The organism is Leptospira perolatii, from assembly GCF_002811875.1.
Classification (GTDB): Bacteria; Spirochaetota; Leptospiria; order Leptospirales; family Leptospiraceae; genus Leptospira_B; species Leptospira_B perolatii.
Window position 1 is genome coordinate 1 of record NZ_NPDZ01000004.1, and the last position, 115,343, is coordinate 115,343.

At 42.4% G+C, this 115,343-nt stretch carries 97 protein-coding genes and 1 other RNA gene (1 of these 98 running past the window's edge); 24 read left to right on the plus strand and 74 right to left on the minus strand.

The window, feature by feature from the left end:
- The first annotated feature begins 300 nt into the window (after nucleotides 1-300).
- The 3 genes from CH373_RS07815 (at nucleotide 301) to CH373_RS07830 (ending at nucleotide 3,802) form a co-directional block, all read left to right on the plus strand.
- The gene (locus CH373_RS07815; RefSeq protein WP_100714649.1) at nucleotides 301-1,401 is read left to right on the plus strand and encodes a hypothetical protein; all 1,101 of its coding nucleotides are present in this window, start codon (nucleotides 301-303) and stop codon (nucleotides 1,399-1,401) included.
- A 156-nt stretch (nucleotides 1,402-1,557) separates the two neighbouring features.
- On the plus strand, nucleotides 1,558-2,685 hold the full coding sequence (locus CH373_RS07825; protein WP_207763706.1) for a hypothetical protein: 1,128 nt from the start codon (nucleotides 1,558-1,560) through the stop codon (nucleotides 2,683-2,685).
- A gap of 118 nt (nucleotides 2,686-2,803) precedes the next feature.
- A complete protein-coding gene (locus CH373_RS07830) occupies nucleotides 2,804-3,802 on the plus strand; it encodes a patatin-like phospholipase family protein (protein WP_100714646.1) in 999 nt (332 codons plus the stop codon).
- Between the two features lie 63 nt (nucleotides 3,803-3,865).
- Here CH373_RS07830 and CH373_RS07835 read toward each other — a convergent pair whose 3' ends face one another.
- The 3 genes from CH373_RS07835 to CH373_RS07845 all read right to left on the minus strand — a co-directional run bounded on the left by CH373_RS07835 (nucleotide 3,866) and on the right by CH373_RS07845 (nucleotide 6,287).
- Nucleotides 3,866-4,693 carry a hypothetical protein gene (locus CH373_RS07835; RefSeq protein WP_100734083.1) on the minus strand — a complete coding sequence of 276 codons (828 nt, stop codon included), beginning with the start codon at nucleotides 4,691-4,693 and terminating at the stop codon, nucleotides 3,866-3,868.
- A 218-nt stretch (nucleotides 4,694-4,911) separates the two neighbouring features.
- Complete coding sequence (locus tag CH373_RS07840; protein ID WP_243393310.1) at nucleotides 4,912-5,508, minus strand: hypothetical protein; 597 nt, start codon at nucleotides 5,506-5,508, stop codon at nucleotides 4,912-4,914.
- A 215-nt stretch (nucleotides 5,509-5,723) separates the two neighbouring features.
- The gene (locus CH373_RS07845; RefSeq protein WP_100714644.1) at nucleotides 5,724-6,287 is read right to left on the minus strand and encodes a SelL-related redox protein; all 564 of its coding nucleotides are present in this window, start codon (nucleotides 6,285-6,287) and stop codon (nucleotides 5,724-5,726) included.
- Nucleotides 6,288-6,364: 77 nt separating this feature from the next.
- Between CH373_RS07845 and CH373_RS07850 the strand changes: the two genes are divergently transcribed.
- Nucleotides 6,365-7,087, plus strand: coding sequence for a TerC family protein (locus tag CH373_RS07850; RefSeq protein ID WP_100714662.1), 723 nt, complete (start codon nucleotides 6,365-6,367; stop codon nucleotides 7,085-7,087).
- Here the strand turns inward: CH373_RS07850 and CH373_RS07855 are convergent.
- A complete protein-coding gene (locus CH373_RS07855; RefSeq protein WP_100714643.1) occupies nucleotides 7,070-8,389 on the minus strand; it encodes a PP2C family protein-serine/threonine phosphatase in 1,320 nt (439 codons plus the stop codon). The two genes, CH373_RS07850 and CH373_RS07855, sit on opposite strands and share 18 nt — an antisense overlap.
- Nucleotides 8,349-8,774, minus strand: a complete 426-nt coding sequence (locus CH373_RS07860; RefSeq protein WP_100714642.1) for an acyl-CoA thioesterase — start codon at nucleotides 8,772-8,774, stop codon at nucleotides 8,349-8,351. The genes CH373_RS07855 and CH373_RS07860 overlap by 41 nt, the downstream gene beginning before the upstream one ends.
- Before the next feature lie 425 nt (nucleotides 8,775-9,199).
- On the opposite strand from CH373_RS07860, the gene CH373_RS07865 reads away from it, so the two are divergent.
- Together CH373_RS07865 and CH373_RS07870 are read left to right on the plus strand one after the other, a co-directional pair.
- Entirely contained in the window at nucleotides 9,200-9,694 is a 495-nt protein-coding gene (locus CH373_RS07865; protein ID WP_243393311.1) for a DUF3015 family protein, read from the plus strand.
- 238 nt (nucleotides 9,695-9,932) lie between these two features.
- Nucleotides 9,933-11,843, plus strand: a complete 1,911-nt coding sequence (locus CH373_RS07870; protein ID WP_125170022.1) for an Lnb N-terminal periplasmic domain-containing protein — start codon at nucleotides 9,933-9,935, stop codon at nucleotides 11,841-11,843.
- A 476-nt stretch (nucleotides 11,844-12,319) separates the two neighbouring features.
- Here CH373_RS07870 and rnpB read toward each other — a convergent pair.
- Nucleotides 12,320-12,735, minus strand: an RNA gene (gene rnpB, locus CH373_RS07875) — RNase P RNA component class A.
- A gap of 123 nt (nucleotides 12,736-12,858) precedes the next feature.
- Between rnpB and CH373_RS07880 the strand changes: the two genes are divergently transcribed.
- The 3 genes from CH373_RS07880 (at nucleotide 12,859) to CH373_RS07890 (ending at nucleotide 14,806) form a co-directional block, all read left to right on the plus strand.
- Nucleotides 12,859-13,344, plus strand: a complete 486-nt coding sequence (locus CH373_RS07880) for a tetratricopeptide repeat protein (protein ID WP_100714640.1) — start codon at nucleotides 12,859-12,861, stop codon at nucleotides 13,342-13,344.
- A gap of 236 nt (nucleotides 13,345-13,580) precedes the next feature.
- Nucleotides 13,581-13,868, plus strand: a complete 288-nt coding sequence (gene hpf / locus CH373_RS07885; RefSeq protein WP_100714639.1) for a ribosome hibernation-promoting factor, HPF/YfiA family — start codon at nucleotides 13,581-13,583, stop codon at nucleotides 13,866-13,868.
- On the plus strand, nucleotides 13,868-14,806 hold the full coding sequence (locus CH373_RS07890) for a hypothetical protein (protein WP_100714638.1): 939 nt from the start codon (nucleotides 13,868-13,870) through the stop codon (nucleotides 14,804-14,806). Before hpf ends, CH373_RS07890 begins: the two co-directional genes overlap by 1 nt.
- 24 nt (nucleotides 14,807-14,830) lie before the next feature.
- Here CH373_RS07890 and CH373_RS07895 read toward each other — a convergent pair whose 3' ends face one another.
- From CH373_RS07895 to CH373_RS07910, 4 genes are all read right to left on the minus strand, one after another.
- Complete coding sequence (locus CH373_RS07895; protein ID WP_100714637.1) at nucleotides 14,831-15,415, minus strand: LIMLP_12425 family protein; 585 nt, start codon at nucleotides 15,413-15,415, stop codon at nucleotides 14,831-14,833.
- A gap of 6 nt (nucleotides 15,416-15,421) precedes the next feature.
- Nucleotides 15,422-16,024, minus strand: coding sequence for an RNA polymerase sigma factor (locus CH373_RS07900; protein ID WP_100714636.1), 603 nt, complete (start codon nucleotides 16,022-16,024; stop codon nucleotides 15,422-15,424).
- A gap of 64 nt (nucleotides 16,025-16,088) precedes the next feature.
- Nucleotides 16,089-16,445 (minus strand): PilZ domain-containing protein, encoded by a 357-nt coding sequence (locus tag CH373_RS07905; protein WP_100714635.1) that lies wholly within the window; start codon nucleotides 16,443-16,445, stop codon nucleotides 16,089-16,091.
- 70 nt (nucleotides 16,446-16,515) lie between these two features.
- A complete protein-coding gene (locus CH373_RS07910) occupies nucleotides 16,516-17,976 on the minus strand; it encodes an MBOAT family O-acyltransferase (protein WP_100714634.1) in 1,461 nt (486 codons plus the stop codon).
- A 207-nt stretch (nucleotides 17,977-18,183) separates the two neighbouring features.
- Between CH373_RS07910 and CH373_RS07920 the strand changes: the two genes are divergently transcribed.
- The gene (locus tag CH373_RS07920; RefSeq protein ID WP_100714632.1) at nucleotides 18,184-18,786 is read left to right on the plus strand and encodes a DUF3332 family protein; all 603 of its coding nucleotides are present in this window, start codon (nucleotides 18,184-18,186) and stop codon (nucleotides 18,784-18,786) included.
- Between the two features lie 71 nt (nucleotides 18,787-18,857).
- Here CH373_RS07920 and CH373_RS07925 read toward each other — a convergent pair whose 3' ends face one another.
- From CH373_RS07925 to CH373_RS07940, 4 genes are read right to left on the minus strand one after another with little or no spacing between them, the layout of a single operon-like run.
- Nucleotides 18,858-19,322, minus strand: a complete 465-nt coding sequence (locus CH373_RS07925; protein WP_100714631.1) for a DUF192 domain-containing protein — start codon at nucleotides 19,320-19,322, stop codon at nucleotides 18,858-18,860.
- A 7-nt stretch (nucleotides 19,323-19,329) separates the two neighbouring features.
- The gene (locus tag CH373_RS07930) at nucleotides 19,330-20,112 is read right to left on the minus strand and encodes an enoyl-CoA hydratase-related protein (RefSeq protein ID WP_100714630.1); all 783 of its coding nucleotides are present in this window, start codon (nucleotides 20,110-20,112) and stop codon (nucleotides 19,330-19,332) included.
- 8 nt (nucleotides 20,113-20,120) lie between these two features.
- Complete coding sequence (locus tag CH373_RS07935) at nucleotides 20,121-21,494, minus strand: PP2C family protein-serine/threonine phosphatase (protein WP_100714629.1); 1,374 nt, start codon at nucleotides 21,492-21,494, stop codon at nucleotides 20,121-20,123.
- Nucleotides 21,478-21,882, minus strand: a complete 405-nt coding sequence (locus tag CH373_RS07940; protein ID WP_243393312.1) for a hypothetical protein — start codon at nucleotides 21,880-21,882, stop codon at nucleotides 21,478-21,480. The genes CH373_RS07935 and CH373_RS07940 overlap by 17 nt, the downstream gene beginning before the upstream one ends.
- 133 nt (nucleotides 21,883-22,015) lie before the next feature.
- On the opposite strand from CH373_RS07940, the gene CH373_RS07945 reads away from it, so the two are divergent.
- A complete protein-coding gene (locus tag CH373_RS07945; protein ID WP_243393313.1) occupies nucleotides 22,016-23,152 on the plus strand; it encodes a hypothetical protein in 1,137 nt (378 codons plus the stop codon).
- Here the strand turns inward: CH373_RS07945 and CH373_RS07950 are convergent.
- Nucleotides 23,123-25,192 (minus strand): methyl-accepting chemotaxis protein, encoded by a 2,070-nt coding sequence (locus CH373_RS07950; protein ID WP_100714628.1) that lies wholly within the window; start codon nucleotides 25,190-25,192, stop codon nucleotides 23,123-23,125. The genes CH373_RS07945 and CH373_RS07950 overlap by 30 nt on opposite strands.
- A gap of 44 nt (nucleotides 25,193-25,236) precedes the next feature.
- Nucleotides 25,237-26,772 (minus strand): LA_0442/LA_0875 N-terminal domain-containing protein, encoded by a 1,536-nt coding sequence (locus CH373_RS07955; protein ID WP_165778805.1) that lies wholly within the window; start codon nucleotides 26,770-26,772, stop codon nucleotides 25,237-25,239.
- Between the two features lie 411 nt (nucleotides 26,773-27,183).
- Here CH373_RS07955 and CH373_RS07960 point away from each other — a divergent pair, with 411 nt between their 5' ends.
- Both CH373_RS07960 and CH373_RS07965 read left to right on the plus strand, forming a co-directional pair.
- Nucleotides 27,184-29,457, plus strand: coding sequence for an ATP-binding protein (locus tag CH373_RS07960; protein ID WP_100714627.1), 2,274 nt, complete (start codon nucleotides 27,184-27,186; stop codon nucleotides 29,455-29,457).
- 21 nt (nucleotides 29,458-29,478) lie between these two features.
- Nucleotides 29,479-34,287: a PAS domain-containing protein gene (locus CH373_RS07965; RefSeq protein WP_100714626.1), complete on the plus strand. Its 4,809-nt coding sequence runs from the start codon at nucleotides 29,479-29,481 to the stop codon at nucleotides 34,285-34,287.
- Nucleotides 34,288-34,341: 54 nt separating this feature from the next.
- On the opposite strand, the gene CH373_RS07970 is transcribed toward CH373_RS07965, so the two are convergent.
- Together CH373_RS07970 and CH373_RS07975 are read right to left on the minus strand one after the other, a co-directional pair.
- Nucleotides 34,342-34,728, minus strand: a complete 387-nt coding sequence (locus CH373_RS07970) for a response regulator (RefSeq protein WP_100714625.1) — start codon at nucleotides 34,726-34,728, stop codon at nucleotides 34,342-34,344.
- Between the two features lie 268 nt (nucleotides 34,729-34,996).
- Entirely contained in the window at nucleotides 34,997-36,700 is a 1,704-nt protein-coding gene (locus CH373_RS07975; protein WP_100714657.1) for an EAL domain-containing protein, read from the minus strand.
- A 142-nt stretch (nucleotides 36,701-36,842) separates the two neighbouring features.
- Here CH373_RS07975 and CH373_RS07980 point away from each other — a divergent pair, with 142 nt between their 5' ends.
- Nucleotides 36,843-38,471, plus strand: a complete 1,629-nt coding sequence (locus tag CH373_RS07980; protein WP_100714624.1) for a peroxidase family protein — start codon at nucleotides 36,843-36,845, stop codon at nucleotides 38,469-38,471.
- Between the two features lie 88 nt (nucleotides 38,472-38,559).
- The gene (hisC, locus tag CH373_RS07985; protein ID WP_100714623.1) at nucleotides 38,560-39,657 is read left to right on the plus strand and encodes a histidinol-phosphate transaminase; all 1,098 of its coding nucleotides are present in this window, start codon (nucleotides 38,560-38,562) and stop codon (nucleotides 39,655-39,657) included.
- A 10-nt stretch (nucleotides 39,658-39,667) separates the two neighbouring features.
- On the opposite strand, the gene CH373_RS18630 is transcribed toward hisC, so the two are convergent.
- From CH373_RS18630 to CH373_RS08040, 12 genes are all read right to left on the minus strand, one after another.
- Nucleotides 39,668-39,826, minus strand: a complete 159-nt coding sequence (locus CH373_RS18630) for a hypothetical protein (RefSeq protein ID WP_165778800.1) — start codon at nucleotides 39,824-39,826, stop codon at nucleotides 39,668-39,670.
- A 196-nt stretch (nucleotides 39,827-40,022) separates the two neighbouring features.
- Nucleotides 40,023-41,282 (minus strand): replication-associated recombination protein A, encoded by a 1,260-nt coding sequence (locus tag CH373_RS07990; protein WP_100714622.1) that lies wholly within the window; start codon nucleotides 41,280-41,282, stop codon nucleotides 40,023-40,025.
- Complete coding sequence (locus CH373_RS07995; RefSeq protein ID WP_100714621.1) at nucleotides 41,275-41,508, minus strand: hypothetical protein; 234 nt, start codon at nucleotides 41,506-41,508, stop codon at nucleotides 41,275-41,277. Before CH373_RS07995 ends, CH373_RS07990 begins: the two co-directional genes overlap by 8 nt.
- Before the next feature lie 64 nt (nucleotides 41,509-41,572).
- Nucleotides 41,573-42,184, minus strand: coding sequence for a YqaA family protein (locus CH373_RS08000; RefSeq protein ID WP_100714620.1), 612 nt, complete (start codon nucleotides 42,182-42,184; stop codon nucleotides 41,573-41,575).
- Between the two features lie 6 nt (nucleotides 42,185-42,190).
- Nucleotides 42,191-43,984, minus strand: a complete 1,794-nt coding sequence (gene mutL, locus CH373_RS08005) for a DNA mismatch repair endonuclease MutL (RefSeq protein WP_100714656.1) — start codon at nucleotides 43,982-43,984, stop codon at nucleotides 42,191-42,193.
- A gap of 38 nt (nucleotides 43,985-44,022) precedes the next feature.
- A complete protein-coding gene (locus CH373_RS08010; RefSeq protein WP_100714619.1) occupies nucleotides 44,023-46,053 on the minus strand; it encodes a sensor histidine kinase in 2,031 nt (676 codons plus the stop codon).
- A gap of 80 nt (nucleotides 46,054-46,133) precedes the next feature.
- Nucleotides 46,134-47,390, minus strand: a complete 1,257-nt coding sequence (locus CH373_RS08015; protein WP_100714618.1) for a chloride channel protein — start codon at nucleotides 47,388-47,390, stop codon at nucleotides 46,134-46,136.
- An 8-nt stretch (nucleotides 47,391-47,398) separates the two neighbouring features.
- Entirely contained in the window at nucleotides 47,399-48,436 is a 1,038-nt protein-coding gene (gene purM / locus CH373_RS08020) for a phosphoribosylformylglycinamidine cyclo-ligase (RefSeq protein ID WP_100714617.1), read from the minus strand.
- Between the two features lie 172 nt (nucleotides 48,437-48,608).
- Nucleotides 48,609-49,163 carry an adhesin Lsa19 gene (gene lsa19 / locus CH373_RS08025; RefSeq protein WP_243393333.1) on the minus strand — a complete coding sequence of 185 codons (555 nt, stop codon included), beginning with the start codon at nucleotides 49,161-49,163 and terminating at the stop codon, nucleotides 48,609-48,611.
- Nucleotides 49,164-49,334: 171 nt separating this feature from the next.
- Nucleotides 49,335-50,114 (minus strand): glutamate racemase, encoded by a 780-nt coding sequence (gene murI / locus CH373_RS08030; RefSeq protein ID WP_100714615.1) that lies wholly within the window; start codon nucleotides 50,112-50,114, stop codon nucleotides 49,335-49,337.
- A gap of 6 nt (nucleotides 50,115-50,120) precedes the next feature.
- Nucleotides 50,121-51,425 carry a pyridoxal phosphate-dependent aminotransferase gene (locus CH373_RS08035; protein ID WP_100714614.1) on the minus strand — a complete coding sequence of 435 codons (1,305 nt, stop codon included), beginning with the start codon at nucleotides 51,423-51,425 and terminating at the stop codon, nucleotides 50,121-50,123.
- A gap of 20 nt (nucleotides 51,426-51,445) precedes the next feature.
- Nucleotides 51,446-52,546, minus strand: coding sequence for a S1C family serine protease (locus CH373_RS08040; protein ID WP_100714613.1), 1,101 nt, complete (start codon nucleotides 52,544-52,546; stop codon nucleotides 51,446-51,448).
- Here CH373_RS08040 and CH373_RS08045 point away from each other — a divergent pair.
- Entirely contained in the window at nucleotides 52,545-53,675 is a 1,131-nt protein-coding gene (locus CH373_RS08045; protein ID WP_100714612.1) for an aminopeptidase, read from the plus strand. The genes CH373_RS08040 and CH373_RS08045 overlap by 2 nt on opposite strands.
- Here CH373_RS08045 and CH373_RS08050 read toward each other — a convergent pair.
- From CH373_RS08050 to CH373_RS08065, 4 genes are read right to left on the minus strand one after another with little or no spacing between them, the layout of a single operon-like run.
- Entirely contained in the window at nucleotides 53,650-61,314 is a 7,665-nt protein-coding gene (locus CH373_RS08050) for a tetratricopeptide repeat protein (RefSeq protein WP_100714655.1), read from the minus strand. The two genes, CH373_RS08045 and CH373_RS08050, sit on opposite strands and share 26 nt — an antisense overlap.
- 29 nt (nucleotides 61,315-61,343) lie before the next feature.
- Nucleotides 61,344-61,985: a DUF1318 domain-containing protein gene (locus CH373_RS08055; protein WP_243393316.1), complete on the minus strand. Its 642-nt coding sequence runs from the start codon at nucleotides 61,983-61,985 to the stop codon at nucleotides 61,344-61,346.
- Nucleotides 61,986-61,995: 10 nt separating this feature from the next.
- On the minus strand, nucleotides 61,996-65,022 hold the full coding sequence (locus CH373_RS08060; protein ID WP_100714611.1) for an LIC_11026 family protein: 3,027 nt from the start codon (nucleotides 65,020-65,022) through the stop codon (nucleotides 61,996-61,998).
- Nucleotides 65,023-65,037: 15 nt separating this feature from the next.
- The gene (locus CH373_RS08065) at nucleotides 65,038-65,379 is read right to left on the minus strand and encodes an STAS domain-containing protein (protein WP_010411951.1); all 342 of its coding nucleotides are present in this window, start codon (nucleotides 65,377-65,379) and stop codon (nucleotides 65,038-65,040) included.
- A 211-nt stretch (nucleotides 65,380-65,590) separates the two neighbouring features.
- Here CH373_RS08065 and CH373_RS08070 point away from each other — a divergent pair, with 211 nt between their 5' ends.
- From CH373_RS08070 to CH373_RS08080, 3 genes are all read left to right on the plus strand, one after another.
- Complete coding sequence (locus CH373_RS08070) at nucleotides 65,591-66,574, plus strand: glycosyltransferase family 2 protein (RefSeq protein ID WP_100714610.1); 984 nt, start codon at nucleotides 65,591-65,593, stop codon at nucleotides 66,572-66,574.
- A gap of 6 nt (nucleotides 66,575-66,580) precedes the next feature.
- Nucleotides 66,581-68,572, plus strand: coding sequence for a hypothetical protein (locus CH373_RS08075; RefSeq protein ID WP_100714609.1), 1,992 nt, complete (start codon nucleotides 66,581-66,583; stop codon nucleotides 68,570-68,572).
- Nucleotides 68,573-68,637: 65 nt separating this feature from the next.
- Nucleotides 68,638-70,632, plus strand: coding sequence for a PAS domain S-box protein (locus tag CH373_RS08080; RefSeq protein WP_100714608.1), 1,995 nt, complete (start codon nucleotides 68,638-68,640; stop codon nucleotides 70,630-70,632).
- A 45-nt stretch (nucleotides 70,633-70,677) separates the two neighbouring features.
- Here CH373_RS08080 and CH373_RS08085 read toward each other — a convergent pair whose 3' ends face one another.
- The 23 genes from CH373_RS08085 to lptE all read right to left on the minus strand — a co-directional run bounded on the left by CH373_RS08085 (nucleotide 70,678) and on the right by lptE (nucleotide 90,500).
- Complete coding sequence (locus CH373_RS08085) at nucleotides 70,678-71,508, minus strand: sterol desaturase family protein (RefSeq protein WP_100714607.1); 831 nt, start codon at nucleotides 71,506-71,508, stop codon at nucleotides 70,678-70,680.
- A 153-nt stretch (nucleotides 71,509-71,661) separates the two neighbouring features.
- Nucleotides 71,662-72,225 carry a dihydrofolate reductase family protein gene (locus tag CH373_RS08090; protein ID WP_100714606.1) on the minus strand — a complete coding sequence of 188 codons (564 nt, stop codon included), beginning with the start codon at nucleotides 72,223-72,225 and terminating at the stop codon, nucleotides 71,662-71,664.
- Nucleotides 72,226-72,531: 306 nt separating this feature from the next.
- Nucleotides 72,532-72,948 (minus strand): type II toxin-antitoxin system VapC family toxin, encoded by a 417-nt coding sequence (locus CH373_RS08095; RefSeq protein ID WP_100714605.1) that lies wholly within the window; start codon nucleotides 72,946-72,948, stop codon nucleotides 72,532-72,534.
- Nucleotides 72,926-73,186, minus strand: coding sequence for a ribbon-helix-helix protein, CopG family (locus CH373_RS08100; RefSeq protein WP_100714604.1), 261 nt, complete (start codon nucleotides 73,184-73,186; stop codon nucleotides 72,926-72,928). The genes CH373_RS08095 and CH373_RS08100 overlap by 23 nt, the downstream gene beginning before the upstream one ends.
- A 150-nt stretch (nucleotides 73,187-73,336) precedes the next feature.
- Nucleotides 73,337-73,735, minus strand: a complete 399-nt coding sequence (locus CH373_RS08105) for a hypothetical protein (RefSeq protein WP_125170020.1) — start codon at nucleotides 73,733-73,735, stop codon at nucleotides 73,337-73,339.
- 173 nt (nucleotides 73,736-73,908) lie between these two features.
- On the minus strand, nucleotides 73,909-74,211 hold the full coding sequence (locus CH373_RS08110; protein ID WP_100714602.1) for a HigA family addiction module antitoxin: 303 nt from the start codon (nucleotides 74,209-74,211) through the stop codon (nucleotides 73,909-73,911).
- A gap of 11 nt (nucleotides 74,212-74,222) precedes the next feature.
- Nucleotides 74,223-74,504 (minus strand): type II toxin-antitoxin system RelE/ParE family toxin, encoded by a 282-nt coding sequence (locus CH373_RS08115; RefSeq protein WP_100714601.1) that lies wholly within the window; start codon nucleotides 74,502-74,504, stop codon nucleotides 74,223-74,225.
- A gap of 271 nt (nucleotides 74,505-74,775) precedes the next feature.
- Complete coding sequence (locus tag CH373_RS08120) at nucleotides 74,776-75,081, minus strand: HigA family addiction module antitoxin (RefSeq protein WP_100714600.1); 306 nt, start codon at nucleotides 75,079-75,081, stop codon at nucleotides 74,776-74,778.
- A 12-nt stretch (nucleotides 75,082-75,093) separates the two neighbouring features.
- A complete protein-coding gene (locus CH373_RS08125) occupies nucleotides 75,094-75,375 on the minus strand; it encodes a type II toxin-antitoxin system RelE/ParE family toxin (RefSeq protein ID WP_100714599.1) in 282 nt (93 codons plus the stop codon).
- A gap of 286 nt (nucleotides 75,376-75,661) precedes the next feature.
- Nucleotides 75,662-76,054, minus strand: a complete 393-nt coding sequence (locus tag CH373_RS08130; protein ID WP_100714598.1) for a type II toxin-antitoxin system death-on-curing family toxin — start codon at nucleotides 76,052-76,054, stop codon at nucleotides 75,662-75,664.
- Complete coding sequence (locus tag CH373_RS08135) at nucleotides 76,051-76,263, minus strand: AbrB/MazE/SpoVT family DNA-binding domain-containing protein (protein WP_100714597.1); 213 nt, start codon at nucleotides 76,261-76,263, stop codon at nucleotides 76,051-76,053. Before CH373_RS08135 ends, CH373_RS08130 begins: the two co-directional genes overlap by 4 nt.
- Before the next feature lie 235 nt (nucleotides 76,264-76,498).
- Complete coding sequence (locus CH373_RS08140) at nucleotides 76,499-77,578, minus strand: AraC family transcriptional regulator (protein WP_100714596.1); 1,080 nt, start codon at nucleotides 77,576-77,578, stop codon at nucleotides 76,499-76,501.
- Nucleotides 77,559-78,341, minus strand: a complete 783-nt coding sequence (locus tag CH373_RS08145; protein WP_100714595.1) for a Rossmann-fold NAD(P)-binding domain-containing protein — start codon at nucleotides 78,339-78,341, stop codon at nucleotides 77,559-77,561. Before CH373_RS08145 ends, CH373_RS08140 begins: the two co-directional genes overlap by 20 nt.
- Nucleotides 78,342-78,346: 5 nt before the next feature.
- Entirely contained in the window at nucleotides 78,347-79,648 is a 1,302-nt protein-coding gene (purB, locus tag CH373_RS08150) for an adenylosuccinate lyase (protein WP_100714594.1), read from the minus strand.
- Nucleotides 79,649-79,778: 130 nt separating this feature from the next.
- Nucleotides 79,779-80,852 (minus strand): hypothetical protein, encoded by a 1,074-nt coding sequence (locus tag CH373_RS08155; RefSeq protein WP_100714593.1) that lies wholly within the window; start codon nucleotides 80,850-80,852, stop codon nucleotides 79,779-79,781.
- A 46-nt stretch (nucleotides 80,853-80,898) separates the two neighbouring features.
- Nucleotides 80,899-82,686, minus strand: coding sequence for an extracellular solute-binding protein (locus tag CH373_RS08160; protein ID WP_243393334.1), 1,788 nt, complete (start codon nucleotides 82,684-82,686; stop codon nucleotides 80,899-80,901).
- 162 nt (nucleotides 82,687-82,848) lie between these two features.
- On the minus strand, nucleotides 82,849-84,882 hold the full coding sequence (locus CH373_RS08165) for a RelA/SpoT family protein (RefSeq protein ID WP_100714591.1): 2,034 nt from the start codon (nucleotides 84,880-84,882) through the stop codon (nucleotides 82,849-82,851).
- The gene (gene nadC, locus CH373_RS08170) at nucleotides 84,882-85,760 is read right to left on the minus strand and encodes a carboxylating nicotinate-nucleotide diphosphorylase (RefSeq protein WP_243393317.1); all 879 of its coding nucleotides are present in this window, start codon (nucleotides 85,758-85,760) and stop codon (nucleotides 84,882-84,884) included. The genes CH373_RS08165 and nadC overlap by 1 nt, the downstream gene beginning before the upstream one ends.
- Nucleotides 85,761-85,908: 148 nt before the next feature.
- Nucleotides 85,909-87,648, minus strand: a complete 1,740-nt coding sequence (locus CH373_RS08175; protein WP_100714590.1) for a lipoprotein LipL71 — start codon at nucleotides 87,646-87,648, stop codon at nucleotides 85,909-85,911.
- Nucleotides 87,649-87,694: 46 nt separating this feature from the next.
- Complete coding sequence (locus tag CH373_RS08180) at nucleotides 87,695-88,030, minus strand: STAS domain-containing protein (protein ID WP_100714589.1); 336 nt, start codon at nucleotides 88,028-88,030, stop codon at nucleotides 87,695-87,697.
- Nucleotides 88,031-88,099: 69 nt separating this feature from the next.
- Nucleotides 88,100-89,224: a tRNA guanosine(34) transglycosylase Tgt gene (tgt, locus tag CH373_RS08185; protein ID WP_100714588.1), complete on the minus strand. Its 1,125-nt coding sequence runs from the start codon at nucleotides 89,222-89,224 to the stop codon at nucleotides 88,100-88,102.
- On the minus strand, nucleotides 89,221-89,709 hold the full coding sequence (locus tag CH373_RS08190; protein ID WP_100714587.1) for a Fur family transcriptional regulator: 489 nt from the start codon (nucleotides 89,707-89,709) through the stop codon (nucleotides 89,221-89,223). The genes tgt and CH373_RS08190 overlap by 4 nt, the downstream gene beginning before the upstream one ends.
- Nucleotides 89,710-89,939: 230 nt before the next feature.
- Nucleotides 89,940-90,500: an LPS assembly lipoprotein LptE gene (lptE, locus tag CH373_RS08195; RefSeq protein ID WP_100714586.1), complete on the minus strand. Its 561-nt coding sequence runs from the start codon at nucleotides 90,498-90,500 to the stop codon at nucleotides 89,940-89,942.
- A 126-nt stretch (nucleotides 90,501-90,626) separates the two neighbouring features.
- Between lptE and CH373_RS08200 the strand changes: the two genes are divergently transcribed.
- Nucleotides 90,627-92,411, plus strand: coding sequence for a M23 family metallopeptidase (locus tag CH373_RS08200; protein ID WP_100714585.1), 1,785 nt, complete (start codon nucleotides 90,627-90,629; stop codon nucleotides 92,409-92,411).
- A 99-nt stretch (nucleotides 92,412-92,510) separates the two neighbouring features.
- On the opposite strand, the gene greA is transcribed toward CH373_RS08200, so the two are convergent.
- The 8 genes from greA to CH373_RS08240 all read right to left on the minus strand — a co-directional run bounded on the left by greA (nucleotide 92,511) and on the right by CH373_RS08240 (nucleotide 101,860).
- Nucleotides 92,511-95,291: a transcription elongation factor GreA gene (gene greA / locus CH373_RS08205; RefSeq protein ID WP_100714584.1), complete on the minus strand. Its 2,781-nt coding sequence runs from the start codon at nucleotides 95,289-95,291 to the stop codon at nucleotides 92,511-92,513.
- Between the two features lie 372 nt (nucleotides 95,292-95,663).
- Nucleotides 95,664-96,617 carry a flagellar filament outer layer protein FlaA1 gene (gene flaA1, locus CH373_RS08210; RefSeq protein ID WP_100714583.1) on the minus strand — a complete coding sequence of 318 codons (954 nt, stop codon included), beginning with the start codon at nucleotides 96,615-96,617 and terminating at the stop codon, nucleotides 95,664-95,666.
- Between the two features lie 21 nt (nucleotides 96,618-96,638).
- A complete protein-coding gene (locus tag CH373_RS08215) occupies nucleotides 96,639-97,340 on the minus strand; it encodes a flagellar filament outer layer protein FlaA (RefSeq protein ID WP_100714582.1) in 702 nt (233 codons plus the stop codon).
- A gap of 34 nt (nucleotides 97,341-97,374) precedes the next feature.
- Nucleotides 97,375-97,608 carry a DNA-binding protein gene (locus tag CH373_RS08220; protein ID WP_100714652.1) on the minus strand — a complete coding sequence of 78 codons (234 nt, stop codon included), beginning with the start codon at nucleotides 97,606-97,608 and terminating at the stop codon, nucleotides 97,375-97,377.
- A gap of 316 nt (nucleotides 97,609-97,924) precedes the next feature.
- The gene (locus tag CH373_RS08225) at nucleotides 97,925-98,737 is read right to left on the minus strand and encodes a hypothetical protein (protein ID WP_100714581.1); all 813 of its coding nucleotides are present in this window, start codon (nucleotides 98,735-98,737) and stop codon (nucleotides 97,925-97,927) included.
- Nucleotides 98,738-98,778: 41 nt separating this feature from the next.
- The gene (locus tag CH373_RS08230) at nucleotides 98,779-99,855 is read right to left on the minus strand and encodes an LIC10775 family protein (RefSeq protein ID WP_243393318.1); all 1,077 of its coding nucleotides are present in this window, start codon (nucleotides 99,853-99,855) and stop codon (nucleotides 98,779-98,781) included.
- Complete coding sequence (radA, locus tag CH373_RS08235; protein WP_100714650.1) at nucleotides 99,852-101,225, minus strand: DNA repair protein RadA; 1,374 nt, start codon at nucleotides 101,223-101,225, stop codon at nucleotides 99,852-99,854. The genes CH373_RS08230 and radA overlap by 4 nt, the downstream gene beginning before the upstream one ends.
- On the minus strand, nucleotides 101,222-101,860 hold the full coding sequence (locus CH373_RS08240; RefSeq protein ID WP_100714580.1) for a ribonuclease D: 639 nt from the start codon (nucleotides 101,858-101,860) through the stop codon (nucleotides 101,222-101,224). The genes radA and CH373_RS08240 overlap by 4 nt, the downstream gene beginning before the upstream one ends.
- 140 nt (nucleotides 101,861-102,000) lie before the next feature.
- Between CH373_RS08240 and CH373_RS08245 the strand changes: the two genes are divergently transcribed.
- The 3 genes from CH373_RS08245 (at nucleotide 102,001) to CH373_RS08255 (ending at nucleotide 106,491) form a co-directional block, all read left to right on the plus strand.
- Nucleotides 102,001-103,938, plus strand: a complete 1,938-nt coding sequence (locus CH373_RS08245; protein WP_100714579.1) for a glycoside hydrolase family 36 protein — start codon at nucleotides 102,001-102,003, stop codon at nucleotides 103,936-103,938.
- An 88-nt stretch (nucleotides 103,939-104,026) separates the two neighbouring features.
- Entirely contained in the window at nucleotides 104,027-104,509 is a 483-nt protein-coding gene (locus CH373_RS08250; protein WP_100714578.1) for a putative lipoprotein, read from the plus strand.
- Nucleotides 104,510-104,520: 11 nt separating this feature from the next.
- On the plus strand, nucleotides 104,521-106,491 hold the full coding sequence (locus CH373_RS08255) for a hypothetical protein (RefSeq protein WP_100734084.1): 1,971 nt from the start codon (nucleotides 104,521-104,523) through the stop codon (nucleotides 106,489-106,491).
- Nucleotides 106,492-106,519: 28 nt separating this feature from the next.
- Here CH373_RS08255 and CH373_RS08260 read toward each other — a convergent pair whose 3' ends face one another.
- From CH373_RS08260 to CH373_RS08270, 3 genes are read right to left on the minus strand one after another with little or no spacing between them, the layout of a single operon-like run.
- On the minus strand, nucleotides 106,520-107,623 hold the full coding sequence (locus tag CH373_RS08260; RefSeq protein WP_100714827.1) for a PP2C family protein-serine/threonine phosphatase: 1,104 nt from the start codon (nucleotides 107,621-107,623) through the stop codon (nucleotides 106,520-106,522).
- Nucleotides 107,620-108,441 carry a hypothetical protein gene (locus CH373_RS08265; RefSeq protein ID WP_100714828.1) on the minus strand — a complete coding sequence of 274 codons (822 nt, stop codon included), beginning with the start codon at nucleotides 108,439-108,441 and terminating at the stop codon, nucleotides 107,620-107,622. The genes CH373_RS08260 and CH373_RS08265 overlap by 4 nt, the downstream gene beginning before the upstream one ends.
- 8 nt (nucleotides 108,442-108,449) lie before the next feature.
- Entirely contained in the window at nucleotides 108,450-109,358 is a 909-nt protein-coding gene (locus CH373_RS08270) for a histone deacetylase family protein (RefSeq protein WP_207761491.1), read from the minus strand.
- 98 nt (nucleotides 109,359-109,456) lie between these two features.
- Between CH373_RS08270 and pyk the strand changes: the two genes are divergently transcribed.
- The gene (gene pyk / locus CH373_RS08275; RefSeq protein ID WP_423789798.1) at nucleotides 109,457-110,902 is read left to right on the plus strand and encodes a pyruvate kinase; all 1,446 of its coding nucleotides are present in this window, start codon (nucleotides 109,457-109,459) and stop codon (nucleotides 110,900-110,902) included.
- Nucleotides 110,903-110,940: 38 nt separating this feature from the next.
- On the opposite strand, the gene CH373_RS08280 is transcribed toward pyk, so the two are convergent.
- The 6 genes from CH373_RS08280 to fabG all read right to left on the minus strand — a co-directional run.
- Nucleotides 110,941-111,810, minus strand: a complete 870-nt coding sequence (locus CH373_RS08280) for a mechanosensitive ion channel family protein (protein ID WP_100714830.1) — start codon at nucleotides 111,808-111,810, stop codon at nucleotides 110,941-110,943.
- Between the two features lie 21 nt (nucleotides 111,811-111,831).
- Nucleotides 111,832-112,923, minus strand: a complete 1,092-nt coding sequence (gene aroB, locus CH373_RS08285; RefSeq protein ID WP_100714831.1) for a 3-dehydroquinate synthase — start codon at nucleotides 112,921-112,923, stop codon at nucleotides 111,832-111,834.
- Nucleotides 112,920-113,381: an NUDIX domain-containing protein gene (locus CH373_RS08290; protein WP_100714832.1), complete on the minus strand. Its 462-nt coding sequence runs from the start codon at nucleotides 113,379-113,381 to the stop codon at nucleotides 112,920-112,922. Before CH373_RS08290 ends, aroB begins: the two co-directional genes overlap by 4 nt.
- Before the next feature lie 15 nt (nucleotides 113,382-113,396).
- Nucleotides 113,397-114,137, minus strand: a complete 741-nt coding sequence (gene rnc, locus CH373_RS08295; protein WP_100714833.1) for a ribonuclease III — start codon at nucleotides 114,135-114,137, stop codon at nucleotides 113,397-113,399.
- Nucleotides 114,138-114,206: 69 nt separating this feature from the next.
- Nucleotides 114,207-114,440 carry an acyl carrier protein gene (gene acpP / locus CH373_RS08300; protein ID WP_100714834.1) on the minus strand — a complete coding sequence of 78 codons (234 nt, stop codon included), beginning with the start codon at nucleotides 114,438-114,440 and terminating at the stop codon, nucleotides 114,207-114,209.
- A 498-nt stretch (nucleotides 114,441-114,938) separates the two neighbouring features.
- A protein-coding gene (fabG, locus tag CH373_RS08305; RefSeq protein WP_100714835.1) for a 3-oxoacyl-[acyl-carrier-protein] reductase crosses the window boundary here: on the minus strand, nucleotides 114,939-115,343 show its 3' portion. 360 nt of this gene lie beyond the right edge of the window; 405 of the gene's 765 nt are visible here — the last part of the coding sequence; its start codon lies beyond the right edge, outside the window; the stop codon is at nucleotides 114,939-114,941.

The following is a 115,343-nucleotide window of genomic DNA, read 5'->3' on the forward strand; positions in this document are numbered from 1 at the left end:
TGATTATTTCCCTCAGAATCGCTGTCGTCGCCAACATCCCAATCCCTCAGGTGTAAAAGCCATATTAATTACGTCTCCACACCCGTCAAACAACTTTTGTAGATTTGGAGCCGATTTTCGAGAGAAATTTCGGCTACAAAGGTAAAAACGGATCACCGCAAAAACTCTCGATGAATTCGATAAGGACTCCAGCAGCTTCCTTCCCTCTCAATAAGGTCTCGTAGAATTTGCTGAATTCGATTTGCAAACCGAGAAGAAATATACTGATCTGGAAAATAGTTTTTTCCCAAAGAGATTTTTATGCGCCTTGCTTCTGTGCCCCTTGGTTTCTCGAAATTCCAGAGCTTACTATTATCAGTTTTCATAATATTCCAATCCTATTGTGCTACACAAGAAAACCAGCAAGGTGAATCGATCTTATTTTTAGCCCTTTTGGATCTACCGGAAAGTATCTCCAGAATCTATGACTATGAGGATAGGATTCTTTTTGAGTGTTCAGTCTATTCCGAGATTTCCTACTCGGAAATCTGCTCCATTCGACCAGATGGATCCGATTTCAAAAAACATACGAACGGAAAGTATGATATGATTCTAAAAATCCTGCCTTCCAAAACTAAGGATGTTTTGTTTCTCCGATCAGCGGAGATAAAATTCTTGCAATCCGCAAAAATTGAATCCGTTGCACATGATAACTACGTAGCCGAGTTTCAGGGTTGGAAATTCACATATAAAATCGAGAAGCTTACAATTCTCGATGGCGAATGGTCGACCGAAACAATCTGCTCAGAATCCGCCTACTCTAATTATCCAGGGCTAAGCTCCGAGCTAAGTGACTCTCTATGCAAGAATGCAGCGGAAATGGATTCTAGCAGGAACTATGGCAAGTCGATTCTGATAGACAATATTCACAACACTCTGGATCTATACGATGGAGATTCTTACCTCGATCTCAATTCAAAGCGACCGATTCTTGGAAACTTGATGTGGAAGGACACTTTTTTGCCGTACGAAAAGTATGCCTGGACGTCTCCCAGAAAGGAACTATTCGCAATTCCGACTACCTGCGCCGGATGCCCGGTCCTGGGTGACGGACTCCGTCCTCTCCTAGGATACACCTTGTTCGATCGCGACGGAAACGAGGCGCTAACGATTGAAACAGGGATGAAAAACATTACAGGCGAATTCCTGCCCGACTTCCGCTCCTTCGTGATCTGGTCTCCTAATGAAAAATCCATACTGGTGGTCAACCAGTACATAGCTGAACGGATAAATACGAGTTTCCATATAAGAAATTTAGAAACGGGAGAAGGGACTGATATATTGATTAGCGAAATGAACCCCGAATTTTTCGCAGAGTATTTGGAGGAAGAGACTACCCTTTGGACCGAACTCCCGAAATAGAAACAAATCCATTCAGAAATTTCCTAAGATTCTGATCTGCATGATAAGCGCTTCTTTCCCTCCCAATAAGGTCTTGTAGAATTCGCTGAATTCGATTTGCAAACCCAGAAAAAATATATCGCGCTGGAAAATACTTTTCCCCCCAAAGAGATTTTTATGCGCCTTGCTTGTGCACCCATTGCTTTCTTGAGATTCCAACGCTCACTACTATCAATTTTTATAATATTCCAATTGCATTGCCAAAACCAAACCCATTCGCAAAACGAGTCGTCTTTACTCCTGAATCTTTTGGATCTGCCGACAGGCAGTGTTGGACCCAATGCGTATGAAGAAAGGATCCTGTTTGTGTGCCATATCTATTCCGAAAACATATATTCTGAAGTTTGCTCGATTCGACCAGATGGATCCGATTTCCAAAAACATACGAACGGAAAATATTATTGGATCTTAGACATCCTGCCATCCAAAGAGAAGAATACGCTCTTCCTGCGTTCTGAATCTACCGAATTGATTGATCCAGAATTGATTGATTCGCAAGATTTCTTAGCTCAAAATTTTGAACCAGAGTTCAAGGGCTGGAAATTTACATTCGAAATTGAGAGGTTTAGGATTCAGGATGGCCAGTGGCTGGGCGAAACAGTCTGCCTGGAGTCAGGTTATTCCCCTGATCCCTGGCTAACTGGGCTAACCTCCAGTCTATGCGGTAATGCACCTGGAATCGATCAAACCAGAAACCAGGGTAGATCGCTTCTGCTAGACAATTCCAGTAGTTCTCTGGATTTATACACTTATAATAACTATTATTCCGATTCGGAATCTCCTATTCCGATTCTTTCGAACATAAACAAAAACAACAATTATTTAATAAATCAACTGCCTGCTTGGACATCGCCTGAAGGAAACTTTTTTGCGATACCGATTGCGTGCGTACTATGCTCCGATCTCGACAACGGAAGAAAACCCTTTCTCGGATATTCATTCTTAAACCGTGATCGGAACCAAGTCCTCACAACCGAAATGGTGAAAAAAAATACTGAGAGTGTATATCAATCCGGTTATCGTCCTTTTGTAATTTGGTCTCCGGACGAAAAATCTGTACTAGTGGTCAACTATGAAGCAGTCGAAGACTATGATAATTCCACTAGGCAAAATGCTGCGAATTTTCGCATAACAAATCTGGAATCGGGGCAGGAAAGGGAGATCTTACGCATCACTTCAGATTCCGATTTTTACGTTCCATTCCTTGATGAAAGAACGATCTTATGGACAGAAATTCCGAAGTAAATGTTAAGCGAACCGGTTGCAAAAAAGTTCCTGCTTCTGATAAAAAACGAAATCGAATTCCTCTGAAATAAGCTCCAAGATTCTTGCAAATCCGAATACATCGTAGATCCTGTTAGGAATGAGTTCCTACTTTTCACTCGGCAGCAAGGCACTTCCGCCTTTGAACCTGCAACTTCCTAGCGCCAAAGAAAAGTCGCGAGCATTGATCGTCGCAGGAGGTGGCATGAAAGGCTCCTTTGCAGGCGGAGTACTCTGTGCAGTCAATCAGTATATTCCTTCCACTTTTTTCGATTTGATTGTAGGAGTTTCGTCCGGATCCTGTTCTGCAGCTTATTACACAACCGGATACGAAGCAGATTACAAAGAGAGCCTTAGGATCGTAGAGATTTGGAAAAAAGAACTGGTCGGTCGAAAACTCATCTCTCTCTTACACCCGCTTAATGGAAAATCCATTCTAGACCAAGAATATCTCATCGACTATCTTTTTGGAAAAAAATACAGACTCCCTGGAGAGTATTTCGAAAAGAAAGAAACTACTCCTTTTTATGTGGTAGTCACCAATCTTGCAAAGCTGCAGGCGGAGTATGTCAGAGCGACTGCGACGAACGCATTAAATTTATTGAAAGCAGCAACCTCTTTGCCGATAGCGACCCGAGGAAAGTGGAAATTAGAAGGGCAGCTTTATGGAGACGGTGGAATTTCTGACCCTATCCCAATTGAGAAAGTCATCGAAGCAGGATATAAAGATATTACGATAGTCTTAAATTCTCCGGGAGATGACTTTTCTCCTCCTGTTCCTGGAATCCAGGGATGGCTTTCGTATCCGTTAAACAGAAAACTCTATCACATGATTACCAAAGTGCATCATACTATGTACAATCGCGCTTTGAGAATCATCCAATCGCCTCCGAACGGAGTGAAGATCCATCTTGTCTGCCCGGAAAAATCTGACCTCGGAATGGTGAGTACGAGTTCGAAACTTTTAAACAGATCCGTCAATCGAGGAATGGAGGCGGGCCACAAAATAGTATCCACGCTTATCAACGAGTTCCATTCGTTGAAAAATAAATCCAAATTATTCTCTAAATCCGGAATCCTGAACCAAAATACCCATTGATCAGTTTATTCTTTTGTAACGATATGGGTATTTTAATTTCGAAAGATAATCTCTAAAGGCAAATCATGCAGCTTTTCGCACGAACGTCTTCTCTTGCGCTAACTTAGATTTTAGAATTCGAATCGCATCAAAGTATACTTTTCGAACCGCATTTTCGTTTGACCTGAGTAAATTTGCCACTTTTCGAAAACTAAGATCCTGATTTTTTCTCTCTAACTTACGACCCATTTCTAATTTCCTAATTTTCAGAGACTCGATTTTTACAAGGTTTGTTCCGGTGATTTTTGCATTCAAACTTTGGATACGATCCAAAATCTTTCTTCTCTGGATTCTAACCGATTGCCTCTCCAATTCATTTTTTTTGAACTGAGTACGAATCGATTGTATGGAATTGCCCGGAATTCTATACAAATACCTCAGCTCTTTTAGATTCATTCTGATATGGTGACGAAGCTTTACAACAATCGAATATCCCATTTCTAGCTCGGTAAGCAGATCATGAATGAGTAAAATAATTCGATCGTCCTCTTCCACAATTCTAGATTCAAATTCAGGTACGTATCCAAATTCAGGAAACTTATCGATATAAAGAATCTTCTGTTGGGAGGATTTTTTTCTCTGATTCCATATCAAATGCTTAATATAGACATTCAGGAAGGCTCCTAAATTATTGTATTTTCCTTCCTTAAAAATATCCAGACATCGATCGGCTCTTTGTACCAAACTTAGTACAACTTCCGAACTGGAATCTTCATCCATCTGATATTTCTTTTGGGCCAAATCCCTTGCCCACTCCCAAACTTCCTTGATGAACAGTTCCGAATTTCCTGAGTTAAAATACTCTTGCGCGGCCCTGACTAATTCTTGGTCTCTACCTAAATACTTGTGCATTAGGCGTTGATCGAAGGCACAAGTTCGAATATCCAGCCGATTGTATTTTTACGAAGTATGTAGCTGAGTCGAAAACGTGCTCATCTACATACTTTTTGCGATTTTTTTTAGAAAAGGAAGCTCGAATAAACCGGAAGGGACCGAATGATTACGAAAATAGCAAGAATCGAGGGTTCACAAAGAAGTTTCTCTGATCCAGCGGACCTGACTTTCCGGATTTAAGGGCACTGCATGCCGGTTGATTGCGTTGGAATGTTCGATGCAGTTTTTGTAAAGTTGGTCATTACGCTGGCTGTGGTTGTAAGAGTCAAAGTGTAGTTTCCACCAGAATTCGCGCTCGAATTCCAGTCCCTTCCCACAACTACCTGATACACTCCAGTAGAAGTGATACTCGTAGTTACTGTATCAGGTTGATCTTGGTTAAGGTATGTAGGTGGATTTGGACAAGTACGATCGTTGGTGCTACCGTTCAAAAAATTTGTACCATTCAGCGGAACATTGGGAGCGTACAAAGCAAGCCTCAGAACGGAAGCATTTGTTACTGAAGTGACACTTATAGTAAGAGTGTCTGTGGCTGTAAATTCAACGTCATAGACGTTTTGGCAGTTTACCAATGAGGAACAGCTCCAAGAATCATCCGTTGTAAGCGAAGGTACGATCGCCTGAGCTGCTTGGAACTCGGAAAAAGCGAGACTTGCCAACGCACCACTCACCTTAGAAGAATCTAATTCTATTTTTTCGGCCTGCTGACAGCTCATGGAGAGCAATATGCATCCAAGAAATATTATGGCGAATCGATTTCGCAGAACGTGCATTGTTAATTCCCTTTTCAAATAATAACAGTACAGACGAACTTTTCTATCGCGAATTCCGGATAAAAATTGGTACGAGTTCGGAAAAAAATACGTTATCTGCACTTGTTGCAGATAAATGCAAATTACGAGAGACTAGTGAAAAAAATGAGATTTGCCGGTATTAATTTTAGCGAATGCTACAATAATAAATTTCCAAGAAATGAAACCTGAACTTTTTAAGCAGGCAAAATTCCTGGATCGAGATCAGCAGGAACAGGATTTGAATAGCCTGGAATTTGGCTCCAATCCGGATGATCCCCGATATGCCGATACACGTGAGTCCACAAAATTCGGTCTTTTAAAACCAAAAAGATTCTGGGCATTTGTAGAATATTTCTGCTTTGAACTCCGTAGAAATTTCCTTTAATCGCAGCTCTCAAAGCGCTGATCCAAACTTCTGGTCCTGCCAGCTCCAGCAAATTGCCGTCACTAATTTCTGCGAGGCCATACAGAGAAACATCTGGATTTGCAACCGCGGAAGCCTCGGGCCAAAATCGTGAAAAAAATTCATCGCCTTCTTTTTTTGAATCAGGAAACACGAACAGAATCGGAGGAAGATTCAGCCCGTTACTTTGCAAGCTTCTCAGATCTGTCACCAGCTCTCTGCAGAAAATACAACCTAGATGTCTTAAAAAAATTACCAGAGCCGGCCTTGCTGGAAGGTTATCGCGAAAGTGCTGCCCGACTAAATTTCTTCCTTCTACGGAAAAGTCCATGATCTCTTTAGGTAAGAATTCCATCGCTACTCTTAAATCCTAGCGTACGAAATTAGGAAATTCGATTGCTTTTCTATTCCAATCTAAATTTTATTTTCCGAATGGATATCGCAACTGTTGATTCTCTTGTCGCACTACTCACATTGACAGCGATGGAGATCGTTCTTGGAATCGATAACATCGTCTTCCTTTCTATTATTGTTGGCAAATTACCTAAGGAAAACCAGGCAAAAGGTCGTTCCATCGGTCTAATACTGGCCTTAGGATTCCGAATTTTACTTCTCTTAACGGTCAGCTGGATGGCGAGTCTAACCGCAGGACTGTTTACGGTTATAGAGTTTACCGTGACCGGAAGAGATTTAATTATGCTGGGCGGAGGCTTGTTTCTGTTAGCAAAAAGTACAAGTGAAATCCATTCTAAAATCGAAGGTCCCTCGGAAGACGAATCCGGAGGGAATTCCTCGAAAACCAGTTTTGCCAGTGTGGTCGTTCAGATCGTGGTATTAGATATAGTTTTTTCTGTGGACTCGATTGTCACCGCGGTAGGACTTTCCGGAAATCTAATGATTATGATACTTGCCGTTGTCATATCTTTGTTCATTATGCTGATTTTCTCTGGAACGGTGAGCGATTTTATCAATAGACATCCGACCATGAAGGTCCTCGCGCTATCCTTCTTAATTATGATAGGGGCCTTGCTGTTCGCTGATGGACTTCACTTCCATATTCCAAAAGGCTATATCTACTTCGCGATGGCATTTTCTCTAGCAGTAGAAATTTTGAATATTAAGGTTCGAAAAACCGCATCAAGCAACTTCGATTAACAACATGGTCTGATCATCTTTTGTTTTGGAGACATGCAGACGATTGACTGCATCTCCTAAGGACTGAAGAAATGCGTCCCCGCTGAAGTTTGAATTTTCTCTGACCAGATCCATGAATTTTGAATAACCGAAAAATTCTTTTTCCTTTGTGAAGAACTCGAACAAACCGTCCGACATCAAAAGCACTCTGTCTCCTGAATGTAGTGTCCTCACATAATCTTGGTTTTTCAATTTGGGAAGCGCAAGCAGAACCGTACCTTTTCCCGCCAGTTCCTCCACCATGCCGTCCTTTTGAATTAGAATCCCAGGATGGTGACCAGCATATGCATAGGACAAGGTCAAACTTACGGGATTGAGTCGAAGATAAACAGCAGTGATAAAGAATCCGCCGATCATCGTCATCAAGGATTCATGAATCAAAAACAAACCGTGTGCCGGTCCGTTTGCTTTTGTGGAAATCATCTTGAATGCCATGACAGCCATAGATGAAACCATAGCCGCGGAAATTCCGTGCCCAGCCGCATCCGCAAAAAAGAAATCCAACTGGCCGTTCTGCCCTTTTTCAGATTTAATCAGATCTCCTCCAACCCCCTCTAGTGGGTTGAAATAGGAGTACATTCGAAAAGGCCCGACTTGGGGAAATTTAAGGTCTACCAAACTCTTTTGAGTAGATTGAGCAAGCTCTAGCTCGCTTTCCATGTTGGCCCTATATTTTTCCAATTGAAGATCGGCCTCGACAAGCTTTTCAATTGTCCTCAGTTGAAACGTAGAAACTAAAACTGCAAGAATCGTAGAAGAAATAATTCCAAAATAATACATTCCTCTCTCAATCGTCGGATTTGGACAATTGGCTCCGACTGCGATAGCAATAGGCAAGAATATCAAGAGAAAAATGAGATGTAATTTACGTTTATTTAATGCAATTCCAGTACTGACGATTACCAGAATCATCCCGAATAAGTATCCTAAATACAGACCGTTCACATAGAGCAAAAATACTGAATGTGCACTCATTAAGGAAAAATGAAAAAGAAGTATATATTCGCTATATTTCTTATAAATCGGAACCTTATAGCTGCAGATATAAGAACCGAAAAGAAGTATTAGATGGGAACTCCGCATCCAAGGCGGATCTACAAATGTAGACTCGCCCTGAAAAAGCAGTCCGAAGCCGGCAAAAAAGATGAACAGTAAAAGCGAAAATCTAAACCGGGATAAAGATTCCTGGCTTAAAAATGGACCTAACCCGAATACGGGATACTTATCCTTTCGACTGTTGGAAGAAATGTTCCTTATAGACATTTGGGATCACTGCAGGCTTTCCAGTAGCGAAATTAAACCACACAAATTCTCCACGTCCAGTCAAAACGCACTCGTCTTCTTGATTCCACATAGAGCAAATCATAGAGAACGACCGGGTTCCAACTGACTCGAGTGCAATCGTGATGAGCAGAGTTTCGGGAAAACGTACTTGTTTCCTGTAATCCATTCCCAAATGCACGATGACCGGACCTCCCTCCACAGGTTTTTGCGGAGACTCCCAAAGCTTCATTTCCTCCAAAAAGGATACCCGAGCAGATTCAAAATATTTTCCGTAATTACTATGATTTACATGCCCAAAAGCGTCCATATCGCCCCAAGCGACCTTTTGCGAAATTTGATAAGAATATTTTTCTGGTTTAGACATTTGGTATTAGTTTCTCCGTAATATCCGGCAGAACCTCAAATCATATCTTTTGGATCGCCTGACATTCGAATAGAAACCGTTTTTACATAGGAGTTGTAAATCAAAATAAGACTACTTTCGATCCCATCTAACCCTTTGTCCCAGCTCCTAAATTTACCAATCCAGAAATACAGAGCAAACATAAGAATGTCGGCAAAAAATCCAAAGGAGGAGGGTGTTTGAACCAAATCATCGAAGATACATTAAGAAAAAATAATATACTAATACCACTATAGCAGTTGCATCACTTACCCGCCAAAAAAGAAACCAGTACTTCCGAATAAGGAACGAAACCCGCAATCTTTTTTTGCTAATGATTGACCTATTTACTTCACTGAATTCCTCGGAAAATTCCTGACAATCATTACTGTAAGGAAATTAATTCCATGAAAAAGAAAATTACATTTGCGTTCGGGTCGTTGCTTTGCTTGGGCATGACTTTCACTTCTCTTAAAGCTGCCCCCTCTTACGGAATGGCCGGTTGCGGTTTTGGATCTATGATTCTCGCGAAAGACAGCAGAATTATGCAAATTTTTGCGGCGACTACCAATCAGTATTCTGGTCAAACTTTCAGTATTACTACTGGAACTTCGAACTGCTCTACGGATGGAGTCGTTCATAACGACAAAGCTAAGGAAGTGTTTGTTTCCGTTCACAGAGAAAGTTTAGAACAAGAAATGGCGATTGGAAACGGCGAGAAATTGTCCGCACTCGGTTATCTGTTCGGCTGCTCTCCGTCGGCAGATGCACATTTTGGACAAGTGCTAAAACAAAAATTCCAAGCTCTTCCAATCGGAAATCCGGATCCGAACAGCTTGATTAGTGCAGTAAAGACCACCATAGTAGCAGACTCTGTTCTCTCCCAGAGCTGCACACTATAAATAAAATCACACAAAGAGATTCGATTTCTTGAACTTGCTAAATCGGCCCGAGGAAAGGTTTTCCGTTCACCGGGCCATTTTTTTTCCAAACAATTCTTTTTTTTACAAAGCCCTTCTTCTAATTTTATTCTTTTTTTTCACCGGCGCTTATCTCTATGGATCTCCTTCAGAAAATTCGAATCCTTCTGACGAAAAGGAATTCGAAGAAAAAAAAAGAATAAGAACAGCAGTTGAGAATATGGAATTCGAGCTGCAGAGAAACAGACGTTTCTCCCAATATATTCCTGAATCTTCAGAACAAAAAGAATACCTTTCTACTTTAATCCAAGAAGTGGAAGAAAAGAAGCTTCACCTAACCACAAGTTGGCTACGATTGCTCAGATACAAAAAGCGGCTTTTTTCCGGCTATGAGAGTGAGTCGGATAGTCCGATTTTTTTCCTGAGTGAAAACGGAAAATTCGACCCGAAGGCAGAATTAGAAGCCAATCTCCGCGCATTCTTTGTTTCTACACCGGTCGGAGAAACAGAAGAGAATCCGAAATGCATGTTCCCGGAAAGATACAAATGGCTGAAGGAGGTCCTACAATTAGATGAATCCAAGATAGGTGCGGCAACCTGTCCAAGGTTTGAAACCTGGAAAACTGCAATTTATCCCAAAACAATTTCGCTCGTTTTCTCCTCTTATTATATGCACGCACCGGCGTCGATGTTCGGGCACACGTTTCTGAAACTGAACTCTGGGATAGAATCAAAGTCTGAGCTCTTGGATTATTCGGTAAATTATGCAGCGAACCCCAATACCAGCAATCCGTTCCTCTATGCTTTTTTAGGGCTAACCGGAGGCTATCCAGGTTCATTTTCCGTACAGCCTTATTATATCAATATATTTGAATATAACGATATGGAAAGTAGAGACTTGTGGGAATACAAGTTGGATCTAAAAAAGGAAGAGATAGACAGACTCGTAAGACACCTCTGGGAAATGAGAAGAAATTACTTTGATTATTTCTTCCTAACCGAAAATTGTTCCTACCATTTGATAGGATTGCTCGAGGTCGCAAAACCGGATCTACATCTTTCCGAAAAACTTTCCTGGATTGTTCCTCCTGCTGAGACCGTAAAAGTTTTCTTTGAAGGAGGTCCCGCAATCACTCAGATTTATTTCAGAGCTTCCCTTTACACAAAAATCAAGGAACAAATCCGGGAACTGACCGACAAAGAAAAATCTCTATTTTGGGATATGATCGAATCCGCGGATCCTAATCTCCTGCACTTGATCGACTCCAAGTACCATAGAAAATCCCTCATTTTAGAAAGTCTTATTACAGCACTCCGTTACAAAAAATCCAGAAGCCAACTGACCGATTTGGAGAATGCATTCTATCAGAAAATTTTAATAGATCGGAGTAAAATAACGGAGGACGCCAAAGGTCCGACGGAGAAAATTTTGCTCCCGGACACATCTCCTGAAAAATCGCATTCATTGAGTAGGGTTTCTGTCGGATACGGGGCTTCCTCCGAAGGATCGTTTGTAGATCTAAAAGCGAGAATCTCTCATCACGATTTGCTAAATCGCGACAAAGGACATGTTCCGAATTCGGAAGTCCAGATTCTTGACTTCACCATCCGAAAGTACGAAAATGCACCGCCGGAAATTTTTGCATTCCACCTAGTTCGACTTTTTGCCCTAGTTCCGTACAACTCTATTTCCAAAGATATCTCCTATTCTATTGACTTAGGAATGGAAACGGTTTGGATCAAGAGTGAGAAAGAATCAAACGTGACAAAAACAAAAGCATCGAACTTGGACTTCTCAGTTGGATATTCCTTTCAAAATGAATTTTCAAAGTCCAAATTTTTGCCGGTATTTGTCTTAATGACCGGAGTAAAGTCACAAGGGTCGCCTGAATTGATTCGCGGCCATAGAACCGGTCCACAAATCAATTTGTTATCCATCCTGGAGTTCGAGCCTTGGAAGGCGGTGTTCTCTGCCTCTTATTACTATTATCTTGTAAGCGATAACCGAAACGATTACTCGGTTGGTTTACAGATCCGCTATTCTGTCCATAAAGATCATGAGATCAGAGCAGAAATAAAAACGTTTCAGAACTATTCGGAATCACTACTTTCGTATCATCTTTTGTTCTGATCGTCACTTCGCTCCTGAAGGTGGGAAATCTACATTGAGAAAGAAGATCCACACAGCTCGAAGGGTATAATTTCTATGGAAGCCCACCTATAGTCGCTTCGCTCCTGCAGGCTCAAATTCATTCTTTAACTAGAGTATTGCTGTGGAAGTTCGCCTATAGTCGCTTCGCTCCTGCAGGCTCAAATTCATTCTTTAACTAGAGTATTGCTGTGGAAGTTCGCCTATAGTCGCTTCGCTCCTGCAGGCTCAAATTCATTCTTTAACTAGAGTATTGCTGTGGAAGTTCGCCTATAGTCGCTTCGCTCCTGCAGGCTCAAATTCATTCTTTAACTAGAGTATTGCTGTGGAAGTTCGCCTATAGTCGCTTCGCTCCTGCAGGCTCAAATTCATTCTTTAACTAGAGTATTGCTGTGGAAGTTCGCCTATAGTCGCTTCGCTCCTGCAGGCTCAAATTCATTCTTTAACTAGAGTATTGCTGTGGAAGTTCGCCTGTAAGCCGGATTCTGTATTTTTTGCCTTTGGGGCAAAAAACGATGACCATTTATCTTGGTTAGTCGGTCACCCGACAACTCCTTGCTCCCTACCCATGACCTGGCGGAATCAGCTCATCCAGTCATCTACTCGGGATTGCACCTGGGAGGGTTTGCCGTGCCTGGCTCCTCTCGAAACCAGCGGTAGTCTCTTACTCTACCATTTCACCCTTACTCCAGAGCCAGAAATCTGACGTCTAGAGCGGTATACTTTCTGTTGCACTTTCCATGTCCTGACCCTCTCGAGAACAAGACTCCGGGAATTACCCGGTCCCCTGATTCCATGGTGTCCGGACTTTCCTCACTCTTCCCCAAAAGGCTCGAAAGCAACTCAGGGAAGGCGCGGTCATCCGGCGAGCTTCCAAAAGCATCATAATTATGAGCCGTGGATCTCCTACTTTTTTTTTCCGAAAGTTAGAATTTCAGGCATTCCTGGCACAGGACTTGCGTATTATTACGCAGAACCCAATTCCGGGAGATAAAAAATGAACAAGTTTATTCAAATTGCACTCTTTTTAAGCATTTCAACTGCAACTTATGCAGATGAAACAGTTTCTGCGCTAGAAAAGACCTTCCGGAACCATACTCCAGAGTCCGAAATACAGTTAGCCAACAAATTGACTGCACTCGGAAGCCTGAAGCAAAAGGTGAGAGATTACGAAACTGCTATAGATTATTATAACCAATCGCTGGAAGTTCATAGCAAAATGGGTGAAAAAGGAAGCTCCACTTATGCTTTGACCTTATACTTGAAATCTATTTCTGAATTTCGCTTAGGTCGCTCTTGCCAAGCATTGGAAAGCATCAAAGAAGTCATACAGGTATACCAAAAATTAGGAAACCTGGATTCGGCCATCCAAGCAGAAGAAGAAGGACTAAGAAAATATCAGGAGGCCTGCACATTATCCGACGAACAATCTGCAGTCTCCTTGAATGGGGAAAAATCTCTCACTTCCGTTCCCCAAAAATAAATCATCCCATCTCTAGTTCTAACTTCCCTGCTCCGCCCCGAAAGGGGCGGGCGTTTTTTTGGTTTGACTGTGAGTCTTATTAGCCTACCCTATCTTCCCTATCCTGTCAGGAAAAATTTTCGAATGATAAATATATTCCTTTTCCGGGAAATTTAGCGCGAGCTTCTTTTTGCACCTGCACCGAATCTGGGGGAAAATCACGGATCCGGAGAGGCCGTTACTCATTGGAGGATATTATGAAGATAGTCTACACTTGGAAAAATTTGGATCATTCGGGTGCCGCCGAAGACTATGCGAACAAGAAATTAGAGAGAGTGTCCAAATATGTCCAAAAAGTCGTGGCTTGCGAAATCTCTTTCGATCAAATCCACGGTTCTGTAGTCGCAAATCTTAACCTGGCGGCAGATGGAAACAAGTTTAACGCGCAAAACGAAGACAAGGATATTTATGCTTGCATAGACGGACTGGAAAACAAGATCGTTAAGCAAGTCAGTAAGCACCACGATAAAAAAGCCACCCATTGATGGGCACAGATAGAAAGTACGAAGAAGCAATCCACCATTTAGCAGAGGGAAATTTCGAACGCGCCAAAAAGGCGTTCGACTCACTCTTAGAATCAAATCCAGAAAACAGCGATTATATTTCCGGTTTCTACCTTTCTTCTTATTGGGATAACAGGATCGAACGAATCCATATTTCCAGGGAAGGTAGAGATCGCGCTGCTCTTCTATTAGAATTCCTGAAAGAATTCGAGGCACAGTACAGCCAGAAGCAATTTTCAAAGTCTTCCAGTTATTGGACCTGCAGAAACGCGATCATACTGGAGGTCGTGGATCAAGTCAAAATATCGATCCAAAAGGAAGGCAACCTTTCCATTTCATCCGGGATGATTGTGGAATTGATCTATCAACTTTTGCTCTCCGGGGAAGTTACATCTGCATCCGAAATCCTGAAAGATGTGAGCGGTCTCGAAAAAGGAATTCCTGAATTACTTTTCTTGCGCGCAGAGTGTATGTACCAATCCGGAAATGAAGCCCAGGGTTTGCTATTGTACAGAGAAGCCTTTTTGAAGGATCCATCACTTTTGAGAATCGATGCAGTTCGATCCGAACCGATCCTGAATGCAATTTCTGCCTTAAAGGAAATCTGGAAAGATTCTGGCGATCTGCGAGAAGCAATCCCGGTTTATTGTTTGGAAAACGGCATCTTTAAGGATATTCGAAAAATGAATGATCGAGAGATCGATCAGCTGCGCTTGGAATTATTTCGTCTGAGAGATTCGCTTTCGGTTCGGAAAGGTGATTATGATTTTAAAGTGAAATGCAGAATGATCCAACTTTGCTGCGCGCTCTTAGATTCTCGCTCCGGCACTTACTACGGAGAAAACGCGCAAGAAGCAAAAAGAATTCTGGATTCTTTGGATCCTAATTTTTACCACAAAAGAAGTGTTCGGATCAGATAAAGACCCGATCGGCTTTACCTTCGCTTATTTTAGATAAGCAGAATCCAATACTTTCTGGATTTCGTTTGCGAGAAGTTCGTCTCCTCTCTCCATAAAATACATTTGCAATGAACTCAGAACCCTTTTGCCTTCCGGATTTTTCGAAATTTCCATTAGATATTTAGAATCCATATTGGTTCCAAATTTTGCAGAGGATTGCACGTCTACGAAGTCTCTTTCACCGCTTCCGACTGCAAGAGTTCCAGACCTGTCCCCTGCATAAGATTCAGGCGAAGAAGAGAATCTACCGATTGCAACCGCGAGAACTAAGATTGCCAAGCCCGCAGTGAGTGAGTATTGAAAAGATTTATTCCATACAAAATTTCTTGCGATCTTATTTAAGAAGCTCTCCTCCTCAAAGGATACTTCCTGTAGCATATTCTGTAGTCTTTTTTCAAAACCGTCAGATAGCTTCACTTGCTTTAGCTCTTTGGTTCTTAGCTCCGATATCGCCCGAACCATCGAATTTTCCAGGCGTATCAATTCCTGGTCCTCTTTACGAAATAGCTGGGATAATGAGTACTTTGGGGATTTGGAAGACTTTGCTTCCGAGATTTTTTCTTTTTGCATACCTGTTTACCTGAAATAACCTTCGCCCTTCCCATCCTGTAGAATGAGATGTTTGAGAAATTCCTTTGCCTTGAAGAGCCGACTTTTTACCGTTCCGATATTGCATCCGAGTACTTCAGCGATTTGAGAGTAAGACATTTCTTCGAAGTAACGGAGCTCGATGACCTCTTTGTAGATATCCTCGAGTTGGTTTATTTTGTTAATTAGATAGTTTGATTCATCTGAAAGTTCTATTTTTTTTTCGAACCCAAGTCTAGCGTCCGTAAATTGAAACTCCGAATCATCGATTGAGTTTTCTTTTGCCCTCTTCCGTTTCGCGAGGAGGTCCTTGGATTTATTTACCACGATTCGGTAAAGCCAAGTATATACTCCGGATTCTGCACGGAAATTGCGGATGGAGCGATATCCTGAAATAAGCGCATCCTGGACGATGTCCTCCGCGTCGTCCCCATCCTTGACCATAGAAATCGCTTTTCTATAGAGTCTTTCTCGATAAGGGCCTGTAAGCTCAATATAGGCGGAATCATCCCCCTCTTTAATTTTTTTTAAGAGTTGGATTTCCTTGTCTCGTAACGTTTGCTTTCGGTTGGGACTTTCCTTTTGGACCATTTACAACCTTCACCGGCATCGAACCTTTTCCCTACCGCGCTTGCAATAAAAATCCCAAGCTTCCTCAGTCTTCGTGTAAGGACAGATTGATAAGAATAAGCGAATCAGTTAGCTCGAGAGAATCTCTAAAATGGATCCCGTAAATCGTGCGGTCCCTTCCCTGTACAATTTTTGGATAATGCCAGACCACATCCCCGACAAATTCCAATCTTCGGCCGGATTTTCTTTCAACGATCGAACCTTCTACCATGTCAGTCAGTCCTAGATCTTCCCCAGCCATCATAATACAAATTCCACTTTCAGAAATGTTTCCTAACTTTCCTTCTAGCGTAATCAACCCGGACTCAACGTGTACAATATAATCGTCAAAGTCTTTGGGATAAAAACGAGGGCTTCTGGGTTTCTGTACTGGACCGCTCATAGATTGCGGAATAAATTTAAAGCCTGATCTAACTCTGTCCAGTCTTTTAATCGAACAATGTTCGCCGAAATTAAAATTGGAAATAAATAAACGGTACTTCGGAGTCTGGAGTTAAGATCGCAAGTCCGACCGCTATAAAAGGATATAATGCAAACTCAAACCAAGCTGGAATTTTCAGCGACTTTCCTTTTTCAAAAATCAACCAGCCTATATAGTGCCCGATGATCACTGTGAGTATGGCAGGAATTCCTATCTTGAGCATATAGGGTCTCAACTCTCCAGCTCTGTAGGAATACATTCCCGCAATCATGCCGAACGCTTTTTGCAAAGTTTCCGCTCGGAAAATTACTCCAAAGGTAACAGCGCAAGCGCTTGCGTACAAGATCCGAACCGGAGTCACTAATCCATTCAGCCTATCGGATAAATGTATGTTTGAAAAATAACGACTCCTTACATCTTTCAAAATCGATTCTACCAAAAGCAAGCCGCCTTGGATGGAACCCCATACCACAAAGGTCCAATTTGCTCCGTGCCAGACTCCTGCCACAAACATTGTGAACCACACATTGAATCTATGTCGAAATGCTCCAGCCCTGTTTCCGCCGAGACTGATATACACATAGTCTCGTAACCAACTAGAAAGTGTAATATGCCACCTTCTCCAATGCTCAGTAACACTCCTGGAAAGGTAAGGCATTCTAAAGTTTTCCGGGAGTTCGTAGCCTAACATTAAAGCGGACGAATATGCCATATCGGTATATCCGCTAAAATCACAGTATACCTGAACCCAAAATAAGAAGGCCGCCAACCAGAGTGCTTCTGTGGAATAAATTTCTGGATTCGCAAAAATCTTATCCGCGATCGGTGATACGTTGTCTGAGAGTACTACCTTTTTGAAGTAGCCCATTAAAAAATAACGGATCGCTTTTCGAAACGGTATGTTTTCCAAATGCTTTTCTGTCTGCAACTGAGGCAAAAAAGCCTTTGCAATCACGATTGGTCCTGCCACCAATTGTGGGAAAAAAGATACGAAGAGTGCGAATCGGATAAAATTCCTTTCGGAAGGGATAGTACCTCGATACACATCTATCGTATAGCTGAGAGATTGAAATGTATAAAAGGAAACACCTACAGGCAGGACGATTTTTAGAATCGGAAAAAAGGCCGGGATTCCCCAGACCGAAAGTAGTTCGTTTAATGATCCACAAAGAAAGTTATAATACTTAAAGAACCCTAGTATAAAAACTAAATTCAGTACTAAGCTCAGCGTAATCAGCAGCTTTCGGAGCGATTTGTTTTTAGAGTGAAAAATTAGATCCGCAAAAACGTAATCGATCACCGTAGACAATAAGATCAGTCCCCCGAATCTCCAGTCCCAGCACATGTAAAAGTAGTAACTCGCTACAAGAAGAAAACAGTGTACGATAAATCTTCTTAAATGATGATTTCGGATAAGAGCCGGTAGTAGGTACCAATGCACCAGGAATACGGCGGTAAAGAATAGGAAAAATTCCAGTGTGGGAAAAAGCAAATCTCTGCTCCCGAGATTAAAGTCTAAAAAAATCGGGGAATCTTTCAGGTCAAGGGATTCTCCGCATCCGATTCCTTGCAGGCCAGCCGGTAAAAGATCCTATTTTTACCATTTTGGTTCCCTGGGCATTCCAGAATTCTCTTGCAAGAATTTTCCAAATCTTTAGAACTACCCCTTATCAAAGCTCGTAAAAGGAGTCAAAATCAGATGGTTAAGAAAATTCTGATGAAATTGCTGTTCGTACTCACGATCGTTTCTGTGACCATGGGTTCATTCGCAAATTGTTTTGGAAAGTTCGCGTTAGTTCGGGTTTTCTATAATGCAAACGACGGTATCAACGTAGGAAGCGGTCTTCTACAGAAGTTAGTTAAAACGATCCTATTCTACATTCCATTCGGCTTCCTTATGGCGGTAGGTGGATTCGTGGACTTTATTCTATTTAACCTAATTGAGTTTTGGTCCGGAAGCAATCCAGTAGGATTCAACGAGTATGATCAAAATGGTAGATTTGCAAAATCCTTCGAAAAGGATGGAGAGAAAGTGACTCTCGTTTTCTCGGATTTCGGCTCTCGTTTGGATATCAATTCTGAAAGAGAAGGAAAAGTCGAAACTCTGACTTCCTTCCGCAATCAACCTGGAAAATTCTTTCATGAAGTAGAAGGAAAGTTAGTAGAGATCGAGGTTAAATCCGAAAACATCGGATCCCAAGTAGTTCTCAAACTCGTCGAGCAAGGCAAGATCAAATCTACAAAAGTAGTGGAATCCAAGTCCATAGACGAATTGCAAATGAAAGCTACTGGAGCTCTCTAAGATTTCTTTACCGTTTCCAATCTAAGGAAACTTGCAAGGGGCTCTCAAAGAAGAGCCCTTTTTGTTATGATTCATTTCGCAATAAATCTAGGATCCACTTTCAAAACTGCAAATCTGGAAATTCCTTTCTTTTGGAACCAGCCCTGGTTTGTTTCCAGAGCATAGACTACTCTCTCACTGGAATGATATAAGTTTTTGGTTTGGTTCGGCTCCATATCAAAGATATCCACCAGTCTTTTGTCTTTATTAAAATATCCAATCGACAAAGGGATCAAAGTATTTTTCATCCAAAAGGTGAGATAATCTTCGGAGGGAAAGATAAAAAGCATTCCTTCGTTTTCGCCGAGCTTTCTACGGAACATCAGACCTCTTTGGCGAGTTTGCTCCGTGTTTGCGATTTCGACTAACAATGAATGTTCATTTACTGAGATCGTGGTTTTTTCCAGATACAGTGGAGAATGGTATTCTCCACTTCCCGGAAAAGGGAATATCAGGATTAGGATCCAACCACAAAGAAAAACCGTTAGGCGATTCATGAAAAAATTATTCTTTGGAAAAGTTCGGAGTTCTCTTTTCCAAAAACGCGCCCATCCCCTCTTTGGATTCTTTTCCGGCAAATACGCTCCCGAATGCCTTCTGTTCCAAAACTTGTCCTTTGGATAAGTTTGTTTCCAATCCTTCTAGAATGATTTTCTTGGCGAGTCGAACCGCTTCGGGTCCCTTTTTCAAAATCGATTCCGCTAATTGTTTGCAGACTCCGATTAGGTCTTCGCCTTCTTTGACAACTCGATTCAATAGTCCAATGCGATGTGCATCCGATGCGCCAATCATATCTCCGCTGAAAACCAGCTCTGCGGCTAAACCGTAACCGATTAATCTGGCTAATCTTTGAGTTCCTCCAAATCCTGGAATCAAACCCAACGATACTTCCGGCAATCCTAGCTTTGCTTTTTCTGAACCGATGCGAATATCACATGCAAGAGCTAACTCGAGTCCTCCGCCTAATGCAAATCCATTGATCGCGGCGATAGAAACAATTGAGCTGGCTTGGATTGCATCAAATACGCCTTGGCCCATTGCGGAAAATTTCTCAGCTTCGCTTGCGCCTAAGTCTTTCATCTTAGCGATGTCTGCGCCGGCTACGAATGCTTTCCCTTGTCCGGTGATGATCAGTACTCGAGTTTGGCCGTCCTTTTCGAGAGAGCCTAAGTCTTGGTGCAGTTGTTTGAGCAACTCTTCATTTAACGCATTCAATGCGGAAGGTCGGTTAATCTCTAGTATTGCAAGACCTCCTTCCTTTTTGATGATTGTTATCGCTTCGCTCATTTGATAAATTACTCCATTTCGATGATAAGGAACAGGGTATCATCTTCGAATTCTACATCTCCAAAGAATCTGGAAAAGTCCGCGTGAATTCCTTCCTTAAACGCCTTGAGCGCTTTGTGATGCCTGTTCCGGTTCAATATTTCCAATAAGCCTTCCGTACCAAGCTGTTTTCCGTAAAAGTTGCGGTTCTCTATCAAACCGTCTGTATAGAGAAAAAATCTTTCTGCAGTCCGGATCGGAAGAGATACCAATTCTGCGATGGGCTTTTTAATTCCAAAACCGAGTATGCTTCCTCCGGTTTCTATTTCTCGGAATTCCTGACCCGCGAGCGCGTGCACGAGATAGGGATGGCCTGCGTTTGCAAAATGAATTTCTTTGGAAATGAAGTCGAAAAAGATATAAATCGCAGAGGCATGATGCGATTTAAACTGCCTCAACAAAGTTTCATCAATATATTCTAATAAACGAACCGGGTGCAGTTTTAATCGATAAGGCATGGTCGCGACCATGATTTTGATAAACGAAGCAACCAATGCTGAAGCGATCCCGTGACCCGCTATGTCCGTGAGAAAAACTCCGGTATTTCCCTCTCGAAGCTGCACGAAATCGAAAAAATCCCCTCCGATTTCGTTGGGAGTAGCTCTATAGATTTCGTAATGAAATCCACGGATACTGATCTCTTCCGGAAACAAGGTCTCCTGCACTTTTCTGGCGATCTGAAGCTCGTGTTGCAAGAACTTGTATTCAGCATCCAACTCGGTTGATAAGCGAACCAATCTTTTTACGATGACTACAATCGCGGTGCCGATCAAAGTTAGGATCAAATAAACCGCATCTGGAACTAATAGAACGATAGGAAGGAAGCCGAAATTCAGACCCTTCAGCTTTATCGCCACAAAAATTATATGCAGTACGATTGCATAAATCCCGGTAACCAGACATCCCTTGTTGCGTAAGCGAAACATCTGAAAGAGTACCAGAAACCCGACTAAAAGAAAATAGTTATTGTAAACCTGGATGCTTTCCCAATCCGTTAGGCCATAAAAAGCCTCGTATAGCAAAAGCATAATTAAGAATATTATAATAGAATTCGAACCGTGAATTACGAGAGATAGATGCTTTCTCTGAAAGGAAAGCATCAGGCCCATGAAATTGATAGAAAGAATGGCTCCCAGATATAAATATCCATGGGTAGATCCCCGAACTTCGGGTACAAAAAGCAGAAAATAGATGAAGAAATGTAATAAAAATGCAAGCCTAATAAAGGATTGATCGATTCTAACCAAATCCCTCCAAACACTGGCTTCCCTATAATTAAACTCCCTTTCGAAAAAGGTCCAGGGATTTAGAATGCCATTCGTGATACTACTGGATTTTTTCATTCATTATATATTGGATAATCTCGGATCCATTCGCGCGTATCTTTAGATTCCATCCAGATTCTAAATACTGGTCCAATTTTTCCGCCAGTTCCAAACCTTCCTTTGCAGTTTTCACCCGGATAAAATAAGGAAAAGACTTCGATTTATAATTGTACGGAAATCTTTCATTCAGGAGTAAGGTAACGCGAAATTCGTTTGGCCTGGTTTCCAAAACGATTTGGGATACATGCTTCCGGTTGATGATCCTCTCATCGATGGGCAATTTCCAGGGATTTGTTACATCGGAATTTAGCGAATCGGTTCCGCCAATCGCAAGGCTTCCGATCAGTATACATAGGAACCGGAAGTTTTGGGAAGCCCGAAGCTCTGGAAAATCCCTCTGTTTCATAACGGTAGACCCAAATCTTACAGTCACAGCATAGAAAGCAAATCATTCATCAAATTGTTTCTGTTTTGTTTTTAGAAGCCGAAAAATTCTTTTCTATTTTTCGAAAGATTCTATACAGAAACCCGGATTTTATATGGCGGAAAAGAAACATAAGCACTTCCATCTCTTGGCCAAAGTTATTGCCTCATTGAAAGTCCAGAGAAAAAATAGCTCGGTTTATAAAATCCATGTTACTTTCAAATTTCTGCGGATTTTCCTTTTTCTATCGATCTTATTTTTAGCTCTTCCGCAATGTAAAACGAAAACTTCCGAAAGTAACCCATATTCAGGATTATTCTCTAAATCCGAGATTACCCGCCGAGAATCCTACGGTCTTTTTGACAAAGATGCACCTTTAAAAAACAGAGTTTTTAACTTGGATGAGATTGCGTCGGACTTTGTAAAAGAGATGAACGAGATCGACGGATTCGAAGATGTCCCTACCCCCTCCAAAAACCTGGACGATTTTGTGAAGGATATCCAAGAGGTGGAAGATTCACTTCCGCCTACAGTACTAAGCCTTGCCAAGAAGCAGCTATTTCGGATCTACGTCTGTGAGAATTTAGGCGGGACTGCGCTCTCTGGATTTATTTACGACAAGAATCAGCCTGTAGGAGGATTTATCCTTTTCGATTCGAACGTGTTAAGTCGATCTGCGAACGAGTGGATTTCGTATAAGGAAAATTCTCCGTTTGCATTAGGAAAAACTAAAATTCAAATTAGAATCGAAAAGGGGAAAAATGACACAAAGAGCAACGCACTTCGTTACATTTTCCTTCATGAATTGGGCCATATCATTTCTTCAACCTACAAGATAGTACCCGATTTTCGGAGCGAGAATCGATCTTTCTTTCATTTTCCATTTTACGAAGGAATTTGGTCCACAGAAAAGGAACTTGTCTCCGAATCTTCGGATTTTTCCATTCGATCCCAAATCAAATTTTATACGAATTCGATTTCCCTAGACGAGAATTGGAAAAAAATCTATCCTGCTTTGGAATCTTCGCAATTCCCAACTTTATATTCTGCAACCAACGCGGACGATTTCTTTGCCGAATCCTTTGTCTCCTATGTACATGTCATCTTAGATTCCAGGCCATGGGATCTAAAAATATTCAGAAATAATAAAGTCGTTTATCAAAGTACAAACGGCATCCGAAAACCCTCTTTGGAAAAACAAAGAAAGATGATAGAAAAAATTCTAAATCTTGAACCGATCTACGGACTTTAACAGTGCATCGGACTGTTCGTGCATATCTCCCGAATAAGAAGTAAGGTCGTCCGCACCGGCAGCCACTTCCTGAGTACCGTCCGAAATCGAGACTATCGTTTTCGTAATTTCATCTGTAGCCCGTTTCTGTTCTTGGACCGCTTCTTCGATCTGAAGGCTAAAGTTCATTAAGAAATTTGCGGATTGATGGATATCCTGCGTATTCTTTTCCTGTGTACGAACCGAATCGAGGACCTTCTTTGCCGATTGACCGAAGGAATCCACCGAAGAGCGAAGTTTTCTTAGAATCTCGGTGGCCTCCCTTACTTTTGTATTTCCGTTATGCACTGCTTCGTTTGTAGATTCGACGAGTTCGCCGATCTCGGAAACTGAAGAAGAAGTCTGCGAAGCCAACTTGGAGATTTCCTCGGCCACTACGGCGAAACCTTTTCCTGCTTCACCGGCTCGCGCAGCCTCTATCGCAGCGTTCAAAGCGAGTAAATTCGTTTTTTCTGATATATCAGTGATGATGGACAGGATCTCGTTGATCCTGGAGGCGCTTTCTCCAATTTCGTCCATCGCCTTGTTTGTAGCGCCCATCGCATTTTCCCCTGTAATTGCTCTCTGCTGGGACTCGCTAGCAACCTGAGACAGTGTCTGCATTTCTGAGTTAATATTGCTGATCTGCTCCCGGAGTACAATAACGTTAGTATCTATTTCCTTCATATTCTCGATAGCTTTTTCCATCGACTTACGCACGTTCTCTGCCGACGCAGCGAGCTCTTCGACTGCTGCCGAAGATTCTTCAGCTGCAGAAGCCTGGGCTTGAGCGACATCGGAGAAATTTCTGGACGACTCTGCCATTTTATCCGAAGTAGCATTCAGATTTCGTGAAGAAGATTTGATCTCGAGTATGATCTTCGCCAGATTTTGCTTCATGACCACCATGGATTGCAGCAGCTTTCCGATCTCATCCTCTCTGGAATTTTCCACGGCCGCAGTCAGATCACCTTCTGCGATCTTTTCTGAAACTGCCGTCGCCTCCAGTAGTCCGCCGGTGATCAATCGATTGAATATAATATTCAATAAAATTAATATAATCGCCATGATAATGAAGGAGGAAAGAACCGTTTGCAGCAATATGCTTCGTAAATCTTCCCAAAAAATCGAATTCGGAATAGAAACCTCGAGGGCCCAGTGCCTTTCATAATCTCCTAGGCGAAAAGGATAAAAATAGTGAGTATTTCCGCCGGACTTGGTCGTAAAGGGTGCCCCTTTTCCGATTCCTTCCAGAATCTCAGTTTTCAATTTCGGGTCCGGTATTTCTTTTCCGACAAGACTGGAATCGAAGCCGTTGGCCGCGTACAATCCATTAGGAGAAACTAATGTAAGATAGCCTTTGGAACGGAAGGGACGTATGGCACCCAAAAGTTCTTGTAGGTTCTCCATCGCGATATCGATTCCCACCACACCTGCGACAGCGCCGCTCCGGAACACGGGTTTTACCATCGAGATCATCAGCACGTTCTTTCCGCCGACCGGATAACTAAATGGATCAGCGATGTAATCCTTTCCGGTTTTTTTCGGAATCGAATAAAAATTTCCAGACTCATCCGTCTTGTCGTAATAAATCACAGGCTCGACATTGATTGTTCCTTTTGCTTTATTCGCATAAGGTATAAATCTTCCGGTCGAGTCATGATAAGGAGCTTGGTTTCTGTATGCTGCATCTTTTCCATCAAATGCATTCTGTTCAAATACGACCCAAGTTCCGAAATAGTGATCGTTTGCTTTTGCAAGATTCTTTAAAGCCTGGACTGTTTCGGCACGACTTGGTTTCGATTCTTCTAAAAAGAATTCGAATCCTTTGAGAGAGCCCAGCGCTAGATTCAAAAAGTCGGTGATTTCGTAAGTGTATCTTTCTCCCGCCATTTTGGAGCTGATTTGCACCTGCTCCTTAAGGTTAAAGTAGGAGGATATAGAACTGATGATCGCTAAAAGTACGGATCCGGCGATTAGTACGACTGATAAATAAACTGATATCCGCAATCTTATGCTCATGCTTTTGTTTCCCGTTTAATCTTTTTTTGTTCATTTCGATTTCATTAGAAACCGTGTGTAAATCCTATCGCAAAATAGACGAGGTGTGCTGGAATCTTTTGCAGAAGATAGGATTCTCTCAATGCCTGTCGAACCGAGCCGTCTCCAGGATCACCAATTGAACTACTTCCGGCAATGTAATCAAGAATCAATTGATTGATAGGACCGTTTACTTTGCCCGGATTCACTATTTTTCCGTCGTCGTGACTTCGGTTCACATAGCCTCCTGTAGCTCCGTAATAGTTGTCAGTATCGTACAAATATATATTGGGGCGATAAACATCGGCAGCTTTCACGAAAAATTTTCCGAAGGAGAAAGTGATCGTGCTGGTAATATCCTGCACCCCATTTCGGTTGTCCACGATATTGTTCGACATCGCATAACCGATATTAACCTGAGGTTGAATGCGAAAAAACTTCCCTTGAAAAAATTCATGATTCATGGTTAAGGATAAATAATTCTTACCGGCCATCAATCCGGAATTCTCCTGGGAAAACTGAGTATAAAACGATATCGTAGGATTGATATATTCTAATATTGGAAGCTTCCAAAAAAAGTAATATTCTTGCCAGGCCAACCGTGTGATTTGCGTCGAGGTATTGTTTGCACCGGGAACCCCCTGAGCAGCGAGTGCATTAAAACCTCCTAAAGGAGGAGAGATGTATGCAGTGGTCTTTTGGAAAGTATTATAAAACCACATCCCTGCCGTAAAGGTTCCCCATCTCGTTTTTTCAAAACTGTAATAGAATGCATAGAAAAGTCCGTCAGATCTTTTCATTCCGTTTTGCTCATTTTTGAAACCCGGAACTTGTCCTCCGCAAGTCGGTCCAGTTTTGGCCACACCGCTCAGTAAATTATTCTGAGTATCAAATGGACAGGCCTGGTTTAGAGTATCGGGAGACGGCGCAGAAAAAGGACTCAAAGACCCAGCAGTTCCTTGTCCTAAATATGCAGGTCCTGCTCCACCTGGATATAATTGAAATCGTCCATCGGCATCTCTATCGTTTCTTTCTGTTAGTTGAAAGTTTCCCCAAAACTGTACCTGAAATCCTTTCAGTGGAGTATTGAATGTAATCGTCGGTTGATAAGAGGGCACAAAGGTGAAGGCAGGATACTTTTCGTTTCTTCTACGATTCGCGTACTCGCCGGAAAAGCTTAACCCTCTCCAGATAAAGTCGCTCACTATCTCGTGCACAACATCTATCGTAGTATCGCCCTGCAACGACGCTCCGTGCCCGCTAGGTCCGTAACTTTTCGGATCTATGTCCTCGGGAGCATTTGGTACCACAGGATCCGGACCACCGGCCTGCGATTTTTTATCTTGCCCTGAGCTAGAAGAACTGAGCTTTCCTTTTTCGTAACTGACTTGGGCAATGTTCGCCTTATCTATATAGCGCACAAAGTCTTCATTTTCTGCGATTAGTACTTTTTCATCATCTTCGTACGCAATTTTTCCCCGGACGATTGATCCGTTTTTTAAGCGGACATAGTCGATCGCTTCCAGAGGAAAAGCCGAGTTCAATAAGAGTAGAAAGAAGATACACTTAAGCCAATTCGGCTTACCAAAGGATAAATCTAACGTACGTTCGATCATACGCTTTTTACTCCTAGTTGTGAAACTACGTTGATAGAGCACGGACCTTGAACGCCTCCAAAACAGTGTGCAAAGCTCTTCGGACCAGAAGGATTTCCCTAAGTGGACGGCTGTTTTTAAGGTTTTTCCTTCCTACTCCGAGAAAAAGAGAGATTCCTCACTGTTCTGTGATTTAGGGCAAGTATTTTAATGATAGGATAGTGATTCGTTTGACTGATCGCATCGGATGGGTTAGGTTTTGGCGGCCGTCTAAAATTTCTTCCAAGTTCCTACACTTATGCTAAAAGCGAAGATCGGAAACGCGAAACTTTCCCGTCACAAAGGTTTTGGACCAAGGGTTTAGGGCAAATCTCGCAAATGAGCGTAAGAACTCGTGTATCTATTATTTTGTCTCTTCTTTTGATCGTCGGTTCGATCCTAGTAACTACGGTAAATTCGTATATCGCTTATCAAAAATTGCGAAAAGAAGCCGAAGCAGGATCTAGACTTGCCTCGGAAAAGTATACAAGAGAGATCTCCGAATTCCTAAATATCGGACTCGGGGCGGTAAGAGGTTATCGCTCAGTTCTGGAGGAAACCAGACCGACTAGAGCTCAGATCATTAATTCATTGAGGGGATTTTTATCCAGGCAACCAGGCTACTTCGGTGCATGGGCTGTCTTTGAACCTCAGGCTTTCGACGGCTTGGACGAGCAATATCGGTTTGCCAAAGGCCACGACCATACTGGAAGATTTATCCCTTATATCAACCGAGCCAACAGCGAAACAGAACTTACCTTTGAAAACTGCGTAAACTATGAAGACGAAGGTCCGATCGGCTACTACTACTCTGTTCCCAAAAAACAGAAACGTGAATTCTTGACTGAACCTACCACCTATCTTGTTTCCAAAAGATACATACTCATGGTTTCACTTGTGGAGCCGATCATTCGAAACTCTAGGTTTGCCGGAGTCGTCGGAGTAGATATTACGATCGATAAAATGCAGGTAGTGATCGGTAGCATTCGGCCATTTCGGGGCACAGGATATCTCGCCTTCCTTTCACCCGATGGAGTATTTGCCGCGAACGGACTTTCTCCTGAAACAGTCGGGCAAAAAATCGAAGCAGAAGCAGAAAGGCAGAGAATCACTCAAAAAATTTATCTGGCTGAGCCATTTATCGAAAACGATGCGAGCTATACGCATTTCTATTATCCAATTTATTGGGGAAATTCGGAAAAACCCTGGGCGATCAGGGCCTCTATACCAAATTCATTATATTATGAAGATTTAATATATATTTGGGCCGTCTCCCTCATATCTACATTTGGTATTCTGGGAATCATACTATTCACTCTTAGGTTCTCTTTTGATCGGTACGTATTAAGAGGATTATCGCAGGCCATGGAGTATTCCGGAGAGATCGCCGGCGGAAATTTACAAGCGCGAGCAGAATATCCAAGAAGGGACGAAATAGGAGCACTACTCTCGGCGATGGACAAAATGAGGGATAATTTGTCCAGGCATATGGAGGAAAGGATCAGAACACAGGCAGCATTGAGAGAAAGCCAGGAGATCAAGAGAAGAAACGAACTCATCGAATTCCAAAAAAAAGAACTGGAAGCTGCACTCGAAAACTTGCGGAAAGCACAGGGACAATTATTGCAGTCCGAAAGAATGGCCATCCTCGGCCAACTTTCTGCTGGATTGAGTCACGAATTAAACAATCCGTTGGGCGCGATTAAAGCCTCTAACCAAACTCTTCAAGACTGCGTTCCTAGAATCCGAGCACTTCTTCCGAAGGTACATCAAATTTTATCGAATGTTTCTTCCGAAATTCGGATCCTCTATCTGCAATTTATGGAAGCTTGCAAATCTGGAGAATCAGAGATCGCAGGAATGGAAGCCAGAAGGAGAAGGAAGAGACTTTCAGAAACTCTACAAAGCTGGGGAGTTGAACCGCCAGACCCGGTCGCAGACACTCTTGCAGATATGGGGTTTACAGAACTCACTGATGAATACAGGCCCCTATTTTTACTCTCGGAATGGAACACTCTTCTGGAATACACCTACTTGGAAGAGTTATACTTTAGGAATTCGGACACGATCCGAACTTCTGTAGACCGAGTTTCCAAAATTCTATTCGCACTCAGAAGCTATTCTGAAGGTGGAGGAAAAGACTCTCTCAAAGACATCTCTATGGAAGAGACCTTGGATACGGTTCTGACCGTCTATCAACACTATATCAGAAGAGGCGTAGTAATCATTCGTTCTTTTGACGAAATTCCTCCAGTCAGATGTGTAAGGGAAGATATCGTTCAAGTCTGGACGCATCTAGTCCTGAACGCACTTCAGGCGATAAATTTTCAAGGAAAGTTGTATCTTCGACTGTTTCGAAAGGGGGACGAGGCAGTCGTAGAAATAGAGGATGATGGCCCCGGAATACCCGAAGAGATCGGTGATAAGATTTTCGACCCTTTCTTTACAACCAAGCAAGAAGGAGAAGGAAGCGGCCTAGGTCTGGACATTGTGAAAAGAATCGTAGCAAAATACGGTGGAAGAATCGAGTGGTCCAGCAAGCCCGGAAAAACTATTTTTAGAGTGTTCCTACCTTTTGTCCAAAAGGAACAGCCTTTGGAAGACGCAAGTTAAGCGTAAGCGGTCGGCCCTATTATGAATTTCGGATCGAAACAATCTAGTCCTAATAATCACCCGGAGGATGAGCTCCGCAAGGCCAAGAATCGTATTCTAGAGTTAGAGGAACAATTAAAGACTCAAGGTTCTCAATCGGAAGCAGGATACTTAAGAGTTCTCCTAGATTATGCTCCTGATGCACTTTGTATCGTGAATCCCGCAACAGGGATTTTCACCGAAGTCAACAAACCAGCGGAGCAGCTTTTTGGTTTATCCAGGCAGGAATTACTGCGCATAGGTCCGGCCCAACTCTCACCTCCATTTCAACCGGATGGAAGACCTTCCCCAGAATCAGCGATCGAAAAGATCATGCAAGCCGTTCATGGCGAAACTCCGACTTTCTTTTGGGAGCACCTTCATTCTTCTGGTGAATCAAGGCCATGCGAGATTCAATTAGTTCTAATTCCAGGAAATCCTCCTTTAGTCCGAGGAAATTTAAAAGACCTTCGTTCGAAGATAGAGGCGGAGAAGGAAATTCAAAGGAGTCAAGAAAGATTTAATCTTGTTATCGAAGGTGCGGACCTCGGTCTCTGGGACTGGGATATAATTTCGAACAAATATTTTCCAAATGAAAGATGGGCGAGTCTTCTCGGTTTAACCTTGGCCGAAGTGGAAAAGAATTTCGAATTTTGGAAATCCCGCGTTCACCCGGATGATCTTGCTCACACTCTCAAATTATTAAACGAACATCTCGAAGGAATATCAGAAATATTTGATACGGATTTTAGGATGCTATGCAAAGACGGATCCTGGAAATGGATTCGGTCTCGCGGAAAAGTAATCGAAAAGGATAGCAATGGAAAACCTCTAAGAGCTTTAGGCATTCACCTTGATATTAGCGAAGCAAAAGAGGCCGAACAACAATTAAGAGATAATAAAGAAAGTCTAAATCTAGCAATTCAAAGCGCAAAGCTCGGACTCTGGGATTGGTCCGTCGCCACCAAACAATACACAGTCGATGAGAACTGGTTGTTGATGCTCGGTTATCGTACCGGAGAAGTAAAACTAACGTATGAATTCTGGGTTAAAAGTCTACACCCGGACGATAGGGACAGAGTTGTCAAAGCTTGGTCCGATTATCTCAGTGGTCGATCGGATCAGTTCGAAGCTACATTTAGATTGAGATGCAAGGATGATTCATACAAATGGCTAATCACTCGCGGAACCATAGTGGAATGGACTATGAGAGGCCAGCCGAAACGAATGATTGGGCTTCATATCGATATTTCAGAGCAAAAGAAAATCGAAGAAGAACTGAGAGAAACAAAGCTCTTTTTAGACCGAGCACAAAAGATCGCAAAAATCGGTTCTTGGGAATACGACCTAACCACTAAAAAGGTAACCCTTTCCGATGTATTAAAAGAAATTTTAGAAACAGAAACCGACACATTTCCTTATCAAATCGAAAAAGTTCACCGTGCAGATAGGGAAAAGGTCGAGAACTATTTTCGGAAATCCCTAGAAACCGGAGTCGCAGAAGATTTAGAATACAGAATCATCAACGGAAACGGAAAGGAAAAAATTCTTCTAAATAGAAACGAGTTCATCCGAGATATTACCGGCTCCCCGATCAAGCTCACAGGAACCATCCAAGATGTCACCGAACAGAGGATAGCTGAGAAGCTCGATGCAAGAAAGAGAAAAGTAGAGGCTCTCGCAACATCAATTTCTACCGAACTAATCAATCTTCCAGGCCAAGAAATCGGAGATGCAGTAAATGCAACTCTCCAAAAGCTCGGCGGTTTTTATTCGATGCAAAGGGTATTTCTGCTCTTGTATAATTACGAACAGAATACCAGCAAGGTAGCCTTCGAATACATTGATCCGAATGTAAAAAATCGAGTCTCCATTCTAGGCAAACTTGCCCCGTTAGAAATCAATCATCCGATTCTCTCTAGAATTTTTGCCGGAGAATTGCTCCTATTAGGAAGAATGGATAAACTCGTGTCGGAAGAAAAAACACTTTCCGACTTTATGGACCAAAATCACTCCAAAACCCTGATCACTTTCCCTTTGGGTTTAGGAGGAGAAATACTAGGTAATATTACTTTGTTAAGCGAACTTGAAAAATCGGATCTAATGCAGGAATTCGGGGATTTCGAGAGAGCTTACTTACGGGCAATCGGAGAAATGCTTTCGAATGCGTTGGAAAGGAAGAGAAGAGAAGAAGAACTGAGAATAGAACGGGACCTATTAGCCGGAATCATGGCTACTTCGGTCACCGCGATCACAGTATTGAATCCTCTAGGAGAAATCATGTATGCCAATCCCGCCGCAGAAGAAGTGCTCGGGGTTCGGATTCATGATTTGAGAAAAAGAGTGTATAACTCTCCTGAATGGAAGGCCACATCCATCGACGGGGGTCCTTGGTTGCCCGAAGACCAACCTTTCACCAGAGTTCTTGCATCAGGAAAACCGGTCTTTGATGTAAGACACGCAATCGAGGATGACCGCGGGACCAGGAAGCTTCTTTCGATCAACGGTTCTCCGATCAAAAACTCGCAGGGTGAAATAAGCAGCCTTGTTTTTTCCGTCATGGATATTACGAATTCGTTATTATCCGAAAAAGCTTTGAAAGAAAGCGAAGATCGATATCGTAGAGTCGCAGAACAAACCGGACAAATGGTATACGATTACAATATCAAGACAGGAAAATATACCTGGGCGGGCGCGGTTGAAAAATTGACCGGATACTCATTGAATGAATTCCAGGCAATGAGTGCACAAACTCTTGAAAACTACATTCACCCCGATGATAGAGAGCACGTCGAACAATCCTGGAACGCTGCTCTCAACACTAGATCACAGTTTATCGTAGAATACAGATTTCTTAAAAAAGAAAATTCTTATATGCTCGTTGAGGATAGCGGAATCTTTCTTTTTGACTCCTCTGGAGAGGCGTATCGGATGCTTGGGGCCATGGCAGATATCACGGAAAGACGCAAAGCTCAAAAGGACTTGATAGATTCCGAGGAGAGATTGCGTCTCGCTCTTACGGCTGCTAAGATGGGTACTTGGAGTTGGAAAATCGATAGTGGCGAAGTATTTTGGTCGGAGAATACGGCCGCAATTTTCGGACTAAAACCTCACGAATTCGGGGGAACTTTCGAAGAGTATTTGGATCTACTCCATCCGGAAGATCTCGAAAGGGTTCGCTTAACAATCAAAGATACGATTGAAGGAAAATCAGACGACTACAATGTAGAACACAGAATTTTCCACTCGGACGGTAGCATTCATTGGCTAGAAGGAAAAGGTAGAGTATACCGGGATGCAAGTGGTGAAGCGGTTAGAATGGCCGGGACGGTGACCGATGTGACAGATAGAAAGGTTGCCGAAGAGGCACTTAGAGCTAGCGAGCTCAGATTTCAGACCTTTTACAAATTCGCAAACGAAGCGATCATTTTCATCGATCCAAGAACGCAACGGATCTTGGATACGAATCCCGCCTTCTTGCACACTTTCGGCTATTCTGCGAAGGAAATTCACGGAGTATATGCGGAGAATCTTTTTACTCACGATTCCTGGGCTACGGTTTACGCAAGAGTCAGAGCTTATGAAACTGCAGATAATATCGAAATACACGCAGTCCGAAATAGCGGAAAAGAATTCCCCGCGATTTGTAGTATCCACTTTTACCGCGAAAAAGACGCATTTATCGCAGCCATCAGCCTCCTAGATACTTCGGCACTACAAGAAGCAGAAGAACTTAGAGTTATCAATTCCGAGATCTCGATAAGAAATCGATTGATCGAATTACAAAAATCTGAATTAGAGGAGGCACTGGAAAACCTCAAACGAACGCAAGCACAACTGATACAATCCGAAAAAATGGCGGCTCTTGGTCAATTGATCGCAGGGATCGCCCACGAGATCAATAATCCAATCGGCGCGGTCCAAGCCTCGAATCAAAACTTACAGGAATGCTTACTGAGATTCCAAACTCTCTTGCCAGAGGTGCAGAGAACATTGAGTTCCATGCCCCCTTCTCAGGTGGATTCCTTCCGGTTATTCTTAAGAGAAGCGAGACAATCCAAGGAGCAGCTCGCTGGTATAGAACAGAGAAATGCCAAAAAAGAATTAACCAAGTCATTAGAAGCTTTGGGAATCACGTCAGCTTATGCATTTGCAGATACATTGACGGATATGGGATTCCAATCTCTGAATGAAAATATTTCATTCTTTCTTTTAGAGAAGAACGCACAAGTTTTGTTGGAATATGCTTCGATCGAATCCTTCTTTTTTAAGAACACAAGAACGATTCAAATCGCGGTCGATCGAGTTTCAAAAATCCTTTATGCTTTGAAAAACTTTTCCCACTTCGATACGAGTTCTTCCAAAATACTTACGAGTATCTCGGAAAACATAGAAACAGTTCTGACCATCTACCAAAATCAACTCAAGAAAGGAATCGAAGTAGTTAAAGAATACGGAGAACTTCCCAGAATATACTGTTATCCGGACGACCTTTTGCACGTTTGGACCAACTTGATCTACAATTCTTTGCAGGCGATGGACTTTAGAGGAAAAATCTTAATACGCACATTTGTACAAGGCGACTACGTGATTGTGGAGGTAAATGACAACGGCCCGGGAATTCCAAAGGAAATCAAAGACAAAATCTTTCAGCCTTTCTTTACTACGAAAAGGCCAGGAGAAGGCAGCGGTCTAGGCCTGGATATCGTAAAGAAAATCGTAGAAAAACATTCTGGAAAAATCGAAGTCGACACTAGTCCCGGATCCACTACTTTCAGAGTATCGATTCCGATCGCTACGACCCCAGAATAAATTTTTCGAATTAAGATTTTGCCGCAGAATGAATCAACTTGAAGAAATCGGAAACTAGTTGAGCGCAGAAGTAATAGTGGTTACCAGTTCCTTTTCGTCCCAGGGTTTTTTAAGATAGCTATAAAGATTGATTTCCTTTTTCAGTGCTTCGACCGAAGCAATATCTGCGTGACCGGTAATGATGATCTTTTGAATTTCCGGATACCTTTGATGGACCTGGCGCAGGAATTCGTCTCCCTTAATGTTTGGCATTAACCAGTCGGAGATTACGATCAGAATTTTCACGCCCTCAGAGACCAATTCTTCGATAATCTGCATCGCCTCGGACGCATCCAAAGCGGTTTCGTATCTATATGAATCTCCGAGGTGACGCTTAACCTGGGATTTCATACTCATTAAGATCAGTGCTTCGTCATCGACGAAGAGTATCGCTTTCTCCACTTTACCCCCAGATACTACCAGTATTTAGACGACAAAAAATCTACTATTTATCCTGTACAAAACCGGAGCAAGTGTGGAGGATAGCGATTCGCTTGTCGCTTGCAACTCATTTTCCGGGAAAATATTGTTCCACAATCTCTTTCCGCTTCCACCGAACTGACTAAAATCAGTCGACGATCGCATTAAAAAAATCAGTTATTTTCGAAGAACGGCCGTCCAACGCCCATCCCAAGGCTACTAAAATCTTCCATTAGAGATCGCTAACGGACTATTTGAAAACTTTAATCGGCGTAACCGGTAGTTCCGGAGAAGGTTCCATAACAAAGTAACCCTGGGAGAATTCAATTCCGAGAGAGCGGACTACTTCGAACACTTCTCTAGTACTTACGAATTCTGCGACGACCGCGGCTCCAATCCTGTGAGCGAGCTCCGTGATCGCGGAAGTTAGTATGAATGCGGTTCGATTTCTCTCGACCGCTTGTATAAACTTCCCATCTATCTTAATAAAGTCCGGTTGAATCTCCAGTAATCTGGAAAAGTTAGAATGCTCCACACCAAAATCGTCAATCGCGATCCCACAGCCGATTTCTTTCAATCCGCTGATTACTTTAAGCCTTTCGTCCCCTTTTATGCTCGAAGTTTCTAAAATTTCAAAAGTGACCTGAGCGGGATTGATCTTATAATGCTCCATCCTGTGAGCCACCCATTTTGGAAAACTCTCACTGTCTAGCTCTGCCTCGGAGAGGTTTATGGAAAAGGAATAAGTAGATCCAGCGAACTTACGCAGCACTTTTTCAAAGAGCAAAGGAGTAATCAATCTCAACAATCCCGTTGAGTTTGCGAGCGAGATAAAAGTCGCCGGAGTGTAAACGTTCCCGTTTTCGACGATCCGAGCTAGGCACTCGAACTTCTCCACCTCTCCCGTGGTATTGTTTAAAATTCCCTGATAATAAGGGACTATATTCCCCAACCGAATTGCATTATTTAACCTTTTTCCTAGATCAATATTAATTTTATATAAATCCTGATCTTCCATCATTTCGGAATAATGATAGATTCCGGAAGCTGAATATTCTCCCGGTTGTTGGCTTGCTTTTACCAAAGCCAGACGGGCCTTGTAATACAAATCTCTGTGCCCTTTTGCGGTCGCGATCGTGGCATTGATCCTGAATGCAATTCCTTCGGTAGTAAGGTAGTCGGATCGGAGCAGAATTCTAAAGGCAATCAAATGCGGTAAAAATCTTTCCTCTGGGACTCGGGAAAGAATCGCAACCTCATCCTCGTAGACATGAAAAATATCGCCATAATTACTCAGAATCGAACTCATCGAAGTCAGAAACTTCTTTAGAAGATCCTTATATAAGGAAACTCCAAAGTCCTTTGTGGTAAGAGAAGTGGATTCGATTCGGACCAATGCCAAAATGGATTCGACACCTTTTGTTTCGTTTTCCTCGAGTCTTCTTCTTAGATATTCCAGGTTCGGTAATCCCGAATCCCTATTATACAGGAGTGCAAATTCGAGCTTTTGGTTCAATTCGATCAGAGACCGATCCGCTTCGAAAGACCTTAGCGCCTCTCTGACCGTAAGTACTAAGTCCGCCGAATCCCAAGGCTTGGCCAAATAGCGATATAATTTCGCTTTGTTAAGCGCATTACCCACGGCGTCCGCGGTTGCCTGACCGGTTAGCATGATTTTTCGAGTGTCCGGATTGGTACTTTGTACTTTGATTAAAAATTCGTCTCCACGGATTCCGGGCATGACCTGGTCACTAATGGTTACTGCAATTGGAACTCCCGCATGGTTGCATTCTTCTATGATCGACAAACCTAGTTCGGCACTGTCTGCAGCCTCGACTACGTATTCTTGACCAAAGGCCAATTTGAGCTGTTCTTTTAATCCTCTAAGGATTATGAGCTCGTCATCAACGCATAATATAACAGGTTTTAATCGAGGCTCAATTGTAGATAACATGGCTTTTGTACTATCCATCAGCATAATCGATTTAATCCGAGAGCCTTGGTATTAGACGAAAATTTACTTTCATGCAATCTACCTTTCCTATATTTTTGCCCTCCAAATAGACCAATATCCCTGTCAAAGTTGGAAGGGCAGAATGATTCATATCACATTTGAGAACGATTTGGAACTCAATTTGAGCCCAGATCTGCCTCCCAAATCACTTTTACAAATCTCTCTCGAGCATAATATTCCGCATGTTCACGCGTGCGGGGGAAATGCCCGCTGTTCCACTTGCCGAGTGCTCGTCTTGGAAGGCCTCTCTCACCTTTCTCCACGAAACGAACAGGAATCTTTGCTCGCCAAACGGAAAGGTTTTCCTGAGGAAGTCCGACTCGCGTGCCAAAGTAAAGTTCTAGGAGACGTGAATGTCAGAAGACTGGTGATCGACGATTCAGATTTGGCACTGGCAGGAACTTTTTCTCAAGAAATTTCCGGTAACGAAAAATCGGTGGCCATATTATTCAGCGACATCAGAAGGTTCACCTCATTTTCGGAATCGCATCTACCTTATGATGTAATTCACATTCTCAATCGTTATTTTTTTCAAATGGGAGAAAAAGTCCTCAAATACGAGGGAGCTATCGACAAATATATCGGAGACGGTCTAATGGCAATCTTCGGATTACAAGATGATGATTCCTTAAAAGCAAATTTAGCGGCGATTCAATGCGGGTTGGAAATGCAAGAAGAGCTGCGATCGGTAAACCATTATTTAAAAAAACACTTTCATACGGATTTTGAAATCGGGATCGGAATCAATTATGGAAATGCGATTCTAGGACAGTTGGGACATCCCTTAAAGATGTCTTTCACCGCTATCGGAGATTCGGTAAATTCAGCGAGCAGAATAGAATCCACTACGAAAAAGGCAGGTAGCTCTTTACTGGTTTCGCAAACAGTATTCGATATCGCCAAGAATTGTATTCGCAAAGGTAGAACCTTTGAAACGAAACTCAAAGGAAAACAAGGAAACCATAGGTTGTACGAAATCCTCGGTTTGGCGGATGGAGTGCTTCCAGAAAATATGGAGTTTGCAAGGTTCAAAATTTGGGACCTAATCGATTTGCAGGAAACGGGCACCTGGCTCCAGTTAGGCGCACATGCTGCGAGTATTTTCTCTCCAGAAAATGAATGGTTGGGGTTAGATGCTTCTATTCGGTTTCCTTCTATCGCAAACGAAGAAAGAAATAAGCGATTAAAACCAAAGCTAGAAAAATTGGTAGAGCTTTGGGAAAAGTGTTTTTCAGGCAAAAAGGCAGAGGCAAGTTCTCCATCTTCTCTGTCAGATTTGATTGCCTATTCCGCTTGTATCGCTGTTGAAAAAGCAGGAGGTCCTAAGATTCCGATTTCTTTCGGTAGAAAAGATTCTCAGGTAGAAAACAGAAGGATGATCTTGCCGAATGATACAACCAACCTCGAAGAGATCTTAGATTACTACTCTAAGTTAGGATTCGATCTGAGGGAAACAGTAGCTTTACTCGGCTCCCATACTTTGGGCTGGCACAAGAACGGATCGTTTACCGAAACTCCTTATATATTCAACAATGATTACTACAAAGACCTATTGAAGGACGGTGGAAAAAAGATGTTAGATGCGGATCGAGCATTGCTTTCCTCGGAAGATTCAAGACGGATCGTATTGGAATATGCCCTGAATGAGCAAAAATTTCTGAACGATTTTAAAGCAGTCTTCGCGAAGTTTCTACAAGGACAGAAAGAATAGAATTCGATATCGCCAAAGAATCCGAGGACCTAAAAAGAATTAGAATTTCAGTTGGAACTTTCCGGCTCAAAAATTTTCCTGGAAGTCGATGCGCTTTCAACCTATTTTAGAGTACCTTCCCATTTACGAAGCAGGGAAACCGATCGAGCTGGTAGTACGTGAGTACGGAATCCAAGCGAACAAGGTAATAAAACTAGCTTCTAACGAGAACCCATTTGGAGTCGCTCCTGCAGTCCAGAATAAGGTCGCAGAGTCCGTGAGCAAAATGCCTTTGTATCCGGATGACTCTTATCATTCATTGAAAAGCGCACTTTCTCAAAAATATGGCGTTCCGGAATCTCAGATCATCCAAGGGAACGGCAGCGATCAAATCTTCGATTTTGCGACACGGTCAGTTTTGAACCCCGGCGATAAAGTTGTGCAGAATGGAAAAACCTTTTCTATGTACGCGATCTATTCCAGACAGTGCGGGGCGGAGGTAATTGCGTCCGAGACAATCGAACATGATCTGGATGCACTCTTAGACTTAGCCAAGACTCAAAAACCGAAAATACTTTTTTTATGTACTCCATGCAATCCGATCGGAGACGCACTCGATCGTTCGGATATTTATTCTTTTTTGGCAAAAATTCCAGAAGATATGATGGTAGTCTTGGACGCGGCTTATCTTGATTTTGCAAAGACCAGGGATTCTAATAAGAATTTTGAAGCAAAGGACATCATATCTAAATTTCCTAATGTAGTCTACACCGGAACCTTCTCGAAAGTATACGGGCTTGGAGGCATGAGGATAGGATACGGAATTTCTTCCCCCGAAATCATCCGTGCTTTCTACAAGCTCAGACCTCCGTTCAACGTCTCTCAGCTTTCCCAACTAGCCGCTACCGAAGCCCTAAAGCAAGAAAGCTTTGTGGAATCTTACCTAAAGTCTAATTTGAGTGAATTGAAAAAATACGAATCTTTTGCGGACTTGAAAGGATTGGATTTTTTTGAATCGTACACGAACTTTATCACGATCAAATTGGATAAGGCGAAACTAAATTCCAGCGAACTCTTCGAGAAATTGTTAAGCGAAGGGATTATCCTTAGGAATTTGAAAAGTTACGGAATGAACGCGATTCGAATTACGATAGGCAGACCCGAACAAAATGAAACCGTTATAGGAAGGCTAAACGAGATACTCTGAGATAGGAACGTTATTTTTCGTACAAATCCGGTCTCAGCTTCACTACTTTTTCCATTTTTGCTGATTGATTCTGAGCCTTTTTTTGCTTTTGAGTTTCCTTTATTTCCGACTTATTTTCGTTATGCGAGTTGATCAGTTTCTCTGATAAAAATTTCTCAGACTGAAACATTCCAACCTCCTTTTCGACTGAAATCGTGTGACCCGGTCCGTTCAGGTTTAGTTTCGTTCCGGATTGCGAAAATCATGACACAATTTCTTCAAAAAATTTCTTTTTATCACAACAGAATGCCCCAGTTTTGTGACGGGAAAATTACGGGCCTGTATTTATGGAGATTTCATTTCTCAGGACTACACGCTGAGAAACTTCAGTAATTCTTCTTGGAAATCTTTTTCCAAAGATTGGACAAATGCTCCCGAATCTTTTCCTCCATTCCATTCTTGGTCGGAAAGTAAAATTGAGGGGGATCTTCCTTCAGATCATCAGGAAAGTAGGAAAATTCAGTAAATCCGCCAAAATCGTGAGGGTACTTGTAGCCTTCTCCCGCGCCCTCTTTCTTATGCAAAAAAGTCGGAGCATTTTTAAGCCTATTAGGAATTTTTAATTGAGTTCCCCTTTCTTTCACGAAGGCAGAAGCGGACGCGATTCCTTTATAAGCAGCATTGGATTTCGGACACGACGCAAGGAAAGTCGTAACCTGACCAAGTACGATTCTACCTTCAGGCATTCCAATAGATTCTAAGGCATGCAAACCTGCTATCGCAAGAGGCAATCCGTGGACCGAAGCGTTACCGATATCCTCGGACGCAAGTATGATCAACCTTCTTGCGATGAAAAGCGGGTCTTCTCCTCCTTCCAACATAATCGCCAGATAGAACAGTGCTGCGTCCGGATCGCTTCCTCTGACAGACTTGATAAATGCAGAGATCACATCGTAGTGGCTCTCGCCGCTCTGGTCATACTCGATCACCCGGCTCTCTAGGTATTTCAGTATATCCTGATTTTCGAATTTCCCGCCCGGTTCTTTTAACAGTACCAAACTTTCTAGATTTGAGAGAAGCTTTCGTGCGTCTCCGCCCGAATAACGAACCAAGCTTTCCTTTGCTTCTTCAGAAATCTCCGGAATTGGATCGATAGAAGAGATCCCCTTATTCAATATTTCCAGTAATTCCGATTTTCCAAGGGCTTCCAAACGAAGCACCTGACACCTGGACAAAAGTGGCTTCGTAATTCTAAAGGCAGGATTTTCGGTGGTAGCCCCGATTAAGATCAGATTGCCGATTTCGACTCCTTTCAAAAGACTATCTTGCTGGGCCGAACTGAACCTGTGGATCTCATCAAGAAAAAGTAATATACTTCCCTCTGTCTCAGATCTTTCTAGGAGCTTTTTGATATCCGCGACCCCGGTGCTGACCGCATTGAATTCCACAAAAGGCAATTTCCATTGTTTGCCCAATATTCTAGCAATCGTGGATTTTCCGGTTCCAGGGGGACCGTAGATGATGATACTAATAGGTTCGCGAAATTTATTTAATTGTGATATGGCCTTGTCTTGGCCGATGACTTGGGTGAAATCGGTGGGACGAACTCGATGTGGGAGAGGAACTTTGTCGAACAGGCTACCCAATATCTTCGAATTCCCTTTTTACTTTTCGAGCGCAAGATCGAATCTCCTTGTTGCATACATCGCAGGCGCTATGACAGCACACAAGGGATTCCTCCCTTATTTTTCCGTCCAAAATATTTTCGATCAGTTCTAAGATTCTTGGAGGCAAGCCGAACCAATCTAGATTTTCTACGATGAGTTCCTTTCTGGTTTTAGGAAATAGTCTAGGAATATCTTCGGATCCCATTCTGCTTCTTCTTACTAGTTTAACTTCGACTCGTCAATCTCAATAACCGATTCTCTTTCAGGAATCAAGAAAGCCCGCCTACCCATCCAAGCTTTATCAAATAATAAAACAAAAAGAACCGAGGTAGTCTGAACAATGCAGCTAACAAATAAAGACGAAACTTCATTTTGAGCGCACCTGCGGCTACGGAAGTCCAAGAATACGGCAACGGAGTCAAGGCACCTAAGACAACGGCCCAAAATCCAAAGCGTCTTATATAAACTTCTAATTTCTCCTCATGCTTTCTGACGAAAGATGTAAAAGAATCTAATTTAGGTAATAGATATCTCCCCTGTGCGTAAGAGAAAGTTCCTGCGATTACGCTTCCTATCGAAGCAGTAGCAATCACCTCCCAGTCTTTTAGGCCGGCCGCTACCGCAATCATTAAGAAAGTGTCAGGAGGTAAAAAAATATGCACCGAGTCCGCAATAAAAATAGCGATTCCGACTCCGAATGCACCAGTGAATTCGATGAATGCTTTCGAGATATCTAATACAGGCTCTTGAAAAAACCTTGCCAGCAGTACTACGAATAGAAATAGCAAGACGCTACCAAACAAAGTCTGCTTTAGCAATTTTGAAATTACTTGCTCGGTATGTTTTGGAATTGCTTGTTGCTCTGAGTTTACTGACTTCAAGGAAACCTACCGTCGGTGAAACATTCTTTCTAAGTCTTCCCTAGTCAATTTCACTAAGGTCGGGCGACCATGCGGACATCTAGAAGGATTTTCGCAATAACTAAGGCGGTTCAAAAGTTCAGCGATCAAATGATCGGACAGCTGATCTCCCTTTTTGACCGCAGACCTGCAAGCCACGCACTTGGCCATAAGGTCGTATAGTTCTGGCTCTTGTACTTCTTTGCCGCTTGATCGATTCAAAAAATCTAATACGATTTCCTTTTCAAAACCAGGTATAAAATAGCCTGGTACTTCACGGAGTACGATACTGTCTTCCCCAAGAGAATCAAGTTTTAAGCCGACTTCTTCGTAATCGTTGAATCTCTCCCGGATATCTTCGGCTTCCTGAACAGAAACAGGAATCCGAATCGGAGTAAGCAAGGGTTGGATCCCGTAATTTTTCTTCTTGAGCTTTCGCAACACTTCTTCGTATCGGATTCTTTCGTGAGCGGTATGCTGATCTATAATATAAAAGCCATCCTCGCTTTCCGCAAGAATGAAAGTTTCGAACAGTACCCCATAATGTTTTTTAGGAATAAATTCGGAATGTTTGACAGGAACATCGGTAAGATCCTCCAACTTTGAACCAGGTCCGACCGACTCTAACGAAAAAGAAGAAGAGCTGCGGACTTCGTTATAAAGGCCACCGACTAACAGCTGTTGGTTAGAGTCTGTGCTGGAAGGACCACCTAACAGCAGGCCCAGCTGAGTCCCCTGCCCAGTTTTCTGAGGCTCGGGGCGGAGAAGTCTGTTTCTCAGCTCGATAAAGCTTACTGGTGTACTAGATCTTAACTCCTTCTGAATCAGTTGCAAAAAGAAGGTATTGAATCCTTCTTCATCCAGAAATCTGATCTCTTTCTTCGCCGGGTGAACGTTTACGTCTATCGATTCCGGATCCACTTCAAAAAACAAAAAGCAATAAGGATGAGCGTTCGGAGGAAGAAGTTCATCATAACATTTTTTTAATAAATGTGAGGAATATTTGATTTCAACCGGTCTATTGTTTATAAAAATATACTGACCGGTTCGATTCGATTTATAAAAATCCGGATCGCTTATAAAACCCCAAGCCTTCCATCCTTTTCTTTCAAGCTCGACTTGTAGCAGGTGATCGCGGAAATTTTCGCCGAACAAGTCTACAATTCTTTCCTTCTTTGACTTCGGAGATAATCTAAAATATTCCTTTCCGTCTTGGACCAGGCGAAACCTTAAATCTTCCCTACTTAGTGCCTGGACGATTACCTTTTCGCGAATTCTTCGGTCTTCTGCACGAACTGATTTTAGGAACTTACGCCGTACCGGAGTGTTAAAAAAAAGATCTTCTACTACGATCTTGGTTCCTTTAAAGCCAGGAATGACTTCCTTGGACTCAATCTTTCCGCTTTTTGATACAACTTTCCAAGCAGACTTCCCACCAGTCCCGCTTTCTAGTGTTAGGTAGGAGATAGATGCTATCGACGCGAGTGCTTCTCCCCGAAACCCATAAGAAAGTACCATTTCCAGATCGCGTAAGGATTTTATTTTGCTAGTAGCATGGCGCCTAAGAGCGAGCTCTATATCTTCCTCTTCAATTCCGGAACCGTCGTCGGAGACAATCAAAGAAGTCAGTCCACCATCCCTGCTTTCTATCTCGATCGTTGAAGCCCCGGAATCGACTGAGTTTTCCATCAACTCTTTGAGTACGGAATGAGCCGACTCTATGACTTCGCCTGCCGCGATTTGATTGATTAGCTCTGGAGTGAGTTCCTGGATTTTTCCCATTGGATTAATTCCCAGGATTTTTGTGGGAATTCCCACTGTCAAGGTTGGATTTCAGGTTTTGCTAGATACAATTCTAATGTGAAAGCCGAGCCTTTACCAGGTTCACTCCTCACATAAACATCTCCGTCCATTTTTCTCGCGAGCGCCCTGCACAGAGATAAGCCCAAACCGGCTCCTTGAAACGGCTTTGTCACTCCCGAATCCACCTGTTGGAAAGGAGTAAAAATTGTATTGAGCTTATCTTCCGGAATTCCTATGCCAGTATCTTCTACTACGAATCGCAGCTTATAATTATGATCAGTCTCTTCTAGTAATTCTGCCTTTAGACTGATTTCTCCCTCTTTAGTGAACTTTTCTGCGTTTTCCAAAAGTCCGAGGATCATTTTTTTGAATCTCTCCTCGTCTCCCATCGCGGCCTCCGGCAGATTTTCAGTAATATCTACGGTGAATTTTACTCCTTTTCTCTTGATTAGATGCTCTATTCTCATTGCTGCTTCGTATAACGCGGCTCGTAAAACGAACTTTTTACTCAATAAAAGCAAAGTACCTTTTTCCAAGTTCGAAGCATCGAGCATGGTTCCGAGAATGATCATCATCGCGTCCCCGCTTCGCTTTAGCAATTCTACCATTTCTCTTTGGTCTGGCTTGAGTTCGCTATCCAAAAGCATTTCGGTGATGCCCATGATCCCGTTCATAGGCGTCCGGACTTCGTGATCTACGTTGATTAAGAATTCGCTCTTTGCTCGGTTGGCGGCTTGCGCCTCGTCTCTTGCGGATTCCAATTCTTTGGTTCTTCTGCCGACTAACTCCTCTAAGTTTCTATTCAGCATTTCCTGGACTCTTTCTTTCTCCTTGAATTCGTGTAACAACTTTTGAGAAAGAGAAAGTGCATTAGAAAGTACGAATAAAGCGACTCCGACTCCTCCGAGCTCCCAAGAATCCATTACCTCTGAGTGATATAAGATTTCACTACCTACCATGAGGAGGATGCTTAGGAATCCGATCAAATAAATCCAAGCTCCCGACCAACCTCTTCTCACCGCGTCACCTAATACAAGGGCAGCATTGAGTCCCAGACCTAGATATAAACCGTAGGAAGGAACAATTAGGTGCGAATAGGTTGCGGGGTTGGTGGCGAGTGTAATCAAGGAAAATCCAATCGCTACTGCATAACCCATATACAAACCTATTTTGCGAAGTTCCGTGGGAAATACTAAATATAGAAAATGCACTCCTAGGGGCATGCTCATGAACCAAGAAATGAACTCGATTCGAAGGTATACCGAATGCCCTACCTCGAAATGTTCAGGAAGCAATCTATGGCCGGTCGAATACAATCTCAAAAAAACGCTCAGACAAAAGAAGCCGAGCACAAGAGCAGATCTTTCTTGTTTATAAAAAACTGATACAAAAATATGGAATAGACTCAGGAAGAGCATTCCACCTGAAACAATAGCCTCTAGATCCCTTCTGTCCAAATAAAATCGATTTAGGCATTCAGCTTTTCCTAAGACCGGCGGCTTCCACAAGCCTCCCTTTCTATAGTTATAATTGGATATTTCAAAATCTAAATTTGCCTTTTTAGACCAGGTGGGGAGCACTACGTAACTAGTAAGAAGCGACAGTGCATCGAGTGAAGGATCTCCCACTCTACCGACTTCGTGAATAGGAACTCCATTAAACAGAATGCGATAATTGGTTCCCTGGTCAAAACTAAGCAGGTGCAAGCTTTCGACTGGTCCGCTCGAGTATAGCTCTAATCTATACAGAGCCTTTCCATTCGAAGGCAGAATCTTTCCCTGCCATATTTCTCCGGTCCAGCTTCCGGGAACGGTTTGAAACCCGAATTCCTTCGGCTCTTTCGGCAATTCTCTCTTTGGTTCTTCTCCCAGCCATGCAAATTTCCAAGAGCCGTTTAAGCGAACACAGGCAACACGTTCGTTGGAAGAGACAAAATCCCAGTCCAAAGATCCATCTGTCAAAGAAGCGCGACTAGGACTCAAACCGCACTGTAAAAACTGGGAAGAAAGTAGAAATACAAACAATATGTTTCGGACGAGATGAATCATTCGTTCTAACTCGCGAGGATCTTCACCTCGCCTTGAAAACGTCTAAGATTTACATCGCCACTGTATTAAGAAAAGCAAAATCAGCTTTCTCCGGCCTGTGATCCGATAAAAGGAGCTTTTGGTGAGAGAAAATATCCGCTGAGTGACGCAAACAAAACGGGAGTAAAACTTGACAAGCCTGTCAATTCCGCCAGTAAAATCGTCGTACTAATTGGGGTTTTGGTGACAGAAGAATTTACCGCGGCCATCAAGCAGATCATTAAAAAGGCTTCGCTTTCCGTTGGGAAAAAATAGAGAAGGAATCTCCCCGCACTGGCTCCTACAAAAAACAATGGGATGATGAATCCACCCCTCCATCCGCTCGAAATCGTAGTATTGATGCTCAGTATCTTAAGAAGTACGAGGGCTCCAAAGAATTGCCAAGTGCCCGCAGTGGCGATAACGGTGTCCAACTCCTTGTGTCCGAAATTTCGAGTCAAAGGTTCGTAATAAGCAAGACAGCCAAGAAGGACACCGCCAAGCAGTGTTTTCAGAAATATAGGTCCAGGAACTTTAGAAAAAACTAAATTAGTTCCACGGAATATACCATAAAAAATCCAGCCAATCCCTGCCCCAGCGATTCCGAGTAAAATAGCATAGATAAAATCCTCGATTCCTCCAGGCATATATTGTGGAAACTGCCAAGTAGGCCCGATTCCGATTTGAGTCATTCCGAGAAAAACAAAGTAGGCAGAACAACTAGATAAGAACGCAGGCAATAGTGCTTCGTAATATTCTACTACATGGCGGTGCTGCAGAATTTCTAATGCGAAAAGTGCTCCACCCAGTGGGGAACCGAAAAGAGAGGTAAACCCCGCGGCCATGCCGGCAATCGTCATTGCCCTCAGTTCTTTTCCTTCTAGCCCAAGTTTTTCTGCGAACCAGCTTCCAAACGAACCGGTGATTTGCACTAACGGAGCCTCCGGGCCAGCGCTTCCACCTGCAGAAATACTCACGAGAGAAGAAAGAGCCATAGAGGGATTGTTCTTAGGCTCCAGCCTTCCTCCCTTAAAGCGTATATTATCGATTACTAATGAGATTTCCCCTGGATCCCCTAGGAAATATATGATCAGACCTACTACAAGTCCGGCAGAAGCCATGAGCAAAATGACCCAAGGACCTTGCACAATAGAAATCATTTGAAACAGAAACTCCAAACATTTCCAAAACGCCGCCGAGAATATTCCTCCGAAAATTCCGAGCAAAACGTACAAAATGCTCCATCTAGAGAGCATAAACGGATTCCGTTTAGAAATTACGAATATAGGATTGCTTAGAAAAGATCTGATTCGATCCATAATCGGTGTTAAATGATTTCCACAGACTGGTCTTTGCGGGATGTCACCTCGCCTATCTTTCTGACGTTTTCTCCCAGCTCTTCCAGATATTGAATCGCACTGGACTCGGATTCCTTTGATACGATCACGATGAAACCGATTCCCATATTAAAAGTAGAGAATAGCTCATTCTCAGCCAGTCTCGGATACAGCTGTCTGATTTTTTCATAGAATGGTAAGGACGGTATTGCGGATTTTTCGATTCTCACGGAGCAATTCTTGGGCAGAACTCTCGGGATATTTTCGTAATAGCCTCCGCCGGTAATATGTATCATTCCTTTCACTTCAGTACGTTTTACTAAATTAAGAATACTTGGTACATAAATTCTTGTGGGCTTCATTGCGAATTCTTTTAGGAATTCGACCAAAGACGAATCCGAAGGAAGTTTTTTGCCCTCGTCCAAGAAGAGTTTTCGAATCAAAGAAAAACCGTTACTATGAGGACCTGAGGATTCTAAGCCTAGCACGATATCACCTGGAACGATCTTAGAGCCATCGATCATTTCGTCCCTTTCGACCACTCCAACTACGAACCCTGCCAAGTCATATTCATCCTCGGCCATCAGCCCAGGATGCTCTGCGGTCTCGCCACCTATCAAACTTGTCCCGGAAAGTCGGCAACCTCGTACAATTCCAGAAACGATTTTTTCCATCTTAGCGGGGTCCAACTTACCGCAGGCAATATAATCCAGGAAAAAAAGCGGCTCTCCTCCGGAGACAAGGATATCGTTCACGCACATCGCCACTAAATCTACGCCTACTGTATCATGAACTTCTAATAATCTTGCCAGCTCCAATTTCGTGCCTACTCCGTCCGTTCCGGAGAGTAGCACCGGGTCTCTGTAATTTTTCAGAAAAGAGACATCGAAACCAGCGGAGAATCCGCCTAAGCCCCCGAGCACCCGCGGGCTATGAGTTGATTCCACATTCTCTTTGATTCTCTTAACAAACTCTTGACCGGCTTCTGTATCTACACCGGCACTCTTGTACGTGATCTTCTCATCCATGGCTTTGGTACAGCTTTACGAATAGTAGTCTCCTGGACACAAAAAAACTCCGAAATGAAATCAACACTGAGAGGTGAGTTTTAGATTGGAATGCAAGGCAAAGATAGAACCTTACCTAAGGATTTAGGCAAGGTTCCGTAAAACGGTAAGAAATTCGCGACTACTTATCTGATCACTTCATTTGATCGATTTGGTCCATTGCAGAGAGTTCTGCGGGCGCGGCTGACCTAGTTTTAAGGATTTGCAATCCGGGGGAAAGATCTACCGCCTCACCAGCTTTTACAAGCACAGTGGCTTCATCCGACTTCCGAGTAATCAAAACGCTTCCTTCACGAACCGCAAAGGTTCCTGACTCATCGGCTTTATTTACCCTTCCCCAAAATTGAGTTCCGCGGACAGCCGCTACAACCGTCGGGGTGTCGACCGAAACGGATTGGCCTTTGCTAAGCTTTGTCACTTTTACGAGGATATCCCCTTCATTGACTTTTAAATAAGCCTGGTCTGCGCGAAGCGCTCCGATCGATGCCTCAGTTCCGCCTAAAAGTCGAATGGATCCTAGTGTGGTAGTCAGATCCAACAATGCATCCTTGTCGGTCTTGATCGTCTCCTGTTCCACCACTCGGTCCTGTAGTTTCAAATCTTGGCCAGATTTTAGCGCAGAAACTTTTCCCTTTAGAAAGGTCACTACGGCGTCGGTAGTCTCTTCGGTTTTGGGCTTGCAACCCATAGAGAAAGCGACAACTAAAGAAAGAGCAGTGAGAAAAGTTAATATAGTTTTTATTGACTTCATAAGAGTGAGAGAAGTTTAGATCGGTTTCTATTCACGGGAAAACAAAAAAAACAGTAGGTTGCTAAAATTTTTACCAGGTCCACCGAATCATTCGCACGGATCTTTTTATTACGGTTCTGAGAAAAAACCCAGCAATTTTCTGGCTTGTTCAAAAGGATCGATTTCGAGCAAATTCTTAGAAAAATGTAACTCGTATATTGGCTCCCCGAGATTCGAATCTAATCCTAAAGAACGGACCAAATGAGTGACAGTGCCAATGTTTCCGTCGTAAAGTTTCGAATCCGGAGATAAGGACATAATCACATCCTTTAAAAATACGTAATGTGTGCAGCCTAGCACGATTCCGCGGATTTTCTCTTCTTCTAGTTGAGCGAGGATTCTCTTTAGATAGTCCCCAGCGCCTTTCATATCGCCTCGGTCCACCAACGAGGCCAATCCGTCGCAACTTACATGCACAATCCTTTCGTCGGCGCCTAACGACGCTTTGAGGGTCTTCAGCTTTTCCTCACGATGAGTCACCGATGTCGCGAGCAGGGCTATTCTTTCCCCGGGATGATTCGCCAAAGCCGGTTTGATCGCAGGTTCCATTCCGAAAATAGGAATAGGTAAATCGGATCTAAGTAAAGAAGCTGCGGCAGATGTAGCTGTATTGCACGCCAACAAAATTGCCTGAGCTCCCTTTTGGATTAAAAACTCGCAGGCTTTTCTAGTAAGATCTGCCACTTCGGAGGTTTCCCTTTCTCCGTAAGGTGCATTCAACAGATCACCGAAATACAAGTACTCAGCTCGAAAAGGAGAATTTAGTAATTCCTTTAGAACCGAAAGTCCTCCCATTCCGGAGTCCATTACTCCGATCTTAATTATGCCCCGATCCGGTTCCCTCTGCATTGTATTTTATGCGGATTGAATATACTCTTCGATCGCTTTTCTTAAAGTAGAATAGATCCATTGAAACTTTTCTTCGTCTTCTTCCAAAAGAGTAACTCGAAATCCGTCTTTCTTTGTGCAAAAAGAAGAGAGAGGCACTACGCAAATTCCGGTGGAAGCCAGCAGATAATAGACGAATCTTCTATCATTCGCACAGTTTTCGATCAGAGGCTGTATGAATTCGAGAGCCGCTTTATTCTCTACCGGAAGTTTCATCTTGTTGGTTAAAACCCCGTCTTCGAAAGCAACGGTTAGGTAGAACGCACCCTTAGGTTCTACGACTCTTACGCCTTTTAATCCCTTGAAAGCCTCAGTAGCGGACTTTGCCTTTCTCTTAAACTTTTCGTTTCTAGTCTTTAGGTGAGGAATGAATTCTGGATGAGAATATACTTCTGGGATCGCCATTTGCGGAAGCGTAGTCGAGCATACTTCCAGCATTTTTGCATCTAACAGAGTTTTGACGTAACGCGCGAATACTGGATCCTTATCCTTGTTGAAAATTTCCAACCATCCACACCTGCCACCTGGCCAAGGAAATTCTTTGGAGATGGATCTTAACGCCATTCCACAGACCTTATCCCCGATCACTTCTGATAGGTGAACTGTTCCTGTTTCAGAGTAGTTTATGTGGGCATAAGTTTCGTCGCAGATTACCATCACATCGTATTTTTCTGCAATAGAGACGATATCGCGCATTAGAGTTTTATCATATACTGCACCCGTCGGATTATCAGGGTTAATTAATATAATTCCAGCAATGGAATCGTTGTACTTGATTTTGTTCTCAATGTCTTCCAGATCTGGCATCCAGTTTTTTTCCGGAATGAGATTGTATGTCATGTGCTCATAGCCTGAATGAGCCGCTTCTGCAGAAGAGAGCGTGGAATAGGCAGGGCTAGGCCCGAGCACTCTCGCCTCTCTTCTCATGAATCCGAAGATTTTTGCAACTGCGTCTCCGAGTCCGTTAAAGAATAGGAGGTCATCGGAAGTGATTTGAGCTCCGCCTCTTTCGTTGACCTTTTGCGCAAGAAAGGTTCTGGTTTTTTCAAATCCCTGCGTTGCTGTGTACGCCCAGGACATATCTTTCAAAATCAGATCGGAGACAATCTGTTTCATCCAGGGAGCAACTTTCTCCCCTTTTTGGATCGGATCACCTATATTCTCGTAGGTGATTTTTACGCCCAAAGCTTCCAGCTTTTTAGCAACTGCAACTATTTGGCGGATCTCGTAGATCAGAGCATCCGCACCGCTATGTACGATATTTCTTCTCATTTTCCAGCCTAAGAGTACAGCTACTTCTGTACCAATCGAACCACTAGTTCTTGGAGAGTTTTTTCTCTGTAGATACGGAGCTTCAGCCTCCCCCCCAGTCCCACTATTCCGACCTGCTCTCTAAGATCATTAATATTTTTGACCGGAAGTCCATTCGCCTCCAATATGAAGTCGTACCTCTTAATTCCGGAGGACTCTGCTGAGGATCCAGCTTCAATATCATAGACCAAAATCCCAGTCCAATCTTTCGGAATCCCTAAAGCTTTTCTGTGATCCGGTAGTGGAACAGTTGCCATCACTCCTAAAGTCGCAGGTCGAATGATCCTTCCTTGGTTTTCCTGAATCAATTGAATGATCTTCTTTGCGTAGTTCATCGGAATCGCAAAGCCTATACCGGAGTTTCTACCTGTCTCGCTGCGAATCAATCTGCTTATACCGATCACTTCTCCATAAATATTTAATAGAGGACCTCCACTAGAACCAGGATTGATCATACTATCAGTTTGAATATGCGTTTGTCCTGTCTCGTCCAAATCCTCTCTGTACTTTGCAGAAACAACTCCCACAGAGAACGAGCGTTCTAATCCGAAAGGAGATCCGATTGCGATAGCCCAGTCTCCCACTTCGATTTTGTCCGAGTCTCCGAAACTTACTGGTCGCAAGCCGGATCTCTCGCGGATTTTCAAAAGTGCGATGTCCGCTCTTTGATGACTTCCTACAAACTTTGCCGGAAAAATGCTTCCGTTTGAGGCGATGACTTCTATACTCTCCGCTCCCTCGATCACGTGATAATTGGTGACGACGTAGCCCTTTTCATGGATCAAAAACCCACTCCCAAAGGAGGCCAATCTTTCGTTTCGATAGTCGAAATAGTGGTATGGACTAGAAATGACTTCCGACTTTTTTGTTCGGACCGAAACAACTGAATCTTTTGTAAGGGCGTAAATATTTCTGAAGGCGTTTTGCAGTTCTATTCCTGCTTTTTGCTCTCCGTAGCTTAGAGGTTTTCCTCCTCGGAAAAAGGAAGACAGACCACCCTCCCCAGGAAGGATAAGTACGAGTAAAAGCAAGACCGCCAATCCAATGTTCACAATCAGAATCGGCGGAAGGGATCTTCTCATGCAAGTTAACCGTACCCATTCTCTAAGAACTTCTGCAAAACGTCGACTCGGATTCTTTCGTGGGAGGTCCTGCAAAAAAACCTTAACCTCAATTATTCTGGCACTTTGTTACTTGAATTCCCAAGGGTGCATTCCTTACCTTTTTCACCTCGGAAAGGAACAGGCAAAGATTCTATACGATCGCAGATCTTTTGAAGAGGTCCGCCTGGATCCGAATGTATCTTCCAAAACAAAAACTAAGTTGAAGGAAGTGGAAAAAATCCGGGATTTCGGAATAGAAAAAATAGCCCTCTCCCCAAAAGGAGGTTTCCAGAGTTTTGTACAGTTGAATAGAGAAGCAATCGGCTGGCATGTGAGCGCTTGTCACCCTCTAAGATTTGAATCTTACACTTGGTGGTTTCCGATCGTAGGCTCCGTTCCGTACAAAGGATATTTTTCTCTGGAAATGACAAAAGAAGAGGAAGCCAGGCTAAAAGAAGAAGGATGGGATACTAGGATAAGGGTGACCGCCGGCTATTCCACGTTAGGTTGGTTCGAAGATCCACTTTTCTCGTCCCAGCTCTATGAAAATGAATCTGAATTGATTTCACTTATTTTGCACGAAATGGCTCATGCGACCGTTTATTTCAAGGGAGACACTATATTTAACGAAAGTTATGCGAGCTTCGTAGAAGAAGTTGGAACCGAAAGCTATTTGTTTTCCACGGGAGGGAAGACAAGTGTGGAACTTTGGAAAAAAGAAGAAAGGGACAGAAATCGCTATATGTTTCTCTTAAAATCCACCGCAAAGAAACTCGAATCGATTTATTCGAAAGGCGGAGCCGAAGCCGAAATTCTAGAACAAAAGAAAAGCGTAATTCTACAATTTAAAAAGGAACTGATGGAAGAGGCAAAGAGCTGGTCAGGAGTAAATCTGAAAAAGCTTTCCGAAAAAGATTGGAATAACGAAGATTTTCTAGGAATGCTTCGATATCATTCTGGGAGCGGATACTTTCATAAAAGATTCGAAGAATTGGGAAAAGACTTTGGAAAATTTCACGAAGAAATGCGCAAACTGAGTGAACTATCCAACGAGCAAAGAAAGGAACTTCTGGATTCTGCTTCTAAGGCAGAATCATCGAGTTTGTAAAAAGTCTGTAGCCGTTCCAGTACTTATCAAAAGGATAAGCTTCTCTCATCACTTCGATTGCTTTTTGAAAACGAATTTTCAGAGGAATTCTTGTCTGATCTCTTCTGGTAAGCTCCTTGATAAATCTTGAATTGTGAGTGTCGGGCTGGTAACCCAAGTTCACTACACCTGGGCCTTGAACTTCCTTTTGCAGATAAGAAAGAGAGTCTCTCAGATTTTCAGATCCATAGGAAAACTCTTCCAGAAAGGAAGAGCATAGCATCCAAATCCCTTTTCCCCATCTAGAAACTTTTTTCGGTAACGTTTCTCCTCCGAATCGAATCCTTTTCGATTCGTCCAATTCCAGAGGCACTCGCAACAAATGGAACGGGGTCAATTCGGGTCTTCCGGCGATCCCGTCAGCAATCTCTAAATCTTCCAACTTTAATAATTGCTTGTACCATTCCGGAGAATTCGGGGTGTCTTTCTTTTTGATTCCGAATCCAGGAAGGAACTCCTCTTTTTGGTGGTGGACAGGATTTTGAAGCAAATCTTCGGGATCTGTAATATAATATACTTCTTCATCCGATCTCGGAATGATCGGCACTAAAAAGTGATACGATTCCAAATAGAGATACGTCAGTTTTTTTGAACTTAATTTAATCTTATGTCGGTAGTCGGATTCTAGTGCTTCCCTAAGCAGAGCTTCGCTGCCTCCCTTTTCCGCTTCGCCCAAGTATGCAAAAATAGAAGACTTTAATATTCTATTATCCTTATATGCTAATTCACCGTTTGATTTTCCTTTGGTGAATTTCAGATATAAGGTCGTCAAACCCAAATCCTGAACCGCGAGTAACTCTTGACCCTCCGGCAGTTTTTCTTCCAGACGGAAGGCCACACTTCGAAATACGGGCAAATCCGAGTAACTTATATCCGATCCTTGGACAACCCTTCGATACAGAGATAATTTTGATTTTGCGATTCCTAAATCGAAGAAAGTCTCCGAATCGTTCTTTTTAAAAGCTCTCGTCTGTAAAAAATTAAGAAAATCAGAGAATTCGCGTCTTTCTCGGTTCGAAAAAGCGAGTGCTTTGCGAGAAGAAACCCATCGATTTACAATTTCTAAAAATTGTTTTGGTTCGCTTTTGAAAGCTTCTTTATAGAATTTAGAATAAGAGCCCCAATCCGAAAGGCTGGCCGGAGAATCCGATCTGGCACCGACATTTATAGAATCCAATTTATATTTCAAAAAATCTAATTCAGATTTGAATACCTGGGGTTCCTGTTCTTCGGCCAGTTTCAGCCATTGCTTTGCCGCACTATAATTCCCTCTGGAAAAATAAGCCCTTCCAACTTCCATACAGAGCTTCTTTGCTCGAGGAAGATTCTGCTTTTTACGCTCAAAGTCCAGGAACGCATTCAGAAAATTTTCCATCTCTTTATTTTGCTCTTCTCCCAAAGAATATCTGAGCAGATCCACTATGATGGATCTTTCGAACAAGCTGATGGAGTTGAATAAATCGGAGGATGCTCCAAATACTTCCGAATACAGTGAGACTGGAGAGATTCTTCTTCCTTGCTCTTTTCCGCTAGCCAAGAGCTTGATTTTATTTTTATATTCGAAACCTTCTTCGAGTCTATCCGATTCGATTTGACTTTCTTTACCTAGATTCGGACCCGAATCTAGTCTGCCGGACTCAACTTCTCCGATCTCGTCCATCATAGAAACATGATTTCTTAATTCGATTTCCTTCTTTTTTAGCAAATTGAACTTGTCCTGAGTATTCGCCTGCCGCCTTGCAATAGCGATCTGTTTTTTGACTTCTTCAGGCCTATAGACTTCTAACAAAATATCGATTAAGCGAATTCGGTACAAAAACGGATCATAGAATCGATCCCCTTCCGGTAATTCGGCTTCTAAGGAGCTTCCGGGATCTATCCCGCGCTTTAAAGCGGAAATAGAAATAAGTAGGTTAGTCCATTTTTCCTTCAGGTTGATTTCCGCAGGTAACTCTGAACAATCGTTTTCCGAATGATCCAGTAGAGTTGATAGGCAAAGCGCAAAGGCTAGATTCTCTTTTTGCTTTTCCGTTCTATCTTCGTAAGAAAGATCGTATAACTCCGATAAGCCGATCTCAGGGTGCAACTTTCTAAGCAATCTAAGGTTGTTTTCTTCGACTTCCTGGGCGTCCTCACTATTTACTCCTGAGACAGCTCTTGCTTCCGCCAAAAGATCATGCGAATTTTGAATATTCCCGCGAATTTCTTCTTCTCTAGAAAGGGTCAAGATTCTCTTTATCTGAGGAATATTCTTGAGCGCTGAGATTTTTCCGAACCTGAGACCTCCATCCAGGGAAGTAAAGGCCGAACCTTTTATTTCTTTTAAAGCTTCTGTAAAACAATTTTTCGAATTCGGGCAAACATAGACTCTTCGAATACCGGATCCCAACAGCGCAGATGCTACCTGTGAAATTTTTTTCCAACTGGGAAGAGTGTCGCTTAATAAAACTACTGTAGAGATTCTGTGATTATTTGCAAAAGTCTCCTTCAGATCCAAACGCGCCGGGGATTTTTCCCCGAAAATGAAATCACTTTCTGATTCTGGAAACTCACTGATCAGTACATCGGAGTCCTCTAATCTGACTTTCAGGCGATCCGCGCTTATATTTCTAAATTTTAAATTATAGTTTGAAGGTGCCGAAGTATACGAAGCAAAAGTTTTGGTCGCGTACGGCCTATTACTGATTGTCGTTTTAGTATCCGACTTCAGGATCAGTTTCGGAAACACCGCAGAAAGTTGTATTGCGAATTGAGTATTTCCGGGATCTAAAATCTGGGATGCTGCGTTCTGCCAATCCGGTTCATTTAACAGATAATCTTTAAGCGATTCCATTTGGTTGGGAAGCTTTGCCGTCTTAAATCCGGAAGGAGTGCGAAGCCGAAGATGAATCTTTCCTTGATTCATCAGTAGTCGAACTTCTACTTCACCTTTTTCTAATGTTTCTTCTTGCTCGATCTGAAAAGGTCTTAGAAATGCTGCCCTTTCTGGAATCTTGTCGTACAGAGACAAAAGGGAACCTTTTGCCAACTTCGTATTTTTTTCCAGTTCAGCTTCGTACTTCTTTGAATCCGCCCGAAACTCTAAGGAAGATTGAAATCTCAGATAAGCCTGACGATAGTCGTACCAAGCGGATTCGAAGAGTGCGTATTCTTGTTGCGCCTCTTCCCCTTCCCAGCTCCAGGCACCTCTTAGGAAATTTCTAAATAATACAACAGAACGATATTTGTCCCAAGTCCGAAAGGCTTCTTGCAGATTTTCGGATTCCAGATCAATCCTGATTTTAGTTTCATACAAATCTCTTAATAAAAATCCCTTTGCCTCGGAAACTATATGGGCCTGGTTTTCTAAAAGATTCTCCGCCTTAGAAAGGCGGTTTTTTGCCTTTGCAAGGTTCCCATTCGAGAGTTCCATTCTAGCTTGCAGAATCCATGCTTGTATCAGCTCGAGCCCATAATAGAATTCGTTTGCGATTTCTTCGGCAGTATTCAAATTCTCCGTCGCTTTTTGCAAATCACCTAACCTGAGATAAATGGAGGTTCTGCTCAGAGCGTGTAAAACTCTTTCCTTTCTAGGGAATGGATCCTTTGAGAGCCCGATGATTTCTTGGGGGAGATTGGATGGATTTTCTAAGAGACTTGCTGCCCGTCCTAACTTTTCTACTCCTAGAACAAACTCTCCCTCTTTGAGGTTTGCTTCTCCCAAATAATAGAGTAGATTTGCCAAAAGAACATCATAATCGTAATTCTGTTTATAAAACTCCGACTCGCATCTTTTTCTTAGGATATATTTATCCTCACCTTCCAAAGTGTTTAAGCAAAGATTAATATTCTCTCTTTTGGCTGAAGACAACCTTTCGTAAGAATCTGTAATCTCGTCGATAGAACGCTGATTGCCACCGGAATTCTCCGATTCCAATTCCGCAAATAAAGAATATAAGTATTTTCTAAAGGTCTGTTTTCCCTTCGATTCTAAACCGTCGACTGATTTTTCGAAATTTTCCGCTTCGATAAATGCACTTTTTGCGCCTGAATACTCGTGCCTGCGATACCTTAAATAACCCAAATCGCCCAAGGATTGCGATCGGATTAGCTTTCCTGCAAAAGTTTTAGAAAGGCTTTTGGTATTTACATAATCCAAACGGACTTCGATTTCTTTGGCCGCTTCCTGATAATTTTGTTCCAGTAAAAGATTGTTTACCCTGACTCCAGAAGATAGCAAAGGTTGAAACGGAGTTGGGATCGCCTCGGGAAATCTGCCTGCTCCAGAAATCCTAGTCGAATCCGGAAGAGCGATATCAAAAATAAAATCCCAGAAGAGATCCCAAACCGAAAGCTTGACTTTCTTTGGAAGCCACCCAATTCCTTTTTCAGAAACCAGAATTTCAGCTTTTTCTAATGCTTTTTCGGATTCGGAAAGCTTTTTCAGTCTATGATAACAAATGCCGAGAGCATTGTACAAATTCACCGGATCTACTAATTTCGAAAACTCGTTCAGTCGAATCGCATCTTGGTAATACGGAATCGCCGCCTGGAAATTGCCCGATTCCATAAAGGAAAGTCCGGTCAAAGTATAAATTAGAGCTAATTTCTCATGGTAGCTTTCTACGAATTCTTTCGGATTGTTTTCCGAATACAGTTTTTGAAATTCATTTTTGGAGTACAGCTCGGCGGCCTCTTTTAATTTGCGGACCGCTTCGTTATATTTTGCCATATAAATGGAAGAACGAGCAGAGTTAAAAAGGAATGTGGCCTTTTGTCTGTAATCTTCGAACTGAGATTTGGACAGAATGAATTTGGAATAGGATTCTACTGTCCCGTACTGTTCATCTGCTTTAGGGTAGTTCTTTAGTAAAAAGTAATTGTTTCCCAGGTTTAATCTAAGATCTGAAAGGGCTTTTTTGTTCGGAAATGACTCTCCGAGCAACTCCAGAATCTGGCTGTACAATTCTACGTTCTCTTCGAAGTTTTTCTCAGGGAAATATTTCTTGTAGATAGACTCAAATGCCTCTTCATCGGACGGCTCGTCTAAGTTCTGTCTCCGGGATTTGATAATATCCACGTATTGGTACAGCCAACCTAACAGCTGATAGGCGTCGTGGTACGTCGGATCAGAAAAGATAATCCAACGTAATTCATATTCGGCCTGTTTGTAATCTCGCAGGATCGCCTCTTTCTTAACTGAATTCATCGTTCCAGCGGAGTAGTAATAGGTCTCCCTAATTACAGATCTATTGATTAGGAAATATGCATATCCATACAAGGTTGCCAAATCCAAGTATTCCCTAGCCCGGTCTGCCGCGTGGTGCTCCTCATAGTACTTGGTAAGAAGCTTCAAGCCTTCTTTTCCACTCAAAGGATCAAAAGAAGTAGGATCCAGTACACCAAGAACTCCTTTTGCATTCTCTTCTGCCATGGATTTGGCCAGGCGAAATACGCTATCCACCATTAATCTTTGGTAATATACAGCAAAATCCTTATACAAGGTTTCCTGGAATAGGTTCCGACTTTTGGCAGTGAACATATTCTCTGCATTGTAAAAATAATGAAGCGAGGCTTGAAAATAATCCTTTCTACTTTCGTAATTCTTTGCCAAATTCTCGAAATGCAAAAAGGATCTTTCCATCTCCCGTTCGTCTATCGAAACTCCTGAGGCTATATCGTAGTTTTCTAAAAAGGTCTTTAGCTCCGTTAAGGATTCCCTCGTCTTGCCTATTCCTCTAAATGCTTCCGACTTCAGCAAATGGCATTTCAGAAAAAGAGGATCTCCCGGACTAAGGTTCGTCAGAATTTCGTCCAAAATCAGAATGCTTCCGGCAAAGTCTCCGGTTCCAATCAGTCCACTCGATTTCAAAAAGGAGAAGTATTTGCTCAATCTTGGAGATTTCGTTTTAAGAGAGTTAACCTTTTCTGCGGTATCAGCAATCGATATCTTTTCGGCGTTTGACCTCTTGTTTAAGGTAACTTCTTCCAAAACCTCATAAAGATTTCGTAATTCTTCCTTTCCTAGATTCTGGTCATTCGCAACCTTGATCAGTGGTTCTGGTAGAATCCAATTTGATTTTTCAGAATCAAGAAAAAGTAATGTACCTTCCCTACGCAACACCTCTTTGGCGTGGTAGTATTCAGGAAACGAACTCAAAATTCTTTCGTAGACCTGGATGGCTCCAGACTTGTCTCCTGATTTTTCCAACTGAATTCCGATTTCTTCATTTAACGCAGCCAACGACTGACGATCTAAATTTGGAAAATTAGACCAGATGGATTTGTATTCAGATAAGCTCATTGACTTGGAGCCTTCTGCCTGCAGCAAATAAGCGTAAGCCAGTCCCCATTTCGGGTGCAGCCTGAGAGTGTTTATCTCTTTTCTGGTCTCCTCGTTAACGCTCTTTTTTTCCAGATTTAAAGATTCTGAAAATTTTTCTCTAAGAGCCTTGGCCCTGAAAACCGGAAACAGCGGATCTTCGGAAAAATAGAACTCAATCGAATCGAGTGCGATGAGAAAATCTTCAAAGGAATGCTTTTCTTTATATTGTAGTGCCAGCTGAAACTGAGAAGAAATATCCGCCACCTTTGGAACAAACCCAGTCGCAGGCAAGAAATAGACATTCATCGTACCATAGAACGAAGCAGTAAATACGATACTTCCTCCATTGAATCTGGAGTATTTCGTATCAAAAATAGAAGAATTTCCGGAAGTGATTAGCTTCTCTTTATTTGTTCCTAAATCCACCCGTACGATAAAGCTATTGTCTCTTTCCTCCAAGACACCGTTTTTATCGGAGTCGCTTCGAATCGAAGTATAGTATAAGGTTTTCCCATCCGAAGACAGGCTGGGAGAAAAATCCAAATATGCATCTTTTGTAATACGATTGATTCGATTCGTCGATAGATCAAGTGAATAGATCTCTCCCGCAGAAGATTCAAAATAGGACAAAAATACAATGGATTTACCGTTCTCTGACCAGTAAGGACTCGCTCCGCCCTGTTTAGTCAGAAGGCGCATCGCCTCTTTTCCATCAGTATCCAGAAGAACTAGATTCGGAGTTCCAGGCGTAAGTCTGTCTGACGAAAACACCAAATGCCTGTTATCCGGTGACCAGCACGGATCCGTATCCACAAATCGATCTGATTTTTCAGGAATCTCCGCATTCAAATTCGTAAGATTTTTGAAATCTTCACTGAGAAACCTTTTTCCCTCGAGAATTTTAGAAGCCCATTCCTCCGGATTCATTTTTAATAATATAAGATCACCGGATGAATCAAATTGCTCGGAGACAAAAACAAGCTTCGTACCGTCAGGACTAATCGCTGGCTTCATTTCGGAGGCTGGATGAGAGGTCACCGGAACTACGACTGGACTTTTTAAGTCGCGAAACCAAATGTCGAAGTTTCCTTTTTGACCCGTAGTATAAAATAAATAGCGACCATCCTTTGTAGTAGAATGATACAGGTTGTTACCGCGTTGGACTGTAAGAGGAAAAGGTTTTTCATGACCCGGTCGAAAATAGTTTTGCGAAATCGGACCGTAATCGAATTGAATCGGCTTGATTCGATTCGCGTTAAATAAACTCGCGCAGTTCAGAATCGCAAGGAAAGTTATTGCAAAAAAGGACCAGCGAAACACGAACTTTAATCCTTTGCTTTCCAGGAGCTTGGAGAGGATTCGTAATATTCTCCGACTTCAACGGAGCGATACCAAGTAAGTAGAAGAAATTCGTTCAATTCCTTTTTTTGTTTTTCGTTTAAAGGCTTTTCTCCCTTTGAAAAACCTTTCTTCAACCTGCCCTGCACTACGATCTCTCGATTTTCATTCGCGATCTTGATCAACTCCTGAATGCGCTTTTTTAGCTCAGGTTTTGAAAATGCTTTGTCCATTCCGGTCTCGGAGATCTTTGGATTGACTCTGATTTTTCCATCGAGCCCTTCCGCTGTAAATCCTGCCTGAGAATATTCGCGGAGCTCTCGAGCCAAATACGCGAGAGTCCTTAGAGCAATATAAATCGTTTTGTCTTCCGGAGCGGAAAATTCCTCACGAACCAAATCCTTTTCCCAAATTTCGGATCCAGAAGAAGAAGTCTTGATCGAAGCGATTAGCCATCCGTCCTTTTCCAAACTCCTGTCTTCACCTAACATTTGTTTTTCGGCTGCAGTTTGGGTCTGCGTAAAAGTAATTAACGGCGCTTTGATCGTGCAAAATAATGAATTACTAATAATCAGTAAAAGAAAAAAGATCTCCTTAGACCACGCTCTTGCCCTGGACGTTGCGGACATCGTCTTCTCCTTATTTATTGAAAGTCTCAATCTCACTTTGGGCTCTCTTTAGAAAATTTGCCAAAGGCATTCTTTGTTGTGAAACTTGGTTGTTCTCCAAATTTATCAATAAAGTTCCCAGGACCGACCTCTTGAACTGAATGATAGCGTAGACCAAGCCTTTAGAAAGTTCTAATTCAATTTTATCCACCGCATAACTCGTATATATGAAATCAGTGAGTAAATTCGAAGGTGCCACGATATTAATCGCACTTTTTCCGAAGTCTCTGCCGATTTGGAACACGCTAAAAAATAAATTCAGATTCGGGACCGGATCGGCCAGATTTCTTCCGGATAAATTCACATCCGCCTTGATCTTTCCGTCGTCTATATTCGCCCTACTTTTGGTCGGCAATAACTGCTTTAGATCTATGTCCTTAACTCTCAACGCGAGAGAATACTCCATCTTTTCGGGATCTCCAGAGCCAACATTTACGATCACATCCTTTCCGAGAATCTCTCCATCCAAAGTGAATACTTTCAAAAAATCCATTGTCAAAAAATTTTCGGAATATTCCAGGTTCGCTTCTAATCCCGGTTCATTCCCCTTCGGTTTGACATATTCAAAAGGCAAACCCTTCAAGGAAGGATGGGTCCCGAGAATTTCCCGTATCGTAAAATTAGGGGCATGAATCCTTCCGTAGTTGAGAACATATTTTCGCTTATTCCCCTCGATCAAGTTCTTTGTCTCTTTCACCGCCAAGTCATGAGTAAACGGAACTTTTGCGTTCAGGCCTTCTACTCGATACAATTTACATTCCGGACCAGGACAAAGCTGATTGCTAACATATACTCTGGAATCGTTCGACTTCAGTTCTCCCGAAACCTTTGTTCCGGAAAGTTGAAAATTCAGGCCAAGATCTCCTTTGAATGTAAGTCCTTTGGCAAGATATGAGTCTTCCTTAGAAAAAATTTTAAGGCCGCCCGAAATATCAGGCACAAGTTCTCCAGGAGATCCGTCGGAAGATTTAGATCTTTTGAATGTACCTTTTGCACCTAAAGAGAATTTGTTTCCGAAGGCAATCAATTGAAGCTCATCCAACGCTATCTTTTCCGGAGGAGATCCTTGAATACTTGTCTGCACGTTCAAGCGGCCATCCGAAATTTCTAATCCGGGCAAATCCAAAGATAGGCTTGCTTTAACCGACTGATTCTTCTCTATCTTTGAGTAAGCGATGTCTCCTCGCACCGAAATTTTGTTCCCAATCTGAGTACGGACTGGAATCATGCTCTCCCGCAATGACAATGGCAAAGCAGGAATTAGGCGATCCAAATCGGTCTCGATCTTGGTCCGTTTTAGATCAAGTGAGAGTTGATTCCGAAGCGAAATCGAACCGCTCGTAAAAAGAGAAAGCGCGTTTCCATTCCCAGGAGAAGACGCAAGAATTCCCAAGGATGACAGATGGATAAACTCCAAGTTCCAAGCCTTGTGAGTAAAATGAAGAGATCCGACTAAATTCGCCTGCAATCCGATGTTTCCGGAATGACCTCTTCCTAAGGAAAATCGAAAACCATTTACAGTCGTTTTCAAATTTGTAGATAAAGAGGAGAATCCTTTGCCGTTAACTTGCAACTCTGCTCCCAAAGTACCGGACAAGGAAGGTACATAATTGCCGAGCGGGAAGTTTGATAGACGCAGGAAAAGATCCACTTTCGGATCACTCGAATTTCCTTTTCCGCTATATCCCAGGTTTCCTTCGATAGAAAATCCGTTGTAAAGAGCTTTCAGTTTTTTTAATTCTAGTTGTTTGATCCAAGGAAGCGGAAACTCCCCGCTTGGCTCTTCCTTAGTTAAAAAATCGAATTTTCCATCCCAATCCAATTGGAATTCGGGAATAGAATGCCTTTTAGCTCCGAGCGAAATGTCGATCCCACTCCCCTTGATTTCCCCCAAGATCCTAAGATCTTTAGGAGTTCCTTCGATCAATATCGGCGCTAGAGACGCTTCTCCATTCAGTCGGATAGTATGAAGTCCTAATCCTCTTAGAAATTCGCTCACTGGAGTAAGTCGGATCTTAGATTTTTGGATCGCGAATCGTAACTTTCTATCCTCGCTCTCGAGCTCGGTAAGTTTTCCTTCGGCTTCGAGCCAGGGATCATCATTCACTCGTAATTCAAGATTTTTTAATACGATTTCTTCTTCTTTCGGAAATACATTCAGATCGTATTTCAGGGAAAATCCGAAGGGGGCTACGAGTTGGTTTCGAACTTTCAAAGGAATTTTTTCGGCTCCGATATCCATCTTAGAGATAAGAGCTCCACTTCGATTCGGATCCTCCTGCCATACCCAAGAGAGCCGAAACGGATGGTCCAAACTCCTAGAAGAATCGAGGAAAAAGATTCTAACCGTCCTTTCAGGGTTTAACTTAAGATCGAAGTCGTCGATCAGTTCCAAAATGCTCAGGTCTAAGGGAATTCTCCAAAAACGAACCGTGTCCAGTTCGAATCCTAACTGAAACCCTTCCATTCCCGCAGAGTACGAGCTTTTTAAAGATCGGATTCGAATATTAATGTCTTTCAAATCCAAATGTAGATAAGCGCTGACCGGAAAATAGGTCCGGATTTCATCTAACGGAGCCTCTTCCTTTTTTTTCTTGGGAGAACTTGGTCCGAAAAATGCGCTCAGATTCCATTCGGATCCTTTTTGTAGGAGGTCCAAATCCAGTCCTTCCAGACCGATTCTGGAAATCTTCAGCCTTCCCAAAAATAGCGCGGGAAGATTGTAGGAAAATTCCAGTTCTTTTACTTTTAGTATCTGTGTCCCACCCCAATCCGGACCGGAATTCAGACTGACGTCAATTAGGCGGATTCCGAAAAGTAATGAGAATTTCTTTACGTTTCCCCGGATTTCTCCCTGAAACGCGTGGGATATGTATCGATCAAACAGGTACTGTCCTGTAATCGAATTAAAGAGTAGAAGATAAAGTAGGGTAATACTTGCGAGTATGCTAAGTAGAAGTTTTCGCTTTAGAACAGATTGAAAAAGATCTGAGTCCACGAGACTCCGAGAATTTCAGTATTCGAACGATTCTATTGCCTCTTCCAAGGTTTTGTAGATTTCGAAGATGCTAGCGAGCTTCGTTATCTCCATCAAGTTTTCAATATCGGAATTTAGATTGGTAAAAACCATCCTTCCTTTCAAGCCGTCGATATGCTTGTAAATATTGAGAAACATCCCCAACCCGGCAGAGTTGATAAAGGGCACTTTTTTGAGGTCGATGATAAATTTAGGGACGTCACCTTTCGAAATATATTCTTCGATTTTCTGTCCAAGTTCGAATTCGTTTCCCGCTTTAATAGGTCCTTCGATCTTGATAATGTGGACGTCGTTTTTCGTGGTGACTTTGATTTTCATAACCCTTTCTTGGATTTTTGTGAAAATATAGAATCTTCATTCTGGCCGTGTTGTAAAGCCCTTTTTTCCGCTAAGCCCCCGATAAAACCCGGACCTTTTTGTAGAATTTGCGTTTTCTAAAAAAGCTCGCAAGACTCTAACCCAAGCAAAATTTCGGGGGAATAATGATCGACATTTTGGGACAAGCGAAACAACGTACCAAGCGTCCACGATGACTTCCAAACCTCCTATATTATCCGTAGTAATTCCTGTTTATAACGAAGAGAAAACCGTACCGGAGCTGATCAAGAGACTCAAAAATCTCCAGGGCATTTTGAAGGAACGATTCTCGTTCTCCAAAGAAGATACTGAAATTTTATTTGTGAACGATGGGTCCAGAGACAAAACTTTGGAACTCCTACGAGAATTTTGCGAATCGGAAACCGGGTTTGCACTAGTCAATCTTTCTAGAAACTACGGACACCAATTAGCCATTACCGCGGGAATCGATAGCGCAAGGGGAGAGGCGGTTGTAGTGATGGACGGAGATTTGCAGGATCCTCCTGAATTCGTCGCAGATTTGTACGCAAAATTGGGCGAAGGCTACGATGTAGTTTATGCACGCCGAAGAAAAAGAGAGGGAGAATCCATCTTTAAGTTGGTCACCGCTCATATCTTTTATCGGACCTTAAAAAAAATGACCAGATTCGATATCCCGATCGATACCGGAGACTTTCGAATCATGAGCCGGAGAGTGACCGACGTTTTAGTCTCTATGCGGGAGCAACACAGGTATATTCGCGGATTGATAGCCTGGATAGGTTTTCGGCAGACTGGCCTGGAATATGATAGAGACGAAAGGTTCGACGGCGAAACAAAATTCTCCGTGGGCAAAATGTTGAAATTTGCGATCGACGGAATCACATCTTTTTCTTCGGCTCCGTTAAAGCTTTCCTCCTACCTCGGTTTCCTTACCGCTTTTGTAGGCGCGCTCTATGCAATTTATGTAATCTATCTAAAACTTTTCACCGCAAATACAATCCAAGGTTGGACTAGCGTAATGATCGTAGTGCTTCTCTTAGGTGGCATACAACTGATTGCGTTGGGAATGATCGGGGAATATCTGAGTAGAGTGCATGATCAATCCAAGAACAGACCTCTCTATGTAATAGAAAAAGTATATTCGGTCGAATCCAAACCAAAACGCAGGAAATAGAATTCTATGCGACTAAACTGGGACAAAATCGCAGGCGTCATTCTCTCTACAGCCCTGTTCTATGCCGTAGGGCTCATGGTCTGGAAAAACTGGACCGCTTTCACAAATATTTGCCCCATCACGGATTTACTGACCTGGGATGAGAATATCCGGCTCAATGTGGTGCTCGATCAATACCAGGATTTTAAGGAATGGAAAATTTGGAGGGGGTTCCTTCCTTTTCTAGAGTCTCCCACTTGGCCTCCTCTAAGATCGATTTTATCCTTGGTTCTACTGTTTCTTCCAGGGGAATGGTCGATCACCTGGAAGGATTCATTTCTCGGCCTAACTTTCTATGCACTTTGCTTTCCCACGATTTTATATACTACTTTCAAAATCACAAAGTCTTTAAGCTTTTCTAGTTTAGTGTCTCTATTCGTTCTGGCGATGACATTGCATACTTCCGAGACCCCTTCCTATAGTTTGTCTTCGATGCTCGAAACACAAGGAATGCTCGTTTTACTCTGGGTATATTATTCGCTTTATAAACTTTATTCCGAAACTCGCACTGTCCCCGCAGGAGAAGAACTTCCGAAGGGAAGCAAGTCAAAGATTCTAGTTTCGGTTTCCTTAATATTATTATTCTTTACCAAATATCCTTACGGACTCTTACTTTTCATTTCTATCTTTATCTATGAATGCTTATCCAGATTCCCCGAAGTGATCGGATTTTTTAGATTTGCATTACGTAAGCATTACAAAGGAATACGGTTGGTCTTCCTATTCCTTGTCGTAGGAGCAGTCCTTTCTCTGCCTGTACTTCGAGTACTAACAAATTGGAATCTAGACCAAAGATCATTTAAGAAAGTCTTATATTTTCTGACGGTTCTACTTTTTTTAGACTTTAACTATTTCTTATATTCCTCTCGAGCTGGTGTCAAAAGATACGCGCCGCCCTCCTTGAGGATCTTATACATTTTTGCGATTCTGCCTTGCTTCCTTTGGCTGTTTGCAAATCCGGATCGGGTCATGAGCCTCGTAAATGCTCAGATGATCGTGAACGAATTCGTCACCAGTTTTATTTTGAGCCTATTCGAGTCCCCGACTGGAAAGCTGCCGGTCAGCCACGTGTTCCAAAATCCCTGGATATTCAGAATATTCTTTTTTGGAATCTCAGGAATTATTGCGACCTGGTTCTTTTTTAAGGTTTCTGGCAGGTCTTTACTCTGGCAAACCGAAAGCAGCGAATTTGCGGAAGCATCTATTTCTACAAAGCATACACCGGAACCGAGCCAAGGATGGATCGACTCCAAGCTCGCAAAACTCGAAAGTGTTTCTTGGCCAAAGGTATTTTTGGATCCGTTATTTGCGATCACTGCGATCGTATTTTTGCAATACATAGTGATCGATGCCACTACAGGCAACAAACAGCTCCGTCACGTGTTCTATCCTTTGCCTGCTTTACTTTGGATGTTAAGTTTATGGTCCTTTAGGGCTATTCTAGGATCTTCCCAAAAGTTTAAAATTGCATGCCTTGCGATTTCTATCATCTGCTTTGGATCAGGGCTCTCACTTTTTGCATCCGAAGGTGGCTTGCTCAGAACTTCATATTCTCAAATCCAATACTTTTGTTTAAAGGGATTCAGGGTCGACGCATTCCAACCGGCTCGGGACTTAGCCGGTGAAATCTCCGAAGAGGGTAAATATATTTTGTTAAACGCATTTCATGAGGATGAGAATTTTCAAAAACCTGGTAGAATACTGGCGTCCGAATTCGACTTGTTGTTCCGGTTAAAGACTCTTGAAAAAGGGAAAGTACGGAATGATTCCAAATACCAATGGAAGAACTGGAACGAATTTGAACGATTACTATTCGTAGGTCCTGAATGCTCTCTTTCCGAGAAAATGACTCAAAGAATTCATACCATGGATGTTTCCTTGCAGGAGATTCGGGAGATAAAACATCCGAGCGGTCTGTATTGCATGAAGGAATTCCAAATTCGTCGTTCCGTAAAATAACCGCGACACTTCTCTTAACATTTGGAAGCTCAGATTCGCGTCTCGGTTCCGACGGGTAGGTTTTCGTGTTTCACCCTTGGCTATATCCAGCTATCCTTGCTTCCTTACCTTGGGCCTTTTTTCTACTTTGCGTTTATTTATACTTATACTATCAGGAGCGTCAAAAAGCTCTTCTAGTCTGGGGCGCTTGTTGGTTCTTCCACTTACTATACTACATTGGTTATTTACTGCAAGTATCTGGATATTCTGAAATATTCTTTCCTGTACTCACATTGGATTTGCTCAGAGCCTATCTACAATTGTTAGGTTGCATTTATTTCTTGAAGCGTTCTCTTCCTGGAATCTGGAATGTATTCTTTTTTGGGATAGGAGCGTATTCAATTTATCAGGATTTTTCCGGACTGAAAGAGCCGATGCCGGTTACGGTCTTGCTATTCGCTTCGTATCTGTACACCGGAACTATTTTTTTACGCAGCACCGACGCGAATATCGGCAAAAGGTTAGCTGGAGTTTTATTTCTTTTCTGGAGTCTTCATGCGGGCAGCTTTCCGTTTTTAGACCAAACTTCCAAAGAATTCGTATCCTTCGGATTTGTGCTTGGCTCCTTTTTCAGATTCTCAATTGCAATTTCATTTCTGCTCTTAGTGTTGGAAGACAGCAAAGAAGCTTTCTTAAGAAGCGAGGCAAAATATAGAAAAATCGTGGATACATCCCAGGAAGGGATTTGGGTGATCGATCACAATTCAATCACAACATTCATGAATCATAAAATGTGTCAGTTGCTCGGCAGACCGGTAGATGAGCTGATCGGAAAGTCACTCTTTGAACTTACAGATCCGATTCATAAAAACATAATAGAAGAAAGATTAGAACAACGCAAAGCAGGCAAATCAGAAATCCATGAGTTCCAGTTTGCGCAGCCGGATGGCTCCGTAAAATGGACTCTCATGTCGGCTAGTCCATTGCATGATGAACAGGGTAACTATGAAGGCGCTCTCGCAATGGTGACCGATATCACTCCGATTAAAATGGCTACGGAAGCATTAAGAGAAAGGGAAAGGCAGATATCGACTCTGATCCAGAATCTTCCCGGAATCGCATTTAGATGTAAGGAGGATACGAATTGGACGATGGAGTTTATTAGCGACGGCTGCAAGGAACTCACAGGTTATTCGGCTTCTGAATTTGTAAAAAACACTGTCGTTGCATTTGCTGATATCATCCATCCTGAAGATAGACAAGCCGTATACGATAGTGTAAACGATTCTAGATGGTCTGACAGGCCCTACCAACTTATCTACAGAATTGTACGCAGAGATGGAGAAATTCGGTGGTTGTTAGAACAAGGCTCAGCGGTGAAGAACGAAAAGGGCGAAACCCTTGCTCTGGAAGGATTTATCAGCGACTTCACTCAGGTCAAACTCGCAGAGGACATTGTCGCGGAGGCGCTCAAAGAAAAAGAACTTTTGTTGAAGGAAGTCCACCATAGAGTAAAAAACTATCTGCAAGTTTTATCCAGCCTTATCTCTCTACATTTGGACCAAATCAAGGCATCGGACCCCGTCTCGGTTTTGAAGGAAAGCCAAAACAGAATTCTATCGATGGCTTTTGTGCACGAGTCATTGTATGGAAAGCAATCTCTTTCCGAGGACTTTCTTCCGGAATATGTAAAGAAACTAACAGAGAATCTACTGCACTCTTTCGGCTGGAACGAAAGAGAACTAACCGTGGATATCCAGTGCGATTCCATACAAATTAGACAAGATGCTTTTATACCGATCGGTTTGATACTGAATGAGCTAGTTACGAATTGTTTAAAGCACGGTTTCCCCGCTTTCTTAGTGAGAGACCAAAAAATTCTCAGGATCAATGTTTCAAAAAAAGAAGATTCTATTTATCTAGAAGTCGAAGACAATGGAGTGGGGAAAAAGGTCACAAACTCTAATCGAGATTCGCTCGGGCTGCAACTTATCGAACTATTGACCAGACAGTTGAAAGGTACAGTGACCGATTTAAAAAGAAGCGAGGGAACCGCTACCCAAGTGCGATTCCCTATTTGAAAATCTTAGAATTCTTATTTAGCTATCGTTCGTACAATAGCCAGCCTAGCCTGAAGCTTCGGCTTTTTGCGCAGATCTTGGCACAGATATTTCTCTTTCGGGAACTCGATTGGAGACTTCTCTAAAAGTGTCCCAATATTTCTCGTGATTGGTTCCCATCAACCTGTCCCAAAAATTAAAATACAACCCGTAATTGCAGTTAAAGTATTTATGGTGCATATTATGGTGAGTTGTAGAATTATGTAATCGTAATATCTTATTATCCGCAAAGCCTTTCGGAAAAAGTTCAAACGATAGATGCCCAAGAACGTTCAAGAAAGTACTATATAGCAAAAAAGCAAAGATCGCGATTCCGTGCACCGGAAACAACAACGCGACCAGAGGCACGATGCCGCTTTCTACGATCGCCTCGAGTGGATGAAACGAAAAAGCGGCCCAAGGAGAAGGATTCGTAGATTTGTGATGAGTAAGATGCATTCTTTTGAACAGCAAAGGATGATGCATCAAACGATGCGTCCAATAAAAGTATGCATCGTGTAACAGAATCATTGCCACAATGCTAAATAGTAAATAAGGAACTCCATAGTCTGAAACATGATCGTAGACTTTCGTCCAACCCATTTCCTTCATCCAGAGGAGCAAACTCGCAGAACCTGCAAAGATAAAGAAGGTAGAGGCCGAGTATTTGATCTCGTGAAAGATCTTTTCTTTTTCCGGCAATTTGTTTTGAATAATTTTGTGAGCTAGCTTGCTTCGGAAAATAATCCAAATAAACAAGTAAGCTCCACCGGAAAGCAATAGGTATCTGAACCATAGATTTCCGACCATAAAAAAGTAATAACCGTCATATCCAAGTTTTGCAGCGAGTTCGCTCATGTTCTTCACTCCATTCCTAAAACCGGAACTTCTTTATTATACGACTTCGTTCGATATAAGATCTTACCGATCTTAAATAAACCTAGCCGATTTTGAAATTGGATAGGTTTTTTAGAAAATTCTAAGGTTTCCTAGGTTACTTTGGGCGCTGGTCTATAACAGTGGAGCATACCGAAGAAGAATCCCGCCTGTAGTAAGGAGACGAGATTCAAGCACTTTGAGTTTTTTATGAGGAATTCCCTGATGGAACAAAAGTTTCCCTTTGCCTAAAAATGCTGGCGCAATGCATAAGCGAATCTCATCAAATAACTCTGCTTTCAATAAGGATTCGGATAGGTTTCCGCTACCAAACACAAACATATTGCCTTCGCCTTGCTGTTTTAACTTAGCAATTTCGACTGCAGCATTTCTTACGATCGTAGTATTGTTCCAGTCCGCAGTTTTGAGTGTGGATGTGCAAACGACCTTTTGAATCTTATTCATAAATCTAGCGATTTCTCCTTCAGCCGCGTCACCTTCCGCCTTTGTCCAATAATCTGCCATACCTTTGTATGTCGTCGCGCCAAACAGAAGCATGTCCGCTGATTTCAACTGAGTTAGGCTGAATTCCTCAAGCTCGTCGCCCCAAACAAGTTCGTGAAAACTCAAGTCCCAGTTTTGCTCACCCTCAAAATATCCATCCAGTGTGACTACATTCCACATGATTAGTTTTCTCATGACGTGCTCCTCAAAGATTAAAGGTTTAGAAGATTATGGTTTTTTGAATTACGACTAACTAGGGACTGTAAGCGTGTTCGTGTAAGCACCACCCTTTTTTGGGTGGGGGCCGGTGTGGTGGAAGTACCGAACCGCGAATTTGCACCCATATCATAAATGGACAAGTTTGGCAACCAGCTTTCTGCCGGGCAAATTTTGTAGGAGCTCCTACAAACTCTCTAAAGGACCGGATTCGCTAAGCCTGACGTGCCGAAGGCCAAGCGGCATGGCAAAGCGTAAGAGCCGATAGTCAGACGCTGGGCTGGCCTAACTCTTATATAAATTTGTTAAATATTTGCCTTTTAAAGTTCTATAAATTGAAAAGTCAGAATCTATACTGATAATATTATAGATCCCTTCTCTCTCCGCGATGCACATTAACGATGCATCTGCTAAATCCATTGGCAAATCGGAATACTTATGCATCCTGCTCTTTATATATTTTAGATCATCTAATGTAACATCTAAAATCTGCAAGCTTCCACGTTCTATCCATTCTAAGAAATCCGATTGAGCATCAATCGAAAACGATAATAAATAGATGACCTCAGTTATAACAGGCCAAGTGGTAAATAGAGAACCTTTAAATCCTTTTAGAAACTTAAAAACTGATTTGTGATAATAATCTGATGAATTGAATAATGCTATAATCGGACCTGAATCAACGAGTGCGACGTTTTTCATTCTTGTCCTTTAATACTTTATTTAAGAGGCTTTTTCTATTCTTGGCTAATTTTTCATTTTTGGCTGAATGTTTACCAAATAGATCTTCACCTAATTCGAAAGGAGTTTTACTCGAGCTATGATTCTTTATATATTCGAGAATTGATTCTTTTACAATTTCAGAACGACTTTTCCCTTCTAATTTCGCAAACGAATCAAGTTCCCTTTCTAAATCTGGCGGTATTCTTAAACTAATCACAAAAATAATGTATCACATCCTGGTATTACGAACAAGAATTTTATTCGATTATTCTTAAAAAGTTGATCTTGCCAGCCTGGCGCCTCGACCCAAGGCTTGGCGATCTCGAAGCGCTGCATCAGAGCCGACAGTAAGGCGTCGTGGACTTACCTACTCGTGAATAAAGAAAGAATCAGTTTCTTTACCTTCATCCATCATTCTAACTTCAATAGACACTAATGAATCTACTAAAGTATTAAAATCATCAACAGACATTGTTCTGGCATAATGAGAGTTATAAAGGCTGTGCAGATTGTTACGGGTCAGTGTCAGCATATCAATTGATAACAATTGCATATCATTAATTAATTTTATCAAATCATAAAGACCAGAAGTCAAAGGGTCATGTATATTCTTATACCAACAAAAATCTTGCCGTTCTTCAAGATTCTTAAGATCATAAATCACAGTCCCTGAAATAAATTCGTTCGCCACTCCAGAGAAGAGCAACTTCTTTGCCCCAAGAGCTCCCAAAAACTGTTCCAAAAACATTTCACGTGATATTGACATTGTTTCTATTTTATCAAAATAGCAAATTTTAAAATAAGAGGACAATTATACAGAGTTCGATTTAGGATTTTCTTTTATTCTGTCCATGACGCCTAACGATCCAAGGCTTGACGACGTTAGCAATCCCGAAGCGAAGTGTCAGCGCCGACAGTTAGACGTAGTTGGGAGTGAATTCAGCCAGTTCTTTGGAACGTTTGAATGCTATCCAATTTGAGCTTCAGCTTTTCTTTCTGTTTTCTTATTTCTAAATCATTTTGAAGATTTATCCAAAATTTATCAGACATACCGAAAAACTTAGCCAATCTCAAAGACATATCTACAGAGATTTTACGCTTATTGTGTAAGATCTCCAACACAGTGGAGGTTGAAACATGCAGCTCTTTAGCTAGTCTATATGGAGTTACTTCTAATGGATCCAAAAACTCCTCTCTAAGAATTTGAGATACTGTTGGCGTAGGAATTCTCTTCGCTTTCATAGTAAACCCCCTTAATGATAAGCAACTATAGACACTTCAAAGCAATTTCCGTCAGAGAATTTAAAAGTAATTCTCCACTGGTCATTTATCCTGATAGAGCAATAATCCTTTAAGTTCCCTTTTAAACGTTCAAACCTATTGGCTGGCGGACTTCTTAAATCTTCTTCTTTTTCAGCATTTTCCAAGATGAGAAGTTTGATTAATGCCCTACTCTGTATTTTCGGAGGTATTTTCTTTGAGAATTCTTGATGGAAGATTCCTTCAGTTTCCTTATCTCCGAAAGATTTGATCATTTACTCATATATTCGAACTGCAGATATATCTGTCAATCAGATATATCCTTATTTTATCTTTAAAAGGAGGTTTCTTCCCAATTTCGTATAACGTAACGACCAAGGCTTAACGACGTTGGCGAACCGGAGCCTCGCAAGAGGCGGTAGGGTCAGGTGCGGATTTTGCTTTTGCAAAAGCCGTGACTGGAGCCAATGTGCCGCAGACCAAGCGAGAGTTGCGAGGCAATCTCGAAGCGCAGCGTCAGAGCCGACAGTTATACGCCGTGCTTTATTAATTTGCTTGAAGTTCTTGAAACTTTTTGATCGTTTTTAATTCATTTTTAAGCTCATACTGTTTAACTTCTAAATCATAATGAGCTTGTATTGATAGCCAGAACTCAGGCGAATTTCCAAAAAAACGGGAAAATCTTAACGCAGTATCAGCAGTAATAGAACGGCGACCATGAATTATTTCACTTATACGCTTTTGATCTATATGAGTGGCTTGTGCTAACTTATAAGCCGTAATTTCCATTGGCTTTAGAAAGTCTTCTATTAAGATTTCACCAGGGTGAATATTCATTAATTCTTTATTCATAATTGCTACCGCCTAATGATAATCGACTATCTCGACATTAGTAACATTGCCATTTTCCCAAATGAAGCAGATCCTATACTGCATATTTATTGAAATGCTATGTTGCCCTCGCCTATCTCCAGATAAAGCATGTAACCTGTTGCCAGGAGGAATCTTTAAATCTTCTAAAGTTTTCGCGCTATCTAAATGTATAAGCTTCCGTCTAGCTGTTCTTTGTATGTCCTTCGGAAATTTCTTTGAGAACTTACCCTGCCATATGATTTCGCATTCTTTATCCGAAAAAGACAGTATCACGATTCATAATGGTGTTTTACGACACTGGTGTCAAGCACCATTAATGGAATTTGAAGTAAATTTTGCAGTCTTTCTCTTACAAAATAAATTTTAAGCATGGCGTATAACGACCCAAGGCTTGACGAAGTTGGCGAGCTGAGCGAAGCGAAGACAGGCGCGAGAATTGCACTGCAATTCGAGTGACAAAGCGAAATGTGCCGAAGGCCGAGCGAGAGTGCGAAGCAATCCCGAAGCGAAGCGTCAGAGCCGATAGTTAGACGCTGAAGCCCTTGCTAAAGTAATAAGATTAAGTAGTTAGTTTTTCCAATTCCTGAGCTATACTTTTCAAAGGAATTTCACCGGAAGCAACTCCGATTGTCAAATCATAGAGCATTCCTTCTGGATCATCTAACTCTATGCCATTCAAATCTAAAAAGACTAAAGATACTGCTAATGCAACTCGTTTGTTTCCATCAATAAATGGATGATTTTTACAAAGATAAAATAAATATGCAGCTGCTTTATCTAAGAGTTCTTTATGAAATTCCTGATCTCCAAATCCTGTTGAAGGTTGAGAAATAGCAGATTCGAGAAGGCCTTGATCTCGGATCCCATAAGATCCGCCATACTCGTCTATCTGATTTGCATGGATGTATAGAACTTCTTCTAATGTTAAATATCGAACGACTGAATTGTTCAATCAGCAAGTCGTTTTAACGTTTTGCTATGCTTTTTATTAATCTTAGCTAAGGAGGCTTCAAGTTTCTTATCTAACGGAGTTATTATTAAGCTTTTACCATCAGTTTTAATATCTAATGAAGTCTCAGATGTAATATGTAAAAGTTCAAGGATTGGTTTTTCAATTATAAGTGCCGAACTGTTACCGTGCTGTATAAGTTTTTTGATCATAAAAACTCCCGTAACAATAAAGTATATACAATGGTGTTACTTTGTCAAGGGAGATTTTGAGGGCTTTTGCGTCTAACTAGCAAATATACGCGATTTCGTGTAAGCCCCACCCTTTTTGGGTGGGGGCCGGTGTGGTGGAAGTACCGCACCGCGAATTTGCACCCATATCATGAATGGACAAGTTTGGCAACCAGCTTTCTAACGGCCAAATTTTGTAGGAGCTCCTACAAACTCTCTAAAAGACCGGATTCGCTAAGCCGTTCGATCTGGATTTTCTAAATTCGGTAGGAGTCACGCCGGTGAGTTCTTTGAACGCGCGATTAAAAGGCCCCAAAGATTGGTAACCCAAATCCATCGCGATTCGAATGATCGGCAAATCGTCCTTTTCGCTATCCAGCAAAACTTCGCATGCTTCCTGGATTCGATAGCGATTCAAAAAGTCGGGGAAATTTCTGAATCCCATTCCCTGATTGATTAGTCTTCGAATCTTGTATTCCTGTACATCTATCTCCTCGGCCAACTGTCCGATGGTAAGTCCTTCGATTCTATATAACTTGCTTTCCTCAAAGGCGGAGATGATTTTTTTTCTTAGAACAGGATCAACGTGAACGATTTTCTCTTCCTCGCTAGAATTGAGCTCGTCATTCACCAATCCCTCTTTCAATTCCAACACAAGATGCATAAAGGCCAAGATGAGAATCCATGCCAGAACTACATTAATCAAATCTAATATATCTGAAAGCTCCTGTCCTCTTAAAAAGAGCCTGGAGAAAATCCCAAAAGATATAACAGTCCCCGTAATTAAAATATGGAATTCTCGGAACCTCCGCCTGGTTTCCACCAAGTCGTCCTTTTTGCCGGAGTAAGTTCGAATAATCGCGGCAATCACAAAACCCAAAGATAGCAAGGTCGGAATAAATACTCTGGAAAGTACGGACTCTGACTCGATTGGCCCGCGTAGATTAATCTTGTCAAAGACTGGAAAAACAGCGATCGCTGAGATTAGCTCTTTTCCGAAAAGAAGAGACCAGTGCCAAGGCTTAGGAACAAAATGATCCTCAAATACTGCAGAGCTCAACATCCAAAAGAAAAATGGAAGAGCGATTAGGCCGAAGAAAAGAACCACTCTCACCGGAAAAGGCAGAACGCTATTTGGATCTAAGGAGAGAATAATATAGCATAGAATGCAAAGAATAAACAGAGCACCTAGCCTTGTTCGCTTATCATATCGATATCGCCACCCAAACAAGACTAGAAGAAAAAATAAGTTAGAAATGCAAAAATAATGCAGAATATTAATGATCTCTGAGATCATTCGACTCTTCCAGTTTTTCCAATTCTTGCCAAAAGTCCTTTGTTTGTAAACCAGGAAGAATTTTCCGAATCAGTCTGCTATCCACAAATGCATCCTCCCGGTCGGGCTCCTGCTCCGGCCTGGAATCGATTTTTCCCATATCTTCTAAAAATCGGAAAATTTCGAACCAAGTATGCCATTGGTTATCGGAAAGGATCAATTCGCTCGGGTATTCAAATTCGGAAAATTCGAAAATCGTTCGAACTGTCTTTGCAATATCATCTCCGTGAATCAGGTTTACCTGTCTTTTGGACTTTTGCACCTTTCCTGCTCTTGCCCAATTTCCTGGATTACGTCCCGAACCATAGATTCCGCAAAGCCTTAGCACTTTTCCACCAGCTTGCAAAAATTGCTCTTCGAGCTGGTAGCGATCGTGCAAAGGATCTTTGGGAGAAATCTCAGTAATGTCCGGCACTCTTTTGTAAATACTGGTAGTTCCGAGTAACCAGAAATTCTTACTCACCTTAGAGATCACACCGATGACCGATTCACTATTTTGCAATTTTTGCAGCGGGAATGTGATGATGAGTTGATCGAAGGGATTGTTTTCGAATTGATGAAGGAAGTCCTTCAACTGAGCTTCGGATCCGAAATCACAAAGAGCCGAATCCAAAATCTGAGTCCTCGCAGAGAATCCCCGAACCTTGGCATGCGCTATGGACTTGCATTCCTGAAAAATGCGAACTCCAGCATAACCAAGTCCGAGAACTGCAATCTCTTGCATTTAGATTATTCTAAACCTAGTCTTTTATAGATTAAGTCGATTTTTTCCAGATAAGGTTCGATTCTAAAAATACTCTCTATATCTTCCGGTTGCAAAACTTTCTTCACTTTCGGATCTTCGAGCAGTCTTCCCTTTAATGTTTGGGAAGAATCCGCCCATACAGCCATCGCATGTCCTTGAACGATCGAATATGCATCCTCTCTGCTAATTCCACCTTTTTCGATTAGGTGAAGAAGAACTTTCTGTGAAAAAATCAATCCTCTAGTAAGTCCCAAAGTTCTTTCGATCGCGTCAGGATAGACATGAAGGTTTTTGATTACAAACAGCATCTTGTCCAAGATGTATTCTAGTGCAATCGTGGAATCTGGCAGAATGATTCTTTCTGCTGAAGAATGGGAGATATCTCTTTCATGCCAAAGTGCTACGTTTTGCAAAGCGCTCGATACGTTTGAACGAATCACCCTGGAAATTCCGGAAATCCTTTCGCAAATCACCGGGTTTCTTTTGTGAGGCATCGCCGAAGAACCCTTTTGCCCTGATGCAAACGGCTCTTCTACTTCTCTTCCTTCCGTCTTCTGCAGAAGACGAACTTCGGTCGCGAATCTATCCAGACTCGCCGCGGTTACGCCTAACGCGGAACAATATGAAGCGTGCCTATCTCTGGAAACTACTTGAGTGGAAATCGTGTCCGGCTCCAGGCCAAGTTTTTCACATACGTACGATTCTATATCGGGATCTATATTAGAATAAGTTCCTACTGCGCCGGATAGTTTTCCGACTGAGACTTCTTTCTTTGCTTGGAAAAGTCTTTCTCTATTCCTCTTCATCTCTTCATAAAAAAGAGCAAACTTGAGTCCTAGAGTCATCGGTTCCGCATGAATCCCGTGAGACCTTCCAATACATGGAAGAGATTTATATTGAATCGCCTTCTCTCGAATCGCGTCGATCAGTTGGTCTACTTTCTTCAAAATTAGGTCCATGGCCTGAACCATCTGAACGCAGAGTGCAGTATCTCCTATATCCGAAGATGTCAACCCGTAGTGCACGTGACGGCCAGCGGGTCCGATATAAGAATTCATATTGGTAAGAAAAGCGATCACATCGTGGTGGACCTTTGATTCTATTTCTAAAATCTCATCCACTTGGAATCTAGCCTTCGATCTGATTTGCTCAAAGTCTTCCTTTGGAATCTCTCCCCTCTTCATCCGTGCCTCGCAGGCAAGAATCTCTATTTCCTTCCAAATATTGAATTTGTTCTCTAACTCCCAAATTTTTGCAATCTCGGGATTAGAATAGCGATCGATCATCCTTAGCTTCCTAGGGAAATTTCCCCTTCAAAAACGATATTCGGACCGGGGCCTATCCCGTAAACGGTAAAAACCACTTTAAGACAAACAACAATAGTGTCAAAATTGGAACTTTGTCCGAAAAGAAACCTTACTTTAGATCGAAGGACTTTACGAATTCATTGATAAGGTTTATATGGTCTACTTCGGGAGAAGGGTTCTCCTTACTTGGTTCATACAGATGTTCGTCAAATACATGATAATCGAATATCTTGAGTTCAAAATCCGGAATCGTGATAATGATGTTCTCTGAATGAATGTCAAAAATCAGCTTTTCTTCTTTTGCGAGATAGCGGGTCACCTCGATTACTCTGTGAAAGTCCAAAGCGATTTTTTTCAGCTTTGCTTTGTTGATGATCCCGAATTTGTGAGTATCAAAATTCAATTTCCATTTCGGAAATAGCGCATCCTGGATCGGGTTCTGTTTTATCTTTTCATTCACCCGAATGAACTCCTTCAAATGCTTTCCGGGGATAGTTGTCTGATTGTCACAGGGAGTAAGCGTAGTAATAGGAGCTCCAAAAGGATTCTTGCGGTATCGAAGACCCATGAAGAATCGAGTCGGCAAAACTAGATCCGGTATCAGGCTCTTAAGTTTCCAATAGTGCAATCTCTCTAAGCCAAGTCTGGTGAATTTAAAAAGGATCTCGTCCCGTGCAGACTCCGTCCAGCAGGACTTTTGGAGGAATTCCATCAATCGAATCTCCTCCGGTTTCAGGTACTTTTCCAAATTCAATCGAACTTCTTTAAATAAAGATCCGAAAATCGGATCCGAGGGAAGTTTAGACTTTCCGACTTTTACAACTTGGTTCCAAGGTAGAGCATAGACAAATTTGTAGGAACCCCTTCCTATATAGTGCTCGGAAGAGAGAGGCATAAAATTGTCCAAAAACTCTCGACCATAACGATGAGTGATTCTAAACACATGAGAAACCGGAAACAATCTCTCATAAAGTTTTCTGAATATACCTGACTGACGAAGTCGAAAGTCGATCGGCAGATCTTCGAACGGGATTCTGCTTTCCGCGCCGACCTTATCCGGATCAAAGAATAATTCCTTGTCTAGACCCTTCTCAAGAATCTCAATAAAAGTTGGGATACCAGGGGAATTCCAGAAATTACGGATTGCCTCCCCCACTACAGTGAATCTCCCTTTCTTTTGCATCAAGTCCCCGATAGCCGATTGCTTATAATTCTTTGACCCGATTCGATTAGATCTGAGGTGTATATTTCAGAATCGCTTTATATTTAGGTAATGGAGTTTTGCTCTTTTTACTAGACTCAAGTAAATCGGATTTCTTTTCATCCAACCACCAAAGTCCTTTTGCGTAGCTCTCGCTTCCAAATTTTCCAAGCGAATTCGTAGGATATCCAAATTTATTCCAATAAAGCAGCCTGGTAGACTTAGTATTCCAAAGAAGAACGTACGGAACTTCTTTGGTTAGAATTTGATCTATCTTTTTAAGAATGGATTCTCTTTTCTTCACATCGAATTCTGTTTTCTGCATTTCGATCAGTTTATCCACTTCGGAATTCTTAAAACCTGTAATATTATTCTGACCGTTTTCATCTGCGTATTTAGAATACCACATGGATTCCGGATCCGGAAACAGACCTCCTCCCCATGCTGCCCAAGTCATATCGAAATCGAACTTATCCATGCGAGAGCCCCATTCCGCGAGATCGGTGGTTTCAATCGAAGCAACTATCCCTAGCTCTCGGGCTCTCTCTATAAAAATCGTAAAATATTTCTCTGTGCTTCGATCCCGGTCAAGAATAGAGAACTTAAACTCCTTCCCCTTTTTTTCCAAAATCCCTTTCGCGTTCGGCTTCCAGCCTGCTTCAGATAATAATTTTCGAGCTAGATTCGGATCATATTGAATCGGAGGGCTCGGAAATTGTCCTTCGGACCAAACTCCGGAATAATAAGAATCTGTAAGTTCGTACTCATTGAAAGCGAGCTTCTCCACTAGAAGCTTTCTATCGACAAGAAGTGCGATCGCTCTTCTGACCTTCGCATCGTCAAAAGGGGCTCTCCTCATGTTGAATGCCCAGCCTTGAAATCCCATCGGTTTTTCGTTATATACTTTTTGCTTGATCACATAATTGCTGTCGAAAGTCTCTCCGACCGCTTCTTTTACCCATGTATAAGCCTTGTAAACCGGATACAGATCAATATCACCTTTTTTGAATGCTTGGAAAGCAACTGCCTCTTCATTAAATACTTTAAAAAGTACCGTGTCAAAATTATCGCTTCCTTTATAAAACGGATAAGCCCTCATCCAGTAATCCGCTCTTCTTCGCATCCTTACATACCGACCTTTTTTGGCCGAGACCAATTCGTAAGGACCAGAAACGACAGGAAACTCAAAGTTTTCCTTATTGAAATCTTTTCCTTTGTATAAATGTTCCGGCAATATGAACAGAGAATGCGCAACTGTCTCGAAGTTGGACCAATGGATTTCTTTTTGAGTAAACTCTATCTGGAAATCGTTTACTACGACCGGCTTTTCGAATCTAGAAAGTCCGATGCGGAAAATCGGAGTATTGTTCGCCTTATCCATCAAGGTCTCGTAAGTAAAAAGCACATCCTTAGCAGTGATCGATTTTCCATCGGACCACTTCGCATTCTGGTCCATATAAAAGGTGAACTTTTTCTTATCAGGCGAAATAGTCCAGGAACTGGCCAAGTGAGGAATCGGCTGTAAAGTGATCGGGTGATAATCCAGCAATGGCTCAAACATCATCTGAAAAATTTCCGCGGTTGTGGAGAATTGCTCTAAGTAATAGTTCAATGATTTCGGAAATTGGTGGCTGTAAACTCTGTAAGTACCACCTTTTACCGCATCCTCAGAAACAATCGGATTCTTTTTTCTGAGGGCTTCAGGAATGGAAGAGAGACTTCCTTCCCAAGGCAAGTCCTGGATCGCAGAGTTAGAGTCGCCCTCTTCTCTGTCCCCGCCACAATAAAAGAGCATAAAGCCTACTGTCGCGAGCATCAGCACAGAAACAGTAAATGGAAGCATATGAGTCGTTTTTTTTGTATTCGGTTTCAATGACGAACCTCATTCTATTTTTTTAATATATTCTTCGCTTAACAATATTCCCTATTGGAGCCCGGGAAACTATCACTTTACTACAATTTAAATCCGAAATTTGGATCATTTTACACGGTGAGCAAGAACCACATCCGGAATTCTTTTCAGATTTCCGAGGATCTCCTTCAACTGGTCCAAATGCTCGACTTCTATCAGAAATCTCGCCATTAAAGTATCCTTCTGGACTCTAGTGGCTCCGGCTTCTAGGATATTTGTCTGAGTTCCGGAAATGCTTTTTACCATTTCCAAGTAGATCCCCTGTCTATCAGCCGCCTTGACTTCGACTCTTACCGGAACCGGTTCGGTCTGGCCGTAATCCCAGTCCACGCTGATCATTCTGAGTTGCTCTTCTTCCTTTTGGCGCATCGCGACGAGGCAACTTTTTTTGTGCACTGTGACTCCTCGACCACGAGTCACAAAGCCGATGATCTGATCTCCAGGCAAAGGAGAACAGCATCCAGATAGTCGAGCAGGAATATCCCTCAGGCCAGCAACTAGAACCTTTCCTTCTCCCTGAATCTGTTGGCTTTGACCCTGCTTCGTTTGTCTTTCGGAAGGCCTTCTCTTGAGTTCCTCAAGAACTTCCGCGTTTAGAGTAATCTCAGCGGCCGCCTCCGCACCCTGCTCGAGGTCTTTTCTGGTCTCTTCCCTCAACTTACGGAAGTATGCTCGAAGCTTTTGTCTCGCAGACGAAGTTTTGACGATTCGAATCCAGATCGGAGACGGTTTGGACCGTTTATCTACGACAATCTCCACTTGATCGCCGCTTCGCAGCTCAGTTCGCAGCGGTATCATCCTGCCGTTGATCTTTGCGCCTTTGGTATGTAATCCGATATCAGTATGAATTCGAAATGCAAAATCTAGTACGGTAGCTCCTTTAGGAAGCTGTAATATTTCTCCTTTCGGAGTAAAAACGAACACTTCATCTTCGTGAAGGTCGTATTTGAGTTCCTCCAGAAATTCCTTCGGATCCAGAGCAGAATCTTGCCATGACTGTAGGACCTCCAACCATTTGACGGCGAGAGGTCTTTCGTTTGACTTAGTCTTCCCTTCTTTGTACACCCAATGCGCTGCGATCCCGTATTCTGCGATCGCATTCATTTCCGCGGTTCTAATCTGAACTTCCAAAGGTTTTCCGTCCGGACCGATTACAGTCGTGTGCAAGGATTGGTACATGTTTGTCTTGGGAGTCGCAACGTAATCCTTGAATCTGCCTGGAACCGGAGTCCATAAAGTATGCACGATCCCGAGGACACCGTAACAATCCTTAATTTCCTCGGTAATGATGCGGATGGCTCGCAAATCAAAGATTTCATCAAAGGTTTTTTCCTTCGTTTTCATCTTTCTATAAATCGAATAGAAATGCTTTGCTCTGCCTTCTACAACCGCATTGATATTAATTTCCGTTAATCTTTGCTTTAGAATAATCTGAAGTTTCTCGATATACTCTTCGCGTTCCGATTTCTTAACATTGATTCTTTTCTTTATATCCTGATAGTCATCGGGATATAACACCTGAAATGCGAGATCCTCTAGCTCCGACTTTACTTTATAGATACCAAGTCTTCCCGCAATCGGAGCATAAAGGGATACGGTCTCGTTCGCGATCCTTCTTTGCTTTTCCGGAGGCTGAAACGAAATCGTTCTCATATTATGAGTTTTATCAGCAAGCTTGATCAAAATCACACGGATATCTTGGATCGTAGCAATAATAATCTTGCGGATGTTCTCTGCGGCCTCGGTTTCTCTCGATTGGCTTTTGATCTCGGAGATTTTAGTTACGCCTTCTACAAGATGTGTGATCTCGTTTCCGAAATCACGGATCATGTCTGCTCTGGAATATTTCGTATCTTCGATAACATCGTGCAGTATCCCTGCAGAGATCACTTTCTCGTCTAGACCAAGCTCGTACAGAATATAACCGACTTGCAGAGGATGAACTATATAAGGTTCTCCTGATAGACGAAATTGTCCATTGTGTGCATCCTCAGAGACTTTGTATGCTTTTTCTACAAGTTCTAGAGCCTCGCCTCCGAGCCTATCTCGGACTCCTTCTAATAGCATTTCCTTTGTGGCCGGAGCTTTTACAAATCCCATTAGTTTCCAGTCCGTATATCCAAACCGAGATCCAAAAACCGGGTCGTATGAGTGAGGTATCCCATGCTGACGCCCACTCCTGAGAATCTGGAAAGTTCCTCCAACTTTTCCGGAGTGATTCCTCCAGAACATTCTACTAAAATCTTAGGATTTTCTTTCTGAATGATATCGATCGCGGTTCTGGTATCTTTCACACTAAAATTATCCAGCATTAGTACATCCGGTTTTGCGAATATAGCATCGCTTAGCTGTTCCAGAGAATCGATCTCCAGTTCCACCAGCCTTCCCGGAAATCTAGATCTGATTTTTTCCACGGGCTCCGAGGCACTCGAAAACATCGCTAAATGATTGTCTTTGATCATAGCCATCTCAGAAAGATTCAGTCTGTGGTTTGCTCCACCGCCGCAATACACCGCATACTTTGCCAGTTTTCTATACCCGGGCAAAGTCTTGCGAGTATCCAAAATCATCATGCCATTCGTACCATATCGATCTACGACTTTTCTGGTTTGAGTTGCAATTCCAGAAAGGTATTGCAAAAAATTTAATAGAATTCTTTCGATTCGCAAAATGGACTGTAAGCTTCCTTCGATACTACAGAGAGTATCTCCTTTGGAAAATCTTTCACCATCTTGGAAGTTCCATTTGTATCGAAAGGAATGTTTCGCAAGTTCTTGCAATACGGAAAGTACTCCGCTTCCACAGAGCACTCCCTCTTCCCTAGAGTTTAAGAAAGCTATCGCTTGTTCATTTGGCTGAAATAAAGAAACAGAGGTAATATCCTCATCTGGACAATCTTCCTGCCAGGCCATGTTTGCCAGAGAAAGGTAATCTTCCGGATGAACGCTTGAGATTGGTTGGGTATAAGCCCTTTTCACGAGTTCTCCTTCGTTCTACAATAGAGTGTTTCCGGATCTAAAGAAGGATCAAGCGGAAATCCGAAAGTCGTACTTTAGAAAAAGAAAAGCCCGGTAGGTTCCGGGCCATTCCATTGTGGAATCGAAATTTGAGTTGCTGATACCTTGATTACCTGTCTTCTTCTGGCTCCTCGTCAGTTGCAGGAGGAGGATTTTGTCCAGAGCTTCCTGGATTCGCACTGTCCCCGGAAGGTTGCGTATTTCCGCTATCTCCAGAAGGTGGTGCAGTATTTTCTCCGGAAGCAGGAGGCTGAGAATTCGAAGAAGGCGGTTGCTGGTCACCTGTTGATGGCTGCTGATCGCCTGAAGAAGGTTGGTCTCCCTGCGGCGCGCTTGGCTCAGTATCTTCGTCAGTAGGTGGAGTTTGTTGGTTTCCACCTGGCTCAGGCTGAGTCTCCGTTTTCTTCTTCTCTTCTGTGGTAGCTTCTACTTCATCGCTTCCTGTCGGTTTCTTCTTTTTCAACTTGCTAGGGTCGAAAGTAACCGGGCCTTTTTTAGGCGGAATAATCAGAACTTGTTTCGGATAGATCAGATCCGGATTCCGAATCTTGTTCTTGTTCGCGCGATAAATTCTTTTCCATAGCTTTGCATTGCCATAGTGCTGCTTGTAAGCCGCAATTCTCCAGAGGCAATCCGCAGGAATTTTCTTACGAACCACATAGCGTTTCCATCCATCCGGCAATTCACTCATATGATGGTCATGGTGCTTATCGTGATGAGTAGTTCCGTCCTCTACATTGCCAGTTCTACCAGCAATTGCAGCTCCAGATTTGATTCTCTCTGCGATATCATCTGCCTGATCTACTACGATTCTAGAAAGACGAATCGCTTCTTCCGAACGGCTGATAGAATCTTCGTATTTTTCGGAGGTAAATAGCTCTTCTGCGGCCGCCAAAGACTCATCAGCAGCCTTGAGATTCTCATCTGCTTTTTGGTAAGAAGTCTGTAGATCCTTGCCTGATTTTACCTTGGCTTGGTCGATAGATGCTAATTTGTCTTTAGCCTTACCGATACTCTCTTTTGCCTCGGTCTTTTTCTTAGCAGCATAAGATTGAATATTTCGTGCGACTAATTCACTGGATTTTTTGCGGATCTCATCAATCTCAGAATAACCTTCTTTGATTTTTCCGGCTTCGATTTTAGACTTTGCTCCGTTCAGTCTTTCTCTTGTTTGAGCGACCTCAGGATCTTGTCCGCCGGAATAGCGATCTGCATCATCCAAGTTTTTCTCGATATCTGCCAAAGAATCGAGCAATTGCTGTTTTTGAGATAAAGCAAGTGTCTTGGCTTCTTGGGCTGCTTTCTTGGATTCGGAATATTTCTTATTGCTTTGCTCGTACTGTTCGAATGCAGCAAGCCTAGTTTTTAGTTTTGCTTCATCTCCAGACTCTCTAGGATAAGATTCCAAAGTGCGATCCGCATTATCATGCAGCGAATCACCCTCTTTTCTAAGCTCCACAGCATTGTTGTACTGTTCTGCGGCCAACTGGGAAGCATATGCTTCTTCCGCCTCATCGATGGAAGCCGAAGCATCTTTCTTGGATTCATCTGTCAAGAGCGGATAAGATTTCTCCATCGCATCCAAAGCCTTTGCTCTGGCGTACTCCGCGCTTTTTTTGGTTTCTCCGAGATCTTCGTTGGAAGCTTTTTCGTGAGCGGTTAAGAGACTCTTGCGAGCCTCTTCTAATTCAGCTGGAGCGAATTTTTCTGCATTCGCTTCCTTAGCTTTCGTAATTGCGGTTTTTGCGTTCGCTAGCTCTTTCAGTGGGAGTTCGGAGCCACAAGCAACGAACAAACCGAGAGACAGCGCTAACAAAATGCGAAAGGACACATCTTGAAAAGTTTTCATTTATTGCACCAGCCTAAGAGGAACTTTGGATCGTGTACGGGCCCGCCTATTTAAAGGCGGATACTGCGTCTGATTCGTTATCGAAGATTTCGAAGAAAGATGTTAGTTTTGTTAACTCGAATACCTTTCTTACCGATCCCGCGACATTGATGATTTTAAGTCCTCCCTGATATTTCTTTAGGTTAGAGAGGCTGGAAATCAAGGCGCCGATCCCAGAGGAGTCTATATAAGAAACTTTCTCTAGGTTGATGATGGTATAGTATTTTTGCTCTTCGATGAGCTTAGCGATTACGTCTTTTATCTCTGGAGCATTGTAAAGGTCGATCTCTCCGTTGATATCGAGAATGACGATGTTACCGCTTTCCCTTCTGGTGATTTCCATAAAAAATCAGCAACTCCTTACTATATCTATTTGAACCAACCCACTATAAGGGGGTTATTCTCTATATAGTCAACGAGAAATTTCCGATCTTTCATACAAATTTTTCCATTTAGAGGAAAACTCTGCAAATTTGCCGTCTTGAATCGAGAGACGAAGTTCCTTCATGAAGTTTTTCATAAAATGCAAATTGTGATACGTGCTGAGTGAAAAAGCAGTGAGTTCTCCCACGTGATGGAGGTGGCGCAAATACCCTACACTATATCTTTTACATACTTTGCATGAACATTCTGAGTCGAGAGGAGCATCGGAAAGCTTCCACTTTTCATTTCGAAGATTCAATTTGCCTGTGGAAGTAAAGACTTGACCGTTTCGAGCGTTGCGAGTCGGAAGAACACAGTCAAACATATCGACTCCGTTTCTCACTCCGTCCAAAATATCCGGAACTGTTCCGACTCCCATCAGGTACAGAGGACGTTTTTTGTCGGTATTGGGAGCAATTCCCTCCATAATTCTTACGAAATCTGGACGAGGCTCTCCTACGGAAAGTCCTCCGATGGCGATTCCGGAAAAAGGAAGAGAGTTCAAAAAGGAAAGACTTTCCAATCTCAGCTCTAAATTGATTCCGCCTTGAAAAATTCCGAAAAGATTCTGAGAATTTTTTCGTTTTTCCCAATAATTGACCGATGCCTCCGCCCATCTGTGAGTCCGCTCCAAGGATTCTTTGATCCTCTTTGTATCGGCATTACCGGGAGGGCAATCGTCTAACACCATCATTACGTCCGACCCGATCATCCTCTGGAGATCGATCACTTTTTCTGGCGAAAAAAAATGAGAACTTCCGTCGATATGAGACTTGAATGTCACTCCGTCTCTTTCAAATTTAAATAATGAACCGAGGCTGAATACTTGAAATCCGCCGCTGTCCGTAAGCAGGGCTCGATTGTAAGAACTGAATTTTTTCAGCCCACCAAATTGATTTAGAACTTCTTCTCCAGGACGGAGATAGAGATGGTACGTGTTTGCAAGAATCAGATCGAATTCTAATTCATCTATGTCTTCTGAATCTAGCGCTTTGATGGTTCCGCGAGTTCCCACCGGCATAAAAACCGGAGTCGGAATCTGAATCCCGTTTAGATTCAGAGTTCCGGTGCGCGCAAAAGTTGAGGAATCTTTACATTCTTCTTGGAAGATCATTTCTTCCAAGAACAGTTCGGAGTGATACAGCTCCCATAAATATTCAAGCTATGTCCCGTGATTTTGAATCCGTTGCTCGCGGCGGCTTGTTCTTGTAACTGTTCGATTCTCTCATCGATAAATTCTACGATTCTTCCACAGTCCGCACAGATAATATGATCGTGATGTGTATGACCTATAATGTGTTCGTAATACTTATAGTCCTGGCCGAAGTTATGCTCTTGGAGCAACTTTGCTTCCACCATAATGGATAGAATCCGATAAATGGTCGCTTTGGAAATCTTATCTCTCTGGTCCTTGAATTCTTCGAGCAAACTTTCCGCGGTGAAATGATTGTGTAGGGAAAAAATTCTCTCTGCAACCATCATTCTTTGGTTGGTAATCTTAAGGCCCTTCTTTTGCAAATAGTCCGCAAAAGTCTTCATTTCGACGCGGACTGATTCGTTTACGGTATTCAGTATTTCGGCTTCCCTATCCTTGTTCATGCTTTCCTAGTCGATGTTTAATGGTTAGGCGAAAAAAATAGGCTCGAAGAAATTTCCCTTACTTCGTTATCCCTATTACTCACTATCCGCAACAAACTCCTTTCCCCCAATGAGATCAAATATCTAGTTTGGACGCAATCCAAAAACACCAAAACATCTTTCAGGAAATTATGAAGTCCAAAAGCTTCCGTCAAAGTCATTGACTTATCTCATTAAAAATTGTCTGGAGATTATTCGTCGATCTTTCCCGCAATGGAGAAATACCAGGCCCTCTCCATTTCTTCCGAAATACGAACCGCGAGAATTCTGAGCAATCTAGTTTGAGCCTGAGCCTCGGACTCTCTAAATCCGATCTGGTCAGAGTAGACAATTCTTGCCGGAATTTCATCCCTCTCGAGCGGAATCCTTTCCCCTCCTGCTTTCTGCAGTTCTACTCTACAGACGACCAACATTTCTCGACTTAAATGCTGCCCCCCTTGGTCTAAAAGAGCTCCGACTAACTGATAGTGACTGATTTCCCCATAGATTCTGTAAGCCGCCCCGGATTTTTCCCGGGTTTGCAAAAACCTGCCTCTGAAATCGATTTCTTGACGAACCAGTCCCGTGAGTTGTGTGTGCAATCCCATCCCGTAGGAGTTGTTTCTAAAATTCTGAACATAGACAGTACGTTTTGCGTCGGGGATAGGAACTCCGTCAATTTTCGGTGGAACCCCGGGTTCCCGAGTCAGATATGTGCAGGAACATAAGAGTAGGGAGATCGTAATTACAAAAAGCGAAACGCAGTGTCGCATAATCCTTCAAACTTTTGGATCTTCCGATTGACGCAACGAATTTACAGGATTCTTGCTTTACATTTCCGGCGAAAGGATTAGGAATTTCCTAATGGATTCTTTCTAAATTTTTGGAATCTTCCTAGAATGCTTTTTTCGCTTCGATTTTTCGTTCTTTTCCTGATTTTATCTCCTAGCCTTTCTTTGCTTACCGCGCAAACGACACCCAAGCTTGCTTCCTTGCATTCGGTCGGGAAAAAAGAGGTGAAAACATTTGCTTCCATTTGGAAAGACTTGCCTCCCGATCTACTCGCAGATCTCGGAACCTTAAAATTTCCGACGGAGGTCGAAACTCCGATTTCTGGATCGTATGCGGAATTTAGAGTGCATCACCTGCACATGGGATGCGATTTCAAGACCTTCCAGGCAAACGGACTTTTAGCTCTTTCTCCTTTTGAAGGATACGTGGAATCCATCTCGCAATCTACAAAAGGATACGGACTCAATGTTATGCTTAAATCTGTCCGATCAAATTTGAAAGCCAAGTTCGCCCACCTCCAAGATACACTCGGGAGCAAAAGGGAAATCGAATATTTAAGAGAGGCTTTGAGCTTGTTGAGCGGAGGAGAATTTAGTGTAAAGCTTCCGCAAAATTTATTCCGCTTATCCAAGGGAGAATCCTTTGCCAGACTAGGGGAATCAGGAACAGGGGTTAGCCACCTTCACTTCGAGCTGCACTTGCCTGGCGGTACTTTGAATCCACTTCCCTTTTTACCAATGAGAGGAACGGATACGACTCCGCCGGAAATTTTATTGTTATACATAGACTCAAGCGATGGAACTCAGTTACGACTACCGGTAGAGAAAAAAGCAGAAGGAAACTTCGTATTGGGGGGAGATCAGATCTTAAAATTGGGTGGAGAACTAAGAGTTAGAATCGGTGCTTATGATCTGATGACATCGAAAAATAAAAATAACCTATTCTATACTTCTGCGCACTTAGGAGAGAACTTATTATTCGAGAGATCCTTTCGAGGAATGAGCTTTGAGGAAGCAAGGACTCACCACGCAATTTTTGATTCGAACCGTTCCGGTTTGAATCCACCCATTTATGTGTACAATCTGTTCCCGGAAGACGGTCCTACCCTAGATCTGAAATCCAGTCCGATCGGAAGTACGGTTCATCTGATTTTAACCGCCTCTGATCATGCAGGAAACATTTCTCGTTTAGACTTGCCGATCGAAGTAATCCAAACCGATCACAAAAAGCAGACAATTACTCGAACCGAATTCGCATCTTCCGATAGTCTTCTCAAAATTAAAACTTCTCCGAGAACCACTTACGGATCCGGAAAATTAACTTTTCGAAAATTAGAAAAACTAGAAGAAGATGCGAAACTTCCGGAAGGCTTAACCCTGAAAGGACATGCCTACGAGTTAGAATCTACAGATCTGACTTGGGTTGGAGAAGCTGAACTCACCTGGAAGGGGATACGACTCGGCAAAAAAGATCACGTTTACGTTTTCGACAAAGGATCCAAAAGATGGTCCGCGCTCAGACAAAGAGGAACAATCTCCTATCTTACAAAAGTAGGATATTTGGCCATTCTGGAAGATGATGCAAAACCAATCATTGCTCATCCTTTTATGATCACCAGGTTTCGTTCTGTGCCAGAGGCAAGGGACAATGATTGGGAAGAAAGATTGTATATGATTTCGGATGTAGGCTCCGGTTATGCGGGAGGCGCCGAAGTGCTTTTAGAGGGTGAACCTTATCCGACGGAATTTGATCCGGATCGTAAAATGCTGATCTTGAAAATCCCTAAATCTTTCTCTCGTTGGAAAACAAAAGTCATGGTTCAGATTCGGATTAAAGATAGAGCTGGAAATACCTCTGATTGGTTTACGGATCTGGTTCGAATCCAGAATTAGATTACGAAATAGCGATTCATAAAAATCACTTCGGAAAATAAAAAAGCCATCTCATTGAATCTGAGATGGCTTTTGCCAAAAAGATTGGAAGATCTTAACTTAGTTCTCTTGGTTTTGCAGAGAGTAGCGAGAAATTTCCAATACTTTAAACTTAGTTTCCGCTCCACCCAAATTCAAGATGGCAATGTCACCCACTCGTTTACCGAGCAGTGATTTAGCCAAAGGTGATTGGTAGGAGATGATATGTTTTTCGGTGTCAGCATCCCAAGCTCCCAAAATTGAGTAAGAGTGAGATTCTCCAGAAGATTCGTTCTTCAGTTTTACAGTAGTACCGATATTGATACGATCCGTTTTTACATTCGAAAGATCTAATACTACCGCATTCTTCAGTTCTTGCTCTAACTTCTTGATCTGAGCTTGTAGTTGAACCTGACGCTCCATCGCAGCTTTGTATTCTGCATTTTCGCGTAAGTCCCCTCTTTCCTGAGCTTCTCCGATATCTCTGGAGTTTTCAGGCATCTCTACGTTTACAAGGTGTTCGAATTCTGCTTTTTTCTGGTTTAGAGCCCAGCGAGTAACCAACACCGCGTTTTCCGGAATTCCGGTAAAGAAGTCGTCTTCTTCGTCGCCCTCGTCTTCCTCTTCCCAAACCAGGTCCGGTTTGATGCTTTGGATCAGGGCCAAAAGCTTGTCCTTTTCGGTTTCTTCGATATAAGGAACCTCGCGATACAGAGCGTACACTTTACGAATGTACTCAGAATCTCCGTTTTCAATCGCTTCTCTTACGACTGCCGCATCATTTCCGAATAGAATCTCTTGGCAGGTGTTTTTGAGTTTGGTTCCCTTTTCTTCGATTTTTGCCAAAGGTTTTAATAAACGAAGTACCCTTAGGATCAAATCCTGACGTGATACATTCATCCATTCCTCTTCCCAAGTTTTCCAGAGAATGGACTTGGCAACCCAGAGGAACACTTCCGGATTTTCTTTGGCGCGGCTTGCCGCTGTCTCAATAAATAGATTGAGTTCCGCAAACTTTTTATCGTCTTCAAGAACCGAAACAACGTACTTGTTGTTTTTGACCGGCACCTCGAAAAGTAATCCGACCAAAATATTGATCGCGTCCTTGTGGAACTTTTTGACCAGATCCACAAAAGCTTTTTTGATTTCTAAGTTCGTAATCTTTCCGGAAATTTCGAGGAGTTCCTCGCGACTTAGATTCTTGATCAGTACGGCCGCGTCCTCTTCCTTTTGTCTTCTTTGGAAGTCGTAAGGAGCTCCGTCTTCTCCTTCCATTTCGGAAGCCACTTCGTTTAAATACAGATATGCTACGATTCTGCGATAAGGATCACTCGAATCTTCTTCTTCAAAGTAATGATGCGCAAACGTATCGATCGCGCTCTCTGCTTCTTCTTTGTTGCGAAGAGCTTCCATCGCGATGTCCAAACGCTTGGAAGCATCGGTGTTCGCGTTGAATTTTTCAGTGAGCTCTTCGGCAAAGGTAATCGGTTTTTCGCGATACTCTAGTTCATCTTTTTTCTTAGGATTAAATCCGAGCTTCGGTTCTTTCTTAATTACGTTCTTGGCTTTGTTCCACCATTTGGACCACTCAGAAGTCGGTAGAAACTTTCCTACGACTTCGGCCTTGATCTCTGAAACCAGCATATGGTTATCGAAGGAAGTCAGAAGTTCTTTGAAGAATTCCGGAATATTATTCTCGAATAAGCTAACTACGGCATCTTTGTTTTCGTAGTATTTTACCCAAATATGATCCACTTTGAGCGGTTTTAAGCTCGTGATCGCCATTTGGATAGACAGCTTGTGGTTTTTCTTATCCTTGAAATCCACAAATATAGAATCACCGTTAGGCGAAATCGATACGATCTTGCCGACTCCCCAATTTCTATGGAGAACGTAGTTATTCGTATCGAATACGATGTTTCTTTCGAAATTGGAAATACAAACCTTTACAGGCTTCCTGTTATTTCCCAGTTCGGACATCTTTAAGAAGTCTTCTAAAAGACTGTGATTTGCGTACTTCAATTTGTAAACGCGAATCAACTCGTTACGAGCTTTGTTTGAAATTGGCTCGTGATCCAAAATTTTCTTTAATAGATAGATTACCTTGTCCCAATCTTCGGTAATCTTGCAAGGCTCAACCAAAGGATAGAGATATCCAGCGAGTCTGGTTTTTTCTCTGTGCCCAAGAAGAACTCTTTCGATTTTTTCTACGAACTGAAGATCGTCGTAGCTATTCGCTACAAAGATAGGCCAAATTTCCTCGAACTGTTCGTAATCTTTGGTCTTGGCAAAGGTTTCGATTGCTTGTTTTAAGAATGCAATAGCTCTATCTCGATTTTCTTCGAGGATGGCGAGTCCGTATTTTTTGGCGATTTCGGGATTCTTGCGGTCTTGCTTTGCGAGTTTTTCTAGAACAGGCTTGAGTTCTTTATTTTTCTTCAGCTTTTCTAACGCTTCTGCTTTGAAACGTAGAGCATATCTTTCTTCGCCATATTTTAGAATATTATCGGTAATGTGTTCGATGATCGCCCACTTACCCGCTTGCTTGAAAGCATCGAGTAGATTCTTAAAGAAAGACGCTGCATCTATGCTTCCTTTAATTAATCCTAATATTCCGAGCATATATCTTGCGGAAATACTCTCTGGATGCTCCGCTAAATGCTCTTCCAACTTAACTTTTGCAGCATCAGATAAACCGGAAGAGGTGAATAATTCGATTAAATCATCATAGATTTTAAATCTGGATGCAGGGATGGAGTTGGCGTCCGAGCGGACGTAAATTTCCTCATTGAAGAGGGATGTAAGCTTGTCCAAATCGCTGGCAGGCTTGGTTTCCGCGGTTGTCGCAGTTTCGTTAGACATAGGAATTACTCCACCGATGGGGTCGGCTTGAAAATTGAATGGAATAGCCGCTGGTTTTGTCTCTTTAGGGCCCTTTCTAAATCAATTATAGCCAGGTAACCTTATCCGTAAACTAGAATTTCGCCCTGGCTCGCCAAGTCTCCAAAAGGCCCGATTTTTGGAGAAAATTCCTTGGTTTTGTTCTAAATTTCGAGCGAGTCCACTTGGCAGAAAATTCTAAACATCTCTCTTTCAATTTTTGGCCCAAGAGAAACAGAGTCCCCCTCAGGAACTTTTCGCTCTTTCATTGACAAACTTTTGACCCAAAAACAAAAACGCGGAGGGTTTCCCGCTCCGCGCTCTCTCAGAATTGATTGTAAGGATGGAATCTGCTTACTGATTCCCTCCGCCAGCTCCTCCGCCGTTACCGCATTCTCTTTCGGTTTTTGCTTTGAGCATCTTGTCCAGCTTATGCTTCGTCTTGCAATCTTCTGCATCGAAGTCGATCGACGCACCGTCAAAGTGCACCTCGAATACGTCGGATAATACTCTCAACTCATCGAAGAACAGATACACTGTTTCACCACTCGTATCAGCGCGGGAACGGATCTTGAATTGTTTAAATACCAGAGTTTTTACCTGAGGATAAGAATTTACATCCTGAGGAACGGCTGCAGGGACTTCGAAAGTGAGGGGTCTCCAACCGATAAAATCCAGGTCTCCGAATTGGTAGATATGGCTATCACCTTTCCAATCTTCTAACCAGCCTTCCAGATTGTACTCGTTTCCTCGACCGCAAACCCATACGGAAACCGCCTTCACAACTCCCGGAAATTCCACACCGTAGATTTTGAATTCTTTGCGTTTGTTGTTCGCGTCTAGATACGCCATCTTACGAGTAATTTCATACTCTGCTGATCTGGGCGGGCGAATCGTAACAGAATTTTCTCCAGGAAAGGTAAAAGCGAACTTTACACCCAAAACCTTCGCGGTAGACGCTTCTACGTTTTTGATGTCTCCCGGTTTTCCGGAGATCAGTTTCACTTCTCTTAACGCCTGTGCGTTAGACGCTACCGGTTGGTATTGCGCGTTTTGGCCTTGAGGCACCTGGGTATCTTTATCCGTGAATACTTCCCAGCCATACGGAGCTCCGTTGGCAGGGTTGTCCCAAGATTCAACTGTAATAGAGCGGAGTTCCATTCCACTTACGTCGATCCCGGTTGCTGTGTCCAAGCCCCTCTTCTTTTTCATTACATACTGAGCTTCCACAAAGCCCAAGAGGAGAGCGATGCTGATCACGGCGGTGAGAGCCGCGGTTGCCTTAATGGTTTTACTGAGGTTTCTCATGCCTTTCTTCCTAAAAGAAAATTACCAATTGTCCTTGATCTCTGAACCAGGATACTTCGTGTCCGATTTGTCAGCGCGAACTTCCAAATCATCAACATAGAAGTAAAAAGAACCGCCTACTTCGTGCACATCACTAGTTACGAAAAGAGATACGAATCTAAGATTCTTGTCTAATAACGCGAATCTAGTACTTTGAGGAACAAATCCCGGAACGGTTGCAGTCAACTTTCTCCAACCAAAATAATCCAATCTTCCTAAACGAATATTGTGGGTTTTGCCCTTGTAGTCTCTGAACTTCACGTAGAGAGTATGTCGGAACTTTCTGCCTAGACCCCAAATGGAAACTTGGCGAGCCTTTCCTTTGATCACGTATTCATGAGGAGGAAAAACTTCCACGCGATCGAATCCTCTGTCGTTGAAGTAAGTCTTGATTCCGAGAATATGATTCTTTTCGATTTGATTCCCGCCGTTATCCGGTACGGTATTCTCGTCGAACACATCTTTAATGAGTCCTCTCTGCACCATCTTGAGAGTTTTTGTTTCTCCCAATGGAGTGGTGGATTTTGCCCTCCAATCCTCTGCTTCCTCGAAATTCTCGAGGATAATCTTCTCAAGAGGATCTGGAGGAGCTTGGCCCTGTGTGGTATCTGTCGGCTGCCCGGAAGTTCCGGTCAGGGCCAAGAAAAAGAGAATAGCAGCGAGAAAGTATATCTTTTTCCCCATGAGAATTTCTCCTAAAAATTCAGTACAATCCTATCTAATTCTGAGATGCTGGGAAATCTTCCAAGCTCCCGCCTTCAATGAGGCCCTGGAACTTTTGGAGAACTTCAATCATTCTACCGACACCTTCGGCAGGAATGAATATAGAGGATTTTTTACTATTAGACCACTCGGAAACTTTGAGATAGTAACCGTTGTCGTTCCGTTTTAGGTCCACCAGAAACTTCTTATTCTGAGTGGCCACCTTTTCGGTAAGGATTTCCGGGTCCAAATAAACTTCCCCTCCGCGTCTCTGTGTATAAATATCGGTAGTCGAAGTACCAAAATTAGCCAACTAAAAAGTTTTTTGGCATTTCTGGAGAAAAATGCATTTGGGAAGTTTGGGGTTCGTTTTTTCGGGGCCCCACCCTGCTCTGGGTGGGGGGATGGTGGCGGGTACCTTTCGCCCCCCGGCTGCGAGCTGGGTATCAGAATTGAGCCGTTTGCGCAAGCCGATTTTTATCGCAGAGTGCTGTAGGAGCTCCTACAGGTTCAAATTAGACATAATTTGATTTTTTCAGAAAGGTTCAGCTGCATGGCGATTCTTTTTACTCTTTCCTTCCTCGTTTCAGTATTATGACTCCAATGATCCAAAGGTAGTTGATCACAAGCAGCCCAAGACCGCCGTACAAACCGGTTCGAAGGAATCGATCCCTTGGATCTGAAATTGGGACCATCAGTCGGGGCGGAAATTTTGCATTCAAGTGGAGTGACTCAACGGCCCCTTCTATCACTTCCAGATAATATTTGTACAATTCCGAGCGCGGATACATTTCCCCAGTTCTTGGATCCCCTAATTTCCAGTCGCACTCATCCTGAGAATAGGAAGTGCAAACCGCCCAGGTGTAAATAGCATCGCCCTCTTCCCAGTCCTCTTTGACCCAAGGAATAATATGAAAAAATATTTCCCTGGAATCAGTGGCTCGGAAACGAATCGTGGCTGTTCTTGTGTACAAGTAATTAGTTAAGAATTTTGCACTTTGAAAATGAACGATTCTTGCGGAAGAATCTTCTCGCAAAGAATCCGGATTTTTTGCCTCGTAATATCTGATCCCGAAAGCGTACGACAGACTCTTGCTCAGATAAAGAGCCGAAAGTGGACCGGACACAAAACCTAAGAACATCGCGAGCAGCAGGATGTTTCCAAAGCGCTTGGTCAATTTTATTGTAATATATAAGGAAGGTAAAAAAAGGATAATTAATAAAAAGATAATCTCAAATAAGGTCCCGAACAATCCTACGGGCAAAAATAATGCAGCCATCCCGTTTACAAAAAGCAGGCCGAGCCCCAAGACTTTCCAAGATGGGTCCTGTCGATTGGGATACATACGATCCCCGGTTTTGACCAGTCCAAAAATCATAGCGGTTAATTCTAAAGTGACTACGTTAGCTTCTATGAATTCTATTCTACAATGACTGATGCAGTAAATCTATCCCAGATTTTTCTAGCTTCGACTTCGTACTTTTCCGGATAGCCGATGGCGAATAGGATTCCGCGATTTCCCCGGAGAAAGTATTTTTCTAGAACTACTGTTTTTACTTTTCTGCCTTGCGGTGTAGTCACTAAAAGCGTGGTTTTGTACAAATCACCTTCTCTTCGTCTTCGATATTCCCATTCTCTCATGGTTCTTTCGTTGATTCCGCGCAAAGAATCCCACAGCTTATAGTAGTTCTTTGCATCGAACATCGTTGGGCGGTAATGTAGAGAAGTGCCAACAGTGAATACAATTCGATCCGGTCTAAAGATAGGAATTCCTTCACTTTGCCTACGATATTCCGCGTCCCATCCTTTCTCAATTTCCTCTAAAGGAAATTCCTTATAGAATCTGTGCACTTGCCAGAGATAATCCGAATCTTCTCCCGAAAAATCATCTTCACCTTCCGGGAACTGGTATCTTAACTCTGGATCCAATTTGAATTTATACGCGAAATCTGTGCTCTCTATATACAATTCATTTTGATGAATGCATCCGTATGGATCCGTAAGCCTTGACAGTTCTTTCGTACGATGCGAGTATAAGTTTAAATACTTTCCTAATATCTGAGCGGAATTTTGATAACCTTCCGGAAACATCTTCCCATATCTCAATTTATAACAAAGTAATACTCCCTTTAATAAGCGAATTGCATGAAATGGGTTCCCATGCTTTCTCAGGGATTCAGCTTCGCTTAGATGTATGTCCAATTCCTCGGTCTTGGGAAAAACTTCTCTGAACTGTCTGTCTAGGATGAATTCAACTCTTCCGTCTTTGTAAAACCTGTAATTTCTGCCTCTCGAATCTGTTTTCCAGACAAAGTGTTCGCTCTGTTTGAAAGCAGATTGAAGTCTGTTGTAAAGTAACTCTTCCTTTTTTTCCTGTTCATCGTACCAGGATTGTCTGAGCAACGGATCAATTTCTTGTAATTGAATTTTTTTTAGAGGAACCAGCAAGATCGCAGACAGGATCGCAATCTTTAGGAACTCCTGGCTCGGTTTCACCGAAAGATTCCCTCTAGTTCCTTTAAAGAAGTGATCCCTACTAATTCCAGTCCTGCCGGATCCTCTAGCTCCGCGAGGTTGCCTTCGGGCAAGAAGACTCTCTTCATACCGATTCCTCTCAACTCTTTTAGCCTCAAGGAAACCTGTCCGACAGATCGAACTTCTCCGGAGAGCCCTACCTCGCCTAACACTGCAGTACGAGGATCGATAGGTCGTTCGGTGTAGCTAGACAGAATAGAAGCACAAATCGCCAAATCAAGCGCAGGTTCATCCACTTGCAGCCCACCGGCGAGGTTACCGAAAATATCGCATTCCGATAATTTATGTCCTAAATACTTTTCTAATACAGCGGAAAGTAATATGAGTCTCCTTGTGTCAGGGCCTTCTGCCATTCTTCTTGCCTGGGCGTAGTTGCTTCTGCTTACTAAAGCCTGGACTTCGACGCTTAAGGCGCGACTTCCCTCTAACACTGCGCTTACAACCGCCCCGCTTTTTCCATCGGTAAGAGAACTTACGAATACTCTATGTCTGTCTTTGACTTCTCTCAAACCTTGGCTTTGCATTTCAAATACCGCTAAATCTCCGACGGCACCGAATCGATTTTTTACTGCCCTGAGTAACCGGAAGTAATTCAGCCTGTCCCCCTCGAAGTACAGAACTGTATCGACCAAATGCTCTAATACTTTTGGGCCTGCGATCGCGCCATCCTTTGTAATATGTCCGGTCATTAAGATCGGGATATTGGTTCTCTTGGCTGTTTCCAGCAGAACCTGTGTGCATTCCCGAAGTTGAGTTACTGTTCCAGCTTGGTTAGGCAAAGCCTCGCGAGTAATCGTCTGTATGGAATCCACGAAAATCAGATCTGGATTCAGGTCCTCAGCCATTGCGTTCAGATTTTCCGCGTAAGTTTCAGAGGATAAAAGTAGATTCGAAGATAGAACTCCCATTCTAGAAGCTCTCAGCCCGACTTGTGAAGGAGATTCCTCTCCAGATATATAAAGAATTCTTTTATTAGCTGCGGTTAATCTTCGACTGATTTCGAGGATCAAAGTGGATTTACCGACTCCCGGTTCTCCGCCGATCATCACTAGGCTTCCTGGTACAAAGCCGCCGCCTAACACCAAGTCCAACTCTGAAAGTCCAGTAACTAGACGTTCCGTTTCTTCTTCCGGGATCGAATCGACTGGAATTGGCTGTTTATAGGAACGATTCTTTCGGACAGAGATGGGAGTCGTTCCGGAGAAACGATCTCCTCCGGATTCTTCTGCAATTGTATTCCAGTTGCCGCAGGACTCGCACTTTCCCGCCCACCTAGAATAATCCTGCCCACAAGACTGGCAGATAAATAGTTTGATCGGCTTCTTTTTCAATGTTCGAATAAAGTAGGCATCTCGATCCAATCCAACTGATTGAATACTGGCAGACACGCGAAACTTTCCTGGGCTAATTCGTATCTGTTTTCCCTAATGAGAATCTGTGTGAGCTTTTGCTCTAAAGCGATTAAATAGAGTACATCTCCAGACGCGTATTCGATCTGGTCCTTAGTTAATATCTTCGCTCCCCAATCCGAGGACTGGTTTTTCTTATCCAATACTTCGTCAAAAAATTCCCGGATCAGATCCTTTAACCCGTGTTTGTCGGTGTATGTTCTTGCTAATTTCGAAGCAATTTTTGTACAGAACACACCTTTGGTCTGTATACCCAGTCTATATCTCAAAAACAGAGTGTCCATTCTCGCAAAATGAAACACTTTGATAATTTCAGGATTTTCGAATAATTTTTGTAGTCTAGGCGCCACGGTTTGCTCAGGTAAGATTTGCACTAGGCTCACTCGATTTTTTGAATCGCAAATCTGGACTACACAGAGACGGTCTCTGCGCGGATTCAATCCCATCATTTCGCAATCGACTGCCAACCGATCATCGGACAAATACTCGTTCATTCTTTCTTCCGAAAGATCTCCTGGGAATAACTCTGGTTTAATATTGGGACGGGAAGATGCCATAAACCACGTTTATCCCCTAACCCCTGCAGGTCCGCAAGAAAAGACCGGGAAAATCATTCGTTTTTTCCTTTTCCAAGAGGAGAAAAGTAAAACCATCGTCCAAGTTCTACTTTAGAATCATGGCAGACTGAGACAGGAACATGAACGCAATCCTCCGTACAAGAGTTTACGAAGAGATATTTACATCCCATTTTACTTTTTCCGAATCGGCTACTTCTTGCAAGAGCGACTGCGGGAATTACCGGCTTTCCTATATCCTGAGAAAATCTGCGGGAAAAACCACGTATCTTCCGAGCCTGGAATGGATCGCGGACAGACGCCCACAGGCCGGACTCGAATTGCTCACTCTAGAATGGGAATTGCCTTCTCATTCCTTGGATTCTGCCCGCATTTTTCAACACGGCTACCAGTCCTGGAGTATTTCTGCTTCCCATTCTCTCGAAGAACCTGATACTCCCCCCACTCTTGATTTTTTGAGATATTCTCAGGAGAATATTTATACCGAGCATTCGGGAGATTCCGGGCATTGGATTTCAGAAGGGTTCGTTCTACTTTGTGCGGACGGAGAAGATTCCAAATACTTTGCAGGTGCGATTGGAAAAGGAAACGAAGGTCTCAAGTTTAGAGTTCTCTCCAATTCCTTTCTCAAGGAACTGAGCGCTAAGAAGAAAAAGCAGATCCTATATTCCTCAGTAAGCGCAATCTACGATTTATATAGATTCGAAGGATTTAAGGGAAATAAGATCGCTCTGACTCCAATCCGGATCTCCAAATTTGCAGGAGACGAGGGTGCCTTTCTTCGATCTTACTTTAGCGAGTTAGGCAAAGCTCATAGGGTAAAAATTCCTTCCAGTCCGGTTCCGGTAGGCTGGTGTTCCTGGTACCATTACTTTACGAAAATTTCCGAAAAGATTATATTACAAAATCTGAATGAACTCAGAAAAAGAAATCTCGGACTAAAGATCTTCCAGATCGACGACGGTTATCAAAAGGAAATAGGAGATTGGTTGGAGACGAACGATCGATTTCCAGGTGGAATGAAACTGATCGCAGAAGCGATTCGATCGGAAAAGCTCACACCAGGAATCTGGCTCGCTCCTTTTTTGGTACGACCCAAATCCAAGTTTTTTCAGAAATTTCCGGAGGCAGTCTTAAAGGACCGGGAAGGAAATCCGGTCAAAGCGATATGGAATCCTAACTGGGGAATGGATTATACGTACGCTTTAGATGTCACCCATCCTACTTCTCGCGAATTTCTTGCGACTGTTATCAAGACTTTCGTAAAAGACTACGGATATACTTATCTAAAGCTCGACTTTCTTTATGCAGCCTTACTTCCAGGATGGACTTACGATCGGGATCTTTCGCCTCATAAGCGTTATGTGGACTCGATCCAATTCATCCGAAAAGTGGCTGGAAAAGAAGCTTTCTTGGTCGGTTGCGGCGCTCCGATTTTACCTTCGATCGGCTTATTCGATGCGATGAGAGTTTCCTGCGATGTCGCGCCTTTTTGGACCAGAGAGAAAAAAAGAATCTTGCTCAAAGATAGAGACGCGCTCTCCACTGAAAGAGCCCTGATCAACGATATCACTAGATCTTCTATGCACAGGACGCTTTGGTACAATGACCCCGATTGCTTACTAGTAAGAGAAAAGAAAAATAAATTAACCGAAGCACAGGTCAAACTCATGGCGAGTGTTATGAGCGTCTCCGGCGGAATGCTATTTGTATCTGATGAACTTTCTTCTATTTCTAAGGAAAGGGAAGACTACTTAAGAAAAGCATTATTCGTTCAATCCAAATGTAGAAACAAAACTCCGATTCCGATCGGAATTGCTTCGAATTTTTTCCCCTTAGCAATGTTTAACCCAGCTGGATTTTTAGGGATTTGGAACCCTTCCGACCAATCCAAGGACTTAGAACTTGTTCTCTCCTTTCCTTGGGATAAGAAGAATTCCGTGGACATTTGGACCGGCAAATCTCCGGAATCGTTGCACTGGGATTCCAAAAAAAAGACTCTTAAAATAAATTTAGAACCATGGAGTTCCTACATCCTCGGCCCCGGAAAACTTGTTTGACTCAGTCATAAAAGCCTTGCAGCATTGGATTTCGCGTCTGAAATAACTTTCCAGATGATAGATTTAGAAGCCGACAAGAGGTAAACAAATGAAATTTTTCCGAAAAAGTCTCGCACTATCAGGAATCGTACTAGCCACTCTACTACTGCAAAATTGCTTTATCATTGATATTATCACGTCTACTTCCAACTCCATTTCCAAAGCATCCGATTCGGTAGAGAGTTTATCTACCTCCGTAAAATCGATTTCCGGTTCCATCTCCTCTGTGCTTTCTTCGTCCTCAGCAGATGATGATGAGAAGAAAGCTTTCAAAAGAGATGTGGAACATCTAACGGTAGTGCACTTGAACGCAGGACTGATTTCCTCCGAATTTGAATCCGACCTCGCAGCCCTTGCTCTGAGAAACGGAATTACGGATTGGAGATCCTCAACCGAAACCTATTTAGGAATTGGACGTGGCTTAAAAAGAGCGGGAGTTGATGCCGACCAATTCGAAAAATTTGCGAAACAATTCGCATCCGTAAGGCCTTCAGTTTCTCAAGTATTGAAGGAAGGATATTACTCGATCTAAGGATTCTCTTTTTGGTTTTAAAATTGGCCCTGCCCAACAGCAGGCAGGGTTTTTCAGCAATTCCACTTCGACTTTTTTTCTGTATTCTTTTCTTTTCCGCATTTCAGTTCTTTACAATTCCATTAAGTAGCCAACCCAAGAGCATCGATTTCATTTATGTGGATTCGAACACCGGGCAATCCAGCGGTGGGCATGCAGCCTTGCGTCTCGGAAATTTGGTCTATCATTTTCAGTATTATCCTGATGAAATCTTTCGACTTGTAAGAGAGCCGTACAATACTTTTTCCTTTGCTTACAACACTTATTCAAATAGAACAAGCAAGCTCGCCAAAATCGAAATCGAGGATGCTGGCTTTGACGCAATTCAGAGCGGATTCGACAGAATTTCCGTGCAACAATTCAAACATCTAAATAATCTAGAATCACTAAAGAAAGATACTGAAATGTTCTCGGGACTTTTGGAGAAAAATCCCAGAATTCGGATCCAGGCATTTGGATATTTTTCTCGCTCAAACAATCAGACAAATGCAAATGAAATTCACGGAATTCCAGATCGAAAAGATTTAAGAAATTCCATGGATAATGTTTTGGGAAAAGGATGGTTTTCTAGAATTCGAACAAAGCTTAAGGAAGAACTTTTTCTTGCTTTGGATGAAAATCGATTTGGACAGTTTTCTACCCTCCCCGAGGCGAATCTGAAAGATTATCCTTTTTACAAAGGAGGACCTTCCTCCTGGATACTTCCGCGCCTGGAAAAATTGGCTTTTTTAGAAACATTAGAAAATCATTATAATCTTCATCCAGATTTTGTTTTTTCTGTAGAATCCGTTCCTTTGCAAGCATCTGAAATCCAGAGACTGACCGAATTCAGAAATTACCTGATCGCTCAGATCATTTCGGCGATTCAGGAGGATTCTTTCGACTGGGGTGCGAGCTCTTTAATCGCGTATGCACGAATTCTTGCGATTGATCTGAGCTTAAATTCTGGAAAATTATTCTTCCTGGTTTCTTATCCAGAATCTTCGGGTCTGATTTCTTCTACAGCGATAGCGGAAGAGAAACCATCTGCCAATCAAATTTCGGAAGAAGTGTTCGGCTTGGCCCTAGAAACCTGGAACTTTATCTTTCAGAAAAAAATTTGGAAAGAAGATGACTATAGGCTCTTAGAAGACGTCTGGAATCGCGACTGGGAATTAAGGACAGGCTTATCGAGGAAGATAGCTGTCCGGAATACTTTTGACAAACTCATTCCGAAATTAAAAGGGGATTATTTTCCAGCCTTTCCCATCCCTCCAAAAGACCAACTAGAGAAATACTTATCTATCTCGGAGGAAAGGGAAAAAATATATTACGATAATTTAAAGAATATTTACAACTTCAGGATTCTCACCAGAAATTGCACGACTGAAATTTTCGATTCAATGGATCGAACCCTCTCCGACAAAGAATATTCTGGGTGGTTAGGGGAAAAAGTGAAGCCGAGAAGATCTTTTGCTTTTATCCCCTTTCTAGCCTACGAATCCGTAAAGGACCATTGGAAGTTCAAATCCGAGGAAGTAGCGCTTTCTTATCGAAGAAAAAAATTGCAAGAATTAGCCCTTAGAGAGCCCTCATGGAAGGTGTATCTACGAGAATCGAATACACTTAGTTCTACTTTGTATAAATCTAATGAAGAAGATCCTCCTTTTCTATTTTTTACGGACGATATAATTCTTGTTAGGCCAATATACGGACTGATAAATATTTCGTACGCAATCGGAAACGGTGCATTAGGAGTTCTTACTCTACCGTTCGATAAGGGGAAAAGACTGCAAAACGGCTTGCAATCTATGTTCTTTTCCTTACCTGAATTATTCTTTTTTAATATTAGAAAAGGATCCTTTCCTGCGGCTCTCGACTCCACAAATTCTGAAATAAAAAGCGTCGAACGAAAAGATGGATCTTCCGAATCGAATCATTCGCCTTCTTCACACCGACCTTGACGAAGACTCCCGGTCGTTTCAATTTCTATTAGAATTGAACCAACAGATAACTGGAATCATCCCGAAATTCCCTGGTCGGAATCGTAGCTTTCCAGTGCCTCTTAATTGCAGTCTCCATATCAGAAAGCGAAGCATCCTTCTTTCTCAATTCTTCCAGCTCAGAAAAAAGAGGATTGGATAAGTTATTTATTAGTCCGTCGCTATAAAGAAATAAGACATCCCCAGCTTCGTAGGTGACGTCATGAGATTCGAATTCAATTGGCTCCACAATTCCAAGCAGCTGACCGGATTTTCCGTTTAGAAATTCCTTTTCTTTTTTGCGAAATAACACTGGAAAGGGATGTCCACCTCGAGCGTAGGTGATCTTTTTTTCGGAAGGTTTTACGACAATAGCGGCTGCGGTCAAACTGTGGGTTCCAATTTCCGTATACAGTTCCGTATTCATTCGGCCCAAAATATGAGAAGGATTGCTTTTTTCCTTAAACGCCTCTCTAGCGATGCTAGAAACCAAAAGTCCTATTAATCCAGAGGTCACACCGTGATCCTCAATGTCACCTAACAATAGCAAAATGCTGTCATTCGATTTGCCGAATAAGTAAAAATCACCGCTGACATACGATGCTGCGGTGTTATCGGCGAGAATCTTTAGCGGAGACAAATCCGGAACTGAAAGGATTTTCTTTTGGATTTTAGAAGCGAGCCTAAGATCTCGAAGAATTCCTTCTTCACGAGTTTCTTTTTCTTTTAACAATGAATAGTAATCGAGCGCTCTTTGTACTGCGATACGGACGGTCTGCAAAGAAAAAGGTTTAAGTAAAAAATCAGAAGCCTTGTGAGTAAGAGATGTCACTACATTATTAATATCCCTCTCTCCGGTCATCATGATTACCTGAGTGGAAGGATTCAAATTCTTGAAATAAGGTAAAATATCCAGACCACTCGTTCTGGGCATATGAATATCCAGAAATACGATCGGATTCATTTCTCTTTCGAAATATTCCTTACCCCTTTCTACAGAATCAAAGAAAGTGGAATTATATTCTAATTTGGATAAAAGGATCTCCAGGGCTGCTCCGACATCGTGATCGTCATCGATTATCAGAATTTCCGGTTTAAGGGAGAGTAATGTCATTTTGTATTTTTCCTAGAGAATTTCTTTGTTTCGGAAATTCTGGCAACGATAGAATCATATTCTTCGTCGAACAAGGACTTTTCTAAAAAGGGACTCGTACAAGAAACCATTTCGCTGTAATGCCATTCATATGGTTGTTCCGTTTTAGAATCGATTACCATCCCGGAATGTATTGCGGCAGAGACGTCTCTTAAGCTCTGTTTTCTAAACGAATGGAGCAATCCCCTGAATTCTGCTTCCTTTTCTGGATTTAAGAAACGAAAATTCTTATGAAATAACACGGCGTCGTGAAAATACTCCGGAATATTGAAGACTCCAGAGGCACCGATCTTTCCCGCGAGCAAGCGGATGAAGGCTGTTATTTCATTCATGATATTCAAACCCGGATATTCCTGACCTGCAAATAGGCGCCGTTTAGGTCTTAGCTTCTTGTGTGAAATATTCTGGCTCAAGAGCCAATCTATATACACCATCGGAAAAGATTCTCCGATTTTTTTAAATTCGAACTGGGAGAATTTCAATCTCATGTGCACCAGAACTTCTCCTGGCGGAGTTTTGATGAAGATCCGATTGTCCACTTCTGAAATCCCTTGGATTTCCAAAACTGTTCGCTTAAAACCGCGAAAGCTCAGAATATCGAACATTCCAGACTCATCCAGCAATGTCCTCACCTCTTCTTTTGAGAATCTGTTGAATAAGGTATCTTCGATTCCTAGATTTGTCTTAAACTCTCGATTTATATCAATTAAATCTAATGCGTCCGGATCTATGTACCCTTCTCCGGACTTTACTTTATCAGATTCGGAAAAAATTCCCATGCTCGTCTTTATATCAAAGAGGCAAATACTCGAATCGTGTTAAAATGAATCCTAACAGTATCGTGAAAATTCCGGGCATAGCCGCCCGCCGGAAGAATCACAACCGCTGCATTTAACTCATCCGCAAACTCTTTCACCATCTTATCTCTTCTTTTTAGTCCATCAAAAGTCAATTTTAGGTCGCCTAACGAATCATCTTCGAAAGGGTCAGCACCTGCAAAATAATAAATTAAGTCCGGTTGAAAGGTCGAACGAATCTTTGCGAGTCCTCCGGAAAGTGCTTCAAGGTATCCTTCGTCCTTGATTCCATTCGGCAGCGGAATGTCTAAAGTGGAGACCTCTTTTTTGGGATAGAGTTCTTCTTGGTGCATGGAAAAAGTCCAGACCGAAGGGTTGTCTTTAAATATCCGAGCATTCCCATTACCCTGATGAAGATCCAAATCCAGAAAGAGGACTTTTCGATCTGGATACCTTTGCAAATATATCTCGGTTGCAATCGCAGCGTCGTTCAAATAGCAAAAGCCTTCGGCGCGATCAGGCATACTGTGGTGAAAGCCGCCGCCAATATGGTATACATATCTGTAATTTTCGGTGCTCTCTGTCGCAAGAATCGTACCACCCACTCCCAGACAAAAACTCCGAACAATTGTAGAATTTAAAGGCAGCTCAGAATACATAGTCCGATCCGTATATCTGAGATTCATAAAGTCTGATACGAATTCAGGAGTGTGTACGAGTAGGAGCTCCTCCTCCCCCACAGGGGCAGGCTGGAATGCGGGAAGGGAAGACAACTTCGGATCTTCCTTGATCAGATTATAGATCATCGCATACTTTCGTGCTGGAAAAACATGAGGCCCTAGGTCCATGTTATATTCCGGATGATAAACGAGTGCGAGCCGTTCTAACTTTTTTCGCAAGGGCGATTGCCTTTTTTTTCCCAAGCTTAACCGTCTGTTTCGCTTAGTAAAGAAGGAAATCGAGCTACTAGTTTCGTCCAACATGTCGGAGGTTCCTATTGATGATTCGGCCAGATAAAAAGACAAAGATTGTTTGTACCATCGGACCTTCTTCCTCAGATAATGATACAATCATGGCGATGATCCAAGCCGGAATGGACATCGCACGCATGAATTTTTCCCACGGCACCCACGAGGAACACCGCAAGATCTTTGAAATGTTGCGAAAATGCGAATCCGAGTCCGGAATTCCGCTCGGAATTATCGCCGATTTGCAGGGCCCAAAGATACGCACCGGAAAACTTAGGGTTCCAGAAGTAGAATTGGTAAAAAACAAGACAATTCGTTTAATAGCGGATCCCAATTTCTTAGGAGACGAAACTGCGATTGGGACCACGTTTCCGCCCTTGCTTACTGATCTTAGACCTGGAGATAAATTGCTCATAGATGACGGTAAACTGGTTCTCGATGTCGAAGTCGCCTCTCCATCCGAAGCCGTATTAAAAGTAATAATAGGCGGCGTATTAAAAAGCAACAAGGGAATCAATCTACCAGGCACTCCAATTTCTGCTCCAGCACTTTCCGAAAAAGATTTAGCGGATTTGAAATTTGCTCTCACTTTGGGCGTGGATTACGTCGCATTGAGCTTCGTTAGGAAAGCCAGCGATTTAGAATTGGCGAGAAATATGATGACTGGAGTTTCCACAGGGCTAATCGCTAAAATAGAGAGGCCAGAAGCCGTCAGGAATATCGACGAAATCATAGATGCCGCCGATGGAATTATGATCGCAAGAGGTGATCTAGGGGTCGAAGTAGACACCGAAAAAGTTCCGGTACTTCAAAAAGAATTAATATTTAAAACAAATCGGGCAGGAAAGCCCGTAATTACCGCTACCCAAATGTTGGAGTCCATGGTGACAAACCCGCGACCTACTCGCGCAGAAGCCAGCGATGTTGCAAACGCGGTAATGGACGGAACAGATGCAGTGATGCTTTCCGGAGAATCCGCTAGTGGAAAGTTTCCGGTAGAATCTGTCGAAATCATGTCCAAAATCCTGAGGGAAATCGAAACTATCGATCACATGTATGAAATTCACTGGAATCTAAAAAAATCGGAACTAGAAATCGAAAGGTCTGCTCTCGGCTCTGCAGCAAGAGAGATCGCTCATGCGATTCACGCAAAGGCGATTATTAACTTTACGAGATCGGGGTATTCCGCCCTGATCACTTCCGAAATGAGGCCCAAGGTTCCGATTCTTTCCTTTACTCCATATCTGAGCACTGCAAGAAAAATGAAACTGTACAGGGGGGTTCAGCCCTTCGTCATGCCATTCATGGAGACATTCCTGGACATGATTCGTTATATGGAATCCAAACTGACCTCGGACGAAGTGTTGAGCACGGGAGATACTGTGGTAATCCTTTCGGGAGCCCCCGGAGGAGAAACCAAGTCAGTGGATTTCCTCCAAATTTACAGAATCAAGCAGATCTCGTCTGGATTTTAAGATTTAGAAAGTTCTTCCAGCAAAACCAAATCGGAATATTATAAAATTCGAATGCCTGCCAAACCGAACTCTTTTAATATTTCGTGCGAAATTCTGGCTCTTTGATTTCTCTTTTCTCTGATATTTGTAAGATAGCGAAGTGAAAACAGAATTCCACCTTCTTCAATTGTCATGTACACAATCGGAGTGGTCTTGCCCAGGCGAACCAAATAATTCTTAGAAAGTTCTTTGACTGAATAATCTATCTGCCTTTGATCGATCACGGAACTATTCTTTAGGACTCCGTTGAGTATTTTCTCCGCGGCTTCCCATTCAGGACTGTACGGAATTTTTACCCGAAACTCATCCCAGACATAGCCCATCTTATCTTTTACAACGTAGATTTTATGTAAGATCACGGAATGGTTCGGAAAGTGGACCAGACGGTTCGTGGACTGTTCCGATCTAGGATCGGTACTGACTTCCATAAGGGTAAATCGATTGATGCCGATATTTACCACATCACCTTTAATCCCGTCGACTTCGATTCTATCGCCTACTTCAAACCCGTTGCTCCCGTGAATAAGAAACCAACCCACATAATTGAGAGTGATATCCTTTAATGAAATGACGATACCTGCACCGGCAAGTCCCATCACTGTTGGCAAATAAGAAAGCCCAGAAAACAAAACCGGCAACAAAGAGACCCCGCCCACCAGAATAAAAGAAATCCTAGTCACCTTACGACGGTTATACTGAGCCGACGTATCAATCGGAGGACGAATTGTATCAAAAATAAGTACGAATGCCTTATAAAGAAGTACCAGTAGAATAATGAAATAGATAACGAGTACTAATTCCTGTGCAAAAGTACGATCACTACTTTTGAGAAGCAGGACAGGATTGAGTAGGTCAAGAATCTCTTCCATAGTATGGCCTTTACTTTGCCCTTAAAGATTCTTCTGCCTTCGAAATGCAGAAATGATCTCTTGCTGTTCTACAGGAATGTCCCAGACCGGTTCCCCAGGAGATTTTAGCAAAACAAATCGGATCGAGTTTCCTACATTCTTTTTATCGTGGAGCATATGTTCTGCAACTTCCCTAGATTTGCTTTTGTCTTGATAAGGCAGATCGTAGTTCTTGTCGATCTCCTTTAAGTTTCCGATCCAAGAAGGATCCAAGCCTTGCTTTTCCACAGATAAGATCGTAGCAGTAAGTAGTCCGATAGCGACCGCTTCCCCGTGAGAGTATTTTTTGTATTTGGTCAAAGATTCGATAGCATGAGCGGTAGTGTGTCCAAAGTTCAGGATCTTTCTGAGTCCGGTTTCGGTTTCGTCTTGAGAAACTATTTTCGCTTTGAATCGAATCGAATCTGCGACGAAATCGTGCAAGACGGCCGACTCGTAATTATAAACGTCTATGCTTCCCGCCCTCACTTTTTCTAAATATTCTCCTCCTTCCAAAAGAGAATGCTTCAGGATTTCTGACATCCCGCATCTCCACTCCCTCCGTGGAAGAGTGGATAACGAATTCAAAGGTGCATATACGAATTCTGGCTGGAAAAAAGATCCGATCATATTTTTCCCCAGATCAGCGTTTACCGCGACTTTTCCGCCCACGGAAGAGTCTACACAAGCGAGTAAGGTTGTCGGAACTTGGGCAAATCTAATTCCTCTCAAAAAAGTAGAAGCGATAAAACCCGAAAAATCTCCGACTACTCCGCCGCCCATAGCCAAGATCAGAGACTTTCGATCCGCACCAAGCTTGATCAGTTCGTTATAAATCTCCGGGGTTTTGCGAATGTGCTTATTTTTCTCGCCACCTTTTATAAAGATTTCATGAACTTTGAGACCAAGTGAGGATATTACAGGTTTATAATACTTTTGGAATAATCCGGAGAGACCCCTTTCGGTAAAAATAAAGAGAGAGGACACATTGGGAACTTTGCGGATCTCTTCTGCCAGTTCTCTAAAATCGGTATAGAGCCCTACCGTATAATTCTTCGAAGAGGTGGTGATCTGAATTTTTTCAATTAAACTCATTTTTCATAAACCCAATTGCTTCTGAGATAGGGAGAAGGTTTGAATTTTCCGGCGATCAAATAGGATTTAATATCAGGTCGAATATCCATTTCCTTGATCGCAGCCACAGGAAAATAACCGTACCCAGTAATAGCCTTTTCTTTTGAGTTCACTTCTGGGTCTTGTTTTTTAACGCTTGTTAGGAAAATAAGTTGGATCAGATGTCGATCCCCTTTTGGATCGATCGATTCGTTTAACAAAAGAAAATTGGAGGAAGTTACATCCAAAAAAAGCTCTTCCTTTAGTTCTCTTTTCAACGCCTCTTCAGCGCTCTCCCCAAACTCGATTCCGCCTCCGGGTAAAAGCCAGTAGTACGAATCTTTTTTCTTTTGCTGCAAAAGCAGGATCTCGCCTTTCCGATTTCGGATCAGAGCAGCTACCCGAACTCTCAAACCTTTTTTCTTGAAGAAAAATTCCATGGTGCTACTCACAGATCAGCCTTTGATTCCAAGAACTCGAAGCATTTTGCGAGCAGCATCCTGTTCTGCAAACTTTTTACTTCTTCCTGTCCCTTCTACGGAAGTTTCCTCGTTAATTTTCACAGATACTATGAAGGTCTTTTCATGGTCCGGCCCGGATTCTTTGACCAGACGATACGTAGGCAAACTCCTAAATTTTTTCTGACAATTCTCTTGGAGAATCGTTTTGAAATCCTTCACGGATTCCATTTTCTCAGGGCTCTCAGCGAATTCTATCAAATGATCTAAAATAAACTTTTCGGCGGACTCAAATCCCTGATCTAAGTACAGAGCTCCTACAAATGATTCGAATAAGTTCGCACTTAATTTTTTGCGGCCTGCTCCACCTGAGTTTGCCTCTCCCTTTCCGAGAAGAACAAAGTCTGGAAAACCTAAATGATTGCTGACTGAATTTAGGACCGCAGTCGAAACCAATTTCGCTTTGAGTCTGGACAATTCTCCTTCCGTAGATCTAGGATATTTGCGAAAAAGGTAACGAGTTACTGCCAATCCCAAAACGGAATCTCCCAGAAACTCCAATCTTTCGTTATCGTCCTTTATTTCCGGGTTCTCATTCCTGTAGGAACTATGTATGAATGCAAGACGAACTAGATCAGTTTTTTGAAACTGAATTCCCAAAGAATCAGTTAACTCTTGTAGGTTCTTCACCCTTTCATTTGGTTTGCTTGTTTTCGGAGGAGAAGTCTTTTTTATCAAAGGATTTTGATAAAAGGAAGGATAAAAGAGAATTCCGAGTTCCCGTAAGAACCCGGAAATCTAGTTAAATTAGGACTTAAGGTTATCGATGAATTTGATAACATCGCCAACGGTTTGGATCTTTTCAGCATCCTCGTCGGAGATTTCAACACCGAATTCCTCTTCAAGAGCCATTACTAGCTCAACTGTGTCCAAAGAATCAGCACCGAGGTCATCGATGAAGTGTGCCTCGGGAGTAACTTCAGATTCGTCGACTCCGAGTTGCTCAACGATGATGGACTTAATCTTTTCAAAATCTGCCATTTGTTTCCTCCGTACCACCGAAGTGGTATGTAAGTTTTAGTAAGGTTTAGAACTGGGGATAATTTCATCCACAGAATTTTAAACATTTTCACGTGGAATCTTTTGGCAAGCGATTACGGATCTAATTCAGAAAAAAACCGGAAAGTGCGAACGAAAAATTTCAAATTGCATAAGCTAAAGTCGTATTAGAACTTTCAAACGTTGGACCAGCAAAGTCACGTTTTCATTTTTATAAAAATTGAAATTGGATGGATTAAGAGTTTTTCTAGAAAAGGAATGGCAAAAATTTTAATGCCCAAACTTTAGTTTTTTGTTTTTATTTGATTAAATGTAAAAGTGAAAACAGTGTTCGGAGATTGAACACATCCTAGATTCATTCACTTCTATTCAGTAGAAACTCCATCCGATGGAATCACGAGCTTCTAAATCAGAGTACTCGTTTCTTAGGTAGCAAAAGACCCGATTTCTCGGGTCTTTTACCCTTAATGTGACGAAAGATTATGCCTGAACTCCAGGTAAGAATCCGCCGCCATTTACTTCGATGACTTGTCCCGTGATAAAAGAAGCAAGATCGGAAGCGAGGAATGCGATTGTATTCGCGATATCATCCGGTTGTCCTGCGCGTTTTAGTGGAATAGCTGCCACCATCGCAGTACGAATTTTTTCTGGAATCGCTTCTGTCATTTCAGTGGCGATGAATCCTGGTGCGATTGCGTTGCAACGTACTTTTCTAGAAGCCATTTCCAGAGCGACTGCTTTTGTAAAACCGATGACTCCAGCTTTGGATGCGGAATAATTTGTTTGTCCGATATTCCCGTTTACCCCTGCGATAGATGAAAGATTAATAATGGATCCTCCATTCGGATTCTTCATCATATACTTAATCGCGGCCTGAGTGCAGTT

What these genes read in the sequence shown, in the direction of transcription:
- CH373_RS07815 (WP_100714649.1), top strand. Translation starts at nt 301, where the DNA reads ATGCGCCTTGCTTCTGTGCCCCTTGGTTTCTCGAAATTCCAGAGCTTA.
- CH373_RS07825 (WP_207763706.1), top strand. Translation starts at nt 1,558, where the DNA reads ATGCGCCTTGCTTGTGCACCCATTGCTTTCTTGAGATTCCAACGCTCA.
- CH373_RS07830 (WP_100714646.1), top strand. Translation starts at nt 2,804, where the DNA reads ATGAGTTCCTACTTTTCACTCGGCAGCAAGGCACTTCCGCCTTTGAAC.
- CH373_RS07835 (WP_100734083.1), bottom strand. Translation starts at nt 4,693, where the DNA reads ATGCACAAGTATTTAGGTAGAGACCAAGAATTAGTCAGGGCCGCGCAA.
- CH373_RS07840 (WP_243393310.1), bottom strand. Translation starts at nt 5,508, where the DNA reads ATGCACGTTCTGCGAAATCGATTCGCCATAATATTTCTTGGATGCATA.
- CH373_RS07845 (WP_100714644.1), bottom strand. Translation starts at nt 6,287, where the DNA reads ATGGAATTCTTACCTAAAGAGATCATGGACTTTTCCGTAGAAGGAAGA.
- CH373_RS07850 (WP_100714662.1), top strand. Translation starts at nt 6,365, where the DNA reads ATGGATATCGCAACTGTTGATTCTCTTGTCGCACTACTCACATTGACA.
- CH373_RS07855 (WP_100714643.1), bottom strand. Translation starts at nt 8,389, where the DNA reads ATGTCTATAAGGAACATTTCTTCCAACAGTCGAAAGGATAAGTATCCC.
- CH373_RS07860 (WP_100714642.1), bottom strand. Translation starts at nt 8,774, where the DNA reads ATGTCTAAACCAGAAAAATATTCTTATCAAATTTCGCAAAAGGTCGCT.
- CH373_RS07865 (WP_243393311.1), top strand. Translation starts at nt 9,200, where the DNA reads ATGAAAAAGAAAATTACATTTGCGTTCGGGTCGTTGCTTTGCTTGGGC.
- CH373_RS07870 (WP_125170022.1), top strand. Translation starts at nt 9,933, where the DNA reads ATGGAATTCGAGCTGCAGAGAAACAGACGTTTCTCCCAATATATTCCT.
- CH373_RS07880 (WP_100714640.1), top strand. Translation starts at nt 12,859, where the DNA reads ATGAACAAGTTTATTCAAATTGCACTCTTTTTAAGCATTTCAACTGCA.
- hpf (WP_100714639.1), top strand. Translation starts at nt 13,581, where the DNA reads ATGAAGATAGTCTACACTTGGAAAAATTTGGATCATTCGGGTGCCGCC.
- CH373_RS07890 (WP_100714638.1), top strand. Translation starts at nt 13,868, where the DNA reads ATGGGCACAGATAGAAAGTACGAAGAAGCAATCCACCATTTAGCAGAG.
- CH373_RS07895 (WP_100714637.1), bottom strand. Translation starts at nt 15,415, where the DNA reads ATGCAAAAAGAAAAAATCTCGGAAGCAAAGTCTTCCAAATCCCCAAAG.
- CH373_RS07900 (WP_100714636.1), bottom strand. Translation starts at nt 16,024, where the DNA reads ATGGTCCAAAAGGAAAGTCCCAACCGAAAGCAAACGTTACGAGACAAG.
- CH373_RS07905 (WP_100714635.1), bottom strand. Translation starts at nt 16,445, where the DNA reads ATGAGCGGTCCAGTACAGAAACCCAGAAGCCCTCGTTTTTATCCCAAA.
- CH373_RS07920 (WP_100714632.1), top strand. Translation starts at nt 18,184, where the DNA reads ATGGTTAAGAAAATTCTGATGAAATTGCTGTTCGTACTCACGATCGTT.
- CH373_RS07925 (WP_100714631.1), bottom strand. Translation starts at nt 19,322, where the DNA reads ATGAATCGCCTAACGGTTTTTCTTTGTGGTTGGATCCTAATCCTGATA.
- CH373_RS07930 (WP_100714630.1), bottom strand. Translation starts at nt 20,112, where the DNA reads ATGAGCGAAGCGATAACAATCATCAAAAAGGAAGGAGGTCTTGCAATA.
- CH373_RS07935 (WP_100714629.1), bottom strand. Translation starts at nt 21,494, where the DNA reads ATGAAAAAATCCAGTAGTATCACGAATGGCATTCTAAATCCCTGGACC.
- CH373_RS07940 (WP_243393312.1), bottom strand. Translation starts at nt 21,882, where the DNA reads ATGAAACAGAGGGATTTTCCAGAGCTTCGGGCTTCCCAAAACTTCCGG.
- CH373_RS07945 (WP_243393313.1), top strand. Translation starts at nt 22,016, where the DNA reads ATGGCGGAAAAGAAACATAAGCACTTCCATCTCTTGGCCAAAGTTATT.
- CH373_RS07950 (WP_100714628.1), bottom strand. Translation starts at nt 25,192, where the DNA reads ATGAGCATAAGATTGCGGATATCAGTTTATTTATCAGTCGTACTAATC.
- CH373_RS07960 (WP_100714627.1), top strand. Translation starts at nt 27,184, where the DNA reads ATGAGCGTAAGAACTCGTGTATCTATTATTTTGTCTCTTCTTTTGATC.
- CH373_RS07965 (WP_100714626.1), top strand. Translation starts at nt 29,479, where the DNA reads ATGAATTTCGGATCGAAACAATCTAGTCCTAATAATCACCCGGAGGAT.
- CH373_RS07975 (WP_100714657.1), bottom strand. Translation starts at nt 36,700, where the DNA reads ATGTTATCTACAATTGAGCCTCGATTAAAACCTGTTATATTATGCGTT.
- CH373_RS07980 (WP_100714624.1), top strand. Translation starts at nt 36,843, where the DNA reads ATGATTCATATCACATTTGAGAACGATTTGGAACTCAATTTGAGCCCA.
- hisC (WP_100714623.1), top strand. Translation starts at nt 38,560, where the DNA reads ATGCGCTTTCAACCTATTTTAGAGTACCTTCCCATTTACGAAGCAGGG.
- CH373_RS18630 (WP_165778800.1), bottom strand. Translation starts at nt 39,826, where the DNA reads ATGTTTCAGTCTGAGAAATTTTTATCAGAGAAACTGATCAACTCGCAT.
- CH373_RS07995 (WP_100714621.1), bottom strand. Translation starts at nt 41,508, where the DNA reads ATGGGATCCGAAGATATTCCTAGACTATTTCCTAAAACCAGAAAGGAA.
- mutL (WP_100714656.1), bottom strand. Translation starts at nt 43,984, where the DNA reads ATGGGAAAAATCCAGGAACTCACTCCAGAGCTAATCAATCAAATCGCG.
- CH373_RS08010 (WP_100714619.1), bottom strand. Translation starts at nt 46,053, where the DNA reads ATGATTCATCTCGTCCGAAACATATTGTTTGTATTTCTACTTTCTTCC.
- CH373_RS08015 (WP_100714618.1), bottom strand. Translation starts at nt 47,390, where the DNA reads ATGGATCGAATCAGATCTTTTCTAAGCAATCCTATATTCGTAATTTCT.
- purM (WP_100714617.1), bottom strand. Translation starts at nt 48,436, where the DNA reads ATGGATGAGAAGATCACGTACAAGAGTGCCGGTGTAGATACAGAAGCC.
- lsa19 (WP_243393333.1), bottom strand. Translation starts at nt 49,163, where the DNA reads ATGGGTTGCAAGCCCAAAACCGAAGAGACTACCGACGCCGTAGTGACC.
- murI (WP_100714615.1), bottom strand. Translation starts at nt 50,114, where the DNA reads ATGCAGAGGGAACCGGATCGGGGCATAATTAAGATCGGAGTAATGGAC.
- CH373_RS08035 (WP_100714614.1), bottom strand. Translation starts at nt 51,425, where the DNA reads ATGAGAAGAAATATCGTACATAGCGGTGCGGATGCTCTGATCTACGAG.
- CH373_RS08045 (WP_100714612.1), top strand. Translation starts at nt 52,545, where the DNA reads ATGCAAGTTAACCGTACCCATTCTCTAAGAACTTCTGCAAAACGTCGA.
- CH373_RS08040 (WP_100714613.1), bottom strand. Translation starts at nt 52,546, where the DNA reads ATGAGAAGATCCCTTCCGCCGATTCTGATTGTGAACATTGGATTGGCG.
- CH373_RS08055 (WP_243393316.1), bottom strand. Translation starts at nt 61,985, where the DNA reads ATGTCCGCAACGTCCAGGGCAAGAGCGTGGTCTAAGGAGATCTTTTTT.
- CH373_RS08065 (WP_010411951.1), bottom strand. Translation starts at nt 65,379, where the DNA reads ATGAAAATCAAAGTCACCACGAAAAACGACGTCCACATTATCAAGATC.
- CH373_RS08070 (WP_100714610.1), top strand. Translation starts at nt 65,591, where the DNA reads ATGACTTCCAAACCTCCTATATTATCCGTAGTAATTCCTGTTTATAAC.
- CH373_RS08075 (WP_100714609.1), top strand. Translation starts at nt 66,581, where the DNA reads ATGCGACTAAACTGGGACAAAATCGCAGGCGTCATTCTCTCTACAGCC.
- CH373_RS08085 (WP_100714607.1), bottom strand. Translation starts at nt 71,508, where the DNA reads ATGAGCGAACTCGCTGCAAAACTTGGATATGACGGTTATTACTTTTTT.
- CH373_RS08090 (WP_100714606.1), bottom strand. Translation starts at nt 72,225, where the DNA reads ATGAGAAAACTAATCATGTGGAATGTAGTCACACTGGATGGATATTTT.
- CH373_RS08095 (WP_100714605.1), bottom strand. Translation starts at nt 72,948, where the DNA reads ATGAAAAACGTCGCACTCGTTGATTCAGGTCCGATTATAGCATTATTC.
- CH373_RS08105 (WP_125170020.1), bottom strand. Translation starts at nt 73,735, where the DNA reads ATGTCAATATCACGTGAAATGTTTTTGGAACAGTTTTTGGGAGCTCTT.
- CH373_RS08110 (WP_100714602.1), bottom strand. Translation starts at nt 74,211, where the DNA reads ATGAAAGCGAAGAGAATTCCTACGCCAACAGTATCTCAAATTCTTAGA.
- CH373_RS08115 (WP_100714601.1), bottom strand. Translation starts at nt 74,504, where the DNA reads ATGATCAAATCTTTCGGAGATAAGGAAACTGAAGGAATCTTCCATCAA.
- CH373_RS08120 (WP_100714600.1), bottom strand. Translation starts at nt 75,081, where the DNA reads ATGAATAAAGAATTAATGAATATTCACCCTGGTGAAATCTTAATAGAA.
- CH373_RS08135 (WP_100714597.1), bottom strand. Translation starts at nt 76,263, where the DNA reads ATGATCAAAAAACTTATACAGCACGGTAACAGTTCGGCACTTATAATT.
- CH373_RS08140 (WP_100714596.1), bottom strand. Translation starts at nt 77,578, where the DNA reads ATGATCTCAGAGATCATTAATATTCTGCATTATTTTTGCATTTCTAAC.
- CH373_RS08145 (WP_100714595.1), bottom strand. Translation starts at nt 78,341, where the DNA reads ATGCAAGAGATTGCAGTTCTCGGACTTGGTTATGCTGGAGTTCGCATT.
- purB (WP_100714594.1), bottom strand. Translation starts at nt 79,648, where the DNA reads ATGATCGATCGCTATTCTAATCCCGAGATTGCAAAAATTTGGGAGTTA.
- CH373_RS08155 (WP_100714593.1), bottom strand. Translation starts at nt 80,852, where the DNA reads ATGCAAAAGAAAGGGAGATTCACTGTAGTGGGGGAGGCAATCCGTAAT.
- CH373_RS08160 (WP_243393334.1), bottom strand. Translation starts at nt 82,686, where the DNA reads ATGCTCGCGACAGTAGGCTTTATGCTCTTTTATTGTGGCGGGGACAGA.
- CH373_RS08165 (WP_100714591.1), bottom strand. Translation starts at nt 84,882, where the DNA reads ATGGGATTTGTAAAAGCTCCGGCCACAAAGGAAATGCTATTAGAAGGA.
- CH373_RS08175 (WP_100714590.1), bottom strand. Translation starts at nt 87,648, where the DNA reads ATGAAAACTTTTCAAGATGTGTCCTTTCGCATTTTGTTAGCGCTGTCT.
- CH373_RS08180 (WP_100714589.1), bottom strand. Translation starts at nt 88,030, where the DNA reads ATGGAAATCACCAGAAGGGAAAGCGGTAACATCGTCATTCTCGATATC.
- tgt (WP_100714588.1), bottom strand. Translation starts at nt 89,224, where the DNA reads ATGATCTTCCAAGAAGAATGTAAAGATTCCTCAACTTTTGCGCGCACC.
- CH373_RS08190 (WP_100714587.1), bottom strand. Translation starts at nt 89,709, where the DNA reads ATGAACAAGGATAGGGAAGCCGAAATACTGAATACCGTAAACGAATCA.
- lptE (WP_100714586.1), bottom strand. Translation starts at nt 90,500, where the DNA reads ATGCGACACTGCGTTTCGCTTTTTGTAATTACGATCTCCCTACTCTTA.
- CH373_RS08200 (WP_100714585.1), top strand. Translation starts at nt 90,627, where the DNA reads ATGCTTTTTTCGCTTCGATTTTTCGTTCTTTTCCTGATTTTATCTCCT.
- greA (WP_100714584.1), bottom strand. Translation starts at nt 95,291, where the DNA reads ATGTCTAACGAAACTGCGACAACCGCGGAAACCAAGCCTGCCAGCGAT.
- flaA1 (WP_100714583.1), bottom strand. Translation starts at nt 96,617, where the DNA reads ATGAGAAACCTCAGTAAAACCATTAAGGCAACCGCGGCTCTCACCGCC.
- CH373_RS08215 (WP_100714582.1), bottom strand. Translation starts at nt 97,340, where the DNA reads ATGGGGAAAAAGATATACTTTCTCGCTGCTATTCTCTTTTTCTTGGCC.
- CH373_RS08225 (WP_100714581.1), bottom strand. Translation starts at nt 98,737, where the DNA reads ATGATTTTTGGACTGGTCAAAACCGGGGATCGTATGTATCCCAATCGA.
- CH373_RS08240 (WP_100714580.1), bottom strand. Translation starts at nt 101,860, where the DNA reads ATGGCATCTTCCCGTCCCAATATTAAACCAGAGTTATTCCCAGGAGAT.
- CH373_RS08245 (WP_100714579.1), top strand. Translation starts at nt 102,001, where the DNA reads ATGAACGCAATCCTCCGTACAAGAGTTTACGAAGAGATATTTACATCC.
- CH373_RS08250 (WP_100714578.1), top strand. Translation starts at nt 104,027, where the DNA reads ATGAAATTTTTCCGAAAAAGTCTCGCACTATCAGGAATCGTACTAGCC.
- CH373_RS08260 (WP_100714827.1), bottom strand. Translation starts at nt 107,623, where the DNA reads ATGACATTACTCTCCCTTAAACCGGAAATTCTGATAATCGATGACGAT.
- CH373_RS08265 (WP_100714828.1), bottom strand. Translation starts at nt 108,441, where the DNA reads ATGGGAATTTTTTCCGAATCTGATAAAGTAAAGTCCGGAGAAGGGTAC.
- CH373_RS08280 (WP_100714830.1), bottom strand. Translation starts at nt 111,810, where the DNA reads ATGGAAGAGATTCTTGACCTACTCAATCCTGTCCTGCTTCTCAAAAGT.
- aroB (WP_100714831.1), bottom strand. Translation starts at nt 112,923, where the DNA reads ATGAGTTTAATTGAAAAAATTCAGATCACCACCTCTTCGAAGAATTAT.
- CH373_RS08290 (WP_100714832.1), bottom strand. Translation starts at nt 113,381, where the DNA reads ATGGAATTTTTCTTCAAGAAAAAAGGTTTGAGAGTTCGGGTAGCTGCT.
- acpP (WP_100714834.1), bottom strand. Translation starts at nt 114,440, where the DNA reads ATGGCAGATTTTGAAAAGATTAAGTCCATCATCGTTGAGCAACTCGGA.